General features: G+C 44.3%; 75 protein-coding genes, 1 tRNA gene and 2 pseudogenes. 55 read left to right on the forward strand and 23 right to left on the reverse strand.

Annotated features, from left to right (window positions below; all coding sequences use genetic code 11):
* The first annotated feature begins 107 nt into the window (after nucleotides 1-107).
* The 4 genes from R7Z78_RS21105 to R7Z78_RS21120 all read left to right on the forward strand — a co-directional run bounded on the left by R7Z78_RS21105 (nucleotide 108) and on the right by R7Z78_RS21120 (nucleotide 2,474).
* Nucleotides 108-184, forward strand: a tRNA-Trp gene (locus R7Z78_RS21105).
* A 476-nt stretch (nucleotides 185-660) separates the two neighbouring features.
* Nucleotides 661-993 (forward strand): DUF1904 domain-containing protein, encoded by a 333-nt coding sequence (locus tag R7Z78_RS21110; protein ID WP_104975873.1) that lies wholly within the window; start codon nucleotides 661-663, stop codon nucleotides 991-993.
* Nucleotides 994-1,005: 12 nt separating this feature from the next.
* A complete protein-coding gene (mepA, locus tag R7Z78_RS21115; protein WP_017633932.1) occupies nucleotides 1,006-1,842 on the forward strand; it encodes a penicillin-insensitive murein endopeptidase in 837 nt (278 codons plus the stop codon).
* Nucleotides 1,843-2,165: 323 nt separating this feature from the next.
* On the forward strand, nucleotides 2,166-2,474 hold the full coding sequence (locus tag R7Z78_RS21120; protein ID WP_005381765.1) for a hypothetical protein: 309 nt from the start codon (nucleotides 2,166-2,168) through the stop codon (nucleotides 2,472-2,474).
* 42 nt (nucleotides 2,475-2,516) lie between these two features.
* Here the strand turns inward: R7Z78_RS21120 and R7Z78_RS21125 are convergent, their stop codons facing one another.
* From R7Z78_RS21125 to rdgC, 3 genes are all read right to left on the reverse strand, one after another.
* The gene (locus tag R7Z78_RS21125; protein ID WP_005381763.1) at nucleotides 2,517-2,771 is read right to left on the reverse strand and encodes a YfhL family 4Fe-4S dicluster ferredoxin; all 255 of its coding nucleotides are present in this window, start codon (nucleotides 2,769-2,771) and stop codon (nucleotides 2,517-2,519) included.
* 2 nt (nucleotides 2,772-2,773) lie between these two features.
* Nucleotides 2,774-4,174, reverse strand: a complete 1,401-nt coding sequence (yegQ, locus tag R7Z78_RS21130) for a tRNA 5-hydroxyuridine modification protein YegQ (RefSeq protein WP_005381754.1) — start codon at nucleotides 4,172-4,174, stop codon at nucleotides 2,774-2,776.
* Between the two features lie 165 nt (nucleotides 4,175-4,339).
* On the reverse strand, nucleotides 4,340-5,254 hold the full coding sequence (gene rdgC / locus R7Z78_RS21135) for a recombination-associated protein RdgC (protein ID WP_005381753.1): 915 nt from the start codon (nucleotides 5,252-5,254) through the stop codon (nucleotides 4,340-4,342).
* Nucleotides 5,255-5,478: 224 nt separating this feature from the next.
* Here rdgC and phoB point away from each other — a divergent pair, with 224 nt between their 5' ends.
* Genes phoB through R7Z78_RS21150 form a run of 3 tightly spaced genes read left to right on the forward strand, consistent with a single transcriptional unit; the run spans nucleotide 5,479 to nucleotide 8,466 of the window.
* Entirely contained in the window at nucleotides 5,479-6,168 is a 690-nt protein-coding gene (gene phoB / locus R7Z78_RS21140) for a phosphate regulon transcriptional regulator PhoB (protein WP_104975874.1), read from the forward strand.
* A gap of 40 nt (nucleotides 6,169-6,208) precedes the next feature.
* Nucleotides 6,209-7,507, forward strand: coding sequence for a phosphate regulon sensor histidine kinase PhoR (gene phoR / locus R7Z78_RS21145; RefSeq protein ID WP_005383667.1), 1,299 nt, complete (start codon nucleotides 6,209-6,211; stop codon nucleotides 7,505-7,507).
* Nucleotides 7,507-8,466: a PstS family phosphate ABC transporter substrate-binding protein gene (locus R7Z78_RS21150; protein ID WP_104975875.1), complete on the forward strand. Its 960-nt coding sequence runs from the start codon at nucleotides 7,507-7,509 to the stop codon at nucleotides 8,464-8,466. Before phoR ends, R7Z78_RS21150 begins: the two co-directional genes overlap by 1 nt.
* A gap of 34 nt (nucleotides 8,467-8,500) precedes the next feature.
* Here R7Z78_RS21150 and ppx read toward each other — a convergent pair whose 3' ends face one another.
* Entirely contained in the window at nucleotides 8,501-10,006 is a 1,506-nt protein-coding gene (gene ppx, locus R7Z78_RS21155; RefSeq protein ID WP_005381749.1) for an exopolyphosphatase, read from the reverse strand.
* On the reverse strand, nucleotides 9,990-12,080 hold the full coding sequence (gene ppk1 / locus R7Z78_RS21160) for a polyphosphate kinase 1 (protein ID WP_005381748.1): 2,091 nt from the start codon (nucleotides 12,078-12,080) through the stop codon (nucleotides 9,990-9,992). Before ppk1 ends, ppx begins: the two co-directional genes overlap by 17 nt.
* A 207-nt stretch (nucleotides 12,081-12,287) precedes the next feature.
* Here ppk1 and R7Z78_RS21165 point away from each other — a divergent pair, with 207 nt between their 5' ends.
* The 5 genes and pseudogenes from R7Z78_RS21165 (at nucleotide 12,288) to phoU (ending at nucleotide 17,746) form a co-directional block, all read left to right on the forward strand.
* Nucleotides 12,288-14,492: an ABC transporter permease subunit gene (locus tag R7Z78_RS21165; RefSeq protein ID WP_005381747.1), complete on the forward strand. Its 2,205-nt coding sequence runs from the start codon at nucleotides 12,288-12,290 to the stop codon at nucleotides 14,490-14,492.
* A 30-nt stretch (nucleotides 14,493-14,522) separates the two neighbouring features.
* Nucleotides 14,523-14,754 (forward strand): annotated as a pseudogene (locus R7Z78_RS25050) (phosphate ABC transporter, permease protein PstA); the annotation flags it as partial.
* A 65-nt stretch (nucleotides 14,755-14,819) separates the two neighbouring features.
* Nucleotides 14,820-16,196 (forward strand): annotated as a pseudogene (pstA, locus tag R7Z78_RS21170) (phosphate ABC transporter permease PstA); the annotation flags it as partial.
* Between the two features lie 2 nt (nucleotides 16,197-16,198).
* Complete coding sequence (gene pstB / locus R7Z78_RS21175) at nucleotides 16,199-17,017, forward strand: phosphate ABC transporter ATP-binding protein PstB (RefSeq protein ID WP_005381745.1); 819 nt, start codon at nucleotides 16,199-16,201, stop codon at nucleotides 17,015-17,017.
* 30 nt (nucleotides 17,018-17,047) lie between these two features.
* On the forward strand, nucleotides 17,048-17,746 hold the full coding sequence (phoU, locus tag R7Z78_RS21180) for a phosphate signaling complex protein PhoU (protein WP_005381744.1): 699 nt from the start codon (nucleotides 17,048-17,050) through the stop codon (nucleotides 17,744-17,746).
* Nucleotides 17,747-17,808: 62 nt separating this feature from the next.
* Here phoU and ppk2 read toward each other — a convergent pair whose 3' ends face one another.
* The 3 genes from ppk2 to R7Z78_RS21195 form a co-directional block, all read right to left on the reverse strand.
* Nucleotides 17,809-18,585 (reverse strand): polyphosphate kinase 2, encoded by a 777-nt coding sequence (gene ppk2, locus R7Z78_RS21185; protein ID WP_005381743.1) that lies wholly within the window; start codon nucleotides 18,583-18,585, stop codon nucleotides 17,809-17,811.
* Nucleotides 18,586-18,655: 70 nt separating this feature from the next.
* Nucleotides 18,656-19,399: a copper homeostasis protein CutC gene (locus R7Z78_RS21190; RefSeq protein ID WP_104976042.1), complete on the reverse strand. Its 744-nt coding sequence runs from the start codon at nucleotides 19,397-19,399 to the stop codon at nucleotides 18,656-18,658.
* A gap of 283 nt (nucleotides 19,400-19,682) precedes the next feature.
* Nucleotides 19,683-20,294, reverse strand: coding sequence for a peroxiredoxin C (locus R7Z78_RS21195; protein WP_005381738.1), 612 nt, complete (start codon nucleotides 20,292-20,294; stop codon nucleotides 19,683-19,685).
* Between the two features lie 199 nt (nucleotides 20,295-20,493).
* On the opposite strand from R7Z78_RS21195, the gene R7Z78_RS21200 reads away from it, so the two are divergent.
* The 3 genes from R7Z78_RS21200 (at nucleotide 20,494) to aceA (ending at nucleotide 25,068) form a co-directional block, all read left to right on the forward strand.
* Nucleotides 20,494-21,399, forward strand: coding sequence for a hydrogen peroxide-inducible genes activator (locus tag R7Z78_RS21200; protein WP_005383681.1), 906 nt, complete (start codon nucleotides 20,494-20,496; stop codon nucleotides 21,397-21,399).
* A 606-nt stretch (nucleotides 21,400-22,005) separates the two neighbouring features.
* A complete protein-coding gene (gene aceB, locus R7Z78_RS21205; RefSeq protein ID WP_169643944.1) occupies nucleotides 22,006-23,634 on the forward strand; it encodes a malate synthase A in 1,629 nt (542 codons plus the stop codon).
* Nucleotides 23,635-23,754: 120 nt separating this feature from the next.
* Entirely contained in the window at nucleotides 23,755-25,068 is a 1,314-nt protein-coding gene (gene aceA / locus R7Z78_RS21210; RefSeq protein ID WP_005381733.1) for an isocitrate lyase, read from the forward strand.
* A 123-nt stretch (nucleotides 25,069-25,191) separates the two neighbouring features.
* On the opposite strand, the gene R7Z78_RS21215 is transcribed toward aceA, so the two are convergent.
* The gene (locus R7Z78_RS21215) at nucleotides 25,192-25,641 is read right to left on the reverse strand and encodes a CBS domain-containing protein (RefSeq protein WP_017820562.1); all 450 of its coding nucleotides are present in this window, start codon (nucleotides 25,639-25,641) and stop codon (nucleotides 25,192-25,194) included.
* A gap of 312 nt (nucleotides 25,642-25,953) precedes the next feature.
* Here R7Z78_RS21215 and R7Z78_RS21220 point away from each other — a divergent pair, with 312 nt between their 5' ends.
* The 8 genes from R7Z78_RS21220 to R7Z78_RS21255 all read left to right on the forward strand — a co-directional run bounded on the left by R7Z78_RS21220 (nucleotide 25,954) and on the right by R7Z78_RS21255 (nucleotide 34,106).
* On the forward strand, nucleotides 25,954-27,120 hold the full coding sequence (locus R7Z78_RS21220) for a S1 family peptidase (RefSeq protein WP_104975878.1): 1,167 nt from the start codon (nucleotides 25,954-25,956) through the stop codon (nucleotides 27,118-27,120).
* Nucleotides 27,121-27,388: 268 nt separating this feature from the next.
* A complete protein-coding gene (gene queA, locus R7Z78_RS21225) occupies nucleotides 27,389-28,441 on the forward strand; it encodes a tRNA preQ1(34) S-adenosylmethionine ribosyltransferase-isomerase QueA (protein ID WP_005381728.1) in 1,053 nt (350 codons plus the stop codon).
* A gap of 147 nt (nucleotides 28,442-28,588) precedes the next feature.
* A complete protein-coding gene (gene tgt, locus R7Z78_RS21230) occupies nucleotides 28,589-29,725 on the forward strand; it encodes a tRNA guanosine(34) transglycosylase Tgt (protein ID WP_005381727.1) in 1,137 nt (378 codons plus the stop codon).
* A 177-nt stretch (nucleotides 29,726-29,902) separates the two neighbouring features.
* Entirely contained in the window at nucleotides 29,903-30,232 is a 330-nt protein-coding gene (yajC, locus tag R7Z78_RS21235; protein WP_005381725.1) for a preprotein translocase subunit YajC, read from the forward strand.
* Nucleotides 30,233-30,253: 21 nt separating this feature from the next.
* Complete coding sequence (gene secD, locus R7Z78_RS21240; RefSeq protein ID WP_005381724.1) at nucleotides 30,254-32,110, forward strand: protein translocase subunit SecD; 1,857 nt, start codon at nucleotides 30,254-30,256, stop codon at nucleotides 32,108-32,110.
* Nucleotides 32,111-32,124: 14 nt separating this feature from the next.
* Nucleotides 32,125-33,072 carry a protein translocase subunit SecF gene (gene secF / locus R7Z78_RS21245; RefSeq protein ID WP_005383689.1) on the forward strand — a complete coding sequence of 316 codons (948 nt, stop codon included), beginning with the start codon at nucleotides 32,125-32,127 and terminating at the stop codon, nucleotides 33,070-33,072.
* Between the two features lie 164 nt (nucleotides 33,073-33,236).
* Nucleotides 33,237-33,653: a hypothetical protein gene (locus tag R7Z78_RS21250; protein WP_017633921.1), complete on the forward strand. Its 417-nt coding sequence runs from the start codon at nucleotides 33,237-33,239 to the stop codon at nucleotides 33,651-33,653.
* Nucleotides 33,654-33,794: 141 nt separating this feature from the next.
* Nucleotides 33,795-34,106 (forward strand): hypothetical protein, encoded by a 312-nt coding sequence (locus tag R7Z78_RS21255; protein WP_017633920.1) that lies wholly within the window; start codon nucleotides 33,795-33,797, stop codon nucleotides 34,104-34,106.
* A gap of 70 nt (nucleotides 34,107-34,176) precedes the next feature.
* Here R7Z78_RS21255 and suhB read toward each other — a convergent pair whose 3' ends face one another.
* Nucleotides 34,177-34,980, reverse strand: coding sequence for an inositol-1-monophosphatase (suhB, locus tag R7Z78_RS21260; protein ID WP_005381722.1), 804 nt, complete (start codon nucleotides 34,978-34,980; stop codon nucleotides 34,177-34,179).
* Nucleotides 34,981-35,211: 231 nt separating this feature from the next.
* On the opposite strand from suhB, the gene trmJ reads away from it, so the two are divergent.
* The 20 genes from trmJ to R7Z78_RS21360 all read left to right on the forward strand — a co-directional run bounded on the left by trmJ (nucleotide 35,212) and on the right by R7Z78_RS21360 (nucleotide 53,995).
* A complete protein-coding gene (gene trmJ, locus R7Z78_RS21265; protein WP_017633919.1) occupies nucleotides 35,212-35,931 on the forward strand; it encodes a tRNA (cytosine(32)/uridine(32)-2'-O)-methyltransferase TrmJ in 720 nt (239 codons plus the stop codon).
* Nucleotides 35,932-36,056: 125 nt separating this feature from the next.
* Nucleotides 36,057-36,563: a Fe-S cluster assembly transcriptional regulator IscR gene (gene iscR, locus R7Z78_RS21270; RefSeq protein ID WP_005381720.1), complete on the forward strand. Its 507-nt coding sequence runs from the start codon at nucleotides 36,057-36,059 to the stop codon at nucleotides 36,561-36,563.
* Between the two features lie 28 nt (nucleotides 36,564-36,591).
* A complete protein-coding gene (locus R7Z78_RS21275) occupies nucleotides 36,592-37,806 on the forward strand; it encodes an IscS subfamily cysteine desulfurase (RefSeq protein ID WP_005381719.1) in 1,215 nt (404 codons plus the stop codon).
* A gap of 38 nt (nucleotides 37,807-37,844) precedes the next feature.
* Entirely contained in the window at nucleotides 37,845-38,228 is a 384-nt protein-coding gene (gene iscU / locus R7Z78_RS21280; RefSeq protein ID WP_005381718.1) for a Fe-S cluster assembly scaffold IscU, read from the forward strand.
* Nucleotides 38,229-38,298: 70 nt separating this feature from the next.
* Nucleotides 38,299-38,622, forward strand: coding sequence for an iron-sulfur cluster assembly protein IscA (iscA, locus tag R7Z78_RS21285; protein ID WP_005381717.1), 324 nt, complete (start codon nucleotides 38,299-38,301; stop codon nucleotides 38,620-38,622).
* 55 nt (nucleotides 38,623-38,677) lie between these two features.
* A complete protein-coding gene (gene hscB / locus R7Z78_RS21290) occupies nucleotides 38,678-39,193 on the forward strand; it encodes a co-chaperone HscB (RefSeq protein ID WP_005381716.1) in 516 nt (171 codons plus the stop codon).
* 21 nt (nucleotides 39,194-39,214) lie between these two features.
* Nucleotides 39,215-41,068: a Fe-S protein assembly chaperone HscA gene (gene hscA / locus R7Z78_RS21295; RefSeq protein ID WP_017633916.1), complete on the forward strand. Its 1,854-nt coding sequence runs from the start codon at nucleotides 39,215-39,217 to the stop codon at nucleotides 41,066-41,068.
* A 13-nt stretch (nucleotides 41,069-41,081) separates the two neighbouring features.
* Nucleotides 41,082-41,420, forward strand: a complete 339-nt coding sequence (gene fdx / locus R7Z78_RS21300; protein WP_005381713.1) for an ISC system 2Fe-2S type ferredoxin — start codon at nucleotides 41,082-41,084, stop codon at nucleotides 41,418-41,420.
* A gap of 44 nt (nucleotides 41,421-41,464) precedes the next feature.
* Nucleotides 41,465-41,659 (forward strand): Fe-S cluster assembly protein IscX, encoded by a 195-nt coding sequence (gene iscX / locus R7Z78_RS21305; RefSeq protein ID WP_005381711.1) that lies wholly within the window; start codon nucleotides 41,465-41,467, stop codon nucleotides 41,657-41,659.
* Between the two features lie 161 nt (nucleotides 41,660-41,820).
* Complete coding sequence (gene pepB, locus R7Z78_RS21310) at nucleotides 41,821-43,119, forward strand: aminopeptidase PepB (protein ID WP_017633915.1); 1,299 nt, start codon at nucleotides 41,821-41,823, stop codon at nucleotides 43,117-43,119.
* Between the two features lie 95 nt (nucleotides 43,120-43,214).
* A complete protein-coding gene (gene ndk, locus R7Z78_RS21315) occupies nucleotides 43,215-43,640 on the forward strand; it encodes a nucleoside-diphosphate kinase (protein ID WP_017633914.1) in 426 nt (141 codons plus the stop codon).
* Nucleotides 43,641-44,013: 373 nt separating this feature from the next.
* A complete protein-coding gene (locus R7Z78_RS21320; protein WP_017633913.1) occupies nucleotides 44,014-45,141 on the forward strand; it encodes a bifunctional tRNA (adenosine(37)-C2)-methyltransferase TrmG/ribosomal RNA large subunit methyltransferase RlmN in 1,128 nt (375 codons plus the stop codon).
* Nucleotides 45,142-45,577: 436 nt separating this feature from the next.
* Nucleotides 45,578-46,528, forward strand: coding sequence for a cytoskeleton protein RodZ (gene rodZ / locus R7Z78_RS21325; protein WP_005383707.1), 951 nt, complete (start codon nucleotides 45,578-45,580; stop codon nucleotides 46,526-46,528).
* Between the two features lie 6 nt (nucleotides 46,529-46,534).
* Nucleotides 46,535-47,653 (forward strand): flavodoxin-dependent (E)-4-hydroxy-3-methylbut-2-enyl-diphosphate synthase, encoded by a 1,119-nt coding sequence (gene ispG, locus R7Z78_RS21330; RefSeq protein WP_005381699.1) that lies wholly within the window; start codon nucleotides 46,535-46,537, stop codon nucleotides 47,651-47,653.
* A 26-nt stretch (nucleotides 47,654-47,679) separates the two neighbouring features.
* Nucleotides 47,680-48,948 (forward strand): histidine--tRNA ligase, encoded by a 1,269-nt coding sequence (hisS, locus tag R7Z78_RS21335; RefSeq protein WP_104975880.1) that lies wholly within the window; start codon nucleotides 47,680-47,682, stop codon nucleotides 48,946-48,948.
* 126 nt (nucleotides 48,949-49,074) lie between these two features.
* Entirely contained in the window at nucleotides 49,075-49,689 is a 615-nt protein-coding gene (locus tag R7Z78_RS21340) for a YfgM family protein (protein ID WP_005381697.1), read from the forward strand.
* Nucleotides 49,690-49,701: 12 nt separating this feature from the next.
* On the forward strand, nucleotides 49,702-50,862 hold the full coding sequence (bamB, locus tag R7Z78_RS21345) for an outer membrane protein assembly factor BamB (RefSeq protein ID WP_005381696.1): 1,161 nt from the start codon (nucleotides 49,702-49,704) through the stop codon (nucleotides 50,860-50,862).
* Nucleotides 50,863-51,029: 167 nt separating this feature from the next.
* Entirely contained in the window at nucleotides 51,030-52,526 is a 1,497-nt protein-coding gene (gene der / locus R7Z78_RS21350) for a ribosome biogenesis GTPase Der (RefSeq protein ID WP_017820569.1), read from the forward strand.
* A 59-nt stretch (nucleotides 52,527-52,585) separates the two neighbouring features.
* Nucleotides 52,586-53,461, forward strand: a complete 876-nt coding sequence (locus tag R7Z78_RS21355) for a metal-dependent hydrolase (protein WP_104976043.1) — start codon at nucleotides 52,586-52,588, stop codon at nucleotides 53,459-53,461.
* Nucleotides 53,462-53,770: 309 nt separating this feature from the next.
* Entirely contained in the window at nucleotides 53,771-53,995 is a 225-nt protein-coding gene (locus tag R7Z78_RS21360; RefSeq protein WP_104975881.1) for a zinc ribbon domain-containing protein, read from the forward strand.
* Nucleotides 53,996-54,008: 13 nt separating this feature from the next.
* Here the strand turns inward: R7Z78_RS21360 and xseA are convergent, their stop codons facing one another.
* Entirely contained in the window at nucleotides 54,009-55,340 is a 1,332-nt protein-coding gene (gene xseA / locus R7Z78_RS21365) for an exodeoxyribonuclease VII large subunit (RefSeq protein ID WP_017633909.1), read from the reverse strand.
* Nucleotides 55,341-55,571: 231 nt separating this feature from the next.
* Between xseA and guaB the strand changes: the two genes are divergently transcribed.
* The 5 genes from guaB to R7Z78_RS21390 all read left to right on the forward strand — a co-directional run bounded on the left by guaB (nucleotide 55,572) and on the right by R7Z78_RS21390 (nucleotide 63,069).
* The gene (gene guaB / locus R7Z78_RS21370; protein ID WP_017633908.1) at nucleotides 55,572-57,038 is read left to right on the forward strand and encodes an IMP dehydrogenase; all 1,467 of its coding nucleotides are present in this window, start codon (nucleotides 55,572-55,574) and stop codon (nucleotides 57,036-57,038) included.
* A gap of 99 nt (nucleotides 57,039-57,137) precedes the next feature.
* Nucleotides 57,138-58,691 carry a glutamine-hydrolyzing GMP synthase gene (gene guaA / locus R7Z78_RS21375; protein ID WP_005383721.1) on the forward strand — a complete coding sequence of 518 codons (1,554 nt, stop codon included), beginning with the start codon at nucleotides 57,138-57,140 and terminating at the stop codon, nucleotides 58,689-58,691.
* A 165-nt stretch (nucleotides 58,692-58,856) separates the two neighbouring features.
* The gene (locus R7Z78_RS21380; RefSeq protein ID WP_005381684.1) at nucleotides 58,857-60,380 is read left to right on the forward strand and encodes a Na+/H+ antiporter NhaC family protein; all 1,524 of its coding nucleotides are present in this window, start codon (nucleotides 58,857-58,859) and stop codon (nucleotides 60,378-60,380) included.
* A gap of 212 nt (nucleotides 60,381-60,592) precedes the next feature.
* Complete coding sequence (locus tag R7Z78_RS21385; protein WP_042521182.1) at nucleotides 60,593-62,296, forward strand: chitinase; 1,704 nt, start codon at nucleotides 60,593-60,595, stop codon at nucleotides 62,294-62,296.
* Between the two features lie 182 nt (nucleotides 62,297-62,478).
* The gene (locus R7Z78_RS21390; RefSeq protein ID WP_005381682.1) at nucleotides 62,479-63,069 is read left to right on the forward strand and encodes an acetate uptake transporter; all 591 of its coding nucleotides are present in this window, start codon (nucleotides 62,479-62,481) and stop codon (nucleotides 63,067-63,069) included.
* Between the two features lie 100 nt (nucleotides 63,070-63,169).
* Here the strand turns inward: R7Z78_RS21390 and R7Z78_RS21395 are convergent, their stop codons facing one another.
* Both R7Z78_RS21395 and R7Z78_RS21400 read right to left on the reverse strand, forming a co-directional pair.
* A complete protein-coding gene (locus R7Z78_RS21395; protein ID WP_005381681.1) occupies nucleotides 63,170-64,717 on the reverse strand; it encodes an alanine/glycine:cation symporter family protein in 1,548 nt (515 codons plus the stop codon).
* Nucleotides 64,718-65,023: 306 nt separating this feature from the next.
* Nucleotides 65,024-66,280, reverse strand: coding sequence for a D-amino acid dehydrogenase (locus R7Z78_RS21400; protein WP_104975882.1), 1,257 nt, complete (start codon nucleotides 66,278-66,280; stop codon nucleotides 65,024-65,026).
* Nucleotides 66,281-66,386: 106 nt separating this feature from the next.
* On the opposite strand from R7Z78_RS21400, the gene R7Z78_RS21405 reads away from it, so the two are divergent.
* From R7Z78_RS21405 to R7Z78_RS21420, 4 genes are all read left to right on the forward strand, one after another.
* Entirely contained in the window at nucleotides 66,387-67,298 is a 912-nt protein-coding gene (locus R7Z78_RS21405; protein WP_053350249.1) for a LysR substrate-binding domain-containing protein, read from the forward strand.
* Nucleotides 67,299-67,417: 119 nt separating this feature from the next.
* Nucleotides 67,418-68,686 carry an O-acetylhomoserine aminocarboxypropyltransferase/cysteine synthase family protein gene (locus R7Z78_RS21410; protein WP_104975883.1) on the forward strand — a complete coding sequence of 423 codons (1,269 nt, stop codon included), beginning with the start codon at nucleotides 67,418-67,420 and terminating at the stop codon, nucleotides 68,684-68,686.
* 208 nt (nucleotides 68,687-68,894) lie between these two features.
* Complete coding sequence (locus R7Z78_RS21415; protein ID WP_104975884.1) at nucleotides 68,895-70,226, forward strand: aspartate aminotransferase family protein; 1,332 nt, start codon at nucleotides 68,895-68,897, stop codon at nucleotides 70,224-70,226.
* Nucleotides 70,217-71,056 (forward strand): 3-keto-5-aminohexanoate cleavage protein, encoded by an 840-nt coding sequence (locus R7Z78_RS21420; RefSeq protein WP_104975885.1) that lies wholly within the window; start codon nucleotides 70,217-70,219, stop codon nucleotides 71,054-71,056. Before R7Z78_RS21415 ends, R7Z78_RS21420 begins: the two co-directional genes overlap by 10 nt.
* Before the next feature lie 74 nt (nucleotides 71,057-71,130).
* Here the strand turns inward: R7Z78_RS21420 and R7Z78_RS21425 are convergent, their stop codons facing one another.
* The 4 genes from R7Z78_RS21425 to R7Z78_RS21440 all read right to left on the reverse strand — a co-directional run bounded on the left by R7Z78_RS21425 (nucleotide 71,131) and on the right by R7Z78_RS21440 (nucleotide 76,008).
* Complete coding sequence (locus R7Z78_RS21425; RefSeq protein ID WP_005381672.1) at nucleotides 71,131-72,498, reverse strand: Na+/H+ antiporter NhaC family protein; 1,368 nt, start codon at nucleotides 72,496-72,498, stop codon at nucleotides 71,131-71,133.
* 180 nt (nucleotides 72,499-72,678) lie between these two features.
* Nucleotides 72,679-73,266 carry a DedA family protein gene (locus tag R7Z78_RS21430; protein WP_005383738.1) on the reverse strand — a complete coding sequence of 196 codons (588 nt, stop codon included), beginning with the start codon at nucleotides 73,264-73,266 and terminating at the stop codon, nucleotides 72,679-72,681.
* Nucleotides 73,267-73,470: 204 nt separating this feature from the next.
* A complete protein-coding gene (locus tag R7Z78_RS21435; protein ID WP_005381670.1) occupies nucleotides 73,471-75,006 on the reverse strand; it encodes a bifunctional GNAT family N-acetyltransferase/carbon-nitrogen hydrolase family protein in 1,536 nt (511 codons plus the stop codon).
* 120 nt (nucleotides 75,007-75,126) lie between these two features.
* Nucleotides 75,127-76,008: a LysR family transcriptional regulator gene (locus R7Z78_RS21440; protein ID WP_104975886.1), complete on the reverse strand. Its 882-nt coding sequence runs from the start codon at nucleotides 76,006-76,008 to the stop codon at nucleotides 75,127-75,129.
* A gap of 398 nt (nucleotides 76,009-76,406) precedes the next feature.
* Here R7Z78_RS21440 and R7Z78_RS21445 point away from each other — a divergent pair, with 398 nt between their 5' ends.
* Entirely contained in the window at nucleotides 76,407-76,970 is a 564-nt protein-coding gene (locus R7Z78_RS21445) for a porin family protein (RefSeq protein ID WP_005381668.1), read from the forward strand.
* Nucleotides 76,971-77,091: 121 nt separating this feature from the next.
* On the opposite strand, the gene R7Z78_RS21450 is transcribed toward R7Z78_RS21445, so the two are convergent.
* The 5 genes from R7Z78_RS21450 to R7Z78_RS21470 all read right to left on the reverse strand — a co-directional run bounded on the left by R7Z78_RS21450 (nucleotide 77,092) and on the right by R7Z78_RS21470 (nucleotide 82,934).
* Nucleotides 77,092-78,231 (reverse strand): lipase family protein, encoded by a 1,140-nt coding sequence (locus R7Z78_RS21450; protein ID WP_025768873.1) that lies wholly within the window; start codon nucleotides 78,229-78,231, stop codon nucleotides 77,092-77,094.
* 3 nt (nucleotides 78,232-78,234) lie between these two features.
* The gene (locus R7Z78_RS21455; protein WP_225452365.1) at nucleotides 78,235-78,786 is read right to left on the reverse strand and encodes a DUF6795 domain-containing protein; all 552 of its coding nucleotides are present in this window, start codon (nucleotides 78,784-78,786) and stop codon (nucleotides 78,235-78,237) included.
* 1,031 nt (nucleotides 78,787-79,817) lie between these two features.
* The gene (locus tag R7Z78_RS21460) at nucleotides 79,818-80,300 is read right to left on the reverse strand and encodes a helix-turn-helix transcriptional regulator (RefSeq protein ID WP_031858073.1); all 483 of its coding nucleotides are present in this window, start codon (nucleotides 80,298-80,300) and stop codon (nucleotides 79,818-79,820) included.
* Entirely contained in the window at nucleotides 80,285-81,646 is a 1,362-nt protein-coding gene (locus R7Z78_RS21465; RefSeq protein ID WP_031858072.1) for a type II toxin-antitoxin system HipA family toxin, read from the reverse strand. Before R7Z78_RS21465 ends, R7Z78_RS21460 begins: the two co-directional genes overlap by 16 nt.
* A gap of 496 nt (nucleotides 81,647-82,142) precedes the next feature.
* On the reverse strand, nucleotides 82,143-82,934 hold the full coding sequence (locus R7Z78_RS21470) for a metallophosphoesterase (protein WP_031858071.1): 792 nt from the start codon (nucleotides 82,932-82,934) through the stop codon (nucleotides 82,143-82,145).
* A gap of 333 nt (nucleotides 82,935-83,267) precedes the next feature.
* Here R7Z78_RS21470 and R7Z78_RS21475 point away from each other — a divergent pair, with 333 nt between their 5' ends.
* Nucleotides 83,268-83,540, forward strand: coding sequence for a hypothetical protein (locus tag R7Z78_RS21475; RefSeq protein WP_249114033.1), 273 nt, complete (start codon nucleotides 83,268-83,270; stop codon nucleotides 83,538-83,540).
* Here the strand turns inward: R7Z78_RS21475 and R7Z78_RS21480 are convergent.
* Nucleotides 83,514-83,939: a transcriptional regulator gene (locus tag R7Z78_RS21480; RefSeq protein WP_049886836.1), complete on the reverse strand. Its 426-nt coding sequence runs from the start codon at nucleotides 83,937-83,939 to the stop codon at nucleotides 83,514-83,516. The genes R7Z78_RS21475 and R7Z78_RS21480 overlap by 27 nt on opposite strands.
* 1,310 nt (nucleotides 83,940-85,249) lie before the next feature.
* On the opposite strand from R7Z78_RS21480, the gene R7Z78_RS21485 reads away from it, so the two are divergent.
* The gene (locus tag R7Z78_RS21485; RefSeq protein ID WP_237283221.1) at nucleotides 85,250-85,807 is read left to right on the forward strand and encodes a porin family protein; all 558 of its coding nucleotides are present in this window, start codon (nucleotides 85,250-85,252) and stop codon (nucleotides 85,805-85,807) included.
* Nucleotides 85,808-85,883 lie beyond the last annotated feature (76 nt).

The following is an 85,883-nucleotide window of genomic DNA, read 5'->3' on the forward strand; positions in this document are numbered from 1 at the left end:
GGTAGTTCAGTTGGTTAGAATACCGGCCTGTCACGCCGGGGGTCGCGGGTTCGAGTCCCGTCCACTCCGCCACTTATTTGAGCGTCGTCTCAATAAACACGAATTACAGGGGTGTAGCTCCAATTGGCAGAGCAGCGGATTCCAAATCCGCGTGTTGGGAGTTCGAATCTCTCCACCCCTGCCATACTCTAAAGCCTCAGCAGTAATGCTGGGGCTTTTTTGCATCTGAAGAAAAGAGAAGCTGACTAGTTGGAAGAGTTGTCGATTCCTCTGGTACCAAAGTATCGGGGGGATTGAAAGCTCATATCTCCGGGATATTGGTCCACTTCACCTATCCCCCATGTTCATAAGCTCTGGCTTAGGTCAGGGGCTCTTTTATTCCTAACGTATAGTTTCGACGTCAGGTGTATGTTTATCCAACGAATATGGCATACCTTTGCTTCAGATAGTTTTATTTTCTAGTAATGTAATTATTAAATGTTGATGTATCGCTTTGCTCTTTCTGTTTTACCTTCGAATTTTCATAACGCTTTTTCTTCGTTATCGAGCACATCTGATTCACAATCTATTGAAAGGTCAGTGGTTACATTGGCTTGGATGATTACTGACTTGGTTCCTGTTATCATCATGCATTGATGCTAATAATTAGGAAGTAAGTTTATGCCACATTTTCGATTCCGTGCTGTAGAGCCACAAGCTGTTCAGGCATTATCAAAACCCCTTACGGATGAACTTCAGCCTCTAATGGACTGTCCGCGTGAGGATTTTACTTTTGAGTATATCTACACTACGTTTTTCAATGAGGGTGAGGTGAGTGCTGCATATCCTTTTGTCGAAGTGCTTTGGTTCGACCGTGGCCAGGTAGTGCAAGATGAAGTTGCCAAGCTTATTACGCAACAAGTGCGCGCTATCGCTGGTGCCGATATTGATGTTGCAGTTATCTTTTCCGCCTTATCTCCTAAAGCTTATTACGATAATGGCGAACACTACTAAAGGTTAAAGGCTATGAGGCTGAGTTTCATTGTAACTTTGGGTTTATGTTTCTCAGCTTCAGTATGTTCTACTCCTTGGGAGTCTGCGGTTAATCCTACCCGAAACTCTTCCTCCTCTATTGGTAGTTATGCTAACGGTTGTTTAGATGGTGCATTACCCTTGCCTCTCGATGGCGTTGGTTATCAAGTCTTACGTAGTAAAACGAAGCGCTACTATGGGCACCCTAAAACGATAGAGTTTATTGAAAATCTGGCGCTTAAAGCTCATCAAAATCTCAACACCACTCTGTTGATTGGTGATTTGTCTTTACCTAGAGGTGGAAGGTTCTCCTCTGGTCATTCTAGTCATCAAACCGGGTTAGATATCGATATCTGGTTAAGGCTTGCTGACCAACCGCTTTCTTATAACGAATTACAACTTCCTAAGCCCATGAGTGTGGTGGATTTAAAAGGTTATTCCATACTTAATCATCGCTGGGAAGAACGGCACTTTAAGCTAATTCGGTACGCTTCAAAAAGTAAGGATGTTGCACGAATTTTTGTACATCCTGTTATTAAGGAGCAACTTTGCTTGCAAGAAAACGGCAAAGATCGTTCTTGGTTACGTAAAGTACGTCCATGGTGGGGGCATCATTACCACTTTCACGTCAGGTTGTCTTGTCCTGATTCGAGCGACTATTGTGTTGATCAAGCACCACCTCCAGTAGGCGATGGCTGCGGTGTTGAGCTCGCAAGTTGGGCCCCGAAAGCGAAACCTATTGATACCCCTCCACGGGTAAAAACAACCTCTAAGCCCAAACGAAAAAAAGTCGTTCCACCTCAATGCTTGCCGCTTATCAATCCTAATTAGTGTTACTCTCCAGGTTTATCTGTACTTGGTGATCTCTTTTATGAAACTGGAGAAACATCATACTTTTGTCTACATTGAATAATACCAATACAAAAACTAACCCAATTAGTTTTGGGGACATATTATAGAAATCTAAATTAAACAAAGAGTTGTAGTATGGGTAAGTTGTAACTTCTTTGTTTAGAAAAAGATCTTTCGTCACGATACTCTGGTTTCTTAGCAATATGTCTGTCAGTTGGCTAAAAAGCGATAACAACGCAGACAAGTGTGTTAGGCAGGGATATGCCCTTTTCCTGTTAGAAGAGTAAATCAAGGACAAAACCATGACTATGATTTGTGCAAAAGAATTTGCAGAGTGGTTAAGACACAGATTTAGCAGTGATACTAAAGGAGTCTCTTTGACTCGAGAGGATGTGAATCACCTGACTGGGCGTCAACGCCTTGATCCGGGTTTTGTTAATGATGTGCATTATGAGCTGATGCAATATGGGATGGCTTTCGTTACTGATACGAGCCGAGAAAACTTTTATTTAATACCTGTTTCTCAAGCGGAAAATTGGCGTGAGAGACTAGAGTATCATTTTGAAAAAGAGCTGTTCTGCAATATTATCCCTATTGAAAAATCAGGTTGAGAAAAGGTTCAACTTTGATGCCAAAGTTGAACCTAATTGCTCTTATGCTAACCCTTGAATAATCACGAATTTTTCAAGCAACTGCTCTTCAGTTTCGACATGGTTCGGATCAGTGATTATGCATTTTGTAATTGGACACACTGACTGACAGGTCGGCTTTTCGTAATGCCCCTTACACTCTGTACATAGCGCTGGATCAATTTCGAAAATGCTCTCTCCCATACTGATTGCCCCATTGGGGCATTCGGGATCACACATGTCGCAGTTAATGCATTTATCAGTAATGAGCAAGGCCATGGTTACTTACCAGTCGGGTTACGGGTGTCCTGCCCTGAGTTTAGATTACGCATTAATAGGCCATATTCTAAATCTAGCTCTGCTGGTACTGGAATGAATACAAAGTGACCGTTTCCTTTCGCGTCTTCAATAGACTCTGACTTGCGGTTTTCCATTGCCTCTAGCGTGAAAACAATATTGCCTTTTGGCGTCATTAGTTCAAGGCTATCACCGACAAGAAACTTATTTTTTACTTCTACTTCAGCCATGTCACCACGACGTTTGCCAGTGAATTCACCAACAAACTGTTGAGCATCAGAGACTGAGTAACCGTAATCGTAGTTTTGGTAAGTATCGTGTGTATGACGGCGTAGGAAGCCTTCAGTGTAGCCACGGTGAGCTAGGCTTTCTAGTGTACCCATTAGGCTTTCATCGAATGGTCGACCTGCTACAGCATCATCAATTGCTTTACGATAAACTTGAGCGGTACGTGCGCAGTAGTAGAACGATTTAGTACGACCTTCAATTTTCAATGAGTGAACACCCATCTTAGTTAAGCGTTCAACGTGCTGAACCGCTCGTAGGTCTTTAGAGTTCATGATGTAAGTACCATGCTCGTCTTCGTAAGCTGCCATTTTTTCTTCTGGACGGTGTGCTTCAGAAAGTAGAACGACTTCATCTGTTGGTTTGCCGCGACCAATTGTGGTTTCAGGACGCTCGTCTTGTACTTCGACAGGCTGTGCTTCCGTCGGGTCGAATTTCTCTACGATGTCACCAGCGTCGTTTTCTTTACCCTCTTCAACTTTGTATTCCCAGCGGCATGCGTTAGTGCAAGTGCCTTGGTTAGGGTCACGTTTGTTGATATAGCCAGAAAGTAGGCAACGACCAGAATAAGCCATGCATAATGCACCGTGAACGAATACTTCAAGTTCAGTTTCAGGGCAATGCTCACGAATTTCTTCGATTTCTTCTAGAGATAGCTCGCGAGAAACGATCACACGTTCCACGCCATTCGCTGCCCAGAACTTAACGGTCGCCCAGTTTACAGCGTTCGCTTGTACAGAAAGGTGAATTGGCATTTCTGGGAAAGCTTCACGAACCATCATAATTAGGCCTGGATCTGACATGATCAATGCGTCAGGACCCATCTCTACGATTGGCTTAAGATCACGGATGAACGTTTTTAGCTTCGAGTTGTGTGGTTGAATGTTACATACCACATAAAGCTTTTTGCCTAGGGCGTGGGCTTCATCGATACCGATTTTTAGGTTCTCGTGGTTAAACTCGTTGTTACGTACGCGAAGGCTGTAGCGAGGTTGGCCAGCGTAAACTGCATCTGCCCCGTAGGCGAATGCGTAACGCATGTTTTTCAGGCTGCCCGCTGGAGATAGTAGCTCAGGCACGAATGCTTTCTCAGTTGTCATTGCTCAATTCTCTTTTATCTGATCACAAGTCAGGCCAATTCCACCTAATGGAAATGGGGCGCAAATTTTACGTCAAAATGTGAACTGTGACTAGGGTAATTGTGCTTCAGATAGAAAAACGCCCTCAAAAAAAGTGAGGGCGTTATGGTTAACCTTTATACAAAATTAAGCGTTAGGATTCGGTAAGCCGCCTAGCGCATCGTATAGGTTGGGAAGGAAAGCACTGAACTCTCCACACATTAGAGAGAAGTCTGCATCAAATCGAGCTGCTTGATCTTCACGTGGAATATCATCGTTTTGATCTTTCAATTCATCAGAGAATTTTAGACGTTTGATGCCTGCATCTTCCGTCATAATGAACTCAATACGATCTTGCCAATTAAGCGCAAGTTTCGTCACGACTTTATCCGCAGCGATGTGGTTGCGGATTTCATCAGTGGTTAGCTCTTGCTTCTTACAGCGAATCACACCACCTTCTTCAAGTACGGATTTTAGCTCAGCTTCGTCCATCATGCTGATACCTTGAGGTGTGTCACCGCTTTTCACCCACTCGGTTAGCGTAGTTTCAATCGCCACTTCTGGAATAGCAGGAACAACAGGTAGACTACCCATGGTTTTACGAAGCAATGCTAATACATCTTCTGCTTTTTTATAGCTGCTTGCATCAACAAGGATAAAACCTTCTTTTGGCATGATGAGCACGTGAGTGTGGCTGCTGCGGCTGAATGCGCGCGGCAGTAAATCCATTACGATGTCATCTTTCAGGTTGTCTTTCTCTTTCTTCTTCAGAGGACGACCTTCTTGCGCTTCCATTGCTTCCACTTTTGCATTCAATGATTCTTTGATCACAGAGGCAGGTAGCATTTTCTCTTCTTTCTTGGCGCAAATCAGAATGCGGTTTTCTGACACGTGAGTCATCATATCGCCATGTCTACCCATTGCACTGACCCAGCCAAATTTCTGTTTGTCTTGACTGCCACACGGGGTGAATCGGAATTCAGACAGCTGAGTTTCTAGTTGTTCGGCGTTAAAAGTAACCTCGCGGTTAACGCGGTATACCAGACAGTTTTTAAACCACATAAATCTTCTCTAGGCTTGATGACAAGGGACTAATCATAGGGAATTTTTGTGCTGATGTCTTAATAGAAATGAAAAATATCCGAATGAACCTCAAAAGAAAGTTATATGAAAATTTGTTTTCAAAGGTCACAAAAGTGTCATAATTGGTAGTGATAATGCTTATGCATAGAGAGGCGCTTTGTCTCTTAAATTCATTAGCTCAACGAACATAAGGTTACTCAATTATGTCTAGAAGGATTCTGGTTGTTGAAGACGAAGCTCCTATTCGCGAAATGCTGTGCTTCGTACTTGAGCAAAAAGGTTACCAAGCGGTAGAAGCGGAAGATTACGATACTGCAGTAACCAAACTGTCTGAACCCTTCCCTGATTTAGTTTTACTGGATTGGATGTTACCAGGCGGTAGTGGCATTAACTTCATCAAACATATGAAGCGAGAGGAATTAACGCGCAACATTCCAGTTGTGATGCTTACCGCTCGTGGTGAAGAAGAAGATAAAGTGCGCGGTTTAGAAGTCGGTGCGGATGACTACATTACCAAGCCATTCTCTCCTAAAGAGTTGGTTGCACGCCTAAAAGCGGTGATTCGTCGCGTTACCCCTACTGCACTAGAAGATGTAATTGATGTACAGGGATTGAAGCTTGACCCTGTATCGCACCGTGTTACGGCTAATGATGCGCCATTAGACATGGGCCCAACAGAATTTAAGATGCTTCATTTTTTCATGACGCATCAAGAACGCGTATACAGCCGTGAGCAGCTATTAAACAATGTTTGGGGCACCAACGTGTATGTCGAAGACCGTACAGTCGATGTTCATATTCGCCGTCTGCGTAAAGCATTGGAAGCTGCAGGGCATGATAAGCTGATCCAAACTGTTCGTGGTGCTGGATACCGCTTCTCGACGAAGGCATAAATTAACACGCAGCTTATCGGTACCATTTCTGGAGTTATGAGTGGTTGAAAGATTAACGTGGAAAAAGCTGGCCTGGGAGCTGGCTTTTTTTTACACCCCATGGGTGATAGTAGGTTGGATATTCGGTTATATGCCGTGGTTGCTTTTGGCAGCTACGGCATTGCAGCTTGTGTGGCATTTGCATAACCAAGTACGTTTATCTTCTTGGTTATGGGATGAAAAACGCCTCACGCCACCATCTGGTAGCGGTAACTGGGAATCTTTGTTCAATGGGTTGTATCGCTTACAACAGCGCCAACGCCGCAAACGAAAAGAGCTTACTAATCTTATTCGTCGATTCCGAAATGGTGCAGAATCGCTACCCGATGCGGTAGTGGTATTCCGTGCTGAAGGCAATATTGTTTGGTGCAACAAGCTGGCTCAGCACTTACTGGGCTTCCATTGGCCAGAAGATTCAGGTCAACCTATCTCCAATCTCATTCGTACACCTGATTTTATCAAGTACCTCAACAAGAAAGACTTTTCAGAGCCATTAGAAATGCGTTCACCACTCAATGTCGAACGCATGCTAGAACTACGTATCGTACCGTATACCGAAGGTGAACATTTGATGGTGGTGCGTGATGTTAGCCAGTTAAAACAACTTGAGGGAATGCGTCGCAACTTCTTTGCCAACGTATCTCATGAACTGCGTACACCAATGACGGTGCTACAAGGTTATCTTGAGATGACAGAAGACCCTGATATGGTCGTGGGTCCAATGTGGAGCAAAGCTCATGGTGTCATGACGGAGCAGCTTAACCGCATGAACAGTTTGGTGAACCAACTACTGACACTATCTAAAATTGAAGCGGCACCTATGCATGAGCTTGAGGAAGTCGTGAATGTGCCCGCGATGCTTGAAGTGTTAGAAAAAGAGGCGGTTAGCCTTAGTGGGGACAACCAACATAAATTGAAATTTGATGTTGATGCAAGCCTACGCGTGTTGGGCGATGATGACCAGTTACGTAGTGCTATCTCTAACCTCGTTTATAACGCCGTCAAATACACACCACCTGGTGCGAACATTAATGTTCGTTGGTTCCAGACCTCTCAAGGCGCATGCTTAGAGGTGGAAGATAGCGGTGATGGTATTGAACCTCAGCACCTACACCGACTTACCGAGCGTTTTTATCGAGTGGATAAAGCAAGATCACGTGATACTGGTGGAAGTGGTTTAGGGCTAGCCATTGTAAAACACGCGCTGAGTCACCATGACTCTCATTTAGAAATTCACAGTGAAGTAGGTGTGGGCAGTAAGTTTTCTTTCGTATTGCCTGAGCGTTTGGTGGTGAAATAATGGCTTTACGATTAGCAAAAACATTCAGTTTATTCGCGCTTGTTTGTTCTTTTATGGCTGCCGCTCAAGATAAACCATTGCCGAGTTATCATAAAACGACGGGGATTGTCGGGAACTTGCTCTCTGTTGGCTCCGATACACTTGCGGGTATGACAACGCTTTGGGTTGAAGAGTTTAAATCCATTTACCCGAATATTAATGCGCAAGTCCAAGCGTCTGGCTCTTCTACTGCCCCTCCAGCATTGACCGAACAAACAGCTCAGTTTGGTCCCATGAGTCGCCCTATGCGTTTAAGAGAGATAGAAGCGTTTGAACGTGAACATGGCTACAAGCCAACGGCGCTTAGGGTAGCCATCGATGCAATCGGTATTTTTGTTCATCAAGATAATCCAATTCAAGGTCTTAACTTTAGTCAATTAGATGCTTTGTTTTCTGCCACGCTACGCTGTGGCGAAAGTCAATTTGTAACAAACTGGCAGCAACTCGGTCTTGAATCACAGTGGGCAAAGCGAAACGTACAGTTGTTTGGTCGTAACTCCGTTTCTGGAACTTATGGTTACTTCAAAAGTAATGCCTTGTGTGGCGGCGATTTCAAGACTCGAGTTAACGAGCAGCCAGGCTCCGCGTCAGTAGTGCAAGCTGTAGCGTCAACCATCAGTGGAATTGGTTATTCCGGTGTTGGTTATCGAGTGGCAGGCGTGCGCTTAGTCCCTGTGGCTAAAATGGGAAATGACTACGTGACTCCAACGCGAGAACATATTGTTAGTGGTAAGTACCCACTATCACGTTACTTATATGTTTACGTGAATAAGCACCCTGATTACCCATTAACACCAATTGAAGCTGAGTTTATTCGCTTTGTCTTTTCTGCTCAGGGACAAGCGTTGGTTGAGAAAGATGGTTATGTGCCCATTACGGCAGACTTTGCAGAAGAAGAGTTAAAAAAAGTCGGCCTGTAAGCCGACTTTTTATTTAGGTATGGACAGTACGAGATCAGAAAGTGAGTGTCCACTTCGCGCTGTCCCAACGTTCTTGTTCTTCCTGTAAATCCGCGTGAAGTAATTTATTGTTTTCTAGCCATGCTTCATCTGTGCATGTGAGAATCCATTCGTCATTTTTGATAGATAAGGTGATATCAGGCAATGGATCTTCATTACGCTGCCCATTTAATACGATAGAAAGTCGTAATATTTTGATGAGGCTTATAACGTCACTCTGTTTATAGAGGTTGAAATCTGGTAGTTCTTGCAATTTGAGCGCTTTACGCTGGAAGCGAGCTAATGTTGCAAGCACTAATTGCTGCTCACGGTTGAAGCCTTGTAGGGTGGAGTGCAACAGAATATAAAAAGAGTGGCGATGGAAACTACGCAAGTTAATACTTAATCCGACTTCATGAAGCAACGCTGCCCACTCTAGTAAGTCAAATAACTCACTCTTTTTCTTAATGCCTAGTTCAGAGCGTACCTGACATAACATCTCACGTGCATGCCCCTTAACACGAGCGGCATGCTCTAAGTCGACCCGGTGCTTGTTGGCTAAATTTTCTGTGGTGCGCATGCGAATATCGGAGCGCGCAAAACGCTCTTCCATTTCGTACAACAGGCCTTCGCGCAGAGCACCATCGGAGAAAAACATCTGCTCAATGCGAAGCGCTTTGAAAATCGCGGACAAAATCGCTACGCCTGCTGCGAATACGGGTTTACGTTCTTCTGTTAGACCAGTCAGTTCAATATCTTCAATTGAATCAAATTTACACAGAGTTTCGATAAGTGTATCCAGTCGACTCGCTGTGATCAGGCCATCTTCAAAACCTAATCCTACTAGCACTTCTTGAATCGCTTTGATGGTTCCTGATGAGCCGAGAGCAATATCCCAGCCCTTTTTACGATATGTTGAGGCGATGGACTCGAGTTTTTGTTCGGCCGCTAACATCGCCTTACTGAAGTTTTTGCCTGACAGTTTGCCGTTTTTAAAGTATTGCTCTGTAAAACTGACGCATCCCATCTGTTTACTGTTGAGAAGCTCAGGCTCAAATTCTTGTCCAATAATCATCTCGGTACTGCCACCTCCGATATCGATGACTAGTTTGGAGTTGGATTCTACTTGAGTGTGCGCGACACCTAAGTAAATCAGGCGGGCTTCTTCTTCTCCAGGGATAATTTCTATTGGGAAAGGCATCACTTCTTTTGCACGCTCGATGAAAAGGTGGGCATTTTTAGCGCGTCTTAGTGTGTGTGTGGCGGCGATACGTACATTTGACTCATCAAGCCCTTGCAACCTTTCAGCGAACATGGCTAAGCATTCTAGCGCACGCTCCATTGCGGCGTGACTTAAGTTCAATTCACTGTCGAGTCCTGATGCTAAGCGAACACGTTGTTTATGACGACTAACCAGTTGTAGGTCACTGCCAACAACTTTGGCCACCACCATATGGAAACTGTTTGAGCCGAGGTCTATCGCGGCAATGTAGCGAGTATCTTGTTCAAGTATTTGAGGCATCTGAATTTTGTTTTCTAGTTTGCTTTTCTATATTTTTAAGATAGTCATAGATAGCGATTTGAGAGCGAACTTTTTTGCGATTACCTCGTGGTACGTAAGCGTTACTCATTTCTTTATCTATTAAACGAGCCTTTACTGTATCGGTAAAATGGATATTCGTTATATCAATAATTCTCTGTTTCAAACGTGGATCACGGACTGGTACTGCTACCTCGATACGGTGATCAATATTTCTTGTCATCCAGTCTGCGGAGGAGATATAAACTTGCGGATCGCCATCATTGTGGGTGATCACCACGCGAGGGTGCTCAAGAAAGCGGTCAACAATACTGATGATGCGAATATTGTCGCTGATCCCCTCAATGCCCGGTACTAATGAGCACATACCTCGAATGATCATGTTTATTTTTACACCGGAAGTACTTGCTCCATAAAGCTTATTGACGATGCCTTTATCGACTAGGTTATTGACCTTGATCGTAAGAGCGGCTTTTTTCCCTAGCTTGGCATTCGCAATTTCATTATCAATTAAGCGGTAGATTTGGGTTCGAGAATTACGAGGAGATACCATAAGGTGATTGAACTTCACTGGTCGGTATGGATTCTCAATGTAACCGAAGACATTACGGACTTCATTAGTAATTTCTTGATCTGCCGTAAGTAGGGAGAAGTCGGTATAAATTCGTGCCGTCTTCTCATGGAAGTTGCCTGTGCCGATGTGTGCGTAACGAATAATTTCTTCACCTTCGCGGCGGCTAATCATCAATAGCTTTGAGTGAATCTTAAGGCCAGGCGCACCAAAGATGACGTGCACACCCGCTTCGGTTAATACTTTTGACCATTCGATATTGGCTTCTTCATCAAAGCGAGCTTGCAGTTCGACGACCACAGTGACATTTTTGCCGTTGTGCACCGCATCAATTAAAGAGTTCATCAAGCGAGAATCTTTCGCGACGCGATAAATGTTAATCTTGATACTAAGTACTTTGGGATCGAAGGAGGCTTGGCGCACTAACTCACTAATGTGGTCAAAAGTGTGGTAGGGATAATAGAGCAGAATATCTTTCGCTTTAATCGCGTCAAAGCTGTTGGCATAACCTTCGAAATCGGCACATTTCATTGGCGGGAGAGGTTTATTTTCAAGATATTCTCGTCCAACATTTGGAAAGCCGATGAAGTCTTTAAAGTTGTGATAGCGTCCGCCGGGGATAAGGTTATCGTAGTTAGAGATATTAAGTTTGTTACACAGAAACTCTAACATTTGAGGCGGCATATCGCGTTCGTAGACGAAGCGAACGGGCTTTGCTGTCAGTCGCTGATTGACACCCTCTGACATTTGTTCAAGCAAGCTGTACTCGATTTCATTGCGTAAATCGTATTCAGCGTCACGCGTCATTTTCATCGCATAGCCGCTAAGCTCATCATAATCAAAAAAGCCTTTGAACAGCTCGTCCAAACAGTGGCGGATAATATTATCAAGTAAGATGATGGTTTTTCGACGCTTTCCTTTCTGTTCTGGTACCATCACAAAGCGGGGAAGGTGATCGGTCGGAATTTCGATCAGAGCGTACTGGTAATGTTCTTCTTTACGCAGTTCTACGGCGATGTAAGCGTACTCGTCTTTGAGAAATTGCAGAACATCGATCTCGTCTTTCATTAGGAGGGGAGTGATATGCGGCATTACCTCTCTACGGAAGTATTTCGCGATCCACTTTTGTTGCGATTCATCCAGTTGTTGCTCGTTGACCAAGAAAATGCGACGTCGCGCCATTTCTCGAATCAACTCGCTGTAAAGCTCATCAAATTGTTCGTTAAGCTTTAGTGCTTTCGACTGCATTTTGGTTAACAGTCGTTTAGGGCTATCACTGCCACCGCGCTCTTGGCTGATTAGGATTCTGCGCTTCACGTCCGCAAAGCGTACTTTGTAAAATTCATCTAAATTGTTGGAAAAGATCCCAAGAAAGCGAATACGTTCGATCAAAGGGACGGTTTTATCGGCAGCTTCTTGTAATACTCGTTCGTTGAAAGACAACCAACTCAGTTCTTTTTCTATATATAGTTTTTCTGCGCTCATAACCTTACCTAGCCAAAAGTGAAGTATTACGTACTCATCTTGGAAAAATGGATGAGTGAGAACATTATGAGATTTTCATTACAGATTTATTTCATACCACGCATTGCATAAGAGTTGTATTCTTTTCAGGTGTTTAATGTGATCTGTAATATAATTGTCATCTTAACGACATATTCTAGTACTAAGTCAAAAAAGGTAGAGATTTAAATGGCACAAGCCGAGTTTTCATTGCAGGAAAAAGATAAGAAACGACTGATAAAAGATCGTTTAGTTCGACTTGCAGTGACATCTGGTGGTGTCGGCGTACTCGCGGCGCTTATTTTGATCTTTGTCTACCTCGCCATGGTGATCATTCCGCTTTTTTCTGATGCGGAGATCAAAACCAACCAAGCCATTCGAGCCACTCATATTGAAACACCACTTGCGATTTCAGTGGATGATTACGCTCAGCTCGCGTTCGTTCTAACCCAAAGTGGTGAGATTCAATATTTGTCGATGGACGATCCTACGAAACCTGCGGTGTATACACAGCAAATCGCCCAGAAACCCGTTGCTTTCTCTCAATCTGCTCCTGGGCTAGGTTGGTATGGATTTGTTGATGGGCAGGGTAAAGCGAACCTTTTCAAGCCAGAATTTAATGCTACATTGAGAGAAAATACACGTCCTCCGGAAGTGATTGAGCTAGACACCAGCATGGATCTGACACTAAGTACGCCTCAAGATCCTGTGACTCAGTTTGTATTTGCAGCTTCGACGCCCTTACCAACGGTTGTTTGGCAGACGCAAAGTGGTGAAGTGAAAGCTCGCTGGCAAGTGGCTTCGTCTTTGGGTACGTCTCCTACAACGATCGATTTTACGTTCTCTTCAGGCTTTAATACGCCTCAGCAAATGTTGTTGACACCTGACGGTGAAACGCTTTATTTGCGCGATGGCTCTGAGTTGATCGTGTTAAAGAAAACCGCACGTAAATTTGCTGTGCGAGAGGTGGTCGATCTCACTCAAGGTGATAAGAAGCATTCCGTTCGTACGATAGACTTATTGGCTGGTGCTTACTCGCTTTTGGTGACGCACAACGATGGTCGGGTGTCGCAATGGTTTGATACGCTGCAAGAAGAAAAACGCACGTTAACGCATATTCGTGATTTTAAATTGGCATCAGAGCTTAAGTATTTGTTGCCGGATTCTCATCGAAAAGGATTTTATAGCTTTTACACCAACGGCACGTTGCAAAGCCATTATACAACCAGTGAAAAACTGGTGTTGTTTAAGCGTGCGTACAATCAAGCGCCCGCAATCGCAGCAATGTCTAACAATGAACGCTACTTAATCACTTGGCAAAATAATGCGTTAAATGTTGCGGAAGTGGACAATGCCTATCCGGAAATTTCATTGTCTTCATTATGGCAAGAAGTGTGGTACGAAGGGTATCCTGAGCCTGAATTTGTGTGGCAATCGACTTCGGCGAGCGATAACTTTGAGGCTAAGTTCAGCCTAGTACCTATTGCGTTTGGAACGATAAAAGCGGCGATGTTTGCGATGCTGTTTTCAGTACCGCTCGCAGTGCTAGGTGCTATTTATACGGCTTACTTTATGTCGCCACGCATGCGTCGTGTAGTAAAACCGTCGATTGAGCTAATGGAAGCACTGCCGACGGTGATCATAGGTTTCCTCGCGGGATTGTGGTTCGCGCCTATTGTCGAAGATCATTTGATTACGATCGTCGTTATGCTGTTTGTTTTGCCCTTGAGCACCATGATTATGGGCGGGCTATGGGCATTAATACCGCAACCTTTGCGGAATCGTCTGCCTAATGGTTGGCATGCTTTAGTGCTCATGCCTGTCATATTGGTACTGATTGGGCTTGGAGTGTGGATTTCGCCTACGATTGAGCAGACGTTCTTTGGTGGCGATATGCGCTTATTCTTAACCGAGCATGGTATTGGTTACGATCAACGCAATGCATTGGTGGTGGGGTTAGCGATGGGGTTTGCTGTTATCCCGACGATTTTTACCATTGCCGAAGATGCCATTTTCTCTGTACCGAAGCATTTATCGGATGGCTCTTTGGCATTAGGGGCCACGCCTTGGCAAACTTTAATCTATGTTGTCTTGCTTACTGCAAGCCCAGGTATTTTTTCTGCCATTATGATGGGCCTGGGACGCGCTGTTGGCGAAACCATGATTGTATTAATGGCAACGGGCAATACGCCATTAATGGATTGGAATATTTTGGAAGGATTGCGCAGCCTGTCGGCGACCATCGCCGTTGAGTTGCCAGAGTCGGAAGTTGGAAGTTCGCATTATCGCCTGCTGTTCCTAGCTGCATTGATTTTATTTGTGTTTACGTTTGCAGTAAACGCGCTTGCGGAGTGGGTTCGTCAGAGACTGAGAGATAAGTACCGTGCGTTGTAATAATGGTTTGAATAAAGAGCGAGTAATAACGTGTTAAATTGGATTCGTTCTGGCGCACCGTGGATATGGCTAACAGGCGGTGCAGTCAGCATCAGTTTGTTGTCGGTATTAGGGTTGTTACTCCTTATCGGCTGGAAAGGCCTGACTTACTTTTGGCCAGCGCCCTTGTATCAGTGGAATGTTGCAGCGCTGACTCCTGTACAAGGTGAAGTGCTACATGAAAATACTATTCTGATTGGTCAAGTGTATGAGCGCAGCTTTGTACCGAAGAGTTATTTGCCTGAAAGCGCAGCACAACAGTTAGAAGACGATGAAGATTTTGCCACGCGACTCAACATCAAAATCGCTAACCGAGAGTTGTATCCCGCCGATTTTATCTCCGTATTGCAAATGCAGTTGGATGAGCCCACGACGCCAAAAGAGTGGGCGGTGATAGAGCGCAGTAGCGGTGGTTATTTCTTTGGTAAGCTGGTGGCGTTTCAAGATGGCGATAATATATACACCAGTGATATTCAATCGATACTAAATAAAAAGCTTGATGATGCAGAAACTCTGCGCCATGAGATTGATTCTTTGGTGGTCGATCAGCTTAAAGAGCTTGGTTGGAAGCTAGAGCAGTTGCGATTAGAAAAGCGCAAGCATGAATTGAATGACACGCTGACAGAAAGCTTCTTAAAGGAAAATCAGACGAAAAAAGAGCAGATAGAAAAAGCGCTTGCGACGTTAGATTTGCAACTTGATGGTTTACGACTTCAGCTCTCTGACTATGCCTTGATTGTCGAGGATATGACGGGGTCACAAGTATCGATTCCGCTCGAAGATATTTTGGACTACTGGTATCCAAACCAAATGTCACTGCCTGATAAAGTCATGCATTGGGGAAAACAGGTTTGGAAGTTTTTATCTGAAGATCCAAGAGAGTCTAACTCCGAAGGAGGCGTGTTCCCTGCGATATTTGGTACGGTTTTCTTAGTACTCATTATGTCGATCATTGTGATGCCACTTGGGGTGATCGCCGCTATCTATCTACATGAATACGCTAAGAATAACGCTCTAACCAGAGTGATTCGTATTGCAGTTATAAACCTAGCGGGTGTTCCATCGATTGTTTATGGCGTGTTTGGTTTAGGCTTCTTCGTTTATACGATAGGTGCCTCTATCGACAACGTATTCTATGCGGAGAAGCTACCGGCACCAACCTTTGGTACGCCGGGTTTGTTATGGTCTGCACTAACTCTTGCCGTGCTGACGCTTCCAGTTGTGATTGTGACTACTGAAGAAGGTTTAACTCGTATTCCGAGCTCAGTACGACATGGTTCTCTGGCGCTTGGTGCAACTCAGTTCGAAACACTATGGCGTGTGGTTTTACCTATGGCGACGCCAGCTATTATCACAGGTTTGATCCTTGCGATTGCACGTGCAGCTGGCGAAGTAGCGCCACTGATGCTGGTGGGGGTCGTGAAATTGGCATCCAGTTTACCGGTTGACGGACAATTCCCTTATGTGCATTTGGATAGAAAGTTCATGCATTTAGGTTTTCACATTTACGATGTTGGCTTTCAAACCTCCAACATCGAAGCGGCGCGACCATTAGTTTATGCTACCTCTTTCTTACTCGTGACAGTGATTGTCGGGCTAAACTTAACAGCAATCAGTATTCGCAATAATTTACGAGAAAAATACAGAACGTTAGGACAAGATTAAGTATGTTTAATTTTGATAGTACATTAGGTTATGAGCCACCATTGGATGTTCATAATTTAACGGATGAACAAACAGCCATCTCAATCGAGAACCTTAATCTGTTCTATGGTCAAACTCAGGCGCTGCATGATATTTCGATGCGAATTCCCAAAGGGCGAGTCACCGCTTTTATCGGTCCTTCAGGGTGTGGAAAGTCGACGTTATTACGTTGCATCAATCGCATGAACGACTTAGTGGAAGGGTGTCGAGTCACAGGTAAAGTGCGTCTCCACGGCAAGAATGTTTATCATCCTAATGTCGATGTTGCGACACTTCGACGCCGAGTGGGGATGGTGTTTCAAAGACCCAATCCATTTCCTAAGTCTATTTATGAAAACGTAGTTTATGGCTTACGCTTACAAGGTGTAAAAAACAGCCGCAGTTTAGATGACGCAGTGGAGCGATCCTTGCGCTCGGCGGCGTTGTGGGATGAGGTAAAAGACCGCTTGCATGAGAACGCATTTGGCTTATCTGGTGGTCAGCAACAGCGCTTGGTCATTGCACGTGCGGTGGCGATTGAGCCGGAAGTCCTGTTATTGGACGAGCCGACATCAGCGTTGGATCCAATCTCAACTTTAACTATTGAAGAGCTTATCAATGAGCTGAAGACTCAATATACTGTCGTTATCGTTACCCATAATATGCAACAAGCGGCGCGAGTGAGTGATCATACTGCATTCATTCATATGGGTAAGTTAATTGAATACTCTGACGCGGATTCGATCTTCACTTCGCCAATGAAGAAACAGACCGAAGATTACATTACGGGTCGCTACGGTTAAGTCGCGACTCTATACGGAATAAGGAACATCATGCACTTTGGACGTCATATTTCAGGACAATTTAACGTAGAGCTAGAATCGATTCGTACTCATGTATTAACCATGGGGGGCTTGGTAGAACAGCAGCTTTCGTATGCTATTCAAGCCTTGCATAAAGAAGACATCGAACTGGCGCGTAAGGTTGTGCGTGACGATCATAAAGTGAATGCGATGGAAGTCTCGATCGATGACGCCTGTACACGCATTATTGCTAAGCGTCAGCCAACGGCAAAAGACTTGCGCTTAATTATGGCTATCATCAAAACGATCACTGATTTAGAACGTATCGGTGACGTGGCGACACGTATTGCTTACGTTGCCATTGAAAGCCCATCATCAAAAGAACGACAATTCCAAGTGTCGTTAGAGCCTCTCTGCCGTCAGGCAATTAATATGCTGCATCAGGTTTTAGACGCGTTTGCCCGTATGGATGTAGAAGCGGCAGCAGAGGTGCACAAACAAGATGACAAACTAGACGCCGAGTATGAAGCGGTGATTCGTCAGTTGATGACTTACATGATGGAAGATCCAAAAAATATCCCTAATATTCTGCAAGTGATGTGGTCTGCACGCGCGATTGAACGCGTGGGGGACCGCTGCCAGAACATCTGTGAATACATTATTTACTTTGTGAAAGGGAAAGATGTACGCCACCTAGGTGATCAAAGTATTGATGACGTACTGAAGTAACTGACTTCAACAAATAGACCAGCTTTTAGGCTGGCCTATTTATTAGAGAGAAGGAAAGCACGTTAATATTTATCAGGAACGAAGGTCTGATCATCAATGGGCGCTCTGACGTAACCTTCTTTATTGAGTTCAGGTAATTCGATGGGTGAGTACTCAAGTGCTTTGTAATCAATCTGGCTTAGTAAATGACTGATACAGTTCAAGCGCGCTTTCTTTTTGTCATCTGAAGGGACGACCCACCAAGGGCAGTTTTTCGTGTCTGTATAGGCAAACATCTTATCTTTTGCTTCCGAATACTCCGCCCAGCGATGACGTGACTCTAAATCCATTGGGCTGAATTTCCAACGTTTGATCGGCGTATTAATTCGACCTAGAAAACGTTTTTCCTGCTCTTCGTCTGAAACCGAAAACCAATACTTAATCAGAATAATCCCAGAGCGTTGCAACATTCTCTCGAATTCAGGGCAAGAGCGTAAAAACTCCTCGTATTCGTCTGGAGTACAGAACCCCATGACTTTTTCGACACCTGCTCGGTTATACCAACTTCGGTCAAATAAAACGATTTCACCAGCAGATGGTAAATGAGCGACGTAACGTTGGAAGTACCATTGCGTTTTTTCTTTTTCGGTCGGTGCAGGCAGAGCCACTACGCGACAAACACGCGGGTTTAGCTTTTCTGTAATTCGCTTTATCACTCCGCCTTTGCCCGCAGCATCACGGCCTTCAAACAGAACAACCACTTTTAACCCTTTGTGTTTGACCCACTCTTGAAGTTTTACGAGCTCAACTTGAAGGTTTTTGAGCTCCTTTTCGTATTCCTTTTTCTTCAATTTAGACATACACCTTTCCTCACTCCTTGATAAACAATATGTTAGCACTCAAAAGCTATGCGCGTGAGGTTACGGTGGTCTATTTGAGAGTTGCTACGACATCGGTTATGGCTTGTGTACTTGTGATGGGGATTAAAAAATCATCGACATCGGATGCGCCCATTTTGCTTTGTTCAGCAACAAAGGTCATTTGGCTAGGGCGTGTGGTTTTGCCTGACAGATGGATTTCAGGAGCTTGAGTGTCTTCTACTAACGCACGTACGTTACTCGCATTAACGCCAGCCCCCGCCATGATTGCTATGCGTCCTTGGGCTTGCTTAACCAAAGCTCTAAGCACATCGATCCCTTGTGGTGCTGAAGGCGCAAGACCAGAGGTTAAAATACGTTCACAACCTAAGCTGATCACTTCTTCCAAAGTTTTTTCAGCGTCACGACACTGGTCAAAGGCACGATGGAAGGTCACGCCTAAGCCAAGCGCTTGAGCAAATTCACACAGCGCAGCCGCGTAAGGCATATGAATATCACCGTCTTGAGTGAGCACGCCGAACACGACACCGCTCAAGCCTGATTGGTGAGCCGCTTCAATATCCCAACGCATCATTTCGATCTCTTCTTCATTGTAGAAGAAGTCACCTTGGCGTGGGCGGATCATGGCATAAACTGGAACACTCGAAAGCTTAGCCGCTTGCTGCATAAAACCATAACTGGGTGTTAGTCCGCCTAAAGCCAAAGAGGAGCAAAGTTCAATCCGAGTGGCGCCGCCAGCAATGGCGTAGTGCAGAGATTCAATATTATCAATACAGACTTCTAGGTGAGTAACCACGTTCATTCATCCTGCTAACGTTACAAATAAGTGTTGTGGCTAAGATATTAACAGGGCCAGTAAGCAGAATCTGTATGGAGGAGATGATAAATAGAGGTAAAGTTTACGCTAAAGCGTTACCTCATTTTGGCGGTTTATCTGAAGGAAAAAGAAAGCCCAGAGCAGAGGCTCTGGGCTTTGATAGGACTTTACTTAGACTGATTGGCGTTTGCGGTTTTCCGCATTAGCTTATTGCTTTATATACATCCAACCATCACACCCGTTGAGCTAGGGTGAAGGTCTATTATTTTTTGCCTAGGTCAGCTGCGTGCTCAGATAGGAACGCTGCAACACCTTTTGGAGATGCGTCCATACCTGCTTTACCTTCTTCCCATTGTGCAGGACATACTTCGCCGTGCTTCTGGTGGAAGTTAAGAGCGTCAACCATGCGTAGCATTTCGTCGATGTTACGGCCTAGTGGTAGGTCGTTAACTACTTGGTGACGTACAACGCCTTCTTCGTCGATTAGGAAAGAACCACGGAAAGCAACGCCTGCTTCTGGGTGCTCAACGTCGTAAGCTTTACAGATTTCGTGCTTAACGTCAGCAACTAGTGGGTACTTAACTTGACCGATACCGCCATCTTCGATAGCAGTGTTACGCCATGCGTTGTGAGAGAACTGAGAATCGATAGAAACACCGATTACTTCAACACCTTTAGCTTGGAAGTCAGCTAGACGGTTGTCGAATGCGATTAGCTCAGATGGGCAAACGAAAGTGAAATCTAGTGGGTAGAAGAATACTACTGCTTTCTTACCTTTAGTGAACTCTGCAAAGTTGAAGTTTTCAACGATTTCACCGTTACCTAGAACAGCTGCTGCAGTAAAATCAGGGGCTTGACGACCTACTAGTACCATTTTTTTGCTCCTAAAAAGTATGGTTAGCTCCAAACCGAATTCAGTTGTGTCGGTTTGGTTCGTGTTTGTACGAGACAAACTATAGTACAGATTGTAGTATTGAAAAAAGCGAAATAAATAGATTGAGTTAATCGAAAAAAACGATAATAACAAAACTCTTAACTCGATCACTGGAACGGCGGTAGATACAAATACAATTATGAATAAATGGCCCAGTTTGAAGCAGTTACACTATTTAGTCACACTGCATGAAACAAGACATTTTAGTGACGCTGCAGAGCGTTGTTTTGTCAGTCAGTCGACTTTAAGTAAGGGTATTCAAAACTTAGAGGAATTGATAGGTTGTCCCTTATATGAAAAGAAAGATAAGAAAAGTCCACTGGTTTTTACCCAAACAGGAGAAATGGTAGTAAAGCAGGGGCGAGAGCTGTTAGCAAAAGGGCAAGATTTGGTCGAGCTTGGACGTATGTGCCAAGGCGACGATATGCAAGGCCAGCTAAAAGTAGGATGTATACCAACAATTGCTCCGTTTTTACTGTGTGATTTGGTACAAGAGGTGAACTACCGTTTTCCACAACTGAATCTTTTATTAAGAGAAGACACGACGACAAACTTACTTCAAGCGCTCAGACATGGTGAGCTGGATGTGCTTATTTTAGCGTTACCAGTCGAAATTGATGGGATGGAAAGCCGAGTAGTGGGTAAGGATCCGTTTCGAATGGTTATAAGCGCTAATCAAGCCCAATCGGTCCCTGTGCCGATTCGTTACGCGGATTTACCTGACGAATCCGTCTTTCTACTAGAGAAAGAACATTGCTTAACGGAACATGCGGTATCAGCGTGTAAATTAACAGACAAAGAAAAAATCAATCCGTTTACGGCAACCAGCCTCCATACACTGGTGCAAATGGTTGCGAATGGTTTGGGAACAACGTTCATTCCTCAAATGGCTATCGACCATGGCTTGCTGCATAACCAGAATTTAGTCGTGATCGATCCTCCTGGTAAACAAGCTTATCGCGAAATCGGCTTAGTTTGGCGTCCGAGCTCGTCAAGAACGAAAACATTTAATCAACTTGCAGAAGTCGTTTCAGAGCTGCTTTAGCTATTAGTATTAGCCCTTACTTCTCCATTATTTATCTAAAAGCGCACTGGAAACAGTGCGCTTTCTAGTATTTTATTCTGTTGGTAAACTTTGACTTGTAAAATTTTACAGCTCTTCTTTGATGAAGCTTTCATAAAATAGTGAAATTTCACAATGTTAATTTTACACAAAGCCCTGCATACCTTGTTTGACCCCTGTTTAAATACATCTCTTCAGCCCTTGTGAATACAAGGTGTTTGTTTACCAGTCTATATTCATACGCTTGTTTGAAATGATAAAACGACTTTAAATTTAATGTAATTTTATTACGTAATAACTTACAAAATAAGGCGCTTGATAGATGGTTTTTACCTTGCGGAATAAAACTTTGAATTTTCTGTTTTGTTTATATTGGGGGTTTCACTAAACCCCTTGTTGATATAGCTTATTTAAAGGCCGATACGACTTATGTCTAGATTGAAAATACACGTAGCATTACGCAATCTATCGGCATGGCTAGACGAGTTGAACACAAAGTTAAAGGATGTAATTTGTTGTTCATAACTTACAAATGTAGCTTTACGCTGACTGCCCAAGATTGATAAAGCACGTTAAGGATGAATGATTATGCTTGCTCAGACAGAACAAAAAACACAACAACTAAAGCAAACCCAAGGCATGCTTGAGGTGAATGGAGTCGTTGCTCCAGAACATCAAGCAATTTTCCCTGTTGAAGCCCAAACCTTTTTATCTCTACTGTGTGAAAAATTTGCCGGACGTGTTGAACAGTTGCTGGAAGCAAGAGAAGAGAAGCAAGCACGTATTGATGCTGGTGAGCTACCAGATTTTCTACCAGAGACACAAGACATCCGTGAAGGAAGTTGGAAGATCCTAGGAATCCCACAAGATCTGCAAGATCGCCGTGTGGAGATTACCGGACCAACTGACCGCAAGATGGTGATTAACGCACTGAATGCGAATGTAAAAGTGTTCATGGCAGACTTCGAAGATTCAATGTCTCCTGCATGGAGTAAAGTGCTAGATGGTCAAATTAACTTGCGCGATGCTGTTAATGGCACCATCAGTTACACCAATCCTGGCAATGGCAAACATTATCAGCTGGAAGATGACCCAGCGGTGTTGATCTGCCGTGTTCGCGGCCTTCATTTAAAAGAAAAACACGTTACGTGGCACGGTCAGATCATTCCAGGTGCGCTATTCGATTTCGCTCTGTATTTCTATAACAACTACAAAGCGTTACTTCAAAAAGGCAGCGGCCCTTATTTCTACCTTCCAAAACTGCAATCGCATCACGAAGCGAAGTGGTGGAGCGAAGTGTTCCATTTCACGGAAGACTATTTCGGTTTGGATACAGGCACGATCAAAGCGACTGTGCTGATTGAAACCTTACCAGCGGTATTTGAAATGGACGAGATTCTGTTCTCGCTTAAAGAACACATCGTTGGTTTGAACTGTGGTCGCTGGGATTACATCTTTAGCTACATCAAAACATTGAAAAAACACTCAGACCGAGTACTGCCAGATCGCCAAGTGGTAACGATGGACAAGCCATTCTTAAACGCTTACTCGCGATTATTGGTACGTACTTGCCATAAACGAGGTGCTTTCGCGATGGGAGGAATGGCCGCATTTATCCCAGCTAAAGACCCGAAAGAGAATCAAAAAGTATTAGACAAGATCCAGACTGACAAATCGTTAGAAGCTAACAACGGCCACGACGGTACTTGGGTGGCTCATCCAGGTTTGGCTGACACTGCTATGGAAGTCTTTAGTGCTGTGCTGGGTGAACGCACCAACCAGTTGGATGTGAGCCGTGCAGAGGATGCGCCTATTACAGCAGCTGAACTGCTTGAGCCTTGTGAAGGCGAGCGCACTGAAGGCGGAATGCGCCACAATATTCGCGTTGCGCTGCAATACATCGAAGCTTGGATTTCTGGCAATGGTTGTGTGCCGATTTACGGACTGATGGAAGACGCAGCAACGGCAGAAATCTCACGCGCCTCTATCTGGCAATGGATTCAACACGGCAAGTCGCTAGACAACGGATTAAAGGTCACTAAAGAGCTGTTCGAGCTCTATCTCAAAGAGGAGATTGAAGTCGTGAAGCAAGAAATTGGCGAGCAGCGCTACCATGCGGGTCGATTTGAAGAAGCAGCAGACTTAATGGCAAGGCTCACGACGAGCGATGAACTGACCAACTTTTTGACAGTTCCTGGTTATGACCACCTGGATTAATAAAGAATAACTGTAACACCAATAACGTGAAGGATTTTCAAGGCAGATAGGGAAGTACTGCCTGAGAACGGAAACTCAACGCACACGCATAAAGTGCAAATTATAAAGAGGGATAGACCAATGACTAACTTAACTCGCCGCCAACAAATTGAAGCTCTGGAAAAAGACTGGGCAACTAACCCACGCTGGAAAAATGTGAAGCGTACTTACACTGCCGAGGAAGTGGTGGAACTGCGTGGCTCTATGGTGCCTGCAAACACAATTGCACAACGTGGTGCAGACAAACTTTGGTCACTGGTCAACGGTAGTGCGAAAAAAGGTTACGTAAACTGTCTTGGTGCGCTAACGGGTGGTCAAGCCGTTCAACAAGCTAAGGCAGGTATTGAAGCGATCTATCTGTCAGGCTGGCAGGTAGCGGCGGATAACAACACCGCTTCGACGATGTATCCAGACCAATCTCTTTACCCAGTAGATTCTGTACCGTCAGTAGTAAAGCGTATCAACAACTCATTCCGTCGTGCAGACCAAATTCAGTGGGCTGCTGGTAAGACGCCTGAAGATGAAGGTGGTATTGATTACTTCCTACCTATCGTAGCGGATGCGGAAGCGGGCTTTGGTGGTGTGCTTAACGCTTACGAACTAATGAAATCGATGATCGAAGCCGGTGCCGCGGGCGTTCACTTTGAAGACCAGTTAGCATCGGTGAAAAAGTGTGGTCATATGGGTGGTAAGGTATTAGTTCCTACGCAAGAAGCTGTACAAAAGCTCGTTGCAGCTCGTTTGGCTGCTGACGTAGCGGGAACAACAACATTAGTTATTGCTCGTACTGATGCGAATGCGGCGGATCTCATTACTTCAGATTGCGACCCATATGATAAAGACTTTATTGAAGGTGAGCGCACTCAAGAAGGTTTCTACCGCGTTCGCGCGGGTATCGACCAAGCGATTTCTCGCGGTCTGGCTTACGCACCATATGCAGACTTGATTTGGTGTGAAACGGCTACGCCATGTTTGGAAGAAGCACGTAAGTTTGCAGAAGCAATTCACGCTGAATACCCAGATCAATTGTTGGCATACAACTGCTCGCCTTCATTCAACTGGGAGAAAAACCTAGATGCAGAAACCATTGCTAAGTTCCAACAAGAGCTTGCAGACATGGGCTACAAGTACCAATTCATCACGCTAGCAGGCATTCACAACATGTGGTTCAACATGTTTGAACTGGCACACGCTTACGCTCAAGGTGAAGGTATGCGTCATTATGTTGAGAAAGTTCAGCGTCCTGAATTCCAAGCGGCTGAAAAAGGTTATACGTTTGTTGCGCACCAACAAGAAGTAGGTACAGGTTACTTCGATAGAATGACCAATACTATCCAAGGTGGTAACTCTTCAGTGACAGCATTGACAGGTTCGACCGAAGAAGACCAATTCTAATTGGCAGAGAAACACTTCCTTAATCAGCGTCAGTAATGGCATTTTGAGCGGCAACCCTGCCGCTCTTTTTTCGTTTAACCGGTGTAAAAACGAAACTTACAACAAAGAGAATACGCTTGCGTACTATTCTTCCTGCTCGATTTCTTCAGGTTCCACTTCTTCTTGTAGTTCCAATAAGTTAATCGCAATCGTCACGAAGTCACTATCAGTAATAATGCCGACCAATCGACCTTTGGTGACAACAGGTAGACAGCCAACTTTATGCTTTTGCATATAGATAGCGCTCTCTTTGAGCCCCGCGATAGGCTCTGCCGTCATGATATTGGTGTGCATCATTTCGTAGAGCGGTGTGTCTAAAGTAAAAGATTGTTCAGCCTCATCTGGGTGCAAGCTCGATTCTTGAGCAGCAAGAATGTCGCGTTGAGTCACCAAGCCTTGTAAGTGGTTATTGGCATCAACAACCGGAATGTGTCGAATATCAAGCGCATCCATCATGCTTTTTGCATCACGCAAGGTGTGCGTGCGCAGTAAGGTATGAGGATTACGAGTCATCATGTCTTCAACCTTGATCATAGAGACCTCCAGCGGCATTGTCCTTCTCTTAAATATAGAGAATATTTTTCTGTATATCTGGGAGCTAACTCGTTTTTCATCAATTAAATAGCACAATGCTGATGGGCTGCGTAATCTGTGTTTTATTGGTGTTTTTATTAATTTGAATAAGTCGGTTTGTGTGCGAGTCAGTTGGCATTTTTAGTTGATATTGAATGTGTCCCCAAGGTAATCCAATGAATTGAATCGCACATTTTTATTCGCTGGATTTTCCAAGATTCTTCTCTCGAAGAAGATACGTCCAGGCTTACCAAATTGAAGACAGCAACCTAGATGAAACGAACAACGTGTAACAAACTTATTGCGCTGGCAGTGGCGGCATTCAGTGTGCCATCAACACAGGCGATTGTGTTAGGAGATGAACAAACCGATCCTGTTGACCGCGTTACTTTGCGAGCAAGTAATATGGCAGAGTTTCCGCTGTGTGGGGGAACGATGCTGACAGAGCAATGGGTACTGACTGCGGCGCACTGTGTGGTGATGGGACAAGGAACCAATGAAGCAACCTACTATGTGACCCCGCCGGGTGAGTTGTCGGTGAATGCGAATGTGTATGAACTTAATTCTGCAGGGCTTGATAACTTCTATCCGGTGTCTCACGTTGTGGTTCATCCGGATTACACCCGGATTTCAAAAGCTGAGACCGACAGTAATGGCAACGTGAAACCTATCCAAACCGGTTTAGATTCAGACATCGCGTTGCTGTATCTCACGCGCCCAGTGGCAAACGCGAGCTTTGCTGACCTAGCGAGTAAAGTTGACATGGAGAGTATCGAAGCACGTTTGGTGGCGGATTGGAACGATAATTACCTGACCAATCAACGTGTCGAAAATGTGCAAGTGTTTGGATGGGGGGCTACTCAGCCGGATGCTTCTGAACCTTCTTATACGCTCAAAACCACCATTAGCACATTTTTACCCATCGACAAATGTTATGAGCGTTTAGAAATTGGCAGCAGTTTTCCGGGGATCATTGATTCAAGAGACAACCAAACCAAAATTTGTACGCTACCAACACAAAACCATGTATTGGAGCCAGATAGCCATACTCAATATGGCAACTCTGCATGTAAAGGTGACAGTGGTGGCCCGTTGGTCGATGTGGCGACCGGCAAACAAATTGGTATTGTTAGTGGCGGCCCCCTTATTCTACCAACGTGTGGCTCTTTGACGATCCCAAGTTTCTATACCAAGGTGAGCCACTATTACGACTGGGTACAGTCTTACATCACTGCCGATGCGCCACCAAGTCGTTACATCATTGCGCCGAATTTTATCAAAAGTGCTAACAATGAAAGTGGTGACAATAAAGAGTGTCACGATGGCATTGCGACCAATAACTGTGATTTCAAAGGCTCAGATGATGAAGGTGGCAGTCTAGGGTTTTTGTTATTGGGTTTATTCGTGCCGTTATTCTTGTGGCGAAAGCGTGAGGTTTGATAGGGCGATTGGAATGCCAAACTAATAAGCAGCGGTATACGTTGCTTTGCTTTTTTCATGTTCTCTCTTTGGGGCTCAAATTAAAAATAGTGCCAAGTAATCGAGGCTTTTCACGTTTTATTACACTCTTCACCATGGCTTTTACTGCTATATTCTGGTGATTTGCTTGCTATTGCAGCATGTAAACATATACTAGTCTGCTGCGAAAAACTCGTCGCAATTTTATCGTCGCCTAGACGTGATTTGACCAATAGATAAGACAAGTAACATGCAAGTATCAGATTTCCATTTCGACCTTCCAGATGAACTCATCGCTCGCTACCCTCAACCAGAGCGTACCGCTAGCCGACTGCTGCAAATGGACGGCAATACCGGAGAGCTCATTGATGGCACATTTACTGATGTATTGGGCCAAGTTCAACCCGGTGACTTAGTGGTGTTTAATAATACTCGTGTTATTCCTGCTCGTCTTTTTGGCCGCAAGGAATCGGGCGGTAAATTAGAAGTGCTGGTGGAGCGCATGTTGGATGAGAAAAGCATCCTCGCGCACGTTCGTTGCTCTAAATCACCAAAACCAGGTACAACCATTATTGTTGGCGAGAATGATGAATATTCAGCAGAAATGGTTGCACGCCATGATGCTTTATTTGAACTGAAATTTAGTTCTGATAAGACGGTACTAGAAATTCTGGAAGAAATCGGCCATATGCCGCTTCCTCCTTACATCGACCGTCCAGACGAAGATGCAGATAAAGAGCGTTACCAAACGGTATATAATCAAAAGCCAGGTGCGGTTGCGGCACCGACAGCGGGCCTTCACTTTGATGATGTTCTCTTGGAGAAAATCAAAGCGAAAGGTGCAGAGTTTGCTTACGTTACTTTGCACGTTGGGGCGGGTACATTCCAGCCGGTAAAAGTGGAAAATATCAACGATCACCACATGCATGCCGAGTACGTAGAAGTACCACAAGAAGTCGTCGAAGCAATTAAAGCGACGAAAGCGCGTGGCGGACGAATTATTGCTGTTGGTACCACATCTGTGCGTTCACTTGAAAGTGCAGCGCAAGACGCATTGCAAAAAGGGACTGAGCTGGCCCCATTCTTTGGCGATACTGAAATCTTTATTTTCCCTGGTTACGAATATCAGCTGGTGGATTGCTTGATCACCAACTTCCACTTGCCTGAATCAACATTGATCATGTTGGTGAGTGCATTTGCTGGATACGAGAACACCATGAATGCTTACAAACATGCGGTGGAAAACAAATACCGTTTCTTCTCGTATGGCGATTCAATGTTCATCAAGAAGAAAACGGCGTAGTTAAAAATAGATTTACGAGTGCTAGCAGTAAGCTAGGAAATAAAGCATCCATTGCTTTGTCTCTCGCAAGGAAAAGCGACCGCTCCTTAAAGTAGGGTAGAGCCCTAAACACTCAGTCAGACTGTTTCTCTGACACCCGGAGGCATCGTGAAATTAAAATTCGATCTTAAGAAGAAAAACGGCAATGCACGTCGTGGTCAACTGACTTTCGAACGCGGCACTGTTCAAACTCCTGCGTTCATGCCAGTAGGTACTTACGGTACCGTTAAAGGTATGACACCAGAAGAAGTAAAAGGTACTGGTGCAGAAATTCTGCTAGGTAATACTTTCCACCTGTGGCTACGTCCTGGTCAAGAAGTGATGAAAATGCACGGTGACCTGCACGATTTTATGAACTGGCACGGTCCTATTCTTACTGATTCAGGCGGCTTCCAAGTATTCAGCCTTGGTAAGATGCGTACGATCACTGAAGAGGGTGTTCACTTTCGTAACCCAGTAAACGGTGACAAGATTTTCATGGACGCAGAAAAGTCGATGGAAATTCAAAAAGACCTGGGCTCTGACATCGTTATGATTTTTGACGAGTGTACGCCTTACCCAGCGACACACGATGAAGCGAAGAAATCGATGGAAATGTCATTACGCTGGGCACAGCGTTCACGTGACCACTTCGAGAAGCTAGAAAACCCGAACAACCTATTTGGTATTGTCCAAGGTGGTGTTTACGAAGATTTACGTGATGTGTCGGTAAAAGGTCTAACGGAAATCGGTTTTGACGGTTACGCGGTTGGTGGTTTGGCAGTAGGTGAGCCTAAAGAAGACATGCACCGTATTCTTGAGCATACTTGTCCTCAACTTCCTGAAGACAAACCTCGCTACTTGATGGGCGTAGGTAAGCCAGAAGACTTGGTTGAAGGTGTTCGTCGTGGTATCGACATGTTTGACTGTGTAATGCCAACGCGTAACGCACGTAATGGTCACTTATTTGTGACTGGTGGTGTGATCAAGATCCGTAATGCGAAACATAAAACGGATACAACACCATTGGATCCGCATTGTGACTGTTACACTTGTCAAAACTACAGCAAGTCGTACCTTCACCATTTAGAGCGTTGTAATGAAATCTTAGGCGCTCGCTTGAATACAATCCATAACCTGCGTTACTACCAGCGTCTGATGGAAAGCATTCGTAAAGCAATTGATGAAGATCGCTTCGATGAATTTGTTACTGAGTTCTATGAGCGTCGTGGCCGTGAAGTGCCACCACTAGCAAAAGAGCAGTAATTGAAAAACTAAAAGAATTAAAGCCTTTGGCATGTCGCCAGAGGCTTTTGCTAATAAAGTAGGCTAACGCACGTTATTTTTGAGAGAGCGATCTCTATTAGTTACTCTCAGACTTGAATCTAAAATGCGAAAGCCCAATTTGTTTGATTATCAATAAAATATAATGAGGATGTTTTAATGTTTATTTCTCAGGCTCACGCAGCAGCAGAAGGCGCGCCAGCAGGCGGTGGTTTTGAAATGCTAATCATGCTTGGCATGTTCGCAGTGATCTTTTACTTCATGATTTACCGCCCACAAGCGAAACGCGTAAAAGAACACAAAAACCTAATGGCTTCTATGGGCAAAGGCGACGAAGTTTTAACTAGCGGTGGCCTAGTGGGTAAAATCACTAAGATTGCTGAAGACAATGACTACATTTCAATTGAGCTTAACGCGAACAATGAAGTAGTAATCAAGAAAGACTTCATCACTGCAGTGCTACCAAAAGGTACGCTTAAGTCTCTATAAAACAGCTAAAGGATCCTCGCTGTGCTAAACCGTTATCCATTATGGAAGTACTTGATGGTGCTTTTTGCCATCATCACCGCTGCGTTATACGCACTTCCAAATATCTACGGTGAAGATCCGGCTATTCAAGTTACAGGGGCGCGTGGCGCCTCTGTAGATATGTCAACGCTGGATGCTGTCACTACTGCTCTTAACAAAGAGCAACTTTCTCATAAATCCATTGCTCTCGAAGATGGATCAATTCTTGTTCGTTTTAACGACACTGACACACAAATCAGTGCTCGTGATGTCATCAGCGAAGCGCTAGGCAAAGACACAATTGTTGCACTTAACCTTGCACCTTCTACACCCGATTGGCTAGAAGCGATTGGCGCGTCACCATTGAAGCTAGGTCTTGACCTTCGCGGTGGTGTTCACTTCTTAATGGAAGTGGATATGGATGCAGCGATGGAAAAGCTTGTTGGTCAACAAGAAGAAGCTTTCCGTAGCGAACTTCGTGACGCCAAGATTCGTTACCGTGCAATCCGCCCTTCTGGAAAAGAAGCGGTAGAAGTGTTGTTGCGTAACGAAGAGCAATTAGCAGAAGCGAAAGCAACGCTAGAAAAGAATCACCCGGACATGATTTTTGTCGATTCTGATTCAAATGGCCGTTACGCTCTTACTGCAACCTTTACTGAGCAACGTTTACAAGAGATCCGTAACTATGCTGTTGAGCAAAACATTACGATTTTACGTAATCGTGTCAACGAACTAGGTGTTGCGGAACCATTGGTTCAACGTCAAGGTGCTAGTCGCATTGTAGTTGAACTGCCTGGTGTTCAAGACACTGCTCGTGCAAAAGAAATTCTCGGAGCTACGGCAACGCTTGAATTCCGTGAAGTTGATGATAAAGCTGACCTATCGGCAGCGGCAAATGGTCGTGCGCCAGCAGGTAGTGAAATCAAGATGGACCGTGATGGTCGCCCAGTTGTGCTTAAGAAGCGCGTTATTCTTGGCGGTCAAAGCATCACAGATGCAAGCTCAAGTGTTGATGAATATGGTCGTCCACAAGTTAACATCTCGCTAGACAGCGAAGGTGGTAATAAGATGTCTGCGTTCTCTAAGAAGAACATTGGTAAGCTAATGGCTACCGTGTTTGCAGAATACAAAGACAGTGGCCGTCGTACGCCTGAAGGCAAAGTTATTCTGGATAAGCATGAAGAAGTCATCAACCAAGCAACGATTCAATCGGCTCTTGGTCGTAACTTCCGTATCACAGGTATCGACTCTGCTGCAGAAGCACACAACCTAGCACTTTTACTACGTGCTGGTGCACTGATTGCACCTATCTCTATCGTTGAAGAACGTACCATTGGTCCATCAATGGGCCAGCAAAACATCGATATGGGTATCCAAGCATGTATCTGGGGTATGGTTGCCGTAATGCTATTTACCCTGCTTTACTACCGCGGCTTTGGTTTGATTGCAAACATTGCTCTAATGGCAAACTTAGTGCTTATCATTGGTGTTATGTCGATGATTCCAGGCGCTACCATGACGCTTCCGGGGATAGCCGGTATCGTGTTAACAGTCGGTATGGCAGTTGATGCGAACGTACTGATCTTCGAGCGTATCCGTGAAGAAATTCGTGATGGACGTAGTCCACAACAAGCGATTCACCAAGGTTACGCGAATGCATTCAGCACGATTGCTGATGCGAACATCACAACACTAATTACTGCAATCATTCTATTTGCGGTCGGTACAGGTGCGGTGAAAGGTTTCGCAGTTACTCTATCTATCGGTATCTTAACTTCAATGTTCACCGCCATTATTGGTACACGTTGTATCGTGAACCTGATCTACGGTGGCAAACGCGTTGATAAATTGTCGATCTAAGGCTGGGAATTAATATGTTTCAAATTCTAAAAGCAGAGAAGACGATCGGCTTTATGCGTTGGTCGAAAGTAGCATTCGTTTTTTCAATTATAATGATTGCTGCTTCTATCTTCACTTTGTCAACCAAGTGGCTTAATTGGGGTCTAGATTTCACTGGCGGTACTCTTATCGAGGTCGGTTTTGAACAGCCAGCAAACCTTGAAGAGATTCGTGCAGCACTAGATTCAAAAGGCTTTGGCGATGCGACAGTACAAAACTTCGGTAGTGCTCGTGAAGTCATGGTTCGTCTTCGTCCACGTGATGACGTTTCTGGTGAAACGCTAGGTAACCAAATCATTGGTGCTATCAAAGATGGTACTGGCGAAAGCGTAGAAATGCGTCGTATTGAGTTCGTAGGTCCCAACGTTGGTGATGAGCTAACAGAAGCTGGTGGTCTAGCGATCTTGGTATCGCTGATCTGTATTCTGCTTTATGTATCGATGCGATTTGAATGGCGTCTAGCGGCTGGTGCGGTAATGGCATTGGCTCACGATATAATTATCACGCTAGGTGTCTTCTCGTTTCTACAAATTGAAGTTGACCTGACTATCGTAGCTGCGCTACTGACGGTTGTGGGCTACTCACTCAACGATACCATCGTTGTATTTGACCGGATTCGTGAAAACTTCCGTAAGATGCGTAAGGGTGAACCTTCAGACATTATGGACGCCTCAATCACTCAAACGTTGAGCCGTACATTGATTACATCTGGTACGACGTTGTTCGTGGTAATTGCACTGTTCATGCAGGGTGGTGCTATGATTCACGGCTTTGCAACCGCACTTTTACTCGGTATCACTGTAGGTACTTACTCTTCTATCTACGTAGCATCAGCACTGGCTCTAAAACTGGGTATCCAGAAAGAGCACTTGATGCCACCTCAAGTAGAAAAAGAGGGTGCAGAGTTCGACGAAATGCCATAAGGCAGATTGAGAACCGAAAACAAAAACCGCTGAACAATCAGCGGTTTTTTTATGCCTGATAGATTTGAAAGTTTCATTTTTTTTTGAGGTACTTCCAGCTTGAATTGTAGTTTTTTGATTGAGTTGAATATCGGAAGTATGTTCAACAATTTCGGGAGGAAATAATGTCAAGGCAAGCTGAAATAAAAGTACAGTTACTGAAGTTTGTAGAGATTTCTTACAAGCACAATAAAGGTGTTACCACCAAGCTAGTTACTGGAGGGAAAAGGTTCAAGTTAGCAGTTGATGAGTCAGGTAAAGTAACTTTATCTGGTGAGCTTGGATTTACTAAGTTTGAAGTTTCAAAAGAAATGGTTGAAGAGCTGGGCATAAAATTAAAAGCCGTTTCTGTTACTTTTAAAACTACTCGTGATGGTGTTTTGACATACAGTGGGAGTGTTTCTCTTTTTGGTGTTGTTTCCTTTGGAGTTACTGGGCAGGTAAATGTCCGTGAGCTTTTAGAGCAGTGCGAGTGGGGGCTTTGTAAGTACAGATTTAAGCCGAGTAAAATTGATCAAGCGCTCCGTGAAGCTGGGGTTTAGTTGGTTATGCTAAATAGAATTCTACCTATTCCGGTTTTACTAAGTGTTTCAACGCCCTGCATCGCAAGTCCACTCCACGATACTTACCTTGATATACGTAATAATTTATACAAGATGCAGTATATAGAGGTGGTAGAAGCTATGGCAGGACCAAATCTATCGATTGAAGAGCTGAACAGTATTAAGTCTCACCCAATAAAATTTGGTCATCAATTTCCATTTTTATCATCTATCCCATCAAGTTTGGTTACAGAGCTGTCTTACTTTGAAGAGTACAGTGAGGATGGAGGAGTTGGATGTCTTTCTGTAAACGGCTTTGGTGATGTATACCAGCCAGTCACGGTTTCGCTGCAGTTTTTAATGAAGGAACAAATATGGAAGGTTAAGCACGTAAAAATAGACCACTTATCTGACTACGACCGTTTCTACAAACAGGCTGATTGTTCGAAATAAAAAAGCCCCGCTCAATGAGCGGGGCTTTCTAAAGTCATCAGCGTGACGGGCTATATATGACTTTCAAATCTTACTTAAGGATCGCGCTGTTACCGTTTTCGCGGATGTGCTTAAGGATAGATTTTACGCCACGAGCGCTTGAAGCAACGATGTTACCAGACTTCATGTAGTCAGTGCCGCCAGCAAAGTCTGTTAGGATTGCGCCAGCTTCACGAGCAATAAGCTCACCTGCTGCCATATCCCAAGGTTTTAGGCCTAGCTCGAAGTAACCATCAACACGGCCAGCAGCCACGTAACAAAGGTCAAGAGCAGCAGAGCCGCTACGACGGAAATCAGCACATTCAGTGAATAGCGCACCAACGATCTTGATGTAAGACTCAGCGTGTTGTTTCTGCTTGAATGGGAAGCCTGTTGCTAGAACAGTACCTTGAAGGTCTTTTAGTTGAGCAACACGAATACGTGCACTGTTTAGTTGAGCGCCGGCACCGCGTTGTGCAGTGAATAGCTCGTTTTGCATTGGATCGTAAACACAAGCAACTTCAGTTTTGCCCTTAATACGAACAGCGATAGAAACCGCGAAAGTTGGGTAACCTTTTACAAAGTTAGTGGTGCCATCCAGTGGGTCGATGATCCATTGTACGTCTTTATCTTTACCTTCGATAAGACCTTGTTCTTCAGCAACGATACAGTGCTCAGGGTAAGACTGCTTGATAGTATCGATGATGATGTATTCTGCTTCTTTGTCTACGTTAGTGACAAAGTCATTAGTGCCTTTAAGAGTAGATTCTACTTTATCAGTGTTTTCTAATGATTTAGCAATATGATTGCCTGCCTTTCGCGCAGCGCGAATAGCAATGTTTAGCATTGGATGCATACGAATTTCCCAACGGATGTTAAAGAACAAATGAAAGCGGCGGCGAGTATACCAGAGATAATCAAAAAGGGAAGTGGTTATTTTTTACTCTAATTGCGGCCGACTGAGTGTACAGATCATACTGCGGACGAGAACAATAACCAAGAATGAGAAGAGAGGTCTGCTTGCCTCTAGGGTGTCTTAAAAAACTATGATAACATTCTGCGGTTTTAATTTAGGTAGCAAACACAGATGTTGGATCAAGTAAAAATTGTACTCGTAGGTACCTCTCATTCAGGCAATATTGGCTCAGCAGCTCGAGCAATGAAAGTGATGGGTTTAAACCAACTAGTATTAGTCGATCCACAATGTGAAGTGGATGAACAAACTCTTGCTTTAGCTGCGGGTGCTGGTGATATTGCTCAAAATGCAAAGATTGTCGGCACATTAGAAGAAGCGGTTGAAGATTGTGGCCTTGTTGTGGGTTCTAGCGCCCGCTCTCGTACATTAGAATGGCCAATGCTCGAGCCACGTGAATGCGGTGAGAAATTTGCAGTTGAAGGCCGAAAGCATCCGGTTGCGCTCGTGTTTGGCCGAGAAAGAACTGGTTTGACAAACGAAGAGCTACAAAAGTGCCACTACCATGTTTGTATTCCCGCTAATCCTGAGTACAGCTCGCTTAACCTAGCGATGGCTGTACAAACTCTCAGTTACGAAGTGCGAGTTGCACACTTGAACTTAGAGCAAAGCCAGTTTTCCCCAAATGAATCGGAAGAATACCCGCGTCATCGAGAACTCGAATTGTTCTTCGAGCATCTTGAAAAGGTGATGGTTGAGACCCAGTTTATTAACAAAGAGCAACCTGGACAGGTGATGAATAAGTTGCGCCGTTTGTTCTCTCGTGCTCGACCAGAAACCCAAGAACTTAATATTCTACGAGGCGTTTTGACTTCGATAGAAAAGAAGTTCTGAGTGAATAATAACCACTTTAGATGTAAGGATGAATACCTGAGTAAAATGGTCAAATAAATACTTGACCAAATTACTCAGGTATGGAAAAATCTTAACCATTACAAACCATGTGGATACGGTGTGGTATGAAACTTACATCTAAAGGAAGATATGCGGTGACAGCCATGCTGGATGTGGCACTGCATTCGCAACAAAACCCTGTACCTCTGGCTGATATTTCAGAGCGTCAAGGGATCTCGCTCTCTTACTTAGAGCAGCTATTTTCAAAATTGCGTAAAGCAGGTCTCGTTGCCAGCGTTCGTGGTCCTGGTGGTGGTTACCGACTTGGTGCCGACGCTCACAGTATCGCTATTGGTACCGTGATTGCTGCCGTTGATGAGTCAGTAGATGCAACCAAATGCCAAGGTAAAGGAGATTGCCAAGGTGGAACACGTTGCCTTACTCACACGCTGTGGCGTGACCTAAGCTCTCGCATTAGTGACTTTTTGAATAACATCACTCTTGGTGAGTTGATGACAGACAATGAAGTACTCGAAATTTCTGATCGTCAGGACATTGATCTGGCGGTAACCCATGGGCTATCAAACAAAAATACAACCGCCGCGCCCATCGGTGTAAACGTCCGCTCTTAGCGGTCAGCTTTTTACATTGGAGTAGAGAATGAAACTGCCGATTTATCTTGATTATTCCGCTACATGTCCAGTTGATCCACGTGTTGCTGAAAAAATGGTTCAGTACATGACAATGGATGGCACATTTGGCAACCCAGCGTCACGTTCGCACCGTTACGGCTGGCAGGCAGAAGAAGCGGTCGATACTGCTCGTGAGCAAATTGCTGACCTTCTAAATGCAGATCCTCGCGAAATCGTATTTACATCTGGTGCGACAGAATCAGACAACCTTGCGATTAAAGGTGCAGCGCACTTTTACTCGAAGAAAGGCAAGCACGTAATCACTTGTAAAACAGAGCACAAAGCCGTTCTTGACCCATGTCGTCAACTTGAGCGTGAAGGCTTTGAAGTGACTTACCTTGAGCCAGAATCAAATGGCTTGATCGATCTAGAGAAGCTTAGAGCAGCCATGCGTGATGACACCGTGCTTGTGTCTATTATGCATGTAAACAACGAGATTGGTGTGGTTCAAGACATTACAGCGATCGGCGAACTGTGCCGTGAGCGTAAAATTGTTTTCCACGTGGACGCTGCGCAATCTGCAGGTAAATTACCAATCGACGTTCAAGAGATGAAAGTTGATCTAATTTCACTTTCTGCTCACAAAGTTTACGGTCCTAAAGGTATCGGTGCACTTTACGTACGTCGTAAGCCTCGTATTCGTCTTGAAGCGCAAATGCACGGTGGCGGTCATGAGCGTGGTTTCCGCTCTGGTACACTACCTACTCACCAAATCGTAGGCATGGGTGAAGCATTCCGCATTGCAAAAGAAGACATGCAAAAAGATTACGATCATGCTTTAGCGCTTCGTAACCGTCTTTTTGATGGCGTGAAAGACTTAGAAGCAGTGACGGTAAACGGTGACTTTGAGCAGCGTGTACCACACAACCTAAACATCAGTTTCGCATTCGTAGAAGGTGAATCACTACTAATGTCGCTTAAAGATCTAGCGGTATCTTCTGGTAGTGCTTGTACGTCTGCAAGCCTTGAGCCTTCTTACGTTCTTCGTGCCCTAGGCATGGATGACGAATTGGCTCACAGCTCGGTTCGTTTCTCGTTTGGTCGTTTCACGACTGAAGAAGAAATTGATTACGCAATTGAACAAATCCGCGTTGCAGTGACTAAGCTACGCGACATGTCTCCTCTATGGGATATGTACAAAGAAGGGATTGATTTGAGCACTGTTGAATGGGCTCACCATTAATCTCAGGGATTGAAATAGAGGATTCGAGGTAATTTATCATGGCATACAGCGAAAAAGTAATTGATCACTACGAGAACCCACGTAACGTTGGTTCATTCGATAAAGAAGATCCATCAGTAGGTAGCGGCATGGTTGGCGCTCCTGCGTGTGGTGACGTAATGAAGCTTCAAATCAAAGTGACACCTGAAGGTATCATCGAAGATGCGAAGTTCAAAACATACGGTTGTGGTAGTGCAATCGCATCAAGCTCACTAGTAACTGAGTGGGTAAAAGGTAAGTCAGTTGATGAAGCGGCAGCAATTAAAAACTCTGAGATTGCTGAAGAGCTAGAGCTTCCACCAGTGAAAGTTCACTGTTCTATTCTTGCTGAAGATGCAATCAAAGCAGCGGTTGCTGACTACAAGAAAAAACACCAAGAATAATTATTCCGTAATATAATGGGAGCTTTGACGCTCCCATTCCAATCGAAATTTAGACAGACTAAGGTGCAGTATGGCCATCACAATGACAGAATCAGCGGCAAGTCGCGTAAGAGCATTCCTAGATAACCGAGGCAAAGGTATCGGTTTACGTCTTGGAGTGAAGACGACTGGCTGTTCCGGCATGGCATACGTACTTGAGTTTGTTGATGAGCTCAATGAAGAAGACGAAGTATTTGAACTCTCTGGAGTGAAAATTATCATCGATCAAAAGAGCTTAGTGTACCTAGATGGTACTGAATTGGATTACGTGAAAGAAGGGTTGAATGAAGGTTTTGAATTCAACAACCCTAACGCGAAAAGTGAATGTGGTTGTGGTGAAAGCTTCAACGTCTAATTGATTGTCCTTCTGGGCAAACGAGTCCGGAAGGCTTTACTAGGACCCGAACTTAATGAATCACTTTGAATTATTTGGGCTACCAAGTCAGTTTAAGCTGGATGGTAGCCTTCTTTCTTCTCAGTTCCGAGAACTACAAAAACGCTTCCACCCGGATAACTTTGCAACGGGCTCAGAACGTGACCGTTTGATGGCGGTGCAAAAGGCGGCGCAAATCAACGATGCCTATCAAGTTCTGAAAAATCCTATTTCTCGCGCCGAGTATATCCTCGCAGAGCAAGGTGTTGAGATCCGAGGTGAACAGCAAACAATGCAAGATCCGATGTTCTTAATGGAGCAAATGGAACTGCGCGAAGAACTGGAAGAGATTGCTGACAAGTCCGATCCTGAATCGGCGCTTTTTGACTTCGACTCTAAGGTCAGCAAAATGTACAAACAGCATCTGGCAAGCGTCGAGCAAGAGCTTGATGATGGTCTATGGACTGAAGCCGCAGACCGAGTTCGTAAGCTAAAATTCATTGCCAAACTAAAGAACGAAATTGAGCTAGTCGAAGACAAACTCCTCGGCTAGTAAGCGTGACAAGGACCTATCATGGCACTACTTCAAATCGCAGAACCGGGCCAAAGCTCGGCACCTCATGAGCATAAGTTAGCAGCGGGTATCGACTTAGGTACTACCAACTCTTTGGTTGCTTCTGTACGTAGCGGCGATGCAACTCCACTTGCGGACGAGCAGGGCCGTACTATTTTACCTTCAGTCGTTAATTACGCTGAGGAAACGTTAACGGTCGGCCACGAAGCCAAAGCCAAAGCAGAGTTTGAACCAGAGAACACGATTATCTCTGTAAAACGTTTGATCGGTCGTTCATTAAAGGACATTCAGTCCCGTTACTCTTCACTTCCTTATCGTTTTAAAGAGAGTGAAAACGGCCTGCCAATTCTGCAAACACCTCAAGGTGACAAAAACCCGATTGAAGTATCTGCGGACATCCTAAAAGTATTGGGTAAGCGAGCTGAAGATACGTTAGGTGGTGAGTTAGCTGGTGTAGTTATTACCGTTCCTGCTTACTTTGATGACGCGCAACGTGCAGGTACAAAAGATGCGGCGAAATTAGCTGGTCTTCATGTTCTCCGTCTACTTAACGAACCAACCGCTGCGGCAATTGCTTATGGCCTAGACTCTGGTCAAGAAGGTGTGATTGCGGTTTACGATCTAGGTGGCGGTACTTTTGATATCTCTATCCTACGTTTATCGAAAGGCGTATTTGAAGTATTAGCAACAGGTGGCGATTCTGCATTAGGCGGTGACGACTTCGACCATCTATTTGCCGATTATTTAATGGAGCAAGCGGGTCTAGAAGCGCCGCTTTCTGCAGAAAAGAACCGTATACTGTTGAACATTGCTACTGAAGCTAAGATTGCTTTCTCTGAGCAAGACAGTGTTGACGTTGACGTTTTTGGCTGGAAAGGCACCGTGACTCGCGAGCAGTTCGAAGATCTGATTCGTCCGCTAGTGAAGAAAACACTGATGTCTTGTCGTCGCGCATTAAAAGATGCGGATGTCGACGCAGATAAAGTACTCGAGGTCGTCATGGTTGGCGGCTCAACCCGTACATTGTTGGTTCGTGAAATGGTAGGCGAGTTTTTTGGTCGCACACCTCTGACAAGCATTAACCCAGATGAAGTTGTTGCAATCGGTGCGGGTATTCAAGCTGATATCCTAGCGGGTAACAAACCTGACTCTGAAATGTTGCTTCTTGATGTGATTCCACTGTCGCTCGGTATTGAAACCATGGGTGGTTTGGTCGAGAAGATCATCCCCCGCAACACTACGATTCCCGTTGCGCGTGCGCAAGAATTTACCACATTCAAAGATGGCCAAACGGCGATGAGTGTTCATGTGGTACAAGGTGAACGTGAAATGGTTGATGACTGTCGTTCACTTGCTCGCTTCTCGTTAAAAGGTATTCCTCCGATGGCAGCGGGTGCGGCACATATTCGCGTGACTTACCAAGTTGACGCTGATGGCCTTCTTTCTGTTACGGCAATGGAGAAGAGCACTGGTGTTCAATCAGAGATTCAAGTAAAACCTTCTTACGGCTTAAGTGACAATGAAGTGGCGGATATGTTGCGTGATTCAATGACGCACGCAAAAGAAGACATGCAAGCTCGTGCCTTAGCTGAGCAGCGTGTTGAAGCCGACCGAGTGATAGAAGGTTTGATTGCAGCGATGCAAGCTGATGGTGATGACTTACTATCAGAACAAGAGAAACAAAACTTGATTAAAGCCATCGAAGCCTTGATTGAGCTGCGTAATGGTGATGATGCAGATGCGATAGAGCAGGGCATTAAAGATACCGATAAAGCGAGCCAAGATTTCGCATCACGCCGTATGGATAAATCGATTCGAGCTGCGTTGTCAGGTCAATCAGTAGACGATATATAAGAGATAAGTAGTTATGCCTAAGATTATTGTATTACCACACGACGATTTGTGCCCAGAAGGTGCAGTGTTGGAAGCAAACTCTGGTGACACCGTTCTAGACGTAGCGCTAAAAAACGGTATCGGTATTGAACATGCGTGTGAGAAGTCATGTGCGTGTACTACCTGCCACGTAATCATCCGTGAAGGTTTTGATTCACTCGAAGAAAGTGAAGAACTAGAAGACGACATGCTAGATAAAGCGTGGGGTCTAGAGCCTGAGTCACGCCTAGGGTGTCAGGCGAGAATTGCTGATGAAGACTTGGTGGTAGAAATTCCTAAATACACACTAAACCACGCTTCAGAAGATCACTAAAACTATCTTCCCAATATAGGGAAGAAGCAAAAGGAAGATGAGCAATGAAATGGACAGATTCTCGCGATATCGCGATTGAACTTTGTGACAAGTTTCCAGATGTCGATCCAAAAACAGTGCGTTTTACCGATCTTCATCAATGGATCATGGAGTTAGATGAGTTTGACGATGAGCCAAACCGTTCTAATGAAAAGATTCTAGAAGCCGTTATCATGTGCTGGATGGACGAAGCAGACTAAGTCTGTAAAACACAGCCTAGTTAACAATTCTTACTAAAAAAAGCGGACCTTTAGGTCCGTTTTTTTATCCAATTGACATTTTTGCCCTACATAATGCTAACATCCGTGAGTTATTAAAAAGAAGCAGCGTAGGCAACGCTGCTATAAGACAAGGAGAAACCATGTCTACACAGATGTCTGTATTTTTAAGTCAAGAGTCGGCAGCACCACATTGGGGTGAAAAAGCACTGCTTTCATTCGCTGAAAACGGCGCAACTATTCACTTAGGTGAAGGTCATGATCTCGGCGCAATTCAACGTGCAGCTCGTCAGCTAGATGGCCAAGGAATTCGTTCTATTTTTCTTTCTGGTGATAACTGGGATCTAGAGAGCGTATGGGCTTTCCACCAAGGGTTCCGTAACCCTAAAAAACATGGCTCAGTTGAGTGGGCAGCATTGTCTGATGAAGAGCAAGCAGAGCTTCAAGCTCGTATTACTTCGACTGATTTTACCCGCGATATTATCAACAAAACGGCAGAAGAAGTTGCTCCTCGTCAGCTAGCGACAATGGCTGCTGAATTCATCAAATCTGTTGCGCCGAAAGGCACGGTGACAGCTCGTATCGTCAAAGACAAAGACTTGTTGGCAGAAGGTTGGGAAGGTATTTACGCAGTAGGCCGTGGTTCTGAGCGTACTTCTGCGATGCTTCAGTTAGACTACAACCCAACTGGTGACGAAAACGCACCTGTATTCGCATGTCTTGTGGGTAAAGGCATCACCTTTGATTCCGGTGGTTACAGCTTGAAGCCTTCTACCTTCATGAGTGCAATGAAAGCAGATATGGGTGGCTCGGGTACTATAACTGGTGGCCTAGGATTAGCTATCTTGCGCGGTTTAAACAAGCGCGTAAAACTGATCTTGTGTTGTGCTGAGAACATGGTTTCTGGCCGTGCCCTTAAGCTTGGCGACATCATCACTTACAAAAACGGCAAAACCGTTGAGATTATGAATACCGACGCGGAAGGTCGCTTGGTGCTTGCAGACGGTCTTATCTACGCCAGTGAGCAAAAGCCTGAGTTAATCATTGACTGCGCGACGCTAACAGGCGCAGCGAAGAATGCGTTAGGTAACGATTACCATGCGCTAATGAGCTTTGATGATGAGCTATCGCATCAAGCGCTTACGGCGGCAAACCAGGAAAAAGAAGGCTTGTGGCCGCTACCACTTGCTGATTTCCATCGAGAAATGCTGCCATCTAATTTTGCCGATTTATCGAATATCAGCTCTGGTGATTATTCTCCGGGTGCAAGTACTGCAGCTGCATTCTTGTCTTACTTCGTTGAGGACTACAAAAAAGGCTGGTTACATTTCGACTGTGCGGGTACGTATCGTAAAGCCGCTTCTGATAAATGGGCTGCGGGAGCAACGGGTATGGGTGTTCGTACACTTGCTCGTTTCCTCAATGAGCAAGCTGGAAAATAAGATTGATTGCAGCACTCTCTTGTTTGAGTGCTGCTCTTACCCAGTAAGTCACTTTAAAAGCACAACTATTATTACAAGTACAGAAAGGAAATTTTATGGCTCTAGAAAGAACATTTTCAATCATTAAGCCTGATGCTGTAGAGCGAAACCTAATTGGTGAAATCTACAATCGTATTGAAAAGGCTGGCCTACGTATCATCGCTGCCAAAATGGTTCACCTGACAGAAGATCAGGCAAGCGGCTTTTATGCAGAGCATGAAGGTAAAGAGTTTTTCCCTCCTCTAAAAGAGTTCATGACATCTGGTCCTATTATGGTTCAGGTATTGGAAGGCGAAAATGCGATTGCACGTTACCGCGAGCTAATGGGTAAAACCAACCCAGAGGACGCGGCATGTGGCACTTTGCGTGCTGATTACGCACTCAGCATGCGTCACAATTCAGTTCATGGTTCAGATAGCCCTGAGTCTGCCGCTCGTGAAATTGAGTTTTTCTTCCCTGAATCAGAAGTTTTCACTCGCTAACTCGTTCATGCATCACTTTTGCGTGATGATCTAGTTCGTAATAACCTCGGAATTGTCCGAGGTTTTTTATTCCGCGTTCTCCATTTCACCTGCGAGTTCATTCGTAATTATTCGCGAAGATGTTGGCTAATCTGAGCATCTTACAGGGGTGAAAGCTTAGTTACGTGTGTTTGTTCTCACTGTTTTCTCTGTACCACTTCTACGCTTTTGTTGTCGGTTGTCTAATCATTATTCTCACCGTAAATTCTGATTAAAATTTAATCGTTTTTATTTTAATGCCTTAGCAAACTCAGGGTCTTACACCCCTTGTTGTAGCTGCATAAAGGCTGTACAATTCGCGCCCTTATTCTTGTTTCAGTCATTGAGAGGCAACATGACCACTGAAAAAATCAATCTACTCGACTTTGATCGCAAAGGCATGCGTCAGTTTTTCGCGGAAGAACTTGGCGAGAAAGCGTTTCGTGCCGATCAGGTTATGAAGTGGATCTACCATTTCGGTGTAGATGACTTCGAAAAAATGACAAACATCAACAAGAAGCTGCGCGAAAAGCTTTTACACAAGTGTGAAATTAAAGCACCAACTGTAGCAGAAGCTCAGCATTCTTCAGACGGCACGATCAAGTGGGCAATGAAGGTTGGTGATCAGGATGTAGAAACGGTTTACATTCCAGAAGATGATCGCGCAACGCTTTGTGTATCTTCTCAAGTAGGTTGTGCATTGGAATGTAAGTTCTGCTCAACAGCACAGCAGGGCTTTAACCGTAACTTGAAAGTTTCAGAGATCATCGGTCAGGTGTGGCGTGCTGCACGTGAAATTGGTCTTGAGAAAGAAACAGGCCGTCGCCCAATTACGAACGTCGTGATGATGGGCATGGGTGAGCCGCTTCTTAATATGAAGAACTTGATTCCAGCACTGGAGTTAATGTTGGATGACCTTGGCTTTGGTTTGTCGAAGCGTCGCGTAACCGTATCAACATCAGGTGTCGTTTCTGGTCTTGATCAGATGACGGGCAAAATCGACGTTGCGTTAGCGATCTCTCTTCATGCGCCAAACGATAAGCTGCGTAGTGAAATCATGCCAATTAACGATCGTTGGGATATTCAAGATTTCCTAGCATCCGTTCGTCGTTACATTGCTTCATCGAATGCAAACCGTGGCAAGGTAACAGTCGAGTACGTGTTGCTTGATCATGTGAACGATGACATGGACCATGCTCGTGAACTGGCTGAATTGATGAAAGACACACCATGTAAGATTAACTTGATTCCGTTTAACCCGTACCCAGGTTCACCTTACAAGAAACCAAGTAACTCACGTATTGATCGCTTCCAAAAAACATTGATGCAATACGAGCACACAGTTACGGTTCGTAAAACACGTGGTGATGACATTGATGCCGCATGTGGTCAGTTGGTCGGTGATGTAATTGACCGAACTAAACGTACGGCAATGCTGAAAGCGTCACGCGGTGCCGATACCATTGAAGTGAAAGCTGTATAAACGACCGGAATTCAAAAATAGCCAGAGCCATTCGCTCTGGCTATTTTGTTTATTGTTTAGGACATTTTCGCCAAGATTTGGGACTATCACTCTTCAACCTAAGGTTATTTGGGTATAATTTCGAATTCCTTTGTCAAAGTTTGGACAAAAGCTTGAGCTATCTGTTAGTTTGAGTGTAAAGAGTTTTTGTCTTCGTTGCGCATTCGCTTATCATGATATGTAACACTAACGATGACACCGATAATTCTCAGCACTTTCTCACATACGTTTTGCTGATTTTTGCAAAACGGGTATTCGCACTCAGATCGCTGAGAGTTTCTTAAAATTATTATTTTTGGTTAACGCGTTTAGGCTAGCTATCTTTTAAAGAGGCTTAAGAACAATAACGAAAATACATGACCACGTTAGCCACTAAAACAGATTAAATACCGCCATTATGACAGAACACGAAAATACGAATGAAGTGCCACTCTCTATTGAAGCTGGCACATTACTGAAAAACAAACGTGAATCCTTGGGAATGAGCCAAAAGCAAGTTGCCGATCGCCTGAGGCTTCGCATTTCTGTGATTGAAGATATTGAAAATAACCGATTTGAATCTCAACAAGTCGCGACATTTACGCGTGGTTACTTACGCTCTTACGCTAAATTCGTAGGTCTTGATGAGAAGGTGGTTTTGACGGCGTTAGAGCAGACTGCAGATGCTCAGCCTCAAGAGCAAGAAATTGAAATGCAAAGCTTCTCTCGTAAAACAAAAGACGAGAAGCACAATAGCCGTATTATGCTCCTTACTTGGGTTATCGGGCTGGTCATTATTGGCATTTCAGCGGCATGGTGGTGGCAAAACCAACAAGAGAATAGCCTAACTAAGGAAGTAACGGATTCGAGTGTTGAAGCGCCGCAGCCCACTGCTCAAGAATTAGCTGATATCGATTTGATGACGGCTGAAGAGTTAATCGCAAGCACTCCTGAAGAAGTTGCTTCAACTAATGAAGGTGTTGCTGAATTGACTGAAGCACCCGTTGAGCAAGGGGCGGATCCTTTGCTGACTGAAACTGAAAATACAACAAGCGTAGATTCTGAAGAACCTGTTGCCGTGATTGAAGCGGCGGAAGAGGAACAGCCTGCGCCAGTAGTACCTGAAGGCATGACACTTCTTACTATGAAGTTTAAAGCGGACTGTTGGATTCAAGTAAAAGACACCAATGGTAAAACGCTGGTAAGTGGTACTCATAAGCCAGGACAAGATGTAGAACTTACCGGAAAAGCGCCATTTAAAGTGATATTAGGCGCACCGGAAGGGGTTACAATGACATTTGCAAGTGAACCTGTCGACCTTTCTGGGTATACTTCAGGCAAAGTAGCTAGATTCACTCTACCGTTATAAAAAATTATGCAACACGAATCTCCAATTATTCGTCGTAAATCGACGCGTATTTATGTGGGTGATGTGCCAATTGGTGATGGTGCGCCAATTGCAGTACAGTCAATGACTAACACTCGCACGACTGACGTAGAAGCGACAGTCGCTCAAATCCGAGCACTAGAAAAAGTCGGCGCAGATATCGTTCGAGTTTCTGTACCTACGATGGACGCAGCAGAAGCTTTCAAACTGATTAAACAGCAAGTTTCTGTACCATTAGTGGCCGATATTCATTTCGACTATCGTATCGCGCTGAAAGTGGCGGAGTACGGAGTTGACTGTTTACGTATCAACCCAGGTAACATCGGCAATGAAGAGCGCATTCGCGCTGTTGTTGATTGCGCTCGCGATAAAAACATCCCGATCCGTATTGGTGTCAATGGTGGATCTTTGGAAAAAGATCTACAGATGAAATACGGTGAGCCTACGCCAGAAGCCTTGGTTGAGTCGGCGATGCGTCACGTAGATCATCTCGATCGTCTTAACTTTGACCAATTTAAAGTTAGCGTGAAAGCTTCAGACGTTTTTCTTGCGGTGGATTCATATCGTCTGCTGGCGAAGAAAATCGATCAGCCTCTTCATTTAGGTATCACAGAGGCGGGTGGTGCTCGAGCTGGCGCTGTTAAGTCATCTGTTGGCTTAGGTATGCTGTTATCTGAAGGGATAGGCGATACGCTGCGTATCTCTTTGGCTGCCGATCCAGTTGAAGAAATCAAAGTCGGTTTCGACATCCTTAAATCTCTGCGCATTCGCTCTCGAGGCATCAACTTTATTGCGTGCCCAAGCTGCTCACGCCAAGAATTCGATGTGATTGGTACGGTGAATGCACTAGAGCAACGTTTAGAAGACATCATCACGCCAATGGATGTGTCTATCATCGGTTGTGTGGTAAACGGCCCTGGTGAAGCAGAAGTTTCTCACTTAGGTCTAGCAGGTAGTAACAAGAAGAGCGCATTCTACGAAGATGGTAAACGCCAGAAAGAGCGCTTTGATAACGATGACCTTGTGAATAAGCTAGAAGCTAAGATCCGTGCGAAAGCAGCTATGATGAATGGCGAAAACCGCATCGAAGTTAAAGTACAAGATTAATCTCAACGAGAATTACGGTAAGTATTGTGGCAAAAACAATTCAAGCAATTCGAGGCATGAACGATTGCCTCCCAACTCAGTCGCCACTGTGGCAAAAACTAGAAAACACAGTGAAAAATGTAATTAGCGCATACGGTTATAACGAAGTGCGCATGCCAATCGTTGAAGAAACAAACTTATTCAGCCGCGCTGTTGGTGAAGAAACAGACGTCGTTTCAAAAGAAATGTACACCTTTGATGACCGTAACGGCGACAGCCTAACACTTCGCCCTGAAGGTACGGCGGGTTGTGTACGTTCATGTATCCAAAACAGCCTGATCAACCGTGATGAACAGCGTCTGTGGTACATGGGACCTATGTTCCGCCATGAACGTCCGCAGAAAGGTCGTTACCGTCAATTCCACCAGTGTGGTGTTGAGGTGTTCGGTCTAAATGGTCCAGATGTTGATGCAGAGCTTATCATGATGACGGCGCGTTTATGGCGTGAGCTAGGTATCAATGAACATGTCCGTCTTGAGCTGAACTCTATCGGTTCTCAAGAAGACCGCGCAGACTACCGTAATGCACTGGTTGCATTCCTTGAGCAACATATTGATGTGCTAGATGAAGATTGTAAGCGTCGCGTGCACACGAACCCACTGCGTGTTCTGGATACGAAGAACCCAGACGTTCAAGCTATTTTAGGTGATGCGCCTCGCCTTTCAGATTACTTGGGTGAAGAATCTAAAGCACACTTCGCAGGTCTATGTGAACTTTTAGACGCCGCAGGTATCAAATACACAGTTAACGAACGTCTAGTTCGTGGTCTGGATTACTACAATCGCACGGTATTTGAGTGGATCACTGAGAGCCTAGGTGCTCAAGGCACTGTATGTGGTGGTGGTCGTTACGATGGCCTTGTAGAGCAATTAGGTGGTAAACCAACACCAGCGGTTGGCTTTGCAATGGGCCTAGAGCGTCTAGTACTGATGCTAGAAACGTTGGAACTGACAGACGTTCGTCGCAGTGTTGACGTGTACGTAGTCACAGCGGGTGAAGGCACCATGATGGCAGGAATGAAGCTAGCAGAACAGCTTCGCGAGTCTGTTCCAGGCGTTCGTGTGATGAATCACTTCGGTGGCGGTAACTTCAAGAAACAGTTTAAACGCGCAGACAAAGTTGGTGCTGTTGTAGCATTGGTTCTGGGCGAAAACGAAGTTGCGGATAATACCGTAGTACTGAAAGACTTAGCTGGTGGTGAGCAAGAGACTTACAACCAAGCAGAAGTTGCAGAAAAGATCGCAGCACTGATTTAAGTCTTTTAGTAATCTAACAAAATTACATCCTAGTTCGTAAGCTAAGGCTCCCAAATGTGGAGCCTTTAAACGAAATAGGAACAATGGCAGCTAAGCTGCCATTTACATGTTTTAAGAGGACAGGAAGTGGAACTTTACGATACTGAAGAACAACAAGTTGAAGCCATTAAAGACTGGTGGAAGGAAAACGGCAAAGCCGTCATCATCGGTGCGGTTGTTGGTTTAGGTGGTCTATTCGGCTGGCGTTACTACCAGGATTCTGTGATTCAGGCGAGTGAAGCAGCTTCTCAAAGCTACACGACAGCAATGAATGCTTTGCAAGACAAAGGCACTGATGCTCAAGCTGACGTGAAAGCTTTCATTGAGTCAAATGAAGTAAAAGAATATTCAGTATTGGCTGCGCTACAACTTGCTAAAGCACAAGTTGAAGCTCAAGACCTTTCTGCTGCATTGGAGCAACTGAAGTGGGCGCAAAGCAACACTCAAGATGCTGCGTTGTTACCATTGATTAGTTACCGCATTGCGCGTATTGAGACGGAAATGGGTAACTTCGACGCTGCAACGGCAGAGCTGAGTAACGTCACTGATACAGCATGGACAGGTCGTATTGCTGAACTTCGTGGCGATATTGCGATTCGCCAAGGTGACAAAGATGCTGCGTACGCTGCGTATACTGAGGCTCAGCAAGCGGCAGATGCAAGCCCGACACTACAAATGAAATTGGACGATCTGGCGAAATAAGGACCGCATTGGATGAAAAGAGTCTTTAAGAAAGCCTTGCTAGGGGCGTTAACAATGGGAGTACTTGCCGGTTGTGCAGGTGAGAAAGACACCATTGTAATGGCGCCACTACCTCAGGTAGACAGTCAGTTTACAACCAGTAGTGAGTGGAGCACATCGGTTGGCGATGGTGTCGGTCATTACTTTTCAAAGCTATCCCCTGTATTTGCGAATGATACATTGTTCGTGGCAAGTCGTGATGGCTTAGTAAAAGCGCTGGATCCTGAGAATGGTAAACAACGTTGGCAAACGGACCTAGAAGAAGATGTCATTGCTCGTCTCTCTGGTGGTATCACAGCGGCATACGGAAACCTTTACATTGGCTCTGAGAATGGTGAAGTCATCTCTCTTGACCAAGAAACAGGTGAAATTGTTTGGCGTGTAAAAGTTGGTGGTGAGGTACTGGCGAAGCCAGTTGCAGATTCAGGCCTTATTATCATCAATACTAGCCGAGGCATGTTGATTGCCCTTAATGAGAGTACAGGTGAGCAACGCTGGGCATTGAGTACAGAAGTGCCGAACCTAACTTTACGTGGCGACAGTACTCCGACTGCAATTGGCGGCGGTGTATTTTGGGGAACGGCAAATGGCCGACTCGCAGCTGCTATCGTTGAGCGTGGTCAGTTGATTTGGCAACAGCCTGTTGGTACGCCAAAAGGCGCGACAGAAATTGATCGTTTGGTTGACGTTGATTCATCGCCAATTGTGCTAGGCGGTACTCTTTTCACCATTGGATACAATGGTCAACTTATCGCCATTGATTTGCGTTCAGCGAACCCGATTTGGAAGCGTAATTACTCATCTGCAACAGACATTTCTACAGATGGTAGCCGCATCTTTGTGATAACGGAAAAAGATCATGTTGTTGCCGTTGATTCACGAAGCGGAACTGAGTTGTGGGAAAACAGCTTGCTTGAGCACCGACAACTTACAGCGCCAGTTATTGTTGGCAATTATCTCGTTGTCGGTGACACGCTTGGTTACCTTCACTGGATGGATCGTTCAACGGGCGAATTTGTTGCGCAGCAGTTTGTCGATGATAGTGGCTTGGCAGTTGGCCCGACGTTATTGTCGGATGGTTATGTGATTACAACTCGCAACGGCGATGTAAAGAAACTAACCATTAACGAATAATATCGTGATATAATTCACATTCGGCTCCTGGCTGGTGACAGCTAGGAGCCGTTTTGTTGTTTGAATTTATTAACCCTGACGTGGTTATAGGTAAAAAGCTGGTTTGATTTGGCATCGAGCAAGTCGTTACCTATAACTACAGAAGAAAGATTATTGTAGAGGTTGTTATGGTACCTGTTGTAGCTCTAGTAGGGCGTCCGAACGTAGGTAAATCTACACTATTTAACCGATTGACTCGCACTCGTGACGCGTTGGTTGCGGACTTTCCAGGCCTAACGCGAGACCGTAAATATGGCCAGGCGAGACTTGGTGAAGAGCACGAATTCATTGTGATTGATACTGGTGGTATCGATGGCACAGAAGAAGGCGTGGAAACAAAGATGGCAGAACAGTCATTAGCCGCGATTGATGAGGCTGATGTTGTATTGTTCCTTGTTGACGGTCGTGCTGGTCTGACACCTTCAGATGAAGCAATTGCTGCGCATCTGCGTAAAATTGAAAAGCCAGCGATGCTGGTAGTAAACAAAATCGATGGTATTGATGCCGATGCGGCGTGTGCTGACTTTTGGCAGCTCGGCGTGGATGATATGTACCAGATTGCGGCCGCTCATGGCCGTGGTGTGACCGCTTTGCTTGAGCGTGCTTTATCTCCATTCTTTGATGATCTACTAACAAGTGAATCTGAAGAAGGTGAGATTGAAGACCTGACTGGATTCGAAGACGAAGAGCCTCTTGTTGAAGATTACACTGAAGAAGACGCAGAAGCAGAGTTCAAACGCCTTCAAGAGCAGCCGATTAAGTTGGCGATCATCGGTCGTCCTAACGTAGGTAAATCGACACTGACTAACCGTATTCTGGGTGAAGAACGTGTGGTTGTATACGATATGCCTGGTACAACGCGCGATTCTATCTACATCCCGATGGAGCGTGATGGACGCGAATACGTACTAATTGATACCGCAGGTGTTCGTCGTCGTGGTCGTATCAATGAAACGGTTGAAAAGTTCTCTGTTGTTAAGACGCTGAAAGCGGTAGAAGATGCAAACGTCGTTCTACTGGTGATTGATGCACGTGAAAATATTTCAGACCAAGACCTAAGCTTGCTTGGTTTTGCACTGAATGCTGGCCGCTCAATTGTCATCGCCGTTAACAAGTGGGATGGTCTAGACAGTGACGTGAAAGAAAGCGTGAAGAAAGAACTGGACCGCCGTCTAGGATTCGTCGACTTCGCGCGTATCCACTTTATCTCTGCGCTGCACGGTACTGGCGTTGGTCACTTGTTTGAATCTATTCAAGAAGCATATAACTCGGCGACAACGCGTGTGGGTACGTCAGTACTGACGCGTATCATGAAGATGGCTGTGGATGATCACCAACCGCCAATGGTTCGTGGTCGTCGTATCAAACTCAAATACGCACACGCAGGTGGTTACAACCCACCGATCGTTGTTATCCACGGTAACATGGTTCGTGAATTGCCAGATTCGTATAAACGTTATCTGATGAACTACTTCCGTAAGTCTCTGGAAATTATGGGAACACCGATTCGCATTAACTTCCACAACAGTGATAACCCATACGAGAACCGTACGAATAAGCTTACGCTATCACAAGAGCGTAAACGCAAACGTATGATGTCGATGGTGAAAAACCGCAATAAATAATGAAATTCGAATACCCAAGTTTCTACTTGGGTATTTTTTTATCAAAAGTAATCGTAAAAATGACTATCACAGCAACAAAGACTCGTTTTTGTCATCAAACATGGCAATTAGAAGCACAAATACAGCTCGTTCAATCTACGGAAGAAGTGACTTACGTTATTACAGATGTCACGCCGTTCCATCCCGTTAGTCACATATGGCCGGATCACCCTGCAGATAAAGGAACGTTGAAGGTGAATGGGGCTGAGCATGACGTAGTAGATTGCCAAGTTGGGGCAGTGGAGCAGGAAAGTGGTGCTCTGTATGTGGGTAGTGACATCCCTGTAAAGCGTGATGCTGAAGGTTGGGTGTTTGTCGTCGTGCATGTTTTATCACGTACGGAATCACTTGTTACTGATGATTTGGTGACATTGGCGGTAGATAAGGATTACCAACGCGCTTTGAGTCGAGGCCACACTGCAGGACACTTAGCGTATTTGGCGTTGAATAAAGTACTATCGGAAGACTATTGGCGAAAAGACGCAGACCGCAAAGACCCACATGGTTATTATGACTTTAATAGCTATGCGCAAGTTACTAGTTATGTCACTCCAGACAAGTGCCTCGATACGTACCGTTTAGGCAAAACACTCCGTAAAAGAGGGTTAAACAGTGCAGATATGCTGAATGACCTCCAGGCGATTGCAGAAAAAGTGAATGGCCAACTGGTTGAATGGCTTCAAAGAGATGCGATGATCACCATGGAATGCCACGGCGATAGATTAACGGATTCTCGCTATTGGAAGTGCGATTTAGGGGAAGGTCAATTAGCGGTAATCCCTTGTGGTGGAACGCATGCGAGCCATTTAAATGAGTTTGCTTTTATCCAAGTTAAACTCGTTAAGCTCGACGCTCAAACTATCGAAATGCACACCAATGTAAACACTGCTTTTTGAATAAGATCTTTTTATTAAATTCTTATTTTTCGTTTAATTAAATCTATATATGGTTTTTTATTCTGTCTTAAATTGGAATGCAGAATATGTAACTTATGCTTTCGGTGTGTGGTTATATAAATATTCTTTTAAGGGGTGATCGCTGATCAAGGAGTAAATATCAGACGATCAGTATAAGATCCTACGTATCAAGTATGGTTAACGCCTCGTGAAACTTGTTGGGGCGGTGATGAAGATCAACATACTTGTTCGTTATTTTGAGTAGCATGCGTTACTCGAAATTGCTTAGTTTAGAGAGAGGAACGGGATATGCAGCAGAACATTTGCCCGACTTGCAATGTCGAACTGGAATGGACAGGACAATACCATTGTGCACAGTGTGAATCGGATTTTAAAAAAGTAGGTTTTTGCCCTGATTGTGAGGCGGAGCTGGAGAAGCTGCAAGCATGCGGTGCTGTGAGTTACTTTTGTAATGTGTGTAATGAACTCAAATCAAAATCACGTGTCCGATTTGAGTTCCAGAAAATCAGTTAACCAGAGTTTGTATTCAGTTAACGGTAGAGCGAACGTCGCCTTCGGCTAATCGAGTAATCAATACATCTCCCGATTTTACATCTGAAGATTGAGTAATCACTTTACCTTGCTCAGTTTGAGTAATTGAGTAACCTCGTTTCAATGTCGCTAGTGGGCTGACGGTGTCTAACTTCTCTGCAGCAATCGCGAGTTGATGGCGCATAGTCAGTAATTTGCGATCCATTGCATCCATGAGCTTTTGCTCAACACGTTCTAGCTTCGACTTCTGCTCGGCAAGGCGTGTTACAGGAGAATTTAATTGCAGCCGATAATGTTGACGCTCGATTCGCTGTTGACGCAAGGCAATAAAACGACTCATCGCTCGCTGTAAGCGCATGTCCAACTCATCTAACTGTTGCGTCTGACGTTGCAAGCGATAGCTTGGGTGCTGTCTCTCTAGACGGTGCACTAATTGAGCAGATTGCTGCTTTTGTTGTGCTAAGTAGTAACGCATCGCGCTCGCTAACTTATGCTGGCGGGTAACTAAAGCTTGATCTTTGTGGCTGTTATCACGGCTTACTAGCTCAGCGGCTGCTGATGGAGTAGGCGCGCGTACGTCGGCGACAAAATCAGCTATTGTCACGTCAACTTCATGTCCAACGGCGCTAATAATAGGAATTTGGCTTGCTGCAATCGTGCGAGCTAATATCTCGTTGTTAAAGCACCATAAGTCTTCTAATGAACCACCACCTCGGCCCACAATTAGCACATCACATTCATCACGGCTGTTAGCGCGACCAATGGCTTGTGCAATTTGAATGGCTGCGTCCTCACCTTGTACCACTGTCGGATAAATCACAACAGGTAGGGAAGGATCACGACGTTTCAATACGTCTAAGATATCGTAAAGCGCGGCACCAGTTTTCGATGTGATGACGCCAACACGTTTAGGGTGCTCAGGCAAAGATTGCTTATTAATTTGCGCGAACAACCCTTCTGCTGCAAGCTTCATTTTCAGCTCTTCAAACTCTTGTTGAAGACGGCCATCACCTTCCGGTTGCATGCTTTCGATGATCAATTGGTAGTCACCGCGAGGCTCATAAAGAGACAGACGAGCTTTTACTAGGACTTGATTACCGTTAGCGGGTTTGAAAGTAACGCGGCGATTGTTACCACGAAACATGGCACATTTAACTTGAGCGCGAGAGTCTTTAAGAGTGAGGTACCAGTGACCAGAGACAGGAGCTGAAAAGTTGGATATCTCTCCGACGAGCCAAACGATCCCCATTTCGTTTTCAAGGAGTAAACGAACTTCTGCGTTGAGACGAGAAACAGTAAAGATGTTTTGATTGGTCTTGGAGAGCACAGCTAATCTCTTAGACGTGAGTATGGAAATTAGCGGCAATATAATACATAGCAAGGGGGTAATTGCAAGAAAAAAAATAAAAAATTTGTGGTCAAGCGATTGCGTTAACCGTATAATCCCTCCGCAATATCTAATCCAAATGTAGCTTGTTGCTAACACAGGTTACCCTCATTATGCGAAACGATGAGATTGGATTGTTCTTTTTACTCTTCTAATTGTGAGATATTGCAAATGCTAAGAATTGCCAAAGAAGCGCTGACATTCGATGACGTACTACTTGTGCCAGCACACTCCACCGTTCTCCCAAACACAGCTGATCTTCGCACTCAGCTAACTAAGAACATCACCCTAAACATCCCAATGATTTCAGCGTCTATGGACACTGTTACTGAAGCTCGTCTAGCAATTGCGCTAGCGCAAGAGGGTGGCATTGGCTTTATCCACAAGAACATGTCTATTGAGCAGCAGGCAGCCGAAGTTCGTAAAGTTAAGAAGTTCGAAGCTGGTATGGTAACTGACGCGGTTACTGTAAACCCTGACGCGACCATCGCTGATGTTGTTGCACTCACTGAAAAGCATGGTTTTGCAGGTTTCCCTGTTGTCACTGAGAGCAATGAGCTTGTTGGTATTATCACTGGTCGTGACGTTCGTTTTGTGACGGACCTTTCTAAGAAAGTATCTTCAGTAATGACGCCAAAAGAGAAGTTGGCAGCAGTTAAAGAAGGTGCAACACGAGAAGAAGTGCAAGAGAAAATGCACGAAGCTCGTGTAGAGAAAGTATTGGTTGTGAATGATGAGTTCCAACTAACCGGTATGATTACTGCGAAAGACTTCCACAAAGCAGAACGTAAACCAAACGCATGTAAAGATGAGCGTGGTCGCCTACGTGTTGGCGCAGCCGTTGGTGCTGGCGCTGGTAACGAAGAGCGTGTTGCTGCTCTAGTTGAAGCAGGCGTTGACATTCTACTTATCGACTCTTCACACGGACATTCTGAAGGTGTACTAAACCGCATCCGCGAAACTCGCGCTGCTTACCCAGATCTAGACATCATCGGTGGTAACGTAGCAACAGGTGCTGGTGCTAAAGCACTAATCGAAGCTGGCGTAAGCGCAGTGAAAGTTGGTATCGGCCCTGGTTCTATCTGTACAACTCGTATTGTAACGGGTGTGGGAGTTCCACAAATCACTGCAATCGCAGATGCGGCAGAAGTGGCTAATGATTATGGTATTCCGGTTATTGCTGATGGTGGTATCCGTTTCTCAGGTGATATCTGTAAAGCAATCGTAGCTGGCGCATCATGTGTGATGGTTGGTTCTATGTTTGCTGGTACTGAAGAAGCGCCGGGAGAAGTGATTCTATACAATGGCCGTTCTTACAAGTCTTACCGCGGCATGGGTTCTCTTGGTGCTATGTCTCAAGGTTCTTCTGACCGTTACTTCCAGTCTGACAACGCAGCGGACAAGCTAGTACCAGAAGGCATTGAAGGTCGTATCGCATACAAAGGCCGTCTAAAAGAGATCGTACACCAACAAATGGGTGGTCTACGTTCAAGCATGGGTCTAACTGGTTCTGCAACTATCGAAGATATGCGTACGAAAGCTGAATTTGTACGTATCTCTGGTGCAGGTATGCAAGAGTCTCATGTACACGATGTTCAAATTACTAAGGAAGCGCCGAACTACCGTCTAGGGAACTAATTACCTAACGGAAACGTTTGCTTTTTCCTTGAAGCATTAAGAAGAGGCGAGTACACTCGCCTCGGTTTTAATCACTTAGCCTTAAAAAGACTGCTCAAAATGACTAAAAATATCCATGACCAACGTATTCTGATCTTGGACTTCGGTTCTCAGTACACTCAATTAGTAGCACGCCGCGTACGTGAAATCGGCGTTTACTGTGAACTATGGAGCTGGGATGTAGAAGAAGCGGATATTCGCGAATTCAACCCAGATGGCATTATCCTATCTGGCGGTCCAGAAAGCGTAACGGAAGAGAACTCTCCACGCGCGCCTCAATATGTGTTTGATTCTGGTGTTCCTTTGCTTGGCGTATGTTACGGCATGCAAACCATGGCGGAACAGTTAGGAGGCAAAGTAGCGGGCTCTAACGAACGTGAGTTTGGCTACGCTCAGGTTAAAGTTTCTGGTGAATGTGCTCTATTTAAAGACCTTGAAGCAACTCAAGACGTTTGGATGAGCCATGGCGACAAAGTAGTAGAGATCCCAGCCGATTTCGTAAAAGTTGGTGAGACAGACACTTGTCCTTACGCTGCGATGGCGAACGAAGAGAAGAAATACTACGGTGTTCAGTTCCACCCAGAAGTGACACACACAAAAGGTGGCCTACAAATGCTTGAGAACTTTGTTCTTGGCGTATGTGGCTGTGAGCGTCTATGGACTTCGGAATCTATCATCGAAGACGCGGTTGCTCGCATTAAAGAGCAAGTGGGTGACGACGAAGTTATCCTAGGTCTATCTGGTGGTGTTGATTCATCGGTAGTTGCGATGCTGGTTCACCGCGCAATCGGCGACAAGCTAACGTGTGTATTTGTTGATAACGGTCTACTTCGTCTAAACGAAGGTCAACAAGTAATGGATATGTTCGGCGACCAATTTGGTTTGAACATCATCAAGGTTGACGCTGAAGAACGCTTCCTAAAAGCACTTGAAGGCAAGTCTGACCCAGAAGAGAAGCGTAAGACTATCGGTCACGTATTCGTAGATGTATTCGATGAAGAGTCTAAGAAGCTGAAAAACGCGAAATGGCTAGCTCAAGGTACGATTTATCCTGATGTAATCGAGTCAGCTGCATCTAAGACTGGTAAAGCGCACGTGATCAAATCGCACCACAACGTGGGCGGTCTTCCAGATGACATGGAAATGGGTCTTGTTGAGCCACTACGTGAGCTGTTCAAAGATGAAGTACGTAAGATTGGTCTAGAGCTAGGCCTGCCTTATAACATGCTTTACCGCCACCCATTCCCAGGTCCAGGTCTAGGTGTTCGTGTTCTTGGTGAAATCAAGAAAGAATACTGTGACTTGCTACGTCGTGCTGATGCTATCTTTATTGAAGAGCTTCACGCTGCAGACCTATATGACAAAGTATCTCAAGCGTTCACGGTATTCCTACCAGTTCGCTCTGTAGGTGTAATGGGCGATGGCCGTAAATACGACTGGGTTGTATCACTGCGTGCAGTAGAAACCATCGACTTTATGACGGCACACTGGGCGCACCTACCATACGACTTCCTTGGTAAGGTATCTAACCGTATTATCAACGAAGTTGATGGCATTTCTCGTGTTGTTTACGACATTTCTGGTAAGCCACCAGCGACTATCGAGTGGGAATAATTTTCCTCTAGACAGTTGAGTTTATAAGAACCAGCCTTCGGGCTGGTTTTTTTGTACTTCAAGTTTGTGAAGAGGTGGCTCAACTTTTTTGTGAGAGATATATACATGCGATTAAATTAAATATATATTCATTTTAATTGTTTAATTATCATAAATGGTATTGCTATGGAACAGGCTGACGTTACCTCTCTAATTCCCATCCTTATTACTCTTTTCCTCGCGCTGACCACAAGAAATGTCGTTGTTGGTTTATTCGCGGGTGTGGTGAGTGGTGTCGCTATGCTCGAAGGGACATTTGTCGAAAAAGGGCCACTAGACTCGTTTAGTGCATTGATGAAAAGCTATCTACTGCCGCAATTAACTGACAGCTACAATGCGGGCGTCATTTTGCTCTTGGTCTTTATTGGTGGCTTTGTTGCCTTGATGGAGAAATCTGGCGGTGGTGTGGCGTTTGCTAAAAAGGTCACTCAATGGGTGGCGAGTAAGTGCCAAGCTCAACTGTCCGCATGGTTCGGTGGTGTTGTTATTTTCTTCTCAGACCTTGGTACACCACTGATTGTTGGCCCTGTTTTTCGCCCTTTATTTGATAAGTTAAAAGTATCACGCCAAAAATTAGCTTTTATTATCGATTCGACTTCCTCTCCGGTGGCAATCTTGATCCCTTTTATCGGATGGGGTGTTTACATCATGGGGTTGATTCAAAAAGAGTTTACTGCCCTGAATGTCAGTATGAGTGATTGGGATGCTTTCATTGGCGCGATCCCGTATCAGTTTTACGCCTTTCTTGCGATCGCGATTGTGCCGATTGTCTCTTTCTTCAAATTAGATTTCGGACCGATGGCGAAGGCTGAGCAGTTAGCAGAACAGGGCTCCGACTTTGGGAAAGTACAGGAGTCTATGAATGTGTTTACGCATAAAAATGCAAAATCCAGTTTTGTATGGGCGCCTTTGCTCGTTATGCTGGTGGTTCTATGTACCATCCTCGTGCCACACGGTTTTCCATTTCAAAAAGTGGCAGGATCAACGTTTAGGGCTGCACTTTCTTCTGCATATTTCTTCGCGGCCTTCACTTTAATTGCGCTGATGGCGTTTTATGGCGTAAGAAAGCTTTCGGATGGTATTCAGGTTTATCTGAAAGGGATGTCAAACATGATGTCAGTGGCGGTGATTCTGGTATTGGCTTGGGCGCTTAGCTCGGTTGGGAAAGAATTAGGTGCAGCTGCATACATTGCTGAACAAGCTCAAGCCGGTTTCCCTTACTGGTTATTGCCAGCGGTTGCGTTTTTACTGGCCGGTATTATCTCGTTCGCTACGGGATCATCTTGGGGGACGTTTGCCATCATGATGCCATTAGTGATCCCAACTGCCGTCGCGATTGATGCACCACTGTTGGTTTGTATTGGTGCGGTATTATCTGGAGGCTTGTTTGGCGATCACTGTTCTCCCATCTCTGAAACTACGATTTTGTCGTCGACAGGAGCGGGGTGTGAACAGTATGAGCACTTCCGTACACAATTGCCTTACGCATTACTCAATGGAATGATCGCATTGGGGTGTTTTCTTTTAGCTGGAATCAACGCCTCACCAGTGATTGTGCTTGCCGCAATTATTTCTCAGTGTGTGGTTTATTTTGTGCTGTCTAAACAAAAGTCAACCGCGAAGCTAGAGGTGGTTTCGGCAGAACAATAAAGAGAGAAACATCACAAAGCGGAGGCTCACAGGGTCTCCGCTTTTCTTTTGAGTCAAGGTAACATTTTTCTTGTGACAAAATGTGTGTGAGGACCTATTTATTCATTTTGTCTCGCAGAATCAACGTACTTGGCTCGGTGTTTCGTATATATGATCCACTATATGTCTAGTTATTCCTCGTATATTGTATTGTTGAAATCCGGAGACTAGACATGTTTGCACTCAAACATCTTCCTCTTGCATTGAGTTGTGTCTTAGCAGCACAAGTGAATGCGAGTATGAATATTCAGCCCGATCCGCAAAATCCGAATGGTTATGTTATTGCTCGTGGTGACGTTCAAGCCGTAGAGCAAAGCAAAACTTCTGATCCTATGTATGCCATTTGGTCACAAGCATTAGAGACACGCCCGAACTCAGTGGTTGAAGCGATTGTTCCAGGGGCGACAACCAACCCAGAAAACGTGAAGCGTGTAGAGCGTGTATTCCCCGAAAGTGAGTGGGACTTCCTGACTCAAATGGCGGCACCTGAATACACTTACACGCGTTTCCTACGTGCAATTGGTAAGTTCCCTGCATTCTGTGGTGAGTACACAGACGGTCGTGATTCGGATGCAATTTGTAAAAAATCGATCGTGACAGCGTTTGCTCACTTTGCACAAGAAACCGGTGGCCATATTTCGATTGATAACGTATCGGATAATCCGCTAGGGTTGGAAGAGTGGCAGCAAGCTTTGGTTCATGTGCGAGAAATGGGATGGTCTGAAGGGCAAGAAGGTTACACAACAGGTTGTGGTCAGAATGACTGGCAAAATAAGCGTTGGCCATGTGAGTCTGGACAAGGTTACTTTGGACGTGGTGCAAAGCAGCTTTCTTACCATTTTAACTATGGCGCGTTCTCTGAAGTGATGTTTGATGGCGATGCATCTGTATTGCTGAAAAATCCAGGCTTGGTTGCGGATTCGTGGCTGAACTTAGCATCGGCTATCTGGTTCTTCCTAACCCCACAAGCACCGAAACCTGCAATGCTACATGTGATTGACCGTACTTGGGTGCCTTCACAGCGTGAGCTTGATGCTGGCATTGGTTACGGCTTTGGTACCACCATCAACGTGATCAATGGTGGTATTGAGTGTGGAGAGCAAAACAAAGATAAAGGTCAACCTGTTAACCGTATTCGCTATTGGGAAGGACTTGCCGCTCATTATCAAATTCCAATTGAAGCCGATGAGACCAATACCTGTTGGCAGCAGACGCCTTACGGCAGCTTAAATCTGAATGGTGCGACAGACGTGTTGTACACCAACTGGGATGGGAACTGGAAATACTACTCAGATCGTCCGGGAGGCCACTCTTTTGAATGTGAACTTGTTGGTTTCCAAACGGCTTACTCTGCGCTAGTTGCGGGTGACTATGAGAAATGTGTAACTAACTTCTACCAATCTCATGCGGGTTGGCCAGAAGTTCGTGTAGTTGACAAGTTAGACCCAGTGGATCCGGTCGATCCGCCTGTAGGTGGTGTGGCAGCTTGGGATTCTGGCAAAGTATATAACACGGGTGATCAAGTTTCTTACCAAGGTGCTGTTTACGAAGCGAAATGGTGGTCACAAGGTAATGAGCCAACGAAAGGAGACCCTTGGAAGCTGGTTTCAGGCACTCCTACGGAGCCGCCTACAACGGAACCTGAACCACCGGTGACTGAGCCAGAGCCGCCCGTCACAGAACCTGAGCCGCCAGTAACCGAGCCAGAACCACCAGTTACAGGCAATTTTATTCAGTGGGAGCCGGGTGTAACGCAAGTCGCTAACGGCGATAAAGTGACGTACCAAAACAAATGTTTTGTCGCAAAAAATGGCCCTGGAGTATGGGAAAGCCCAACGCAAAGCAACTGGTTCTGGGACGAGATTTCTTGTCAGTGATCGAGTAAAAAACAACCTAACTATCTATAAAGACTCTGCTTTTTTGCAGGGTCTTTTTTTATATATGTAGTGGTTTATTTGTGGAATCTAAGTTTTCAATAACAGCTTTTCTCTTTTGTTCTGCAGCCCATTAAAATTCGCGCGCATTTTTTATCAACATTTTTGAAAAAAGGTATTTGTACATGTCGACAAAACTGGCTAACCCAGCACCGCTAGGTCTAATGGGTTTCGGTATGACCACTATTCTGCTCAATATTCATAATGCAGGATTTTTCCCAATTGACTCTATGATCCTAGCGATGGGCATCTTTTACGGTGGCCTTAGCCAAGTAATCGTTGGCATCATGTGCTTTAAACGCGGTGATACATTCGGCACAACTGCGTTTACTTCTTACGGTCTATTTTGGCTAACATTGGTTGGTCTAATCGTAATGCCTCACATGGGTCTTCCTGCAAGCCCTGCAAGCTTTATGGGTTGGTACCTAGCGCTTTGGGGCATCTTCACTGGTTTCATGTTCATTGGTTCTCTATGTTACCCAACAGCGAAGCAAGTGGTATTTGGCTCTCTAACTATCCTGTTCTTCTTGCTTGCTGCTCGTGATTTCACTGGTAGCGAAGTGATCGGTGCTATCGCTGGCTTCGAGGGTATCTTCTGTGGCGCAAGTGCAATTTACTTCGCAATGGCACAAGTACTGAACAACGAATTTGGTCGTGAAGTGTTACCTGTAGGTAAAGCAAAAATCGCTCGTAAAGTTGAAGCGGTTATCGCCTAAGCTGCTACTCATAATGAAGAAAGGGGGATTAACCATTGGTTAATCCCCCTTTTTTATGTCCTCAATCGGACCACTGCTTTTTCTTATTTATGTGATAACGCTATGTTGATGGTTGCTCAACAGTTTCTGCGCTATTGCTGTCTGCCGTTGGTGCTTTACCCGTTTTACGTCGGTACTTATCTTCCCAGTAATCTGCGCCTTTAATGCCCAGTGCAACAGGGTTAAATGTAAAATCGGTCACACCACGTTTTTGTTGCTCTTCGTAGTCGTTCAGTGCTTTGAGTGCAGGCTTCGACATAAAGAAGATGATCAAAATACCGATGATGTTTAGCCACGCCATCAGTCCTACGCCTACATCACCCATCGCCCATGCTAAGTTGGCGGTTTTCACGGTTCCGTAGAACACGGATGAAATAATGATGACTTTCAGAATAAACATCAGTCCATTTACTTTGAACGTACGACGAATGTAAGCAATGTTCGTTTCTGCAATGTAGTAGTAAGCCAGAATGGTCGTAAACGCGAAGAAGAATAGAGCGATTGCGATGAATGGTTTACCCACGCCAGGTAGTGCGCTTTCGATCGCCATCTGTGTAAACACAGGACCATTTGCACCAATATCCGCTGGTAGGTTTTGAACCAGGAATGTACCTTCAATCGCACCATTTACGTTGTACGCGCCAGTGATAAGAATCATGAACGCGGTTGCTGAACACACAAGTAGTGTATCGATGTAAATAGAGAAAGATTGAACAAGACCTTGCTGAGCTGGGTGATCAACACTCGCTGCTGCTGCTGCGTGAGGACCAGTACCTTGACCTGCTTCGTTGGAGTAGACACCACGTTTTACACCCCAGCCGATTGCTGCACCAACGCCTGCCATTGGTGTGAATGCGTCACCAATGATCATGCCGAAAATGCGTGGAACCTCACCAATGTTTAGAAGGATGATGACAAACGCAGTAATGATGTAAGCTAACGCCATAAATGGCACAACGACTTGGGTAAAGTTCGCGATACGCTTTACGCCACCAAAAATGATGAAAGCCAAAATGACACAAACAACCGTACCAGTGAAAATTTTAGCAAAACTGAAGGTACCAATAGCGGTTTCAATCATGTCACCTGAGCCAAATGCGGCTTCTACTGCGTTACCGATACTGTTCGATTGAACGCCAGGAAGTAGAACACCACAAGCAAAGATGGTCGCGATAGCAAAGATCCAAGCGTACCATTTTTGTCCCATTGCTTTCTCAATATAGTAAGCAGGGCCACCACGGAACTCGCCTTCGTCTTCTTCTTTATAAATTTGTGCAAGTGTTGATTCTGCGTATGCGGTTGCAGCGCCAAAGAAGGCTACGACCCACATCCAGAATACGGCGCCTGGGCCACCGAAACCGATAGCAGCAGCAACACCAGCAATGTTACCTGTACCTACACGGCCAGACAGTGAAACGGCAAGTGCCTGAAATGATGATATCCCTTTTGTTGAACTCTTCCCTGAAAGTAATAAGCGCCACATCTCAAAGAAGTGACGAATTTGTACAAAACGCGTCATGATTGAATAGAACAAACCTGCGCCAAGGCACAAATAGATCAGTACCGGGCTCCAAATAATTCCATTCAGAAAATCAACTAATGACTGCATGAGTATTTTCCCTGTTAGTTGTGTTTGTGGTTGTTTTTCACACAATACATTACCCTTTATGTAATGCAATTGTTAACTTTTTTAGCTACAAATCCTTTGTAGCGTGATGATGAACACAGAATGGAGAGTAGTTGTTAAAATTTGGTTCTTGTTGCTTATTTGCTCCTTTTAGGTAGAAGATTTGCTTGATGATTAATTATGCAGCACATTGTCATTTAAATGTGCTGCGATTTTGATGAGTTAAAAATGCCAGTGGTTATGCATTTTGTGGAGTAAGTGTCTGCCTGTTTTTGTTCAGTCATGTCCTCAGGCGTAACGACAAAGGTTAAGCTCCGCATTATCCATCACTTTTGTTTTTTCACCTTTCATTACGCTTGCTAGCAATTGACCTGAACCACAAGCCATCGTCCAACCCAGAGTTCCGTGTCCGGTGTTAGTAAAAAGGTTATCGTATTTAGTCGCGCCGATAATTGGTGTGCCATCAGGCGTCATTGGCCTAAAGCCGCTCCAAAACTCAGCTTGGCTGAAGTCACCACAACGAGGAAAAAGATCACGGATGACCATTTCGATGGTGTTTTTGCGCTTTTGTGGAAGGGAAGCATCAAACCCTGCTAATTCTGCGGTGCCAGCTACGCGAATTCTGTCATCAAATCGAGTCATAGCGACTTTATAGGTTTCATCCATCACAGTAGATCGAGGAGAGAAGTGTTCATCTTCCATCGGGATGGTGAGTGAATAGCCTTTGACAGGGTAGACCGGAATATCAATATCGAGTTGCTTGAGTAGCGCTGTAGAGTAGCTGCCAGAGGCCACCACATATTGGTCTGCTTTAAATTGTCCTCGGTTCGTTTGGACACCTATGATCTTTTTGCCTACTGTAACCCAATTGCTTACTTCAGTATCGAACTCAAATCGGACACCGTGTGCCTTAGCAAGCTCCGTTAGTTGTTGGCAAAATTGATGGCAATCGCCCGTTTCGTCATCAGGTAGATGCAAGCCACCAACCAGTTTGTCTTTCACAAGTGCAAGCCCTGGCTCTTGTTCAATACATTGTTCGACGTCCATTAGCTTAAATCGGGTTCCGCTTTGTTCAAGGAGCTGCATGTCCTTTTCAATAGTTTGCAGCTGTTGATGTGTTCGGAATACTTGCAAGGTCCCAAACTGACGTCCTTGATACTCAATGGCGTGTTCTTGGCGTAACTGTTCTAAGCAAATACGGCTGTGGTTAGCGATAGAAAGCATGCGAGCCTTGTTAACTTGATAGCGAGGTAGGGTGCAGTTCGCGACCATTTTACTCGCCCAGCGGATCATGTCGGCATTCAGAGTGGGTTTGATTTTAAGTGGAGCATGCTCCTCCATTAACCACTTAATGGCTTTAACAGGAACACCAGGCGCAGCCCAAGGCGAAGAATAGCCATACGAGATCTGCCCGGCATTGGCGAAGCTCGTTTCCATGGCACTGCTTGGTTGGCGGTCAATGACGGTAACTTGATAGCCTGCTTGAGATAAATACCAAGCAGAGGTTAAGCCGATAACGCCGCTGCCTAATACGATGACTTCCATTGATGCACTCCACACATTTATCAGAGTGCTCAGTTTCTTTTCTTTACCTTTTATTAACAATCGATATAAATTACACATAGCGTTTAGAAAAACTATAGGCTCAAGGATGAAAAGTAATCTGATAAGTGGCTTGTGTCTATTTAGCCAAATCGCGGAGTACAACAGCTTTACTGGTGCTGCGAGACATTTACACCTCACCACTGGTGCCATAAGCCAACAAATTATTCATTTGGAAGCGTTATTAGGTTTTACTTTATTTGAACGCCACTCTCGCGGTATTCGTTTAACCGTAAAAGGCACTCAGTTACACCAAGCGACGCAGTTTCACTTTTCGGAACTGAGCAAATTGCTTGATGAGCTCAAAGTAGAAAAGCAAACCAATGAAATTCGTTTGAAGTTGACGCCTTCTTTTGCTTTCAAATGGTTAGTTCCAAAGCTCGAAAGCTTCCATCACGATAATCCGGATATCCAAGTACAAATCTTTGCGGAAGGTGCGCTGGTAAATAGTGAGATAAAAGACTATGACGTCGCAATTGACTATGGTCTTCATCCTTATAGAAATGCTAACGCGGAGCTGATTTTGGATGAGCATCTGCTACCGGTGATGAGTCCAAAATACCTTGAGGATCATGGCTGGCTAAAAACGTTGTTTGGTGAGCAAAAAAACTCAATGCCAGTGAAGCAATGGCAAGAGGCGACGCTACTACACGATGCGATGCCATGGGAAAAAGCGACGCGTGACTATGAGTGGCTATATTGGGCGTCAGCGATGGGGTTGGATTTTAAAACCGATATCGGACACTTTTTTAATCGAACGGATATGGCGATGTCTGCAGCCGAAGCAGGCGTTGGGATTGCGATGGCACGAATGGCACTGATTGAGGATGAATTGACGACAGAGCGTTTGGTTTCTCCATTCAAACCGATTCCTGCCAATGCAGGGTATTACTTGATCATGAACACACGTACGAATGCGACAGAAACGTTTCGTCACTGGTTACTTGGACAGTTGAATTAGCGTTTTATCTCTGTGATTCATCCCTACGTTATTTGTTGAAAAGTTGGGCAATATAAGTTTTATAAGCAAGGTAAGTGCTTTGCTTGCCGCTATTTGAGTGATGAAAGACAGGGAAGAACATGAAAGACGAAACGCTATCCATCCATTTTGGTTACGAAACTGACCCTACCACTAAATCTGTCGCGACGCCGATTTATCAAACAGTCGCGTACGAGTTTGATAACGCGCAGCACGGCGCTGATCTGTTTAACTTGGAAGTGCCGGGTAATATCTACACTCGCATCATGAATCCGACTAACGATGTTCTGGAAAAACGCATGGCGGCGTTAGAAGGCGGCATTGCCGGGTTGGTCGTGAGTGCGGGGAGTGCAGCGATTAACTATGCGATTCTGACGTTAGCGCAAGCGGGCGATAACATCGTTTCTACGCCGCAACTTTATGGCGGTACTTACACCTTGTTTGCGCACATGCTGCCAAATCAAGGTATTCAAGTGAAGTTTGCCAAAGATGACAAGCCAGAAAGTTTGGCCGAGTTAATTGATGAAAATACCAAAGCGGTGTACTGCGAGAGCATTGGTAACCCTGCAGGTAATATCATCGATTTAGAACGTGTGGCGGAGCTTGCTCACGCACAAGGCGTGCCTGTGATTGTGGATAACACCGTCGCGACGCCAGTGCTGTGCAAACCCATCGAGTTCGGTGCGGATATCGTAGTTCACTCTCTCACTAAATACGTTGGTGGGCATGGCACCACATTGGGTGGTGTGATTGTGGATTCAGGTAAATTCCCTTGGGCGCAGCACAAAGACCGCTTTCCTGTTTTCAACCAACCAGAACCTTCTTACCACGGCGTGGTGTATACCGAAGCGTTTGGTGAGGCGGCATTTATCGGGCGTGCGCGTACCGTACCACTGCGTAATACCGGAGCCGCATTATCACCGATGAATGCATTTATGCTTATGCAAGGGCTAGAAACGTTACCGCTGCGCATGGAGTGCCATACCGAGAACACACTCAAAGTGGCTGAATTCTTGGAACAGAATGACAAAGTCAGTTGGGTAAGTTATGCCGGATTGCCAAGTTCTGAACACTTCCATCTCGCCGAAAAATACATGAAAGGTAAGCCTTCTGCGATTTTGTCGTTTGGTTTAAAAGATGGTTATGACGCTGGTGTGCGTTTTTATGATGCTTTGAAAATCTTTAAGCGTTTGGTGAACATTGGCGATGCAAAATCATTGGCTTGCCATCCTGCATCGACGACTCATCGTCAATTGAGCGAAGCAGAACAAAAACAAGCTGGTGTGTCTCCAGAGATGATTCGTTTATCGGTGGGTATTGAACATATTGACGATATTCTAGCCGATTTAGAACAGGCACTAAACGCGTAAAACGATTCTGTTTTTAGCTTTGGGTTACCCATAGGCCAGCCTTTAAAAAAGCTGGCCTATTTTTATTTTATTGTTTAAATATCAAGGGTTTTGGTGTTTTTGGTTTGTGGTATTCCAAAAGCTCATAGAGGGTGAGATTTATTCTCTTGTCACGTTTGGGTTTGTTCCTGATGATGTGTGCAAGTATTACACATTGGAAGGGACTCAAATGTCTTACGTATTTCACCGTCATTGCCATGCCACGCTACCAATCATCGATAGAGGTGAAGGTGTTTATCTATTCGATAAGCATGGAAAGCAGTATCTCGATGCTTGTGGTGGTGCTGCGGTATCAAACCTTGGCCACAGTCATCACGCCGTTAAAAAAGCCATGTTGGAACAGATCGAGCGAGTGCCATTTGCTCATACTGGATTTTTTACTAGTGACAACAGTGAGCGCCTAGCAGAATTGATTTGTCAGCACATGCCTGAACAGTTCAACCATGTGTATTTAGTCAGTGGAGGATCAGAAGCGGTGGAGTCGGCACTAAAAATGGCGCGGCAGTATTTCGTGGAATCAGGTAAGCCAGAGAAAAAGCAATTCATCGCGCGTCAGCAAAGTTATCACGGTAATACCTTGGGGGCTCTGGCTGTCGGAGGTAATGAATGGCGACGTGAACCGTTTAAACCCATCTTACACCCGAGCCATCATATCGCCCCTTGCTATGCTTATCGTTATCAGCAGAGTCATGAGTTGGAATTGGATTACTCATTGCGAGCGGCGAATGAGCTAGAGGCAAAAATTCTTGAGTTGGGGGCTGATAATGTCATGGCTTTTGTCGCTGAGCCCATTGTGGGAGCCACCGCTGGAGCTGTGCCTGCCACACAAGGTTACTTCAAGCGTATTCGCGAAATATGCGACCAATACGATGTGTTATTGATCTTGGATGAAGTCATGTGTGGCGTTGGACGCAGTGGCAGTTTTTTTGCGTTTGAGCAAGAAGAGGCAGAACCCGATCTGGTGTGTATGGCTAAAGGGCTTGGTGCGGGCTATCAACCTATTGGCGCGGTGGTTGCGAATGATCGAGTCTATCAAGCTATTGCTGATGGAAGCGGTTTTTTCCAACACGGTCATACCTTTATGGCGCACCCTGTGGCGTGCGCTGCTGCCGTGGCAACAATTGAAACCATCTTCCAAGATGATTTATTAACGGCGGTGAATCAGCAAAGTGCTTTGCTGCGTAATGAGCTTACTTCTGCATTGGCCCATTTACCGTACATTGGCGACATTCGTGGTAAAGGCTTGTTTTTTGGCATTGAGCTGGTGGCGGATAAAGAAAGCAAGGCGCCTCTGAGTAAAGCCACATTGGCAGACAAACGCATCAAACAGCGAGCAATGGAAAATGGCTTAATGTGCTACCCAATGGGCGGAACGATTGATGGCGTTAATGGGCACCATATTTTGCTCGCACCGCCATTCATTATTCAGTCTCATCATATTGATGAACTAGTCGGTAAACTCTCATTAACGTTAAAAGAGGTGGCGGAGACATGGAAGTAGCAAACCAATATTTGCGAGAACCTATCGCCATTATCGTGGCCCCAAACGGTGCTAGAAAAACTAAGCACGATCACGCCAACTTACCTATGACAAAAGACGAACTGGTTGCAGAGGCTATCGCTTGTCAAACGGCAGGGGCTGCCATGATCCATTTGCATGCTAGAGATGCCAACGGATGTCATTCATTAGACATCGACGACAACATGGCAATTTACCATGCCGTGAAAGAAGCGGTGGGAGAAACCATGATGGTTCAGCTCACCACAGAAGCTGTGGGTTTATATTCTCCGCCACAACAGAGGGCGTTAGTCAAAGCTGTGAAACCTGAAGCGGCTTCTTTCGCATTGAGGGAGTTAATCCCCGATCGCGCAAGTGAAAAAGAAGGGCATGTCTTTTTCCATTGGTTGGCAGAGAACAGCATCGTGAGCCAAATTATTCTCTACGATACAACCGACATTGAACGTTATTTCCAACTACGCGATGCGGGCGTGTTACCTAAAACGTATCAGCATGCATTAGTGGTGTTAGGGCGTTATCACCAAACTCAACAGTCTTCGCCATGGGATTTACGAGGTTTGAATTTGGCGCGTTTTGACGAGGAAGAAATTCGATGTGCCATTTGTGCTTTTGGTGCGCGAGAGCAAGACTGTTTAGCGAGTGCGATGTTACTTGGATTCGATGTTAGAGTGGGGTTTGAGAATAACCACGTCGATGTGGCAGGCGAATTAGCAATCAGTAACGCGGCTCAGGTGGAAGCTCTACGCGATGTGGCGCATCGCTTTGCGATTCCTTTACGCAGTGCGCAAAGTTTGCGTTCAGCTTTGAAGTAAATCTGCTCGCGGAAAAGAAAAAAAGAAGAAAGGAAAGTAAAAAGGCTCCATCGGAGCCTTTTCGGTATTTGTCGTTAGTTCTCAGTTTGCGCTACAGGTTGACGAGCGGGATGTTTGATAAACACCGCGACAACAGCCGCTATCGCTAATGCAAAACAGTAGTAAGAATTGGCAACTACTTCAAGTGGCGAGAGGTTGAACACGGAACCTAGCAGTAGTACTTGAGCACCGTAAGGCAACACGCCTTGCACCACGCATGAGAAAATGTCTAACAAGCTTGCTGAGCGGCGAGGAGAGACATTATTCTCTTCCGCCAGTTGGCGAGCAACGCTGCCCGATACAATGATGGCTACGGTGTTGTTTGCCGTACAGCCATTGACCATTGATACCAAACCTGCAATACCTAGCTCGCTTGCACGACTGTTCGCATGCTTAGAGTGACTAGAGCCAAACGCGTGGATAAGGCTACTAACGAAATTTGTTAGAAAAGCAAGACCACCTTGGCGACGCATCAGTTCACTCAAGCCACCAATCAGCATGGATAACAAGAAGATCTCTTGCATGTTACCAAAGCCTTTGTATACGTCTTGGGCTAGATTAGTTAGTCCGTAATTGTCAATTGATGCCAAGCTCACGCCGCCAGCCAAAAGGATACCAATCGACAGAACCACAAACACATTCACACCAGATACCGCTAGGATCAAAATAGTGATGTACGGCAAGACTTTTAGCCACTCAATATCGCCAGTTGCAGGCACTTGAGTCGCGGTGCTGTTGAAAGCGAACACTGCAATCGCGATCAACGCGGCAGGCAAAGCAATACGAATGTTCTCTTTAAACTTGTCTTTCATCTCACAACCTTGAGAGCGTGTTGCCGCGATCGTGGTGTCAGAGATGATAGAAAGGTTGTCACCAAACATAGCGCCGCTCAGCACAACGCCTGCGGTTAACGGTAAGCTCATCCCGGCTGATTCAGCAATGCCTAACGCTACGGGTGCAACGGCTGCGATGGTACCCATCGAAGTGCCCATTGCTGTTGCGATAAAAGCAGAAATCAGAAAAATGCCCGGTAAAATCATACTGGTTGGAATTGCGGATAAACCAAGGTTCACCGTTGCATCAACACCGCCAGAGGCTTTTGCTACCGCAGCAAAGGCACCAGCAAGCAGATAGATCATACACATTGCGATGATGTCTGGGTGGCCAACACCACGCATGAAGTGTTCGATTGAGCGGTTAAGTTTCTCTTTACTTAAAAGAAACGCAATGATGATGGCTGGTAATACCGCGATGGGTGCAGGCAGCTGGTAGAAGGCAAATTCCACGCCTTGCAAAGATAAGTAAGTGCCTACGCCAATAAATAGCGCAAGGAATACAATTAATGGGATCAGTGCGACCGCAGACGGTGCAACTGTTTTAGTTGTTTGTTGGGAACCGGACATGTAAACGACAATGTTAATAATAAGAGAGAAGAGCAGACTAATATCACATTTACGCATTGTCAACGTCTAGACGTCTAAATGGCTGTTTAAATTTTACACGTAAAGAAAAAGATAAAAGCTCGTGTTGCGTATCTCACTGATACCACGAGCTTTAGTTATGCGCTAATGAAGAGACTGTCGTTATTGCATTGATTTGGCTTTTTTGCGTTTAACAATACCTAAAACCATCCACGTAAATAAGACAGCAGCAAATGCCCATACCAGATATTTGTATTCGGTGTACAGGTTGCTCAACACGCTTAAATGTTCAAATGCAAAGTGAGTTAACAAGCTGAATACCAATACCCAAACCGTCGCCGCGAGGGCGTTACCGAGCAAAAACTCTCTACGTGGCATTTTCGCGATACCGCATGCAAGAGGCATAAATTGCTTCATTCCTTCAATAAAGCGGCTGACCACCAAGCACGTAGGGCCGTATTTCTGGATAGTCAATTGAAGCGTTTGCATCTTCGGGCCGGAAATGTAGCCTTTTTTATCTAACCACCCCTCAAAGTAATAACCGATTAAGTAGCCACAGGTATTACCAAAAAAGCAGCTCAGCCACGATACCATCATTACCATACTTAGGTTCATGACTTGTTCTGACGAGAGCAAAGATGCCGCGATCATCAGTGATTGACCAGGCATCGGGATACCTATCCCTTCTAGAAATATACTGACAATCAGCGCAACGTAGCCGTATTGCTCAAGCAAAGGCTTCATTGACATGAGAAGTTCGTTAATATGTTCCAAAAGCTTTCCCCTAATAAAAGCGGAACGAAGTTGGAGTGATACTCCGAATGTCCTATTGGGTCAATTCTTGTTTCTCACCGTTGAGAAAAACTGACATGCCTCTGATAATTGCGCAGAATCAACCTGCAGCTGGCTTTACTCGCCGCCACGCTCTTTGGTAGCGGCGAACTAGGGAGATCCTTATGACTCTTTGGCTTTGGTGAATGCGCCATACAAATCAAGGCGGCGATGACGTAAGTTGGTGACAGAGCCTTCGGTATTAAGCTGTTTCAACTTCGTCAAATCAACATCAGCGAAGATTATCATTTCGGTGTTGGCGCTTGCTTCTGTCAAGGTCGCATCGTGTGGGAAATAGATATCCGACGGTGAGAATACGGCAGATTGTGCGTACTGGATATCGACATTATCAACACGAGGTAAGTTGCCGACACTGCCCCCAATTGCAACGTAGCATTCGTTTTCGATGGCTCGTGATTGGGAACAGATTCGTACTCGTTGGTAGCCATTTTTTGTGTCTGTCCAGAAAGGAACGAACACAATTTGTGCGCCTTGCTCGGCGAGCATTCTTCCCAACTCTGGGAACTCGCTGTCATAACAAATCAGTATGCCGACTTTGCCTGCATCGGTTTCGAACACCTGAACATTGTCACCACCGTCGATCACCCAGTCTTTTTGCTCATGGGGCGTGATGTGAATCTTATATTGAGCGTTTATTTCACCATCTCGTTGCAGTAAGTAGGCCACATTATACAACTTGCCATCTTCGATGACGGGCATACTGCCAGCAATAATGTTGATGTTGTAGGTGACTGCCATCTGCGAGAAGCGGTTTTTGATCTCTTCTGTAAAGCTAGCCAAAAAGCGAATTGCTTCGACGGAATTTTGGTCGTTTTGCAAGCCCATCAGCGGCGCGTTAAAGAATTCAGGGAATAGGGCGAAATCGGCTTTGTAGTTCGCAAGAGAAGAAATGAAGAACTCAGCCTGATCGAGCAAGTCCTCTAAGTCATTCATGGCGCGCATTTGCCACTGCACAACACCAATACGAATCAGCGTTTTTTCTACATCATGTACGGATTGAATATCCTCTTCGTAGAAGAAGTTATCCCACTCCAGCAGAGTTGCGTAGCCTTTAGAAGCACTATCCTCTGGCAAGTAACCACGCATAATACGTTTGACATCGAAGTCGTTTGCAAGCTGAAAAGACAAAATAGGATCGTGAAGCTCACGGCGTTTTATCTTGTCGATGTATTCAGCCACGCTCAGTTCGTCAGCATATTTGTGGTAATTCGGGATGCGACCACCGGCTAAAATTGCTTTGAAATTCTTACTCCGGCAAAGTTCTTTACGCGCATCATACAGACGGCGACCTAAACGCAGCCCACGGTAGTCCGGGTGAACAAATACATCGAGACCATACATTGCGTCACCGGTCACTTGGTTTTGGATGACGTTGTTCTCGGTGATGATGTCGGTGTACAGGTGAGGAAGTGAAAACCGGTTGTAGTCCACTTTGATTGTTAGCGCTGCGCCGACAATTTTTCCGTTATCCTCAATACAGATTTGTCCATCAGGAAACTGATGAATAAGATCCATGATGGTCAGGCGTGGCCATGAGCCACCAACATCAGGAAAAACAAGGTCCATTAATTCCGCGAGCTCTGGGTAATCGGTCGGCTCAATGGTGCGTAAAGAGAGTCTTGGCGTGTTGCTGTCCATATCCTACTATCCATTTATCCTTTTTAAATAGTATGGATGAGAATGCCATAAATTTGAGCAGACAGATACCGAAGTCTTTGAGTTGTTTTGGTTTACCTAAACGAGTTTAAAGAAACAACATTAACTTAGCTTGCTCTTCAGCCATTCGTGAAATGCCACTACTTTTTTAGCTGAAAGTCGATAATTTGGAATCATCACGTAATAACCATAACCGCTCTGTAAAGAGAGGTTGAGAACATGCTGAATGTCCCCTCTTAAAATCGAATACTGCGCCATAAAATCAGGAAGCAAGGCGAGCCCTTTTCCCATTCTGACAGCTTCGCAAGCTAGGTAAAAATGTTCGACGCCTACAGGTTGATAGGTAACGGGAGATTCTACAGTGTAGACAGTTTTAAATTGCTCCCATAGCTGAGGGCGAGTGATTTGAGGTATAAACGGATAATTACTAACAGCGTGCACACTCTCAATTGCAGGAGCATTTGTGCAACCGACTAATAACAATGTTTCTTCGCACAGTAAGTGGCTGTATTCATAATGTGTGGATAATGGAAGGCAGCGAATATGTAAGTCACTTTCGTTGCTCGAATCTTTGACGTTCCCATCCCCGGTACAGACTCTTACTCGGATGTTAGGATGTTGCTGGTGGAAGCCATCAATATTAGGTATCAACCAAAGGCTGGCAAAAGAAGGGGTTACGTCCACGGTGAGTAATTCTTGCTTTGAATCTGACTGGATTAAGTTGGCAGTTGCATGCTGAATAAGCTCCAAAGCTTCTGTGACTTGCGGCAGATAACGCTTGCCTTCTTCGGTTAACTCAATACCACTCGCCCTTCTTTGTATTAAAGGTAAACCCACCAATTGCTCCAGCGATGCGATTTGTTTGCTTACTGCGCTTTGCGTAATACATAGGGCATCCGCTGCTTTAGAGAAACTGAGGTAATTAGAGACTGCGACAAACGTCCTTAATGCTCGAATAGAAGGGTATTCACTGCCTTTTAACATACTTCAGTTCCATTAAACTCTGCTTAGGCAAAGAGTAGAGTATTCACGGCTTGAAGCAAAGTAAGATGCAACGTATGTGTGATTAGCTTCCTTTCTTATAAAAACTAGCTAAGCGTTTTTTGACTGATTAATCTACAAGAGTATTTTAGATGTTTATTTAATTTCTTTGAAAAATCTACAAATTAACAAGAATCTTTTTCACATCATCGATTAACCTCAATTTAGTATTGTTTATATAAAGTAAACAGACAGATCTTTTTTTCTGTTTTTGTTCGGCGTTCTTTAGAGGATTGTCAGTATTCTATAAAATTAAATATATTTTTCATTAATTTAAAGTTGGCATTGCATTTGCTCTTTACTATTCGAACCTTCAATGGAACTTATATTAGGAGAACGAAATGAAAAGCAATGTTGTTACTTTGATTAGCCTTTTTTCTTTAGCAACGTTTAGTACTTTATCACATGCTGCGGACTCCAACGATCATGGTGTATATGTTGGCGCCAACTACGGTTACTTAAAAGTTGATGGACAAGATGACTTTGATGATGACAGCGATGTTATTCAAGGTTTAGTTGGTTACCGTTTTAATCCTTACTTAGCGTTGGAAGGTGGTTACATTGATTTCGGTAGCTATGGTAATAACCTAGCAAATGCCGAAACGGACGGCTATACAGCGGCTCTAAAAGTTACCGCTCCCATTGCTGATCGTGTCGACCTTTACGCAAAAGGCGGTCAAATGTGGTACTCGACGGATTACAACGTTGCGGGCTTCCAAGGCAACAAAGATGATGAAGGTGTATTCGCTGGTGCCGGTGTGGGTTTTAAAGTTACTGATAACTTCTTAGTTAACGCAGAATATATGTGGTACGACGTAGAACTCAATGCGGAGAATGTCGCGAACGGTGCAAACACGGAAACAGACTTTAACCAAGCATCACTAGGTGTAGAATATAGATTTTAATATTGTTAACAACTCTAAGCCCTAATAAAAAGCGAAGCCTAAATAGCTTCGCTTTTTCTGAACTCAATCTAGTTGAGGATAATTGAGCGGTTTTTAGAATAATTGTTAGTGTCTTTTACTGTCACGCTACTATATTTAGAGCATTTCTAACATGACTGTCTAACCTTCTTACTAGTCTCGAAAAACAAAGTTTTATCACTCTATAAGTAATACTCGATAGGTCGATCGCTGCGCTACCTGACATTACATTCATGTGACCTAAAATACCGCGGACGTGTTCTGTATACTCGTTTTTTAGTTTTGAAATGTACGCCATAGCTTTAGCTAGTTGATCCCAAGCAGTAAGGCCTACGGTTGCTATTTGTTGTATTATATGACCCAGACCTGAAATTCTTAGTAAGGTCAAAATTGAAGAGACTATTTTACTTACCCAACCATCAGTCATTCGAGCATTATATCTATTGTTGAAGTCAAGAAATACGTTGCGTTCTAGGTAAGTTTGAGATTTGGGTTGTAGTGCCGACCACTCATTACTTGTAGCGGTATTGACATAACCCGGAACAGATTTTTTTCCTAGTCCATGAGCGCAGAAGTAGATGCCAGAACTTCCATCTAGCCGATACTCAATACCACCGTGAGTAAATGGCCAAAGAGGAGACATAGGAACTGGATCTGCACCATGAGTGCAGCGATATGAAGAATCTAACTCCCTTCTTGCGTATGGTTTAAAGCCAACTTTTGGTGCGCCAAAAGTATATAGGTGTACGCTATAGCCGTACTGACTCTTCACCCAATCTGCCGCTAATGAAGCAAGAGCACCACCTAAACTATGACCTACACAGTGTATTGCCTTCGGTGCTTTCATGTTCTTTTTCGAATAACCAGCGATGTATGCTGCAAGTTGTGGCTTTATCGTATTGAAGAGATTTACAAAACCTGCATGTACCCTGTAACCTGATGAGGTACCTGATATCCCAATGTTTCCATCGGTCATAATGTCGCCGATGTTTGCTTGAGTGCCACGAAAGGAAAATACTAAAGTATCGGTAAACTCGCCCTTACCTCGACCTATCGCTACAAAATCTGATGTCATTCCACCAAATCCCATAAAGCCACTTGTCGTTCCTTTTTTGACATCATTCCTTAGATCAAATGTAAAAAACTTTGCTATATAACCACTAACGTTACGAACATTAGTTGCGAATACAGAATAAGGGATTTCTGCGATTCTAGATGATAGCTTTGGTGAGAGTGATTGCATTCTTTAATTTCCATATAAATCAGAGTCAATATATCCAAATAAATCACATTGACTATTTACGTAGTAGTCATCGTTTTCGTCATCATCAATTGAAAAAGCAAAGTACTTAAGAGGGTTTGCTGCATCACAGACTAGATTAGCCATATTGTTTTTTACGTAATCCTCTATTTCATAGCCATCGAACGAACCTTCCCAAATAATAACGCTTTCATCAATATCTAGTTCTGTGGTTAAAACAATAGTTACATAATGTTCAATAAGCGGGATCTTAACGCTCTCTTTGTTCTCATACACAGGAGAAAATTCAAACCGACCATTGCTGTCAGTAAATGTTGATAAGTCTATTGATTTTCCTGAAGCGCTTAAACCAATACTAAGACTAACCTTTTGGTTATCAATCGGCTTCCCTTTTTTTGTTAGCACACCATTGATTTGTGGTGTGTATTGGTTAACTTTATCGTTATTCAATATACTCTCTCCAAAACTCATATTAATGCTCAACAATATGATTGTAATAAATCCAAATAGGTAATTTCTCACATCGACTTTTTTCATTTTAAAAATCTATAAATCTATATGTATTGTGTGTTTTTACAATATTTAATTTTAACTATGTGATTCATATTGCATTGCTCTGTAACTTGTGAATTTGAAAATTACATTTTTAGATTTATGTTTATCTATTTGACCGATTTTTATTAGCATTAATAAAGTTTAAATCTGGAACACTCAGTCTGCGCTAATCTTAGGTAGTTATATTGTATTGGATTTTTGAGGCTTTCATCAGGTAATGTGAAAGCAAAATAAACGAGAGCTACCGAATGATAAAAACTCTATAAATACTAGGTTTCAGACAATGAAATCGTATTGAAAACAGTTAATTATTCGCTTTGTCAAGAGGTATTTTTATTGATTTACATCGTAATGCTAGATTGACTTGATAATTTATTTTTCCGCCAATTGTGATAACCAAGAGCAAAAGAAAAGGCTTATTTAGTATCTTTTGATGGTTAGTGATAAACCCAAATTGTTCTACTTTAACCCATCATAATTCTATAACTTAGATTTAGCACTCGTAGTTGTTGATAACTCAAAAACTTAGAACACTTTAAATCGAAGAACATATAGACACACTTTTGTCCTTGGATGAGTTCTTCTGAACTTCCGTGTAGTTTTGGTGGTGTATTTATGAGCGTATCGTCTGTTACTTAATACTCAACGAGTTTTTAAATCGGCGTACGTTCAGAGTTATGCAGTAATGCTCGTGAAAAGTTATCAGGTAGCATGAGTGCGTGAGAAAAGAAGACAATGTGGATAGTGGATAGTGGGTTGTTGATACAAAAAAGGCCACCCGAGGGTGGCCTTTTCCAAACGTTTGGTGGGCTGGCGGGAGTTGAAATGATTTCTCACTTTTCATAAATTCAGTAACTTATAACGATGTTACCAATTTGGTGTTGCATCAAATGTTACATCAATTTCCTGCTTCAAAAGGAACTGAACCCGCGTCCATGTATTACTAAATCATTTAAAAATGCTAGCTTGTTATAGCAATTTAATCTAAAGCAATAGCGCTGATACTGAGTATTTTACCCAGCCTCACCATCTATTAGTAGCGATTTTAACACATCGGGAGAAGACGGTAGCATTCCGACTTTTAAGCCAAATGGTTTGAATACCTTGTTGAGAATCTCTGTATTGTAGCTGCCCCGATCATTCTCTATATCTGAGAGTGTTTTTCTTGAGACATCTACAAGTCTTGCGAACACATCCTGTTTGAGTCCCAGTATATTAATGCGTAAACTTTTTAACGCTTGCCCTTGTGTTAGCTCCGCAAGCAATAAGTGTTTGATGATTTTGTTTGCCTCTGTTTTGCGTTCTGCTGCACTTACTGCTTTGGCGTTTTTTGAGGTTTTCGATCTAGTCGGAGTATTAAGTTGCGATCGTTCTTTGGTCGAATGAGTTGCATCCGTCCCAGTCTTGGGTTGATGTTGATTTCGGTTTGCTCTTAGACGAGCAACGGTATCTTGTACGGACTCTTTATTGCTTGGCTTATTCATAGTAGCCCCCATTTAGTGAGCTTTTCTGGTATATGATTAAGTCCAACGGCTGGCATCTCTAAGATTTGTTCTGGTACTCCTCGTAATGCTAGTCTCTGCTTTAAATTAAGGCATTTACTTGCAGTAACCTCTAGTTCTTGTAATAACACTTCTTTTGGCACGAGATCAGATAAGGTGTCCGCTATTCCTACGAAGTCGTAAGTTCCGCCAACCTCTAGTGGGGCTTTCCATTTTGTTGTTCTTGGAATGCCTTCAGGATCAGCTTTCATTGGTGCGAAGTCGTAAACGGGAGCAAGCTTTATGACTCCATCACCTTTTAAGAATGAAGTGTTTCTGCCATGGTTATCACTATTACCAAACAAGATGTTGAGTAGATCTCTCTTCATCCATTCAATGACGAAAGCTTGGGTATCAAACCTATACCCTTGATGTTTAACCATATTGCTTTCAGTAATTTTTTCTATGAGAGTTCGGATTGTTGTTTCGTGATCAAGAGTGACCCCAGCGCCTTTGTTCAAAATGGAATACACAGATTCCATGCCAAATCTCTCTATTTGTTGCTCAATAATTTGAACATCAAATCGAGGAAGCCACAAGGAAGGGTAGTTTAATCCTTCCTCCAAGCGCATACCGTCGGTGGAGATCGTTTCAACTCCCATTTCAGTTAGCTCGTGGTAGAAGTAGAACTCAGCTCTTAGAATATTACAGTCGATGGTGCTTCTTGAGCCTCTAGGGTACTTTACTAAGTAATGTAAGTCGTGGTTGCTATTGTCATCTTGGTATGGGTCAATCCATATTTTTTCGCTACCAGATCCATGATCGAAACCGCATCGGAGGATCAGTTTTGGCGCTTCACCTCCAGCCCCAGTTGCACCACCTGCGGCTGCCCCTCTTTGTTGTGCATAGTCGAGGAAATCACCTGCTCGATTTTTAACATCATCAACAGAGAAGTAGAGGTTGTCTGCTACTTCGTAGCGCTCAGGAAGAGAGTCTTTTACTCTTAAGTTACCAATAGGCGACATTGTGCCAAACTTGAGCAAAACATAGTCTTGTTCATCAGAACTAAGGTCTTCAATATCCAGGTGTTTGACCCAGTATCGTCTACTAGCACCACTAGGCATAATATCGTCTAGAAACGTTAACCATCCAGGTTTACCCATGTCATCAAAAAAGAATGAGACAGGGTGATTTAGTGAAACAGCGTGAAAGTCATCTTTATCGTGATGTTCTAGCGCATAGTCGCTGAGGTAGTTGAGTTCAGTCACTCGGAAATTATGTTGGCTACTTTTAGGGAATGAGATGATACCAATATCTATCCATTCACCTCTGAGAAAAGCTTGTACGGTTAGTTCTTCCATCGACAACACCTCTACTTATCAATGAGTAAAACTTTACTCTTAAAGTCATTTTTTTTCAAGTTATGAGTAAATTTTTACTCATTAATGTGTGGTGAGGATCTTTATGAGTAAATGATTACGCATAGCTTGTAAGTCAAAATTGTTGATGAGCAGAATGGATTATTTTAGCTATGAAAGCTGCGATAGGGAGTGGGGCGTTAATTGTTTGTTCAGTTATGCAGGTTGTTCATAATTAATGAACAGTTGCCTTAAATGAACAAAGTGAATGAGGAGATTAAGAATGGCTGCTACATACAAAAATACAGTTAATACACTTTAATGCGCGTAAAAGTGTTTGAACGTTACCTTTTAATGCGCATAAAAGTGTTGTTTGCTGTGCAGATAGATGATGAACCTGTACATAATTCCTAGGGCCTTATTCACAAGGTGATCAATGCACGAAGTTAAGAAAGCCCTAGCGGACTTTCAGATGCCGAAGTCTATTGTTGGCTAGCTCTTATAGGTAATAAGCTTTATTAGTAAGTAATCCACTGGTTAAGCGGACAGAACCCTTGGGGTTAGAAATAAATGTGGTCCTACCGTCCGCAATGACTTTCTCTACAGCATCATGTTGATGTCCTGCCACCCAATACCTAGCTCTTGAGATCAACTCATTACTCAACCCTGCATGATAATACGGAGCATAATCGCTGCTGGCATTTTGCTCGAAAGCAAAAGCTTCTTTAGATGGAAGGTGGTGAGATATTGCTATATCAACTTTCTCTGGAAAGTTGTTAATGAATGCTTTGTGCTGCTCTTCAATCATTTGATGGCTGATGTACTTTGTATCATTCATCAGTTCTGAGTACGCATCAATCAGTGTAGACGAGTATGTGTGAATAGGAAACCAAAGAGTTCCCCCATAAATGCTATATCCATCTAAATCTATTGACTCATTATTCAAAAAGAACAGGTTTTCAGTTGTATCACTATGAGCCTTAAGCTTGGCTAGTACGGAACCCCTAGAATCTTTGAGAACGTCAGAGTTAGCACTAGATTTGTACCCAACGGACGTACTTCTATGGCGGTAGGATTTACTCTTATTGCTATACCATTCATGGTTTCCTGCAATCATTATCACAGTCTTAAAGTGGCGGCAAAGTACGTTCTTCACATACGCCATGCCTAAGAGGCCGTTCGCTGTGTCACCTGCAACGACTAAAGTGGCTTCGTTATCGAAGCTATACCAGAAATCACGGCGTATTCCGTGAATGTCGAGATGCAGATCGGAAACAACGTAAAACTTCAAACTATCATGACCTTAGAGTTGATTGACTTCTCCATGGTACAGGGGTTTTTTAGATTAGAGAAGTGAGCACATACGCTAAGTGCTTTAACATCAGTAGCTTAAAGTGAAACTTCCATGGAAGACATGATTGGACGCTTTGTTTGATTTTTCGGCACTAAGATTTAGACACTAACTTTTAGTGTCTAAATCTTAGTGGTTTATAACTGTCTAAAATTAATCGTTTTTATTGTAAACAGTTAAGATTTTTTGCTGAGGAAACTTCTCAGAGGCTGGCGAGAGTGTAATTGTGCTACAGCCGTGTGTACGGCAGGCATTTTTATGAGCGAGGCTGATATGAAGAACGAGGCTAAGGCTACAAGAAGTGATAACGAGCAAGCCGAATCAAAGGATAGTAAGGTTACGCTAAATGGACTTCTTGACTTGCTTGATCACGCTATCTCTACCAATACTGATAAGCTAGTTGAAGTAACTGAAGCCCTCAAAATAGAACTGGAAGAGATCATCGATGGCTATCAAGTTGGCCTAGACGGAAAGTATCAAGAACAATCACCATTCGAGTCTGCACAGCATGAAGCTGTGCTACCCAAGCGGCATGCGCCGCAGTAACGAGTGTTCGGTATCAGCAAGATAGCCTTCTTGCAGTGTATTCTCTAATTCTTTGCCGAGAATAATCTCAAAGTCAGTAAATACAGCAATAGGGCGGCAAGCGTTGCCTTTTTCCTCTAACTGGATGAATCCTTTTGATGATAAGTCGTCGAGAGTTCGTGAGAGTTCGCGGATATGATGACCGCTAATCTCCGCAAGCTCAGCTAGACTTTCGGGCTTTTCTCTATTGATCAGCAGCATTAGTTCGATATTCTCATTACACAGTAGCTTTGAGGCTTCATTTAGTGACGTGAACCAAAACGTCGGTAGATGCTTGTTATGGCTAATGTTGCCTGCGGCCACACTAATCATATGCCTACGAATGAGATCTTCCGATGCAACTCCAATGCGAGCTTTCATGGGTATCCTTCTCAGAATGAAGTAACGGAACCCTAGTGTATACGACGCTGTTCTGAAAGAAAAAGTGGATAGTTATATTCGCTATGCGAATGGACGCCATTTTCATGACAGAGAGGTCAAGAGAAACAACGATATCCTATTGTCATCGATCCCCTTTCGATTCAGCGACCTAAGGTCTACGAGCGATCTCTAAAAGCAAATTGCTATGGTCTATGAGTGATCCTCTTTTAGATGGGTATAGCTATAAATCATTGTATTTACTTTGTTATTTCTTAAAAAGGAGCCTGGTCTACGTGCGATCTCAAGAAGCAATTTTCTGTGGTCTATGAGCGATCCTCACCATAGAAGCCAAGGTGAAGGAGCGAGCAGAACGAGATACGTGAGTGGTTAGATAGAATAGAAGAACAACGATGCCAAAGTACGGCAAATGGTTATTAACTCACTGATAGTAATGGAAATTGTGATATTTTTCGATCGCGTAACCTTTGACCGATCATAAACATCGTTGGGGAAGGTTCAAAAAATCCATCTTAGAGGTCAAGGAAAACAACGATACCAGAGGACGCCGCTTTCATGATCGAGGAGTCAAGAGAAACAACGATGTCCTATTCTCATCGAACACCTTTCGATTCAGGCAACCTAAGGTCTACGAGCGATCTCTAAAAGCAAATTTCTATGGTCTAGGAGTGATCCTCTTCTAGATGGGGTGTATCTATAAGTTATTGTATTTAATTTATTATTTCTTTAAATATTCTTGGTCTACGTGCGATCTCAAGAAACAGTTTTTTGTGGTCTATGAGCGATCTTCTCCATAAAAGCCGAGGTGCAGGAGCGAGCAGAACGAGATACGTGAGTGGTTAGATAGAACAGAAGAACAACGATACCAAAGTACTGCAAATGGTCATTAACTAACTGATTATAATAGAAATTGTGATATGTTGCGATCACGTAACCTTTGACCGATCATAAACATTGGCGGGTAACGATTCAAAAATCTATCTTAGAGGTCAAGAGAAACAACGATATCTGAATAGTCACCGATTTTATAGACATGCTTCGGTTAGACTCGTTTACTTGGTTTTATCCAATTCAACTTATCCGAAGTGCACGATTTTGAGCACCAACTATAACTCGTCTCTGCCCCAAAACCACTTAGAGTAGATGCTCTTTACTTAACAACGAGGTTCATATTGACCAATATTTTCTAATGCTACAAGCTCATATGCAGCCACTGTATACACCAATAAGGAGACGTTCTTAACAGAATTGATATATAGAAAAGAGTATAATCCCTTTTTTAACAGGCATTTATGAGTTTTAAGTTGAAAAAAATTGTGTTGTTCGCGCTATTAAGCGCTAATGTTTCAGCCGCTGCTGGCACCGATCATTTGTATGTCGGTGGCAATTTGCTAGTAGGCCACAATACAGAATTAGATGCAGGCTTTGCTTCTATTGATGAAAGTAATGACTTGGGTGCGGGTGTTTTTGGTGGTTATAGCTTTGCTGTTCACCCAAATGTGGATTTGGGTGTGGAATTGGAGTACCAACACTTTGGCGAGGCCGAGTTTGCTGAAAATGTAAGTGTCGAAGGAAATGCATTTTACATCAATGCTCGCCCTAAATTTATGGAGAAAGGCAACAATTTATACAGCGCACTTATCTTAGGTGTTGGAACGCTACAGGGTGAAACCAATATCTTGGGGGCATCAGAGTCAGATTCTAAGTTTTCTTATCAAGCGGGCTTGGAGGTTGGCTATATGTTTAATGATATTGATGTTTCCGTTGGCTATAGATACAGAGCTGCTGAGTTTGATGGCGTAGACTTAGAGATCCAAGGCGTAACTGTTGGAATGAGGTACAACTTTTAATGTTTAATAATAAATTACTTTTAGTAGGGTTGTCGTTAGCTGCGTTGGGTGGCTGTACATCTGTTCAATACAATGG

Source organism: Vibrio sp. 1167 (assembly GCF_033340375.1).
GTDB lineage: Bacteria > Pseudomonadota > Gammaproteobacteria > Enterobacterales > Vibrionaceae > Vibrio > Vibrio alginolyticus.

What these genes read in the sequence shown, in the direction of transcription:
- aceB (WP_169643944.1), top strand. Translation starts at nt 22,006, where the DNA reads ATGCTTGCTCAGACAGAACAAAAAACACAACAACTAAAGCAAACCCAA.
- fdx (WP_005381713.1), top strand. Translation starts at nt 41,082, where the DNA reads ATGCCTAAGATTATTGTATTACCACACGACGATTTGTGCCCAGAAGGT.
- R7Z78_RS21275 (WP_005381719.1), top strand. Translation starts at nt 36,592, where the DNA reads ATGAAACTGCCGATTTATCTTGATTATTCCGCTACATGTCCAGTTGAT.
- phoB (WP_104975874.1), top strand. Translation starts at nt 5,479, where the DNA reads ATGTCTAGAAGGATTCTGGTTGTTGAAGACGAAGCTCCTATTCGCGAA.
- R7Z78_RS21400 (WP_104975882.1), bottom strand. Translation starts at nt 66,280, where the DNA reads ATGGAAGTCATCGTATTAGGCAGCGGCGTTATCGGCTTAACCTCTGCT.
- R7Z78_RS21320 (WP_017633913.1), top strand. Translation starts at nt 44,014, where the DNA reads ATGACCACTGAAAAAATCAATCTACTCGACTTTGATCGCAAAGGCATG.
- rdgC (WP_005381753.1), bottom strand. Translation starts at nt 5,254, where the DNA reads ATGTGGTTTAAAAACTGTCTGGTATACCGCGTTAACCGCGAGGTTACT.
- secF (WP_005383689.1), top strand. Translation starts at nt 32,125, where the DNA reads ATGTTTCAAATTCTAAAAGCAGAGAAGACGATCGGCTTTATGCGTTGG.
- R7Z78_RS21255 (WP_017633920.1), top strand. Translation starts at nt 33,795, where the DNA reads ATGGCAGGACCAAATCTATCGATTGAAGAGCTGAACAGTATTAAGTCT.
- R7Z78_RS21165 (WP_005381747.1), top strand. Translation starts at nt 12,288, where the DNA reads ATGGCACAAGCCGAGTTTTCATTGCAGGAAAAAGATAAGAAACGACTG.
- R7Z78_RS21410 (WP_104975883.1), top strand. Translation starts at nt 67,418, where the DNA reads ATGAAAGACGAAACGCTATCCATCCATTTTGGTTACGAAACTGACCCT.
- rodZ (WP_005383707.1), top strand. Translation starts at nt 45,578, where the DNA reads ATGACAGAACACGAAAATACGAATGAAGTGCCACTCTCTATTGAAGCT.
- ispG (WP_005381699.1), top strand. Translation starts at nt 46,535, where the DNA reads ATGCAACACGAATCTCCAATTATTCGTCGTAAATCGACGCGTATTTAT.
- iscU (WP_005381718.1), top strand. Translation starts at nt 37,845, where the DNA reads ATGGCATACAGCGAAAAAGTAATTGATCACTACGAGAACCCACGTAAC.
- R7Z78_RS21385 (WP_042521182.1), top strand. Translation starts at nt 60,593, where the DNA reads ATGTTTGCACTCAAACATCTTCCTCTTGCATTGAGTTGTGTCTTAGCA.
- aceA (WP_005381733.1), top strand. Translation starts at nt 23,755, where the DNA reads ATGACTAACTTAACTCGCCGCCAACAAATTGAAGCTCTGGAAAAAGAC.
- R7Z78_RS21380 (WP_005381684.1), top strand. Translation starts at nt 58,857, where the DNA reads ATGGAACAGGCTGACGTTACCTCTCTAATTCCCATCCTTATTACTCTT.
- R7Z78_RS21215 (WP_017820562.1), bottom strand. Translation starts at nt 25,641, where the DNA reads ATGATCAAGGTTGAAGACATGATGACTCGTAATCCTCATACCTTACTG.
- iscR (WP_005381720.1), top strand. Translation starts at nt 36,057, where the DNA reads ATGAAACTTACATCTAAAGGAAGATATGCGGTGACAGCCATGCTGGAT.
- ndk (WP_017633914.1), top strand. Translation starts at nt 43,215, where the DNA reads ATGGCTCTAGAAAGAACATTTTCAATCATTAAGCCTGATGCTGTAGAG.
- R7Z78_RS21360 (WP_104975881.1), top strand. Translation starts at nt 53,771, where the DNA reads ATGCAGCAGAACATTTGCCCGACTTGCAATGTCGAACTGGAATGGACA.
- R7Z78_RS21455 (WP_225452365.1), bottom strand. Translation starts at nt 78,786, where the DNA reads ATGAAAAAAGTCGATGTGAGAAATTACCTATTTGGATTTATTACAATC.
- R7Z78_RS21465 (WP_031858072.1), bottom strand. Translation starts at nt 81,646, where the DNA reads ATGGAAGAACTAACCGTACAAGCTTTTCTCAGAGGTGAATGGATAGAT.
- R7Z78_RS21200 (WP_005383681.1), top strand. Translation starts at nt 20,494, where the DNA reads ATGAATAAATGGCCCAGTTTGAAGCAGTTACACTATTTAGTCACACTG.
- guaA (WP_005383721.1), top strand. Translation starts at nt 57,138, where the DNA reads ATGACTAAAAATATCCATGACCAACGTATTCTGATCTTGGACTTCGGT.
- guaB (WP_017633908.1), top strand. Translation starts at nt 55,572, where the DNA reads ATGCTAAGAATTGCCAAAGAAGCGCTGACATTCGATGACGTACTACTT.
- R7Z78_RS21450 (WP_025768873.1), bottom strand. Translation starts at nt 78,231, where the DNA reads ATGCAATCACTCTCACCAAAGCTATCATCTAGAATCGCAGAAATCCCT.
- bamB (WP_005381696.1), top strand. Translation starts at nt 49,702, where the DNA reads ATGAAAAGAGTCTTTAAGAAAGCCTTGCTAGGGGCGTTAACAATGGGA.
- R7Z78_RS21120 (WP_005381765.1), top strand. Translation starts at nt 2,166, where the DNA reads ATGACTATGATTTGTGCAAAAGAATTTGCAGAGTGGTTAAGACACAGA.
- iscA (WP_005381717.1), top strand. Translation starts at nt 38,299, where the DNA reads ATGGCCATCACAATGACAGAATCAGCGGCAAGTCGCGTAAGAGCATTC.
- hscA (WP_017633916.1), top strand. Translation starts at nt 39,215, where the DNA reads ATGGCACTACTTCAAATCGCAGAACCGGGCCAAAGCTCGGCACCTCAT.
- R7Z78_RS21395 (WP_005381681.1), bottom strand. Translation starts at nt 64,717, where the DNA reads ATGCAGTCATTAGTTGATTTTCTGAATGGAATTATTTGGAGCCCGGTA.
- yegQ (WP_005381754.1), bottom strand. Translation starts at nt 4,174, where the DNA reads ATGACAACTGAGAAAGCATTCGTGCCTGAGCTACTATCTCCAGCGGGC.
- pstB (WP_005381745.1), top strand. Translation starts at nt 16,199, where the DNA reads ATGTTTAATTTTGATAGTACATTAGGTTATGAGCCACCATTGGATGTT.
- R7Z78_RS21430 (WP_005383738.1), bottom strand. Translation starts at nt 73,266, where the DNA reads ATGTCAATGAAGCCTTTGCTTGAGCAATACGGCTACGTTGCGCTGATT.
- iscX (WP_005381711.1), top strand. Translation starts at nt 41,465, where the DNA reads ATGAAATGGACAGATTCTCGCGATATCGCGATTGAACTTTGTGACAAG.
- R7Z78_RS21485 (WP_237283221.1), top strand. Translation starts at nt 85,250, where the DNA reads ATGAGTTTTAAGTTGAAAAAAATTGTGTTGTTCGCGCTATTAAGCGCT.
- R7Z78_RS21425 (WP_005381672.1), bottom strand. Translation starts at nt 72,498, where the DNA reads ATGTCCGGTTCCCAACAAACAACTAAAACAGTTGCACCGTCTGCGGTC.
- R7Z78_RS21125 (WP_005381763.1), bottom strand. Translation starts at nt 2,771, where the DNA reads ATGGCCTTGCTCATTACTGATAAATGCATTAACTGCGACATGTGTGAT.
- der (WP_017820569.1), top strand. Translation starts at nt 51,030, where the DNA reads ATGGTACCTGTTGTAGCTCTAGTAGGGCGTCCGAACGTAGGTAAATCT.
- R7Z78_RS21445 (WP_005381668.1), top strand. Translation starts at nt 76,407, where the DNA reads ATGAAAAGCAATGTTGTTACTTTGATTAGCCTTTTTTCTTTAGCAACG.
- R7Z78_RS21435 (WP_005381670.1), bottom strand. Translation starts at nt 75,006, where the DNA reads ATGGACAGCAACACGCCAAGACTCTCTTTACGCACCATTGAGCCGACC.
- R7Z78_RS21405 (WP_053350249.1), top strand. Translation starts at nt 66,387, where the DNA reads ATGAAAAGTAATCTGATAAGTGGCTTGTGTCTATTTAGCCAAATCGCG.
- mepA (WP_017633932.1), top strand. Translation starts at nt 1,006, where the DNA reads ATGAGGCTGAGTTTCATTGTAACTTTGGGTTTATGTTTCTCAGCTTCA.
- yajC (WP_005381725.1), top strand. Translation starts at nt 29,903, where the DNA reads ATGTTTATTTCTCAGGCTCACGCAGCAGCAGAAGGCGCGCCAGCAGGC.
- hscB (WP_005381716.1), top strand. Translation starts at nt 38,678, where the DNA reads ATGAATCACTTTGAATTATTTGGGCTACCAAGTCAGTTTAAGCTGGAT.
- queA (WP_005381728.1), top strand. Translation starts at nt 27,389, where the DNA reads ATGCAAGTATCAGATTTCCATTTCGACCTTCCAGATGAACTCATCGCT.
- R7Z78_RS21415 (WP_104975884.1), top strand. Translation starts at nt 68,895, where the DNA reads ATGTCTTACGTATTTCACCGTCATTGCCATGCCACGCTACCAATCATC.
- ppx (WP_005381749.1), bottom strand. Translation starts at nt 10,006, where the DNA reads ATGCCTCAAATACTTGAACAAGATACTCGCTACATTGCCGCGATAGAC.
- R7Z78_RS21460 (WP_031858073.1), bottom strand. Translation starts at nt 80,300, where the DNA reads ATGGGGGCTACTATGAATAAGCCAAGCAATAAAGAGTCCGTACAAGAT.
- R7Z78_RS21250 (WP_017633921.1), top strand. Translation starts at nt 33,237, where the DNA reads ATGTCAAGGCAAGCTGAAATAAAAGTACAGTTACTGAAGTTTGTAGAG.
- R7Z78_RS21195 (WP_005381738.1), bottom strand. Translation starts at nt 20,294, where the DNA reads ATGGTACTAGTAGGTCGTCAAGCCCCTGATTTTACTGCAGCAGCTGTT.
- R7Z78_RS21390 (WP_005381682.1), top strand. Translation starts at nt 62,479, where the DNA reads ATGTCGACAAAACTGGCTAACCCAGCACCGCTAGGTCTAATGGGTTTC.
- phoU (WP_005381744.1), top strand. Translation starts at nt 17,048, where the DNA reads ATGCACTTTGGACGTCATATTTCAGGACAATTTAACGTAGAGCTAGAA.
- R7Z78_RS21355 (WP_104976043.1), top strand. Translation starts at nt 52,586, where the DNA reads ATGACTATCACAGCAACAAAGACTCGTTTTTGTCATCAAACATGGCAA.
- suhB (WP_005381722.1), bottom strand. Translation starts at nt 34,980, where the DNA reads ATGCATCCAATGCTAAACATTGCTATTCGCGCTGCGCGAAAGGCAGGC.
- R7Z78_RS21420 (WP_104975885.1), top strand. Translation starts at nt 70,217, where the DNA reads ATGGAAGTAGCAAACCAATATTTGCGAGAACCTATCGCCATTATCGTG.
- ppk1 (WP_005381748.1), bottom strand. Translation starts at nt 12,080, where the DNA reads ATGAGCGCAGAAAAACTATATATAGAAAAAGAACTGAGTTGGTTGTCT.
- R7Z78_RS21480 (WP_049886836.1), bottom strand. Translation starts at nt 83,939, where the DNA reads ATGAAAGCTCGCATTGGAGTTGCATCGGAAGATCTCATTCGTAGGCAT.
- ppk2 (WP_005381743.1), bottom strand. Translation starts at nt 18,585, where the DNA reads ATGTCTAAATTGAAGAAAAAGGAATACGAAAAGGAGCTCAAAAACCTT.
- pepB (WP_017633915.1), top strand. Translation starts at nt 41,821, where the DNA reads ATGTCTACACAGATGTCTGTATTTTTAAGTCAAGAGTCGGCAGCACCA.
- R7Z78_RS21440 (WP_104975886.1), bottom strand. Translation starts at nt 76,008, where the DNA reads ATGTTAAAAGGCAGTGAATACCCTTCTATTCGAGCATTAAGGACGTTT.
- R7Z78_RS21150 (WP_104975875.1), top strand. Translation starts at nt 7,507, where the DNA reads ATGGCTTTACGATTAGCAAAAACATTCAGTTTATTCGCGCTTGTTTGT.
- R7Z78_RS21110 (WP_104975873.1), top strand. Translation starts at nt 661, where the DNA reads ATGCCACATTTTCGATTCCGTGCTGTAGAGCCACAAGCTGTTCAGGCA.
- trmJ (WP_017633919.1), top strand. Translation starts at nt 35,212, where the DNA reads ATGTTGGATCAAGTAAAAATTGTACTCGTAGGTACCTCTCATTCAGGC.
- R7Z78_RS21475 (WP_249114033.1), top strand. Translation starts at nt 83,268, where the DNA reads ATGAAGAACGAGGCTAAGGCTACAAGAAGTGATAACGAGCAAGCCGAA.
- R7Z78_RS21220 (WP_104975878.1), top strand. Translation starts at nt 25,954, where the DNA reads ATGAAACGAACAACGTGTAACAAACTTATTGCGCTGGCAGTGGCGGCA.